This window comes from Streptacidiphilus cavernicola, assembly GCF_042510955.1.
Classification (GTDB): Bacteria; Actinomycetota; Actinomycetes; order Streptomycetales; family Streptomycetaceae; genus Streptacidiphilus; species Streptacidiphilus cavernicola.
The window spans coordinates 1-111,140 of record NZ_JBHFAB010000006.1 but is presented as its reverse complement, the minus strand read 5'-3'; the positions used below and the strand labels follow the sequence as shown (position 1 = coordinate 111,140).

Genomic DNA, 111,140 nt, shown 5'->3' with positions numbered 1-111,140 from the left:
CGGCACCGCCGTCCGCGAGCTGCCGGCCGGCGCCGCGGGCCCCGTGGGGGTGGCCCCGGCGCCGGCACCGGAGACCGGCGGCGGCCCCGGGCCGAGCGCGGAGGAGGAGTTCTCGGCCTACGTCCGGGAGCGCCGCGCCTCGCTCTACGCCACCGCCTACCACCTCACCGGGGACCGGTTCGCGGCCGAGGACCTGCTGCAGAGCGCGCTCTTCAGCACCTACCGGGCCTGGGACCGGATCACCGACAAGGCCGCGGTCGGCGGCTACATGCGCCGGACCATGACCAATCTGCACATCTCCGCGTGGCGCCGCCGCAAGGTCAACGAGTACCCGACCGAGGAGATGCCGGAGACCGTCGGCGACACCGACGCCATGGGCGGCACCGAGCTGCGCGCCGTCCTGTGGCAGGCGCTGGCGAAGCTGCCGGAGACCCAGCGCACCATGCTGGTCCTGCGCTACTACGAGGGCCGCACCGACCCGGAGATCGCCGATGTGCTCAACATCAGCGTCGGCACCGTGAAGAGCAGCATCTGGCGCGCACTGCGCCGGCTGCGCGAGGACGACATCCTGGCGTCGCGTGACGGCGACGCGGGTGAGGCTTTCGGCGAGCTGGTCGCTTAGCAACAGGCCGACCAGGCAGTCAGCACCACTCTCGCCGAGGGAAGACCCGGGGAGTCGCGTGGTCCGGGGGGACCACGGGACCCGCACTCCCGGGGGCAGTGCCAGGGGGAAGAGGGGGAACGGGGGGAACGTCGCGGGCGGGGGCCCGGCTCGGGGGAGCCGGAGCCCGCGACAGCATGGGGGACGGAACGGGCAGGGCACCTCGGGGGAGGTCGCCGCTGCCCGTTCCGTGTGTTCCGGTGCGTTCCGCCGCGTCCCCGTGCGTTCCGGCCCGAGCGGCCGGGTGAGGCCGGGTCAGCCGGCGTAGGCGGGGGCCGGGGCCGTGGTCACCGCGGCGATCCGGGCCAGCGCGTCCGGCCCGTCGCAGGCGTGGGCGCCCTGGGCGACCTGGCGGGCCACGATCCCGCGCTCGGCGCGCATCAGCCGCCAGCCGCGGTGCAGCAGGTAGGGGACGGACTTGCGGCGCTCCCGCACATCCCGGCGGAACCGCCGCCAGGCCGTGGTGGCCGGGCGGTTGCGCAGGCAGATCGCCGCGCCGAGCAGCCCCTCGGCCGCGCAGCGCCGGACGATCTCGGCGGCGAAGATCCCCTCGGCCACGAATGCCCCGGCGGACCCGCTGTCGGGCCCGGCGCCGTCCAGCACCAGGGTGTGCGTGCCGACCCGGCCGTTGTCGGGGATCGAGTAGACCGGGATCTCGGCCCGCCCCTCCGCGCACAGCGCCCGGATCGCGGCCATCGCGTCCTGGTCGTGCCAGGAGGCCGGGTCGTCCCAGTCCGGGCCGTCGCCGTCGGGCAGCCGGGGGAGGGTCGGGTCGTCCCCGTCCTTGTAGAAGTCGTCGAGCTGCAGCACCGGCAGCCCGGTCCGCTCCGCCAGCGTCGACTTCCCCGACCCGGACGGTCCGCACAGCAGGACGACACGGGCGGGACGGCGGCTGTTCACGGAATCGCTGCTCACGGGACCTCATTCTGACGCATCGCCCGGCCCGGCTGCACCGTCCGGGCGGTTCCGGTCAGCGGTTGGCGAGGCGGTGCACAAAGGCCAGGCCGGACCAGTCCTCGCCCAGCGCGGCCACTTTGACGTCCACCACGCCGGTCGGCAGCAGCAGTTCGCGGAGCAGGGTGTCGGTGATGTCACTGCTGTGCCCGGCGGCCCGACGGGGCCAGGCGATCCACAGGCAGCCGGCCGACGGCAGCGCCTTCACCAGGGCGGGGATGTCCTCTTCGAGCTCGGCCGCGGTGCGGAAGAAGGCGACGGCGACGTCCCAGCCGCCGGTGTCGGCGGTCTGCTCGACGCGTTCGGGCAGTCCGGCCAGCCCGGCCACGGTCCAGCCCTGCGGCGGGTGCACCAGGGCGACCCGCTGGCCTGCCTTGATCCGCAGCTTCTTGGCGAGGGGGGTTCCGGTGTCGCTCATGACCCCATCCTCGTCCTCATCCGCACCGGCGGCAGCGGGAGGGAACGGGAGGGAAAGCGAACGGGCACGCACTCGGGGGGGAGGAGCGCGTGCCCGTTCTCAGCGGGCGACCGGGCCCAGGGGGGGTGGGGCGGGCCGCCCGGCTTGTGAGGGGGCCCGACCCTCGGGTCAGATCCCCATCGGGTGCCACACCGTCTTGGTCTCCAGGAAGGCCAGCAGACGGTCGGTACCCGGAGCAGCCGTCCAGTCGTTGCCGGTGTCGGGCCGCCTTACACGCTTAAGGGTATCCGCTGCGAGCACTTCGAGAGCCCGCGCCGAGCCGGGGCCTTCCGGAGAATTCACCCCGGCGAGGTCCAGCGCGTTGACGTCCTGGTGCGAGGCCAGGGTCGGCGCGATGTCCTCGGTGCGCCCGGAGAGCAGGTTGACCACACCGCCGGGCAGGTCGGAGGTGGCCAGCACCTCGCCGAGGGAGAGCCCCGGCAGCGGTGCGTCCGTCGCCAGGGCGACCACCGCGGTGTTGCCGGTGGCGATCACCGGGGCGAGCGCCGACACCAGGCCGAGCAGCGAGAAGCCGGTTCCGGACTGCGGGGCGACGATGCCGACCACGCCGGTCGGCTCCGGGGTGGAGAGGTTGAAGTACGGGCCCGCGACCGGGTTGGCCGCGCTCGCGATCTGGGCGACCTTGTCGGTCCAGCCCGCGTACCAGACCCAGCGGTCGACCGCCGCGTCCACCAGGGCGGCGGCCTTCTTCGCGCCGACGCCCTCGCTCACCGCGACCTCGGCGGCGAACTGCTCGCGGCGGCCCTGCAGCATCTCCGCGGCGCGGTAGAGGATCTGGCCGCGGTTGTAGGCGGTCGCGCCGGACCAGCCGCCGACCGCCTTGCGCGCGGCGGCGACCGCGTCGCGGGTGTCCTTGCGGGTGCCCTGCGGCGCGTTGGCGAGCCAGTCGCCGGTCTTCCGGTCGGTCACCTCGTACACCCGTCCGCTCTCGGAGCGGGGGAACTTCCCCCCGACGAACAGCTTGTAGGTCTTGTAGACGTCGATACGGGTCCCAGTGTCAGACATCGAGGTACGCCTCCAGGCCGTGGCGACCGCCCTCGCGGCCGTAGCCCGACTCCTTGTAGCCGCCGAAGGGCGAGGTCGGGTCGAACTTGTTGAAGGTGTTGGACCACACCACGCCGGCCCTGAGCCTGGACGCCATCCACAGGATGCGCGAGCCCTTCTCGGTCCAGATGCCCGCCGAGAGCCCGTACGGGGTGTTGTTGGCCTTGGCCACCGCCTCCTCGGGCGTGCGGAAGGTCAGCACCGACAGCACCGGGCCGAAGATCTCCTCCCGGGCCACCCGGTGGGTCGCGCTGACGCCGGTGAAGACGGTGGGCGGGAACCAGTAGCCGGAGGTCGGCAGCTCGCAGGCGGGGGCCCAGCGCTCGGCGCCCTCGGCCTCGCCCGCGTCGGTCAGCTCGCGGATCCGGGCCAGCTGCGCGGCCGAGTTGATCGCGCCGACGTCGGTGTTCTTGTCCAGCGGGTCGCCGACCCGCAGGGTCTGCATCCGCCGCTTCAGCGCGTCGATGACCTCGTCGTGCACCGACTCCTGGACCAGCAGCCGGGAGCCCGCGCAGCAGACGTGGCCCTGGTTGAAGAAGATGCCGTCGACGATGCCCTCGACCGCCTGGTCGACCGGCGCGTCGTCGAAGACGATGTTCGCGGCCTTGCCGCCGAGCTCCAGCGACAGCTTGGTGCGGCTCCCGGCGAGGGTGCGGGCGATGGCCCGGCCGACCTCGGTGGAGCCGGTGAAGGCGACCTTGTCCACGCCCGGGTGCCCGGTCAGCGCGGCACCGGTGCGGCCGTCGCCGGTGACGATGTTGACCACGCCCCTGGGCAGCCCGGCCTGGCGGCAGATCTCTGCGAAGCGCAGGGCGGTCAGCGGGGTGGTCTCGGCGGGCTTGAGGACCACGGTGTTGCCGGTGGCCAGCGCCGGGGCGATCTTCCAGGCCAGCATCAGCAGCGGGAAGTTCCACGGGATGACCTGCGCGGCCACGCCGACCGGGCGCGGGTCCGACCCGTAGCCGGCGAACTCCAGCTTGTCGGCCCAGCCCGCGTAGTAGAAGAAGTGCGCGGCGACCAGCGGCAGGTCGACGTCGCGGGTCTCCCGGATCGGCTTGCCGTTGTCGATGGACTCCAGCACGGCCAGCTCGCGCGAGCGCTCCTGGATGATCCGGGCGATCCGGAACAGGTACTTGCCGCGCTCCGCGCCGGGCAGCGCGGACCAGCCGGCGAAGGCGGCGCGGGCGGCCTTCACCGCGCGGTCGACGTCCTCGTCCGTGCCCTGGGCGACCTCGGCGAGGACCTGCTCGGTGGACGGGTCCACCGTCTTCAAGGCCTCCTTGCCGCTGCTCTCGACGAACTCGCCGCCGATGTAGTGGCCGTAGGAGCTCGCGAGCTCGCCCGCGGCGGCCCGGGACTCGGGCGCGGGGGCGTACTCGAACAGCTTGCGGCCGGGGCTCCCGGCCGGGGCCGCTTCGGTCTTCTTCTTGGTCGCCACGGCTAGTCCACCGTCACATAGTCGGGACCGGAGTACCGGCCGGTGGTCAGCTTCTGACGCTGCATCAGCAGGTCGTTGAGCAGGCTGGAGGCGCCGAAGCGGAACCAGTCGGGGGAGAGCCAGTCGTCACCGAGCACCTCGTTCACCATCACCAGGTACTTCATCGCGTCCTTGGTGGTGCGGATGCCCCCGGCGGGCTTCACGCCCACCTGGACGCCGGTCGCGGCGCGGTAGTCGCGGACGGCCTCCAGCAGCACCATGGTCACCGGCGGGGTCGCGTTGACGGCGACCTTGCCGGTGGAGGTCTTGATGAAGTCGGCCCCGGCGATCATCGCCAGCCAGGAGGCCCGGCGGACGTTGTCGTAGGTCTGCAGCTCGCCGGTCTCGAAGATCACCTTGAGGTGCGCGGCGGTGCCGTCGGCGCGGGCGCAGGCCTGCCTGACCGCGCTGATGGTCTCGAAGACCTCCAGGTAGCGGCCGGAGAGGAAGGCGCCGCGGTCGATCACCATGTCGATCTCGTCGGCGCCGGCCGCGACCGCCTCGGCGGTGTCGGCCAGCTTCACCGGCAGCCCGGCCCGCCCGGACGGGAAGGCCGTGGCGACGGACGCCACCCGCACTCCGCTGCCGCCGACGGCGGCGCGGGCGAACGGGACCATGTCGGGGTAGACGCAGACCGCGGCGACCCGGGGCGCGCTCGGGTCGCTCGGATCGGGGCGCATCGCCTTGGCGCAGAGCGAGCGGACCTTGCCCGGGGTGTCCGCACCCTCCAGCGTGGTCAGGTCGATCATGGAGATCGCCAGGTCGATCGCATAGGCCTTGGCGGTGGTCTTGACGGACCGGGTGCCGAGGGACGCGGCACGCGACTGGAGGCCGACGGCGTCGATGCCGGGCAGCCCGTGCAGGAAGCGGCGCAGGGTCGCCTCCGACGAGGCGACCTCGGCGAAGGCGGCGGTCGCGGCGACCGTGGCTTCTGGGGAGGTGGGGGGCATGCTCACCAGCTGAGCATATCTACACGCGTAGTGTTCCGCCAGGTTCGGGGCTCGGTTCGGGGCTTTCGTCAATAAATGAGCAGCTGATGCCATAACGCAACCAGGCCCGCGGCTGATCCCGGCGGTCGGCTGAGGCAGAATCGGGAACCATGAGCGACCCCCAGGGCGACAACCCCTCAGGCCACAGCGCCGCAGGCCAGGAGACCCCCGTGCCGAGCAGCGCCGCCGCCGACCGTCCCGCTGCCGACCGTCCCGCAGACCGTCCCGCCGACCAGTACGCCGACCGGATCTACCGCTCGATGTCGGGCATCGTGGCCGGTGTGCTGCTGGCCGTCCTGACCGTCTGGTTCTGCGGCGACGCGGTGATCCGCGGCGGCGGCATGGCGCCCTGGTACGGGCTGGCGGCGCTGGTGCTGCTGCTTCCGCTGTTCCTGGCCTTCACCGTCATCCCGGCCGTCCGCGCCAACCCGGACCGGCTGATCGTGCGGAACCCGTTCCGGACGATCACCGCGCCGTGGAGCACGGTCGAGTCGATCCAGGCCGGGCTGTCCGTGGAGCTGCGTGCGGACGGGAAGAAGTACCAGGTCTGGGCCATCCCGGTGTCGCTGCGCCAGCGCAAGCGGGCCGGGCGCCGGGCGATGATGGCCAAGGGCGACCAGGCCGTGCAGGAGTCGCGCCGTTCCCGCACCGGCGGCGCGGACCGCTACCCGGTCGGCGGCCCCGGCCTGCGCAGCCGGGTCCGGGCCAACCCGGGCGGCGGAACCGGCTACGCCGAGAGCGCCGTGAACAGCGCCCCCGGCGCCTGGGCCGACCGCTCGGTGGACGAGCTGCGCGAGCTGGCCTCGCAGGCCGAGGGGCGGCCGACCGCGACCGGCCAGGTGTCGGTGGTCTGGGCCTGGTGGATCATCGCCCCGGTGCTGGCTGGTGCGGTCGCGCTGGCGGTCCTGGGCTTCGCGGGCTGACCCGGGCGCGGCCCGGTCGGATCGGCGGTCAGTCGGCGGGGGCCTCGACCACCAGGAGCTTGCGCAGCTGCGTCAGCTCCTCGTCGGTCAGGCCGTGCTGCCGGAGGAACTCCGCGGTGCTGCCGTGCCTGCCGTGCACCCGCTCCAGGAACAGCGCCAGCAGGGCGTCGTGGACCGGCCGGGAGCGGCGTTCGACGCCGTGCTCGTCCAGGTAGTAGACCGGCGGGCCGTCCAGGCCGAGTCCGGCGTTGGAGAGGGTGTAGTCGGCGCTGATGTCGCCGTGGTCCACGCCGAGCGCGGACAGCAGGACGGCGATGGTCACCCCGGTCCTGTCCTTGCCGACGGCGCAGTGGACCAGGGCCGGGAGCGCGCCGGGGGCGATCAGCCGACGTATGCAGGCGACGATCGGCGGGCCGGCGGTGTCGGCCATGAAGGCGTACATCACCTTGAGGCCGGGGGCCGGTCCGGAGCCGTCGCCCTCGCCGGAGCCCTCGCCGTCGCCGGAGCCCTCGCTCTCGATCTCCCCAGCGGCGGTCTCCGGGTTGCCCGAGGTGACGGCGGTCTCGGCCTTCGGCTCGAACGGGGGGAGCGTGGGGAGTGAGACCAGCTCGAAGTCCAGGCCGTGCCGCCGGTCGGGCCAGTGGTCGACCTCCTCCGCGCTGCGCAGGTCGACCACGGTACGGAGCCCCAGCGCGGCGAGTACGGCGGCGCCGTCCGGTTCCAGCTCGGTGAGCGAGGCCGAGCGGTAGAGCAGTCCGAGGCCGACCCGGCCGCCGTCGGCGGTGGCGAAGCCCCCGACGTCGCGCAGATTGCGCATCCCGGGGACGTCGATGAACCGCGCGGTTCCGCGGGCCGCGGTGCTGCGGTGCCCGGTGCTGCGGTGCGCGTGGGCGGGGCCGTCGGCGGGCTGGTCGGAGGGGCTGCCGGGCGGGGTGGCGTGATGATCCGTCGTCTCCATGCCGCTCAGCCTAGGACCCGCCCCCGACACCCCGACAGCACGCACCCGCCGCCCCGCCACCACCGCACCGCGACCCCGCAACGCCACCCCGACAGCACGCACCCGCCGCCCCCGCCACCGCCGCACCGCGACCCCGCACCGCCGCCCACGTGCCCGCCCCCGGGGCCCCGGCCGCGGCAGCACAGCCGCGCCGCGCCGTCCCGCTCCGTCGACGCCGGGTCGGCTCCCGCCGGATCCGACCGTGCGTCAGAACCCGCCCGCTGCCGCGAGGTCGTGTTTGAGGGCTGCCAGCAGCTCGTCCGCCGTTGCCCTCGCCCGGCTGAGGGCGTCCGCGGTGCCGACCGGGACCACCACCTCCAGGTAGCACTTCAGCTTGGGCTCGGTCCCGGACGGGCGCACCACCACCCGGGCCGCGTCCACCGCCCCGCCGCTGAGCCGGTAGCGGAGCCCGTCCGTGGGCGGCAGCCCGGCCCCGCCCTGCTCCAGGTCCTCGACCGAGTCCACCCGCAGCCCGGCCAGCTCGGCCGGCGGCCGAGCCCGCAGCCGGGCCATCGCGTCGGCGATCAGCCGCAGGTCGGCGACCCGGACCGAGAGCTGCTCGGTGGCGTGCAGGCCGTGCGTGACCGCCAGGTCGTCCAGCAGGTCGGACAGGGTCCGGCCGGAGGCCTTGAGGTCCGCCGCCAGTTCGGCCACCGCGAGCGCGGCGCTGACGCCGTCCTTGTCGCGGACCGCGTCCGGGTCGACGCAGTAGCCCAGCGCCTCCTCGTAGCCGTAGCGCAGCCCCTCCGCACGGGAGATCCACTTGAAGCCGGTCAGCGTCTCGGCGTAGCCGAGCCCCGCCGACGCCGCGATCCGGGACAGCAGCGAGGAGGAGACGATGGTGGTGGCGAAGGTCCCGGCGGCACGCCGGCCGACCAGGTGCTCGGCGATCAGCGCGCCGACCTCGTCCCCGCGCAGCATCCGCCAGCCGGAGTCCGCGGCCGGGTCCGGGACGGCGACCGCGAGCCGGTCCGCGTCGGGGTCGTTGGCGAGCACGATGTCGGGGCCGAGCGTGGCGGCGGCCCGGAAGGCCAGGTCCATCGCGCCCGGTTCCTCCGGGTTGGGGAAGCCGACGGTGGGGAAGTCCGGGTCCGGGTCGCCCTGCGCGGCGACCGTGCTCGGGGTGGGGAAGCCGGCCCGCTTGAACGCGGCGAGCAGGGTGTCCCGGCCGACCCCGTGCAGCGGGGTGTAGACCACGGACAGGTCGCGCGGCGCGTGCGGATCCACCAGCGCGGCGGCGCGGGCCAGGTAGGGCTCCAGGATCTCGGCCTCGGCCAGCAGCTCCCAGCCCTCGGTGGCCAGCGGCACCTGCTCCAGCGCGCCGACCTCGGCGATCCGCGCGGCGATCGCCGCGTCGTACGGCGGGACGATCTGCGAGCCCTCCAACGCGCCGCCCAGGTACACCTTGTAGCCGTTGTCGCGGGGCGGGTTGTGGCTGGCGGTGACCATCACCCCGGCCGCCGCGTCCAGGTGCCGGACCGCGAAGGCCAGCACCGGGGTGGGCAGCGGTCCCGGCAGCAGCGCGGCGCTGAGGCCCGCGCCGACCATCACCGCGGCCGTGTCCCGGGCGAACTCGTACGACTTGTGCCGGGCGTCGTAGCCGATCACCACCAGGCCGTGCGCGGCCTCCCGCTTGAGGTGGGCGGCCAGCCCGGCCGCGGCGCGGATCACCACGGCGCGGTTCATCCGCATCGGGCCCGCGCCCATCTCGCCGCGCAGCCCGGCGGTGCCGAACTGCAGCGTCCCGGAGAAGCGCGAGGCCAGCTCGGACCAGGCCCGCGCGTGCTGCTCGTCGGCCTCGCCCTCGGCGGCGGCGAGCAGGGCGGTCAGCTCGGCGCGGGTGTCCGGGTCGGGGTCCTCGGCGAGCCAGGCGCGGGCCTGCGCCAGCAGGTCGATGGCGGCGGTCGGCTTCATCGCGTGGTCCGTTCTGTCTCTGGGGTCTCGGCGGTACTCAGGCGTTTCTGAGGGGTGCTCAGCGGGCGTCGGGGCCGTACGACGAGCATGGCACCCGCCGCGGAGGGCGGCGGATGCCATGGGTCGGGCAGACGGGTGGGTCGGGGTCAGATCCGTTCGAGGACCTTGGCGAGCAGCGCGCCCATCCGGGTGGCGGAGGCGCGGCCCGCCTCCAGCACCTCGGCGTGGTTCAGCGGCTCGCCGGTGATGCCCGCGGCCAGGTTGGTGACCAGGGACAGGCCGAGCACCTCGGCGCCGGCCTCGCGGGCGGCGATCGCCTCCAGCGTGGTGGACATGCCGACCAGGTCGCCGCCGATGGCGCGGACCATGGCGATCTCGGCCGGGGTCTCGTAGTGCGGGCCGGTGAACTGGACGTAGACGCCCTCCTCCAGGCTCGGGTCGATCTCCCGGCACAGGGCGCGCAGCCGCGAGGAGTAGAGGTCGGTGAGGTCGATGAAGTTGGCGCCGACGATCGGCGAGGCCGCGGTCAGGTTGACGTGGTCGCTGATCAGCACCGGCTGCCCGGGCGCCATGCCCTCCCGGAGCCCGCCGCAGCCGTTGGTCAGCACGACCGTGCGGCAGCCCGCGGCGACGGCGGTGCGGACGCCGTGGGCGACGGCGGCGACGCCGTGGCCCTCGTAGAAGTGGGTGCGGCCGAGGAAGACCAGGGCGCGGGTGCCGCCGACGGTGATCGAGCGGACCAGGCCGGAGTGCCCGGCCACGGCGGGCGGGGCGAAGCCGGGCAGCGCGGTGATCGGGAACTCGTGCTCGGGCTCGCCGAGTTCGTCGGCGGCCGGGACCCATCCCGATCCCATCACCAGCGCGACGTCGTGGTTCTCCACGCCGGTGAGGGCGCGCAGCGCGGCGGCGGCCTCCTTGGCGGCGGCGTACGGCGAGTACGGGTCGGCGGGCGTGTCGTCGGCGGTCCTGCTGCTGGTGTCAGCGGCGGCGACCGGCTGAGGGGATGCGTTCACAGGACTGAGGATATCCGTTTGTCCTACGCGCGTAGAAGAACGAACGGATGACATTTCCGGCATGCGTGTCGCCCGGCCTTGTACGGTCCTCCGATTGCCCGCCGAAAACGGCGCCGGAGCCCCTTGATCGTGGGCGGCCGATCCGCCCGGGACGGCCGTCTCGTATGCTCCGCGGACGGCGCGGCGCCCGACCGCCGCCGACCGCCCTTCCCCTGATCCGACCAGGAGCCACCTGTGAACCGTCCCGGCCTGAGCCGCCGCCGTCTGATGACCACCGGCGCCGGGGCGGCCCTCGCCGCGACCGCGGTCGGCGCCGCCGCCGGGCCCGCCGCCGCGGACACCGCCCCGGCGGCCGATCCGTACGTCGCCAAGCTGCCGCACCAGATCGAGGCCGAGCAGATCGTCGACTACCTGCTCAACACCGCCCCCGGCGACCTGCTGAACCAGTACAAGTCGATACCCGCGTTCGACGGGCAGTCGACCGTGGTGACCTGGGGCACCCCCGGGAACCCGGCGTCGTACCGGGTGCTGGCCCAGTGCGCCTCGTTCCAGACCCTGGTGCTGGAGCGGGCCTACGGAGCCGGGACCGGGTACGGGTGGGCCACGCCCGCCTACTTCAAGGACAACTTCTTCCCCGCCTCGACCGACACCTCGAAGCGCTACCCGGACGCCGCCGAGTTCCGGACCGGCTTCGCCGACGCGGCCGCCATCCTGAACCTCACCGCGGTCACCAAGCCGGTCAACCTCAGGCCGGGCGACCTGGTCGCCATCGACTACAACAACCCGAACGGCACGTACAGCGGCCACATCGTGATGATCCGCAAGCGCAAGGCGGCCTTCGCCTCCGGCGTGGACGCGCAGGTCGGCGCGGGTGCGGTGCCCTACGTCTTCGAGGTGGTCGACTGCACCGACACCCCGCACGGCGAGCCGAAGAACCCGCCGACCGGCAGTCTCGCGGACTACCAGGCCTACCCGGACACCCGCTACGTCTACACCGATCCCGACGTCGACCTGCAGACGAACACCGGGGTCGGCTACGGGCACATGGTCTTCTACGCGGACCCGGTCACCAAGCTGTTCGCCGGGCACCGCTGGAGCGTCAACGACGCCTCGCCGCTGACCGTCGCCCAGCAGCCGATCGCGGCGGCCCGGGTCTACCTTGGCCAGCTCGGCTAGCAGGGGCGCTTGCGGAGCTCCATCACGTAGTCGTGCGGGGCGCCGGCCGACTCCGCGGCGTCGGCGATGATGCCGAGGTAGCGGGCCGAGGGCAGGCCGCCCTCGTAGTCGTTGAGGACGTAGGTCCAGGCGGTCAGGTCGCCCTCCAGGGTGTGCACCCGGACCTTCATCTTGCGGTAGAAGCCCAGCGGCAGGCCCTCCCAGCGGTCCAGACCCGCCTCGTCGCCGGGGGCGATGTCGTAGAGGCCGACGAAGACCTGGTCCTTCTCGTCCTCGACCACCGTGGCGATCGAGCCCTCCCAGCCGAACTGCTCGCCGCCGAAGGTCAGCCGCCAGCCGTCCAGCCAGCCGGTGCAGCGCAGCGGTGAGGCCGGGGCCCGGCGGCTCATCTGCCGTGCGTCGAGGTTGCTGGCGTAGGCGGCGTAGAGCGACATGCGTCACAGCGTACGGGAGTCGTGCCAGGCGGCGGACTCCGGACGGTCCAGCCCGGTGTCGTGCGGGGTCGAAGGTGCGGGACAATGGTGTATGTGACTCGGATAGTGATCATCGGCGGCGGACCTGGCGGATACGAGGCGGCGCTCGTCGCCGCCGACCTCGGCGCGGAGGTGACCGTCGTGGACCGCGACGGCCTCGGCGGCGCGGCGGTGCTGACGGACTGTGTGCCGTCCAAGACCCTGATCGCCACGGCCGAGGTGATGACCAGCTTCGACAGCTCCTACGAGGAGTTGGGGATCAGGGTCGGCGCCGAGGGGCCGCAGGCGGGCGCCCGGGTGGTGGGCGTGGACCTGGGCAAGGTCAACCGACGGGTGAAGCGGCTCGCCGTGGCCCAGTCGCACGACATCACCCAGTCGGTCACCCGGGCCGGGGTCACCCTGCTGCGCGGCTCCGGACGGCTCGCCGAGGGCGGGCAGGGCGTGGACGGCTCGCGCGGCGTGGTCGTCGACCTCGCCGAGGGCGGCACCCGGGAGCTGCGCGCCGACGCGGTGCTGATCGCCACCGGCACGCACCCGCGCGAGCTGCCGGACGCGGCGCCGGACGGCGAGCGGATCCTCAACTGGACCCAGGTGTACGACCTGGACGAGCTGCCGGACGAGCTGATCGTGGTCGGCTCCGGTGTCACCGGCGCGGAGTTCGCCGGCGCGTACCAGGCGCTGGGCTCGCGGGTGACGCTGGTCTCCAGCCGGGACCGGGTGCTGCCGGGCGAGGACCCGGACGCCGCGACCGTGCTGGAGGACGTGTTCCGGCGGCGCGGGATGAACGTGATGTCGCGCTCCCGCGCGGAGTCGGTGCGGCGGGTCGGCGACAAGGTCGAGGTGGCGCTGTCCGACGGACGGGTGATCACCGGGTCGCACTGCCTGGTGGCGGTCGGGTCGATCCCCAACACCGCCGGAATGGGCCTTGAGGGCGCCGGGGTCACCCTGACCGAGGGCGGCCAGGTGAAGGTGGACCGGGTCTCTCGGACCACCGCGCCCGGGGTGTACGCGGCCGGTGACTGCACCGGGGTGTTCATGCTGGCGTCGGTGGCCGCGATGCAGGGCCGGATCGCGATGTACCACGCGCTGGGGGACGCGGTGCAGCCGCTGAACCTGAAGACGGTGGCCTCCAACGTCTTCACCGATCCCGAGATCGCCACGGTGGGTTACAGCGCGGCCGACGTCGAGTGCGGGAAAATGGACGCGGTCTGCGTGAAGCTGCCGCTGCGCGGCAATCCGCGGGCCAAGATGCAGGGCATCAGGGACGGCTTCGTGAAGCTGTTCTGCCGTCCGGGCACCGGCATCGTGGTGGGCGGGGTGGTGGTCGCGCCGCGGGCCAGCGAGCTGATCCACCCGATCTCGCTGGCGGTGGACAACAACCTGACGGTGGAGCAGGTGGCCAGCGCGTTCACGGTGTACCCGTCGGTCTCCGGGTCGATCGCCGAGGCGGCCCGCCAGCTGCACATCCGGAAGCGGGAGACCGCGGCGGGGGCGTGAGCCGGAGTTCGCGGGGGCGTGGGAATCGCGGGACGGCGCGCATTGTAAGGGTGCGCGCTGGCCGGTGGCGGACAACTTCGACTACTAAGGGCAAACGCCTGAAAGCAGATGGTCATGCACGTTACCGTCTGTTTTGTGTTCGCAGCAGAACGTCGCCAATTGATCCTCGAAATGGTGCGCGCCAATGGAGCCGTCTCGCTCCGGGAGCTCGCCCGCGTCGTCCAGACCTCCGAAGTGACGGTCCGTCGTGACGTCCGCGTGCTGGAGGCCGAAGGCCTCCTGGACCGCAGGCACGGCGGAGCGGTGCTCCCCGGGGGTCTCACCAGAGAATCGGGATACCCGCAGAAGCCGCAGCTCTCCCCGGCCGAGAAGGCCGCGATCGCCGACCTGGCCGCCACGATGGTCACCGAGGGGGACGCGATCGTGATCGGCGCGGGGACCACCACCCAGGAGTTCGCGCGCAGGCTGTCCCGGATCTCCGGGCTGACCGTGGTCACCAACTCGCTGCTGGTCGCCCAGGCGCTGGCGCAGGCGAACCGGGTGGAGGTGGTGATGACCGGGGGGACCCTCCGCGGCTCCAACTCCGCGCTGGTGGGCAGCGGGGCCGAGCAGTCGCTGCAGGGGCTGCGGGTGAACCGGGCCTTCGTCTCCGGCAGCGGGCTGACCGCGGAGCGGGGCCTGTCCACCACCAACATGCTGTCGGCGAGCGTCGACCGGGCGCTGGTGGCCGCGGCGGCGGAGGTGGTGGTGCTGGCCGACCACAGCAAGCTCGGCTCCGACACCATGTTCCGCACGGTGGCGACCGAGCGGATCACCTGCCTGGTGACGGACGAGCAGTCCGGCGTCTCCGAGGTGGCGGCACAGGAGTTGGACGCCCTGGCCGACCACGGGGTGCAGGTGTGCGTGGCACAGGCGGGTCAGGGCGCGGGCCTGCCGACCCCGCCGCTGGGCGCGGGGGCCGCGGCCGGCGGGATGCCCTTCCCCGGGCAGCGCCGCGCGGTGGCCGCACGGGGCGTCAGCCGGGCGTAGGCCCGGCCGGGGTCTCCGTCGCCGCGGTCGCCCCGCCCCCTCCGAGGAGGAGGCGGGGGCGAGGGCGGGTCAGTCCTTGATCTCGCAGATCGCCGCGCCGGAGGTGACGGTCGCGCCGATGGCCGCGGTGAGGCCGACCACGGTGCCGGCCTTGTGCGCGTTCAGCGGCTGCTCCATCTTCATGGCTTCGAGGACGACGATCAGCTCGCCCGCGGCGACGACCTGGCCCTCCTCGACGTTGATCTTGACGATGGTGCCCTGCATCGGCGAGGCCAGGGTGTCGCCGGACGCCGCGGAGTTGGACTTCGAGGCGGTGGCCCGGCGCTTGGACTTGGCGGTGGGCTTGGCGGCGGAGGAGGTCGCCAGGTTCGCCGGGAGCGAGACCTCGATCCGCTTGCCGCCGACCTCGACCACGACCGTCTCGCGGGTGTCCGGCTCGTCGGTGTCCGCACCGGTCGGGACGAACGGCGGGATGGTGTTGACGAAGTCGGTCTCGATCCAGCGGGTGTAGATGCTGAAAGGATCGCCGGTGAAGGCCGGGTCGACCACCACGGCGCGGTGGAACGGGATGGCCGTGGCCATGCCCTCGACCTGGAACTCGGCCAGCGCGCGGGCCGCGCGCTGGAGCGCCTGGGTCCTGTTCGCGCCGGTGACGATCAGCTTGGCCAGCAGCGAGTCCCAGGCCGGGCCGATCACGCTGCCGCTCTCCACGCCGCTGTCCAGGCGCACGCCGGGACCGGTCGGCGGGACGAAGCGGGTGACCGTGCCGGGGGCGGGGAGGAAGCCGCGGCCCGGGTCCTCGCCGTTGATCCGGAACTCGAAGGAGTGGCCGCGGGCCGGCGGGTCGTCGTAGCCGAGCGCCTCGCCGTCGGCGATCCGGAACTGCTCGCGGACCAGGTCGATGCCGGTGACCTCCTCGGTCACCGGGTGCTCCACCTGGAGCCGGGTGTTGACCTCCAGGAAGGAAATCGTGCCGTCGTTGGCGACCAGGAACTCGCAGGTGCCGGCGCCGACGTAGCCGGCCTCCTTGAGGATGGCCTTGGAGGCGCTGTAGAGCTGCTCGTTCTGCGCGTCGGTGAGGAAGGGGGCAGGGGCCTCCTCCACCAGCTTCTGGTGCCGCCGCTGCAGCGAGCAGTCGCGGGTGCTGACGATCACGACGTTGCCGTGGGTGTCGGCCAGGCACTGGGTCTCGACGTGCCGCGGCTGGTCCAGGTAGCGCTCGACGAAGCACTCGCCGCGGCCGAAGGCGGCCACCGCCTCGCGGACCGCGGAGTCGTACAGCTCGGGGACCTCGTCCAGGTTGCGGGCGACCTTGAGGCCGCGGCCACCGCCGCCGAAGGCCGCCTTGATGGCGATCGGCAGGCCGTGCTCCCGGGCGAAGGCGACGACCTCGTCCGGTCCGGAGACCGGGTCCGGGGTGCCGGCCACCAGGGGGGCCCCGGCCCGCTGGGCGATGTGACGGGCCGCCACCTTGTCACCGAGGTCGCGGATGGCTTGCGGCGGCGGACCGATCCAGGTCAGCCCGGCGTCCAGGACGGCCTGGGCGAACTCGGCGTTCTCGGAGAGGAAGCCGTAGCCGGGGTGGATCGCGTCGGCGCCGGAGTCCTCGGCCGCCTTGAGTACCTTGGCGATGTCGAGATAGCTGGTAGCCGGGGTGTCGCCACCGAGGGCGAAGGCCTCGTCGGCTGCGCGGACATGCAGCGCGTCCCGGTCCGGTTCGGCGTATACGGCGACGCTGGAGATACCCGCGTCACGACAGGCCCGGGCGACGCGGACTGCGATCTCTCCGCGGTTGGCGATGAGCACCTTGCGCACAATGGCTCCCTTCTTGAACCGTGGATGAGTTTATGGAGTACGGGGGGTACTTGGTGAGCCGGGTCCGGTGGTGACCTTGCCCACACGGAGGGTGATTCCCTGTGCCCACGGTACGCCGGGCCTCTTGAGGAAGGGTTGTGCGGCACAGGCCTTCCGCGCATGGCTACTCATCAGTAAGGTGCCGACATGAGAATCTGGGCGGCCTTCGGAGCGGCTCTGCTGCTGTTGCTGGAAGCACTGGTGACCACCGTTCTGGCGCTGGTGCTGGGCCTCGGCATCAAGCGGCAGAACATGTCCCTGGCCGGGCTGGCGCCGAGCGGGATGGCCCTCGGGGTGTGGGTCGGACTGGGCGCCCTGGCCGGGTTCCTGGTGCTGGTGGCGCTGCTGCTGGCTTTCACGGGCGCCCGCAGGCGTGCCATGGGGCGGCCCACAAGGATTCTGCTGATTGTCTGTGCGGTGCTGCACGCGCTGCTCGCGGCGGTGACGCTGGCGCTGTCCGGGGTGCTCGCGTTCGTGGTGCTGATCGTCACGCTGGGCTTCCTGGTGCTGCTGATTCAGCTGGGACCGGCGCAGCCGGACGCGGCGCCGACGCCGGCCCGGTGACGTCGCCGACCAGCTCGACCACGTCGGCCCCGTAGGCGTCGGCCTGGACCACCCGGAGCAGCAGGCAGAAGGTCGTGTCGGTGGAGTACCGCCGCATCAGCTCGTGGTGGTGCCGGGTCAGGTAGCGCACCGCGGCGAGGTTGGAGGTCGCGGTCTGGCCGCAGACCAGGAAGGTCGGCCGCTCGCCCTGTCCGGCGACGATCCGGCCCAGCGCCACGTAGTCGGCCCTGCCCTTCTCGCGCAGGTGCACCTGGTCGCCGATGAGCAGTTGGTTCAGGCCGGTCTCGTCCCACTCGGTAGTGATCGCCACGCCGGGGAGCCGCCAGCGCAGGTGGGCGGCCATCCGGTCGTTGGCGGCCGGGCCGCCGATGCAGAACTCGGCCTTGCCGCCGATGCCCTGGTGCACCTCGTTGTGGGCGACGATCTCGGCCTCGGCGCCGCACTCGCGGACCAGGGCGGCGAGTTCCATCAGGGCGTAGGCGTCCCGCTGGCCGACCGTGCGGTCCACGGTCACCCCGGCCTTGTGCGGGACCACCAGCAGGCACTCGGAGCCCCTGGGGAGGCCGAAGAACTCCCGGGTGCGGTTCAGTCTGCGGCGGCGCAGGGCAGACTGCAGCGCCCAGGCGGCGCCGGCGCTGATCGCGCTGGACACGACGCCCAGGATGACGTTGAGCAGCCCGTCGCTCATCTGTTCCCCCTCCGCTGAGGCCTCCAGAGTAGGGGGCGACGGAGGGTCAGGCCCAGAGGTCGGTGATGCTGACGCCCAGTTCCAGGAGCAGGGTGCGGAGCAGCGGCAGCGAGAGGCCGATGACATTGCCGTGGCTGCCGTCGACGCCGTCGACGAAGGGGGCTGACCTGCCGTCAAGTGTGAACGCCCCGGCGACGTGCAGCGGTTCGCCGGTGGCGATGTAGGCGGCGATCTCGGTGTCGGTGGGGGTGCCGAAGCGGACGGTGGTGGAGGCGGTGGCGGAGGCCTGCCGCCCGGTCCTGGTGTCGATCACGCAGTGGCCGGTCTCCAGCACCCCGCTCCGGCCGCGCATCGCCTGCCAGCGGGCCAGCGCCTCGGCGGCGTCGGCGGGCTTGCCGAGCGCCTCGCCGTCCAGGTCGAGCACCGAGTCGCAGCCGACCACCAGCGCCGGGGCGTCGGTCCGCGCGGCCACGGTGCGGGCCTTGGCCTCGGCGAGGAGCAGCGCGAGGGCGCCGGGGGTGGCGGCGCTGAGGGCGTCCTCGTCCACGCCGCTGACGACCACCTCGGGGGCGAAGCCGGCCTGCCGGAGCAGGCCGAGGCGGGCGGGGGAGGCGGAGGCGAGGATCAGCGGGAGGGTCATACCGGAAGCCTAGCCAGGTCCGCCCGCGGTCCGGCCGTCCGTCCGGCGGTCAGGCCGTCAGTCAGGCCGTCACCAGGACCAGCAGCAGGATCGCGAAGGCGGCGATGAGCAGCCCCGCGCGGCGCAGGAGCGCGTTCAGCCGGCGCTTCTCCTGCACGGTCTCGTCGACGGGGTCGGACCACAGCACGCTTCCCAGCCTGCGGCGGAACCCCGTCCCGCGCCTGAGTACGGGTACTCAGATTTCACGGGACGGGGCTCGGGTAGCAGCGGTTCCCGGGTACCGGCGTTCCGGGCGCTCAGCGGGCCCAGGCCGAGGTGCGCCAGGCGGTCGGACCGGGCCGCCGGATCCGCAGCGCGCGGGCCCGGGAGGACCAGGCGGCGGCGGGGGCGTCGTCGGCGACTCGGGCGGCGTTGGCCGCCGCTCGGGCCGAGACCACCGCCAGGACGGCGGCCAGTTCCTCCGGGCTGGGGCGGCCGTGCAGGACCTTGATCGGGGGCATGGCTTCTCCTTACAGGGGGATGTTGCCGTGCTTCTTGGGCGGCAGGGTCTCACGCTTGTTGCGCAGCGCGCGCAGCCCCCTGACGATGTGCTGCCGGGTCTCCGACGGCAGCACCACCGCGTCGATGTAGCCGCGTTCGGCCGCGACGTAGGGGTTGAGCAGGGTGTCCTCGTAGGCCTCGATGAGTTCGGCCCGGCGGGCGTCCTTGTCCTCGGCGGCGGCGAGGTCGGCGCGGTGCAGGATGTTGACGGCGCCCTGGGCGCCCATCACCGCGATCTGGGCGGTGGGCCAGGCCAGGTTGAGGTCGGCGCCGAGGTGCTTGGAGCCCATCACGTCGTAGGCCCCGCCGAAGGCCTTGCGGGTGATCACGGTGATCAGCGGGACGGTGGCCTCGGCGTAGGCGTAGATCAGCTTGGCGCCGCGGCGGATGATGCCGTCCCACTCCTGGCCGGTGCCGGGCAGGAAGCCGGGGACGTCCACGAAGGTCAGCACCGGGATGTTGAAGGCGTCGCAGGTGCGGACGAAGCGGGCGGCCTTCTCCGAGGCGTCGATGTCCAGGCAGCCGGCGAACTGCATCGGCTGGTTGGCGACCACGCCGACGGCGTGGCCCTCGACCCGGCCGAAGCCGGTGACCATGTTCGGCGCGAACAGCGACTGGGTCTCCAGGAACTCGCCGTCGTCCAGGACGTGGCCGACGACCTTGATCATGTCGTAGGGCTGGTTGGCCGAGTCGGGGACGATCCCGTCCAGCTCCAGGTCCAGCGGGCCGGTCGCGAGGTCGGCCTCCTCGGGGAAGGCCGGAGGCTCCTCCAGGTTGTTGGAGGGCAGGTAGGAGAGCAGCGCCTTGACGTAGTCCACCGCCTCCTTCTCGTCCGAGGCCAGGTGGTGCGCCACGCCGGACTTGGAGTTGTGGGCGCGGGCGCCGCCCAGCTCCTCCATGCCGACGTCCTCGCCGGTGACGGTCTTGATCACGTCGGGCCCGGTGATGAACATGTGCGAGGTCTGGTCGGCCATCACCACGAAGTCGGTGATCGCGGGGGAGTAGACCGCGCCGCCGGCGCAGGGGCCCATGATCAGCGAGATCTGCGGGATCACGCCGGAGGCCAGCACATTGCGCCGGAAGATCTCGCCGTAGAGGCCGAGCGAGGCCACGCCCTCCTGGATCCGGGCGCCGCCGGAGTCGTTGATGCCGATCATCGGGCAGCCGGTCTTCAGTGCGAAGTCCATCACCTTGACGATCTTCTCGCCGAAGACCTCGCCGAGGGAGCCGCCGAAGACGGTGAAGTCCTGGGCGAACACCGCGACCTGACGGCCGTCCACGGTGCCGTAGCCGGTGACCACGCCGTCGCCGTAGGGGCGGGTGCGCTCCTGGCCGAAGTTGGTGGAGCGGTGCCGGGCGAACTCGTCGAACTCGACGAACGAGCCCTCGTCCAGCAGCAGCGCCACCCGCTCGCGGGCGGTCAGCTTGCCCTTGGCGTGCTGCTTCTCGATGGCGCGGGCGGAGCCGGAGTGGGTGGCTTCGTCGAGTCGCCGCCGCAGGTCGGCGATCTTGCCGGCGGTGGTGTGACTGGCCGCGCCCTCATTGGCGATTTCGGCGTGGGACATCCGGCGCGACTCCCGTCAGAGAAGGGGGTAGTGCCAGCAGCTCCGCCGGCACCAACGGGTGAGGTTTCCGTTGAGTAGCGTAGTCATGACCGGCGTATGGCGGATACGGGGAGTGACCGGGGTCATAGGGTTGGTGACATGACTTTCTCTCCCTGGAGTGACCTGGACCGCCCGCCGCTGCGCGGGGCGGCGCTGGAGCGGGCAGTGCTGCGGCCCGGCGGGCTGTGGACCTCGGTGCGGGTGGTGCCGGAGACCGGCTCCACCAACAGCGACCTGGTCGCCGCCGCGGCAGGCGGCCTGGCCGCAGGAACGGTGCTGGTCGCCGAGGAGCAGACGGCGGGGCGCGGACGGCTGGCCCGGAGCTGGACCGCGCCGGCCCGGTCCGGGATCTTCCTGTCGATGCTGCTCCGGCCGGAGGTGCCGAAGCACCGCTGGGGCTGGCTGCCGCTGCTGGTCGGGGTCGCCGCCGGGTCAGCGCTGGGCCGCGCGGCGGAGACCGAGGTGCGGCTGAAGTGGCCCAACGACCTGCTGGTGACGGTGGGGGCGGAGGAGCGCAAGCTCGGCGGCATCCTGGCGGAGCTGGCCGGGGACGCGGTGGTGGTCGGGATCGGCCTCAACGTCAGCCTGCGGGCGGAGGAGCTGCCGGTGCCGGGCGCAGGGTCGCTGCTGCTGGCCGGCGCGGCGGTGACCGACCGGGAGACGCTGCTGCGGGCGCTGCTGCGCGGCTTCGACGAGCTGTACGGCGAGTGGGTCGCCGGGGAGGGCGACCCGGAGCTCAGCGGCCTGCGCGCGGCGTACCAGGCGCAGTGCGCGACGCTGGGCCGCCGGGTGCGGGTCGAGCTGCCCGGCGACCGGGTGCTGGAGGGCGAGGCGACCGGGGTGGACGGGGACGGGAGACTGGTGGTGGCCGACGACGAGGGCGGGACCACCGCGGTCGGCGCGGGCGACGTGGTCCACGTCAGGGGGCAGGGGTAGGCCGCCCCGAGGTGCCCTGAGCGGGGGCGGGATGACTCGATCCGGGGGATTCCGTGCGAGGATTCGTGCGGGCGGTGGTGTGAGCAAGGCCACAGGGCGTGAGCGCGAGGGTGGACAGGTGGGCGACGAGGACCGGATGGCAGGAGCAGTCGGGGACGGACCGTCCGACGACGCCGACGGGGACGACCCCCGGTCCGGCGCCGCCGAGTCCGCGCCGGAGGCCTCCGCTCCCGACTCGGTGCCGCTCGCGCTGGAGCGGCTGATCCTGGACTCCGAGCGCCAGTACACCCCGTTCCAGGCGGCCCGCGCCGCGGGCGTGTCGATGGAGCTGGCCTCGCGCTTCTGGCGGGCCATGGGCTTCGCCGACATCGGCCAGTCGCGGGCGCTGACCGACGCGGACGTGATCGCGCTGCGCCGGCTGGCCGGCCTGGTCGAGGCCGGGCTGCTGAGCGAGCCGATGGCGATCCAGGTGGCCCGGTCCACCGGGCAGACCACGGCCCGGCTGGCCGAGTGGCAGATCGACACCTTCCTGGAGAACCTGACCTCCTCGGCCGAGCCCGGCCTGTCCCGCTCCGAGGTCGCCTACCCGCTGGTGGAGCTGCTGCTGCCGGAGCTGGAGCAGTTCCTGGTGTACGTCTGGCGGCGCCAGCTGGCCGCGGTGACCGGCCGCGTGGTCCAGGCCGCCGAGGACGTCGACATGCAGAGCGGGCGGCTCGCCGTCGGCTTCGCCGACCTGGTCGGCTTCACCCGGCTGTCGCGCCGCCTGGAGGACGAGGAGCTGGGCGAGCTGGTCGAGAACTTCGAGATCACCTGCGCCGACATCGTGGCCGGGCGCGGCGGCCGGCTGGTGAAGACCCTGGGCGACGAGATCCTCTACGTCTCCGAGGACGCCGGGACCGCCGCCGAGATCGGCCTCGCCCTGGTGGAGACGCTCAGCAAGGAGGACACCATGCCGGCCCTGCGGGTCGGCATGGCCTTCGGCGCGGTGACCACCCGGATGGGCGACGTCTTCGGCACCACGGTGAACCTGGCCAGCCGGCTGACCTCGATCGCCCCCAAGGACGCGGTGCTGGTGGACGGCGAGATGGCGGGCGCGCTGGAGCGGGAGGGCGCGGTCGCGCCGTCCGGCGCGGGCGGCGCGCTGGGGCTGCCGCCGGGCGCGGCCGACGCGCTGTCCGCAGTGGCCTCGGTGGGGCTGGACCCGGAGGACCGGGCGGTGGTGCTGGACGAGTCGGACGCCGCGTACCGGTTCGGGCTGCAGCCGATGTGGCGGCGGCCGGTGCGCGGGCTCGGCCTGGTCGAGCCGTGGCTGCTGAGCCGCAAACCCGGTTACGCCGGCGGCTGATCCCCCGGGGTACGGCCCCGGCCGCGTGGCGACGTCGTGGAATCCGGCGTTGTGTCCGGATTGTCCCTAGGCTGGTGACCGACGGTCAGTCGGGGCCGCGTGCGGGAAGGTGGCCAGGGCGTGCAGGGAGCGGACGCGCGGTTGCGGGCGGTGGTCGGACTCGCCCAGGCGATGTCCGCGGCGCAGTCACGGATCGAGGCGGTGCAGGTCGCCGCCCGGCGGGCGCGGGAGGCGCTGGACGCCGACATGGGCGCGGTCTCGGTCTGGGAGCGGGACACCGGACGGCTGCGGGTCCTGGTCAACAACGGCCTGCTGGCCCCCGGCGAGGAGGAGCTGCCGGAGGACGAGTCCTACCCGGTGGCCGACTACCCGGAGATCGCCCGGTTCCTGGCGCAGAAGGGCCAGGGCGACCCGTGGAGCGTGGACGGCCTGCCCCGGGCCTGGCTGCAGAGTGTGGACGACGACGCCGACGGCGCGGCCTGCCGGGAGCGCGCGGCCTCGCTGCGCCGCCGCGGCCGGGGCTGCTGCCTGGTCGCGCCGATCCTGCTGCGCGGCCGGGCCTGGGGCGAGCTGTACCTGGCCCGGCAGCAGGGCGCGCCGGTGTTCAGCCCGGACGACGCCGCCTTCGCCACCGTGCTCGCGGCCCAGATCTCGGCCGGGCTGGCGCAGAGCGAGCAGTTGGAGGAGGTGCGCCGGCTGGCCTTCACCGACCCGCTGACCGGTCTGGCGAACCGCAGGGCGATCGACGCCCGGCTCGACGCGGCGCTGGAGGCGCACCGGCGCGACGGGACGGTGGTGTCGCTGGTGGTCTGCGACGTCAACGGGTTGAAGCGGGTGAACGACGAGAAGGGCCACGAGGTCGGCGACCAGCTGCTGGAACGATTCGCCAACCAGCTGTCGCTGTGCGGGGCGCTGCTGCCGGGCAGCGTCGCCGGACGGCTCGGCGGGGACGAGTTCTGCCTGGTCGCCGAGGGCTCCCCGGCCGACGACGTGGTCCGGGTCGCCGAGGAGCTGTGCGCCCAGGCGCTGACGCTGGACCAGGGCGACGGCGTGGCCTGCGGGGTGGCCTCGACCGGCGACCCGATCGGCCCGGTGACCACGGCCGACCGGCTGTTCCGGCTGGCGGACGCGGCGCAGTACCGGGCCAAGGCGGGGGAGGCGGCGCAGCCGGTGGTGGCCGGCCGCGGGCAGCTGCCGGATCCGACGGTGCGGCTGGCCGAGGGCACGCTGGACGGCCGGGCGGACCTGCGCGGCCGGAAGAACGAGCGGCGGCGGTTCCGCGGGGCCCGGCACAGCGCCGATCCCGGACTGCTGCTCGCGGCGGTGATCGGCGCCCTCGACGAGGAGCAGCCGCCGCGCCGGGTCCACCCCGGCGACAGCCTGGGCCGGTTGGAGTTGGTCGCCGAGACGGCGGCCCGGCTGCTGGACGCCGTCTCCTGGTGGATCTCCTACGTCCCGCCCGGCACCGAGCGGATGCGCACCGCCCACTACGGCGTCCGCCGGATGACCCGCGGCCCGGCCAGCGTCCGGGCGCAGATCCAACGGGCCATCAACGACGCCCCCGACGCGGTGTTCGACCTGCGCTCCTACCCGCTGACCTCGCAGGCAGTACGCGGCGGCGCGTTCACCATGCGGACCGGCGTCCCCGGCAACGACCCGGCGGAGGAGGCGGTGCTCCTGGTCGGCGGCTACCGCGCGGTGCTGGCGGCCGGCGGCCACAACCCGGCCGGCGGCTGGCTGATCGAACTCTTCGCCGACGAGTCCACCCTCCCCTTCGCCGCCCTGGGTCCGGCCCTGCGCTCCCTGGTCGCGGTCGCCCTCTCCGGCCCGGCCTCCCCGCCGGGCTGAGGACCGGTCAGCCGTCGACGGTGATCCGCTCCGGGGCGTTGTAGACGTTGGCGCCGTGGTCGCGGAGGAAGCCGACCAGGGTGAGGCCGAGGTCGGCGGCGAGGTCGACGGCGAGGGAGGACGGGGCGGAGACCGCGGCCAGCAGCGGCAGCCCGGCCATCGCCGCCTTCTGGGTCAGTTCGAACGAGGCCCGGCCGCTGACCATCAGGACCTGGCCGGTCAGCGGCAGCCGTCCCTCGCGCAGGGCCCAGCCGACGACCTTGTCGACCGCGTTGTGGCGGCCCACGTCCTCGCGCAGGCAGAGCAGTTCGCCGCCGGCGGTGAAGAGTCCCGCCGCGTGCAGCCCGCCGGTGGAGTCGAACACCTTCTGCGCCGCCCGCAGGGTGTCCGGCAGGCCGTAGAGGGTGTCGGCGGTGATCCGCAGGCCGTCCGCGGCGAGGTCGTGCGGGACCCGGGCGCGGATCGACTCGATCGTCTCCCGCCCGCAGATCCCGCAGGCGCTGGAGGTCAGCAGGTTGCGGTGCAGCGAGACCGGCACCGCGGCGCCGCCCGCCAGCGCCGCGTCGATGACGTTGTAGGTGTTGAGACCGTCGGCGTCGGTCCCGGCGCAGTAGCGCAGCGCGGTGAGCTGGTCGGGGCCTGCGACCAGGCCCTCGCTCACCAGGAAGCCGGCCACCAGGTCGAAGTCGTGCCCGGGGGTGCGCATGGTGACGGTCAGCGGCTCGCCGCCGATCCGGATCTCCAGCGGCTCCTCGGCGGCGAGCGCGTCCGGCCGCACGCTGCTCGTTCGGCCCTGGAGTCGGACTATCCGGCGTCGTTCGGTGGTACGTGCCATGCCGACCACGGTATCCGCCCGAGGCTGGTTGTCATATCGGCATTCACCTGATCTGATGATGCATATGGATATGCACAAGGTCGTCGTCGGCAAGGCCGATGTCTCCGCGGCGGACGTCATCGCCGTCGCCCGCGGCAACGCCAGGATCGAGATCTCCGCCGACGCGCTCGCCGAGATGGCGGGCTCCCGCTCCCGGATCGACGCCCTGGCCGCCGAGCCCCGCCCGGTGTACGGGGTCTCCACCGGCTTCGGCGCACTCGCCGTCCGGCACATCGAGCGCCCGCTGCGGGCGCAGCTGCAGCGCTCGCTGGTCCGCTCGCACGCCGCGGGGATGGGCCCGCAGGTCGAGCGCGAAGTCACCCGCGCGCTGATGTTCCTGCGGCTGAAGACCCTCTCCTCCGGTCGCACCGGCGTGCGCCCCCTGGTGGCCGAGACCATGGCCGCGATCCTCAACGCCGACATCACCCCGGTGGTCCGCGAGTACGGCTCGCTCGGCTGCTCCGGCGACCTGGCCCCGTTGTCGCACTGCGCGCTCACCCTGATGGGCGAGGGCCTGGCCTACGGCGCGGACGGCGAGGTCCGTCCGGCCGGTGAGCTGCTGGCCGAGGCCGGGATCACGCCGGTCGAGCTGGCCGAGAAGGAGGGCCTGGCCCTGATCAACGGCACCGACGGCATGCTCGGCATGCTGGTGATGGCCATCGCCGACCTGGCCCGGCTGTTCACCACCGCCGACATCACCGCCGCGATGTCGCTGGAGGCGCTGCTCGGCACCGAGAAGGTGCTCCAGCCCGAGCTGCACGCGATTCGCCCGCACCCGGGCCAGGCCGCCAGCGCGGCCAACATGTTCAAGGTGCTGGAGGGTTCGGGCCTGACCGGCCACCACCAGGACGACGCGCCCCGGGTCCAGGACGCCTACTCGATCCGCTGCGCCCCGCAGGTCGCGGGCGCGGGCCGGGACACGCTGAGCCACGCCGCCCTGGTCGCTGACCGCGAGCTGGCCGCCGCCGTGGACAACCCGGTGGTGCTGGCCGACGGCCGGGTCGAGTCCAACGGCAACTTCCACGGCGCCCCGGTCGCCTACGTGCTGGACTTCCTCGCCATCGCCGCCGCCGACCTCGGCTCGATCGCCGAGCGCAGGACCGACCGGCTGCTGGACAAGAACCGCTCGCACGGCCTGCCGCCGTTCCTCGCCGACGACCCGGGCCTGGACTCAGGACTGATGATCGCCCAGTACACCCAGGCGGCGCTGGTCAGCGAGAACAAGCGACTCGCGGTCCCGGCCTCGGTGGACTCCATCCCCTCCTCGGCGATGCAGGAGGACCACGTCTCGATGGGCTGGTCCGCCGCGCGCAAGCTGCGCCAGGCCGTGGACAACCTGGCCCGGATCCTCGCGGTGGAGCTGACCGCCTCCGCCCGCGCGTTGGAGCTCCGCTGCATCCAGGCAGGCCAGAGCACCAGCAGCGGCCCGCTGGCACCGGCCACCGCGGCGGCCCTGGCCGCGGCCCGCGAGGCCGGCGTCGGCGGCCCCGGCACCGACCGCTTCCTGTCCCCGGACCTGGACGCGGCCGAGGCCTTCGTGGCCGGCGGCGGCCTGGTCGCGGCCGTCGAGACGGTGACCGGCCGGCTGGCCTGACGGACCGTCCGCTGACCAGCCGTCGGCGGTGCGGTGACGACCGGTCGGCAAGAGGACCGGTCAGAAGTCGTCGCCGCGCCGCTCCCGGTGCTCCCGCCGCTGGCTGTAGGCGTGGACGACGTTCAGGCCGACGATCCCGGCCCAGGCGATCACCAGTCCCTGGGTGTGGGCCAGGTTGGCGCCGATCGCGGACAGCGGGATCGCCGCCACCAGCGAGACGTACTGGAACGGGCTGGAGGTCCAGCCGCGCCGCTCCCTGGCGGCGGGGGCCGGGGCCTCGGCCGGGCCCCGGCTGAGCTCGCGGCGCACCCGCACCGCGATCTGGGCGTCGATCCGCTGGTCCAGACGCTGCAGGAAGCCGTCCAGGATCTCACCCTCGTAGTCGGGGCCGAGTTCCTGTGCGGTCAGCACCGCGGCCCGAAGGTCCTTCTTGGTCTCGCTGTCGCTGGTCTGCATGCCTATGAGGGTAAGGAGTTCGAGCCCGCCGGGGACCCCTTCTCGGGGTCGACTCAGGGAAAGGTCAGGGATGTCCGGCAGACAAGACGGGACTTGCCGACTCTGCATGGAGTCATGCAGAGTCGACGCAGAGTGAATGTCCGGATCATCAGCCACCAGTCCAGACCAGGAGGGGAGTGCGATGCCCACCACACCGCCGCCCGCTCCGGCCGAGGCGGTCGCCCCCGGTCCCTCCGGCAGGCTGCTCCGCCTGTTCGACGGACACCGGCTGACGCCCACCCAGCGCCGCATCGCCCACTGCCTCGTGCGGAACGCCGCCGAGGCGCCGTTCCTGTCCAGCGTCGAGGTCGCCGAGCTGGCCGGGGTGAGCCAGCCCTCGGTCACCCGGTTCGCGGTCGCCCTCGGCTACGACGGCTACCCCGCCCTGCGCCGACAGCTGCGTGAGCTGGGCCTGGGCGACCCGGACGCGGCCGGGGCGCGCCGCGAGACCGCGCAGGACGTGGTCCGCAACGAGCAGCAGCAGGCGGTGCTCACCGAGATCGCCAATCTGCAGCACCTGGCCGCGGTGCTGGCGGATCCGGAGCCGGTGCTCCGGGCCGCGTCGCTGCTGGCCGCCTCCAGCCCGCTGCTGGTGCTGGGGCTCAGGGCCGGGGCCGCGCAGGCGCACGGCTTCGCCTACTTCGCGGCGAAGGTGCACCCGGACGTCCGGCTGCTGAACGAGGGCGGCAGCATGCTGCTGGACCGGATCGAGCAGGCGGTCCGGGCCGGGGCGACCACGCTGATCTGCTTCGCGCTGCCGCGGCACCCGCGCGAGCTGCTGGACGCGCTGACCGCGGCCAAGCGGGCCGGGCTGACCGTGATCACGGTCGCCGACAGCGCGTTCGCCCCGGTCGCCGGGCTGACCGACCTGATGCTCCCGGCGGCGGTGGGCTCCAGCCTGATCTTCGACACCGCGTGCGCGCCGATGATGCTGGGCCGGGTGCTGCTCCAGGCGATGTGCGACGAGCTGCCCGGCTCGGTGGCCCGGCTGGAGGACTTCGAGCAGGCCGCGGGCGCCCGCGGCCTCTTCGTCGGCTGAGCCGGGGGGCGGTGGCCGCCGCCGCTTTCAGGTAGTCCTCACCTTCGGTCGCTAGGGTCCCGCCAGGTCGTGTCGATTCGATGGTCGGGAGGGTTCCGATGCGCGGAACGTATGCACTGGCGCGCGTGGTGGTCATCCGCGGGACGGTGGCGCGCACGCTGCTGTGGATCGGCGCCGTCGGCGCCGTGGCCGGGCTGGCCGTCCCCAGCCTGACCGGCCGCAGGCACGGGGCGCTGGTCGGCCTCGCCGCGTTCGTGGTGTTCGCGCTGGTCGGACTGCTGCAGCGGTACCGCTGGTACACCGCCAGGGCGAACACCCTGGAGCGGGCCCCGTTCGCGGTGACCACCGAGCCGCCGATCGAGACCCGGCACCGGCTGGCCCGTGGCAACTCGCTGTGGCTGTTGGTGGGGATGTCTACGACCGCCGCGCTCGGACTGCTCGGCGGGCCCGCCGCCGGGATGCTGGTCCTCGGCTACGGCGTCGGCCTGTTCTGCGCCACCCAGCTGCTGGCCCGCTGGGAGCGTGGTCACGAGACCCTGGTCTGGGCCCGTACCGAGGACGGCCGCCTGCTCGGCCGCCGCAGCCGGATCGCCCCCTTCTCCGCCACCGGACCGGCCGCGGGCCAGGTCCGCCGCCCCGTGGTCAAGGGCGCGGGCCGGGCCCGCTGACCGTCCGTCAGCCATGGAAGTGCGGTGCCCCCGGCGCAGACTCCGGGGGCACCGCGGTCTGGGTGAGCAGCGGGGCTCAGCCGAGGAGCTTGGCCTTGGCGGCGGTGAACTCCTCCGGGGTGAGCAGGCCCTGCTGCACCATCGCGCCGAGCTGGGCCAGCTTGCCCGCCAGGTCGTCGCCGCCCGCGGCCGGGGCCGGGGCGGCCGGTGCGTACGGCGCCGCGGGCGCCTGTGCGGCCCGGAGCCGGGCGTTCTGGGCTTCCAGGTCGGCGATGGCCTGGTCCTGGGCGGCGTCCTGGTCGGCGTTGCGGGCCGCGCGTCGGCCCATGCCGTAGGCCGCGCCGCCGACCAGCGCGCCGCGCAGCAGCGGAGCGCCCACCGGGCGGCGGACGACGGCGGGTCGCATCGGTCGGAACATGGTGGCGGCCTTCCCTAGCTTGCGTTGGCGAGCGCCCGGTGCGCTTCGTCGATGTGCTCCGGCGGGATCCGCACCGACGCGGCGACCCGGCCGCCCGCGCCGCGGAACGCCTCGGCGACCTCGGTCGCCCAGACGTGCTCGATCAGCACCAGCAGCGCGCTGCTGCCGGGCTCCAGCAGCTCCGCGGCCTCGGCCGCGTCCTCCTCGCCCATCAGGTTGACCGGGTCGCCGCCGGCCACCAGGTCCTTCAGGTGTTCGAACTCGCTCAACTCGGCCGCGCGGACGCTGCCGTCGGCCGCCTTGGTGACGGCGAGGGTGTCGATCACCCGTACGCCGCCGGTGCGCTGGAGCGCGACGAGCGGGGTGACCACGTCCGCGCCGACCTGCTCGCCGGGGAAGGCGAGCACCAGGAATTCCACAGGGCCCACGAGGCTCTCCTCTCTGTCGTCCGCAGACGCGGAGGCAGTAGCTGTCAGCATATGGTCGATAACGCCATCAAGCGGTCATAGTGGACAGCAGGCCTCTGGTGCCGTGTCGGATGTTTGGCTATCTTCAGAGAAGAAACGTCTGAATGGATGTATCCACCGAGAGGCCGGGAGAGCCATGACGCAGCACACGAGCGGCCCGCGACCGGTACGGGCGGCCCGCGGCAACGCCCTCACCACGCAGGGCTGGCAGCAGGAGGCCGCCCTGCGGATGCTCATGAACAACCTCGATCCCGAGGTCGCCGAGCACCCCGACAAGCTCGTGGTCTACGGCGGCACCGGCAAGGCCGCCCGCGACTGGCGCTCCTTCGACGCGATGGTCCGCACCCTGCAGACGCTGAAGCAGGACGAGACCATGCTGGTCCAGTCCGGCCGCCCGGTCGGCGTGATGCAGACCCACGAGTGGGCCCCGCGGGTCCTGCTGGCCAACTCCAACCTGGTCGGCGACTGGGCCAACTGGGAGGAGTTCCGCCGCCTGGAGCACCTCGGCCTCACCATGTACGGGCAGATGACCGCCGGTTCCTGGATCTACATCGGCACCCAGGGCATCCTGCAGGGCACCTACGAGACCTTCGCCGCCGTCGCCGCCAAGAAGTTCAACGGCACCCTGGCCGGCACGATCACCCTGACCGCCGGGCTCGGCGGCATGGGCGGCGCCCAGCCGCTCGCGGTCACCATGAACGACGGCGTCGCGATCTGCATCGACTGCGACCGGTCCCGGATCACCCGCCGGATCGAGCACCGCTACCTGGACGTCGAGGCATCGAGCCTCAAGCACGCCCTGGAGCTCGCCGTCGAGGCCCGCGACCAGCGCAAGCCACTGAGCATCGGCCTGCTCGGCAACGCCGCCGAGCTGGTCCCGCAGCTGCTGGCGATGGACGCGCCGATCGACATCGTCACCGACCAGACCAGCGCCCACGACCCGCTGGCGTACCTGCCGATCGGCGTGGACTTCCACGACATGGCGAGCTACGCCGCCGAGAAGCCTGCCGAGTTCACCACCCGGGCCCGCGAGGCGATGGCCAAGCACGTGGAGGCGATGGTCGGCTTCCAGGACAAGGGCGCCGAGGTCTTCGACTACGGCAACTCCATCCGCGGCGAGGCGCAACTCGCGGGCTACACCCGGGCGTTCGAGTTCCCCGGGTTCGTCCCCGCCTACATCAGGCCGCTGTTCTGCGAGGGCAAGGGCCCGTTCCGCTGGGCCGCGCTCTCCGGCGACCCCAAGGACATCGCCGCCACCGACAAGGCCGTGCTCGACCTCTTCCCGGAGAACGAGTCGCTGGCCCGCTGGATGAAGATGGCCGGCGAGCGGGTCCACTTCCAGGGCCTCCCGGCCCGGATCTGCTGGCTCGGCTACGGCGAGCGGGACAAGGCGGGCGAGCGGTTCAACCAGTTGGTCGCCGACGGCACCGTCTCCGCCCCGCTGGTGATCGGCCGGGACCACCTCGACTGCGGCTCGGTCGCCTCCCCCTACCGGGAGACCGAGGCGATGCTGGACGGCTCGGACGCCATCGCCGACTGGCCGCTGCTCAACGCCATGGTCAACGTCGCCTCCGGCGCGTCCTGGGTGTCCATCCACCACGGCGGCGGCGTCGGCATCGGCCGCAGCATCCACGCCGGACAGGTCACCGTCGCCGACGGCACGGCGCTCGCGGGCGAGAAGATCCGCCGGGTGCTCACCAACGACCCCGGCATGGGCGTGATCCGGCACGTGGACGCCGGGTACGACATCGCCGAGGCCACGGCCGCCGAGCGCGGCGTGCGCGTCCCCATGCGCGAGGGCCAGTGAACGTCGACGAGAGGCTCGGCTCCGCCGCCGACGCCCATCGCCGGATGTGGGCCGAGCTGCTGCCGGTCGGGCGCTTCGACGCGTCCGGCGGGTACCGGCGGCACGCCTGGACCGCGGCCGACGCCGAGTGCCGGGCCTGGTTCCAACAGCAGGCCGCCGACCGCGGCCTGGCCTACGAGCTGGACCGCAACGGCAACCAGTGGGCCTGGTACGGCGATCCGACCGCCGACGGCGCGATCGTCACCGGCTCGCACCTGGACTCGGTCCCGGACGGCGGCGCCTTCGACGGCCCGCTCGGCGTGGTCTCCTCATTCGCGGCGCTGGACGCCCTGCGCGAGCGCGGCTTCGCCCCGGTCCGCCCGCTGGCGATCACCAACTTCGTGGACGAGGAGGGCGCCCGCTTCGGCGTCGCCTGCGTCGGCTCCCGGCTCAGCGCGGGGGTTCTGACGAAGGATCAGGCCTTCGCGCTGCGCGACGCCGACGGGGTCGGGCTGCCCGACGCGATGGAGGCGGCCGGGCAGGACCCGTCCGCCCTGGGCAAGGACGGCGAGCGGCTGTCCCGGATCGCCGCCTACGTCGAACTCCACGTCGAGCAGGGCCGGTTCCTGGCCGAGACGCCGCACCCGGTGGGCGTGGCTTCGGCGATCTGGCCGCACGGCCGCTGGCGCTTCGACTTCCACGGCGAGGCCAACCACGCCGGCACCACCCGGCTCGACGACCGCCGCGACCCGATGCTCAGCTACGCCAACACCGTGCTCGCCGCCCGCAAGAAGGCCAGGCTGCGCGGCGCGCTGGCGACCTTCGGCAAGGTCAGCGTGGAGCCCAACGGCACCAACGCCATCGCCTCGCTGGTCCGCGGCTGGCTGGACTCCCGCGCGGCCGACGAGGCCACGCTGACCGCGCTGGTCGAGGAGATCGCGACGGCCGCGGTCGAACGGGCCGAACGGGACGGCGTCCGGGCCGAGGTGGTCCGCGAGTCCTACACCCCGGTGGTGGACTTCGACGCCCCGCTGCGGGACCGGCTGGCGGCGCTGCTCGGCCCCGGCACCCCGGTGCTGCCGACCGGCGCGGGCCACGACGCGGGCATCCTGTCCTCGGCGATCCCCACCGCGATGCTGTTCGTCCGCAACCCGACCGGGGTCTCGCACTCCCCGAGCGAGCGCGCGGACGAGGCCGACTGCCTGGCCGGCACCGCGGCCCTGGCCGACGTCCTGGAGGAGCTGACATGCCGGTGACCCGGCAGTTCTGGGCCGCGCACGCCTGGCTGGACCCGGTGGTCGAGTCCGAGGTGCTGGTCACGGTGACCGCGGACGGCCGGATCGGCTCGGTCACCCCGGACAGCGGCCCGGCCCCGGCCGGTGCCGTCGTGCTGACCGGGCTGCTGCTCCCCGGGATGGCGAACGCCCACTCGCACGCCTTCCACCGGGCGCTGCGCGGCACCGTCCAGGTCGGCAGCGGGACCTTCTGGACCTGGCGCGACACCATGTACCGGACCGCCGACGCGCTGGACCCGGACAGCTACCTGGCGCTGGCCACCGCCGTGTACGCGGAGATGGCGCTGGCCGGGATCACCGCGGTCGGCGAGTTCCACTACCTGCACCACGCGCCGGGCGGGGCCCGCTACGACGACCCCAACGCCATGGGCGAGGCGCTGATCGAGGCCGCCGCGCGGGCCGGGATCAGGATCACCCTGCTGGACACCTGCTACCTCGCCGCCGGTTTCGGCGAGGCCCCCAACCGGCACCAGCGGCGCTTCAGCGACGGCGACGCGGACGCCTGGGCGGCGCGGGCGGGCGACCTCAAGCCCCGCGCGCACGCCCGGCTCGGGGCGGCCGTCCACTCCGTCCGGGCGGTGCCCGCCGAGCAGTTGGGCACCGTGGCCGGCTGGGCCGCGGACCGGGCGGCCCCGCTGCACGTCCACCTCTCCGAGCAGACCGCGGAGAACGACGCCTGCCAGGCCGCCCACGGGCTGACACCCACTCAACTGCTGGACCGGGAAGGCGTGCTGGGCCCGCGCACCTCCGCCGTGCACGCCACCCACCTGACCGGCGCCGACATCGGGCTGCTCAGCTCCGCCTCCGCGGTGGTCTGCATGTGCCCGACCACCGAGCGGGACCTGGCCGACGGCATCGGCCCGGCCCGGCAGCTGGCCGACGCGGGCAGCCGGATCTCGCTGGGCAGCGACAGCCACGCGGTGATCGACCCGTTCGAGGAGGCACGGGCGCTGGAGCTGAACGAGCGGCTGGCCACCCAGCGCCGCGGCCACTGGACCGCGGCGGCGCTGCTGCGCGCGGCGACCGAGGACGGCCACGCCTCGCTCGGCTGGCCCGAGGCGGGCCGGATCGCCCCCGGCGCGCTCGCCGACTTCTGCACCGTCGCCCTGGACACCCCGCGCACCGCCGGGCCCGACCCCCGCCTCGGCGCGGAGACCGCGGTCTTCGCCGCCACCGCCGCCGACGTCAGGGACGTGGTGGTCGGCGGCAGGGCGGTGGTCCGCGACGGAGTCCACCAGACCGTCCCCGACGTCGGCGCGGCGCTGGCCGACGCCGTCTCCGCGCTAGGGAGCCACCGCCCGTGACCAGCACTGACCCCCGTCCCGCCGACCGCGCGGGCGACACCGGCAGCACCCTGGTCACCGGCATCGGCAGCCTGGTCACCAACGACCCGGAGGCCGGGTCCGGCGGCCCGCTGGGCCTGCTCGCCGACGCCGCCGTGGTGCTGGAGGCGGGCCGGATCGCCTGGGTCGGCCCGGCCGCCGCCGCGCCCACCGGCGCCGACCGGGTGTTCGACGCCGCCGGGCGGGCGGTGCTGCCCGGCTTCGTCGACTCGCACTCCCACCTGGTCTTCGCGGGGGACCGCACCGCCGAGTTCAACGCCCGGATGTCCGGCACCGCCTACACCGCGGGCGGCATCCGCACCACCGTCGCCGCCACCCGGGCCGCCACCGACCAGGCGCTGGACGCCAACGTCGCCCGCTACGTCGCCGAGGCGCTGCGGCAGGGCACCACCGTGCTGGAGTGCAAGTCCGGCTACGGCCTCACCGTCGAGGACGAGGCCCGCGCGCTGCGGATCGCCGGACGGCACACCGACGAGACCACCTACCTCGGCGCCCACGTGGTCGCCCCCGAATACGCCGACGACCCGGCCGGCTACGTCGACCTGGTCACCGGACCGATGCTGGACGCCTGCGCCCCGCACGCCCGCTGGGTGGACGTCTTCTGCGAGCGCGGCGCGTTCGACGGAGACCAGGCACGGGCGGTCCTCACCGCCGGGGCGCGGCGCGGGCTCACCCCCCGGGTGCACGCCAACCAGCTGACCGAGGGCCCCGGGGTGCGGCTCGCGGTGGAACTCGGCGCCGCCTCGGCCGACCACTGCACCCACCTGTCCGACGCCGACGTGGCCGCGCTCGCCGACGCCGCCGGGACGACGGTGGCGACGCTGCTGCCGGGCGCGGAGTTCTCCACCCGCGCGGCCTACCCGGACGCCCGCAGGCTGCTGGACGCGGGCGCGACCGTGGCGCTGTCCACCGACTGCAACCCGGGCTCCAGCTTCACCACCTCGGTGCCGTTCTGCATCGCGGTCGCGGTGCGGGAGATGGGGATGACCCCGGACGAGGCGCTGTGGTCCGCGACTGCGGGCGGCGCGGCGGCGCTGCGGCGCACCGACGTGGGCCGGGTGGCGGTCGGCGCCCGAGCAGACCTGGTACTGCTGGACGCGCCCTCGCATGTGCACTTGGCCTACCGGCCCGGGGTGCCACTGGTCGCCGGAGTCTGGTCGGCAGGCCGCCGAGTTGTCTGACGGAGCGTCTGAAAGAGCCCTCCGCAGTCCGCCTGACGCATCGTCAGGCGGGCTTTCGGTTGCCGCGCAGATCCGTCCTGTGCCTTGACTTCTAAATCTGACGGGTCGTCAATAAGCGGCAGCACCGGACCGGCCGCCCCGTCCACTGCTGGGAGAACAAGGGCGGTCGGCCCGTACGGCACCGTGGCGCCGATCGAAGAGTAGTCCTGGTGCACACCGACCGGGAGGGCGGCACCGCGGTGTCCGAGACGGCTGCCACGCAGCGGGCGTGGCGGTGGCCGTACCCTCACCGAAAGGGGCACCAGGAACGTGTCGCACTCGACAGCACCACCCCTCGGAACCACTCCACCCCGGCGCCGGCGCGGCCTTCGGCTGACCGTCGTCGCGCTGCTGGTGGCGGCCCCGACGGCACTCGCGGTCCAGGCGCAGGCGGACACCCCCGGGAGCACCGTCTCCTTCGCGACGACCTGTACCCCCGGCGTCGTCCCGGCCGTCCACGGCACCACCCAGGCCGAGATCAGCGTCGACAACACCACGCCCAAGGCCGGTGACACGGTCACCGTCACCTACGACGTGATCCAGCCCGCCTCGGGCAACCCGACCGCGTCCGACCTTCCGGCCAACACCATCCTGCCGACCGGCACGGTGGTCCTCGGCGGCGGGCAGACCGGCTCGGTGGCGGTCAGCGGCACCAGGACCAACCCGCCGGTGCCCGGCAACGCGCCGTTCCCGGAGTTCAAGATGACCGGCACCTTCACGGTGACCGGTTCCGGGGCGATCACGCTCACCCCGGGCAACTACAACATCAACTCCAACTACATCATCAACCTGGACACCCCCTGCACCATCGACACCCCGCCGGCCGGGGTGTCCAACACCATCACCGCGGGACCGGCGACGGTGCCCAACAACCGTGCCATCACCGACAACCCGGGCTCCGGACCGGCCGGCACCCAGGTCACCGTCAAGGGCACCGGGTTCACCGCCGACAGCGGCGTGATCGTGGCCGGCTTCAGCGGGCAGACCGCGACCGGTGACTCGGCCGTCGCCACCACCGACGCCAACGGCGCGTTCACCGCGCAGCTGACCGTCACCGCGGCGGCGACCACCGGGATCATCGCCTTCGAGGGGGCGCAGTACGACCCCGCGACGGCGGCCCCGCCGGTGCCGTTCAGCGTCACCTCGGTGGTCCCGCCGGGCGGTTCGGCGCAGACCCTGACCAGCACGGTCAAGGGCGGCGACCTGACCATGAGCCAGGCCGGCGACACGGTCACGATGACCTCGGTGGACTTCAGCGCCGGGGGCGCGTCCACCGGCGCGCTCAACACCGTCACGGTCAAGGACGACCGCGGCGGCGCCAGCGGCTGGTCGCTCACCGCGAGCAACACCAACTTCACCGGCCCCGGCACCAGCACCCTGCCGGCCGCCAACCTCAGCTGGACCCCCTCCTGCAGCACCACCGCGGGCAGCCCCAGCACCTGCGCGGCCGGTTCCCCGGGCGCGGTCGGCACCGCGGGCGCGACCCTGGCCAGTGCCCCGGCCGCGGCGCTGACCGGCGGTCAGTTCAGCGTCGGGGCCGACCTCTCGCTGAACATCCCGGCGTTCACCGCACCGGGCGACTACAGCTCCACGCTCACGCTGACCCTGGCCTGAGCCCCCGGGGTGGGGGGGGGCCCCCCCCCCCCCCCCCCCCCCCCCCCCCCCCCCCCCCCCCCCCCCCCCCCCCCCGCACCCTGCTCGCGTCGATGGAGGACCGCCGATGTACCGCCGTGCGCTGACACTCCTGCGGCTGCTGACTGCCCTCCTGCTCACCGCGGGCGGGCTCGCCCTCGTCGGCGGCGGTGGGACGGCCGCCGCCGCCGACAACGGGACCTGGTCGGTCTTCCCGCAGCCCAACGCCGCCGGGAGCGCCTCGCTCACCCCGGACCGGCAGTTCTTCTACCTGGAGGCCGCCCCCGGCACGACCGTGCACGACAAGGTCTCCGTCGCCAACCTCTCCGACCGGCCGATGACCTTCCAGCTCTACGGCGCGGACGCCTACAACACCCCGCGCGACGGCGGCTTCGCGCTGCGCTCCGCCGACCAGAAGCAGACCGGCGTCGGCGCCTGGACCCACCTGGCGAAGAACACCCTCACCGTCCCCGCGCACACCCGCGCAGACGTCCCGTTCACCCTCACCGTCCCGGCCGGGGCCGAGCCGGGGGACCACTCGGGGGCGGTGGTCGCACTGGACACCGCGATCGAGGGGACCAGCAGCAACGGCAGCGTCGCGGTCGGCATCAAGCGGGCCGTCGGCGCCCGGATCTACCTGCGGGTCTCCGGTCCCGCCGTCCCGGCGCTGGGCGTCAGGAACGTGACGGTCGACCGCAGCGCACCGCTGGTGCCCGGTCTGGGCCGGTCCACGGCGACCATCCACTACACCCTGGTCAACCAGGGGAACGTCACCGTCCACCCGGCGCTCAGCCTCAAGGCCACCGGCTGGCTGGGCGGGACGGTGCTCAGCACCAGGCCCACCGACCTCGGCATCGACCTGCTGCCGGGGCAGTCGGTCCAACTGACCGCGCCCTGGCCGCATCCGCCGCAGTTCGACCATGTCAGCCTGACCGTGACGGTGAGCGGCGCGGACATCTCCGGGCACGCCGGGGCCGGGTTCCTGGCCGTGCCCTGGTACCTGGTCGGCCTGGTACTGCTGCTGGCCGCGCTCCTGGTACTGCTCCTGAAGCTGCGGAAGCGGCGGCGGACCGGCGACCACCCCCAGGGCAGCGGCGACGGCCGCGTACGGGTCGGAGCAGCGGCGTGACGGCCCACGGGGCCTACCCGGACCCGGCCCGCTGGGCCCACCCGGCCCGCTGGGCCCACCCGGCCCGCTGGGCCCACCCGGCCCGCTGGGCCCACCCGGCCCGCTGGGCCCACCCGGCCCGCTGGGCCCACCCGGCCCGCTGGGCCCACCCGGCCCGCGGGGCTCGCCGGACTGCTCGCCGGGGCCGCCGCTGGCTGCCGCTCGCGGCGCCGCTGCTGCTCGTCCTGCTGTCCCTCGCCGCACCGACGCCCGCGATGGCCGCGCCCACCCCCGTCCCCGCGCCCGCCGCACCCGCGCCCGCGGCACCCGGCGGGCACGGCACCGTCGCGTTGAACCCCGACTCCGCGCCCCCCGGCGGCACCACCACCGTCACCGGCGCCGGCTGGCCGGTCGGGACGCTGCTCACTGTGCTGCTCTGCGGCCAGAACGCGATCAGCGGCACCGACAGCTGCGCCAGCACCTCCGAACGGGCCGTCACCCCCGCCGCCAACGGGACCTTCACCGTCCGGCTGCCGGTGGTCGCACCGCCCAAGCCCTGCCCCTGCGTGATCCACATCGCCTCGGTCACCGGCGCCGACCTGGTGCTGGACACCCCGTTCCCGGTACTCGGCGTGGCCACCGTGCCGATCGCGCCGCAGCCCGCCAAGCTGCTGGCGCTGACCGCCGAACTCGACGGCTCCGACGGCCCGATGAACTGGTTCGGCGCCCCGGCCCACCGCGACCTGCGGGTGCTGGTGGCCAACTTCGGCAGTACCGCGGTGGCCAACCCGGTGTTCCGGCTGGGCATCTCGCACGGGGTGTTCGCCCCGGCCTGGCAGGAGATCCAGTGGACCGGGACGATCGGGCCCGGCGCCCGGCAGGAGATCACCGTCCCGGTCGACTACGCCTTCGCCGCGCACGGCCGCTACACCGCCGAACTCGACTACGCCGGACATCAACTGGCGACCCGTCAGAACAGCTTGCCGCGCCCGTGGGGAGTGCTGCTGTTCTGGGCGCTGCTCTACCTGGTGGTGCCGGTGGGGCTGTTCAGGACCGGCCTGTACCTGCTCGCCCGGCGGCACCCGTTCCCGGTCCTGGCCCCGGCGGAACCGCCGCCCTCGCTTCCGCTGCCCTGGTTCCCACCGGGCACCGTGCGGCTCCCCGTCCACCCGACCCCCAGCAAAGGAAACTGAGACGTGTACGCGCACCGCAGAAGCTTCACCTGGGCCCTGCTCCTCACCGTCTCGGCGGCGACGCTCGCGCTCGACGCGGGGCAGGCCGAGGCGGCGAACGTCAGCTACGCCACCGACTGCACCCCGCCCAAGATCTCCGGCCTGCCGGTGATCCACGGCACCACCATCGCCGACCTCAGCAGCTCCAAGTCCTCGCCGGTGGTCGGCGACACGGTCACCATCACCTGGAAGACCGTCAAGGCCGCGTCGAACAACCCCGGCCTGGTCGACCTCCCGGCGAACGTGGTGACGCCCACTGGGACGATCACCATGGGCGGCGCGCAGAGCGGCAGCCTGTCGGCGAAGGGCCCCAAGAGCAACCCGGCGACCAAGAAGAACTCACCGATGCAGCTGTCGGCGATGACCGCGAGCGTGAAGCTGACCAAGGCCGGGTCGGTGACCTTCCGCCCTGGTGCGTACAACATCAACGTGGACTACATCGTCCCGACCGACACCTCCTGCAAGCCGTCCGGCACGCCCGGGGTGAGCCTCACCCTGACCGTCGGCGCGGGCAGCAGCGGCGGCGGCACCACCGGCGGCAGCACTACGACCACCGGCGGCAGCAGCACGACCGGGGGCAGCGGCACGACCGGCAGCAGCACGACCACCGGCGGCAGCACCGGGACCACCGGCGGCACCGGCAGCAGCACCACGACCGGCGGCGACCTCGCCGCCACCGGTGGGGACGGTTCCACCGTCCAGGCGCTGGGCCTGGCCGGGGGAACCGTCCTGCTGGTCGGCGCGGCCGTCGCGGTGCTGACGCCGTGGCGCAGACTGCGTCGCTCCCGCTGACCCACCGTCAACAGCCGGCTGTCGCCACGTCGTCACCGCACGTCGCCGAGCAGCCCCTTGATCGTCCGGCGGTACATCAGCACCGCGAACCCGGCCAGCAGCGCTGCCGCGCCCTGGATCGCGAACGAGGCGGTGCCCAGGAAGGAGTCGCCGAGCAGCTGCTGCAGCACCGCCGCGACCGAGTCGCCGACGGTGACCGCGAGGAACCAGATGCCCATCATCTGGCTGGTGTACTTGGCCGGCGCCAGCTTGGTGGTGACCGACAGGCCGACCGGCGAGAGGCACAGCTCGCCGACGGTCTGCACCAGGTAGACCACGGCCAGCCAGAGCGGGCTGACCTCGGCCCCGCCTGAGGCCGCGGCGATGGCCAGCATCATCACCCCGAAGGAGGCGCCGATCAGCACCAGCCCGATGGCGAACTTGGTTGCCGTGCCCGGGTTCCGGTCGTGCCTGGCCAGCCGGATCCAGAGCCAGGCGACGACCGGGGCCAGCGCCATGATGTAGATCGGGTTGAGCGACTGGAACCAGCTGGACGGGAAGTTGAAGCCGAACAGCGTGTTGGCGGTGCTGTCGGTGGCGAAGACGTTCAGGGTCGAGCCGGACTGGTCGTAGATCATCCAGAAGATCGCCGCGGCGGCGAAGAACCACAGGTAACCGGTCAGCTTGTCGCGGTCCGCGCGGTCCAGCTCCCGGTCCCGCCGCATCCGGACCAGCACCAGCACCGGGATCACGATGCCGACCACGGTCAGCGGCCAGATCAGCCAGCCGACCGAGTAGCTGCCGGTGCCCACCACGACCGCGTAGAAGACGACGGCCAGGCCGGTCCACAGCGCGCACTTCCGCAGCAGCCCGGCCCGCTCGGAGCGGGGCAGCGGCGAGCCGACGGTGTCGCTCTCCGGGCTCAGGTGGCGGCTGCCCAGTACGTACTGCAGCAGGCCGACGGCCATACCGGCCCCGGCCATGGCGAAGCCCAGGTGCCAGTTCACGTTCTGGCCCACCGTGCCGATGGCCAGCGGCGCGAAGAAGGCGCCGAGGTTGATGCCCATGTAGAAGAGGGTGAAGCCGCCGTCCCGGCGCGGGTCGTTGCGGTCCGGGTAGAGGTGGCCGACCATCGTCGAGATGTTGGCCTTCAGCAGCCCGGAGCCTAGCGCGATCAGGCCGAGCCCGGCGAAGAAGGACCCTTCGGCGGGGACGGCCAGCAGGAAGTGGCCGCACATGATCACCACGCCGCCGATCAGCACGGTCTTCCGCGCGCCCCAGAAGCGGTCGCTGACCCAGCCGCCGGGCAGTGCCAGCAGGTAGACCAGGGCGTTGTAGACGCTGTAGACGGCCAGCCCGGTACCGGCGGAGAAGCCGAGGCCGCCCTTGGCGACCGGCGCGACCAGGTAGAGCACCAGCAGCGCGCGCATCCCGTAGAAGCTGAAGCGCTCCCACATCTCGGTCATGAAGAGGGTGGCGAGCCCGCGCGGGTGTCCGAAGAAGGTCCGGCCGGAGGGTGCGGGGCTGGCGGGCGGCGCTGCCACGGAGGCAGCGGACACGGGAACAGTCGGCATCGCGGGGGTTCCTTTCGGGTATCCGAGCAATGCTACGTGCGTAGATGTGCGGTTTGTCCCAAGCGGATCAAGGGGGAGTCGGTGGTTGATCTGCCTCCCGACGGGAAGAAATTCGGCATATCGAAGGAAATGCGACAGGATTTTCTTCGCTATGACGCCCAAGGCTCCGTCGCTCTCCCCGTGGCCGTCCCGGCTCCCGGTTTCGGCTGTGACTGAGTTCACCCGCGTCGGAGCGCGCCCTGATCTGCCGTCATGCGCACTACGATCAGGGCATGACCCGTGTACTGCTCGCCGAGGACGACGTAGCCATCTCGGAACCACTCGCCCGCGCGCTGCGCCGCGAGGGGTACGAGGTCGTGGTGCGCGAGGACGGCCCCTCCGCTCTGGAGGCGGGGCTGGAGGGCGGCAACATCGACCTCCTGGTGCTCGACCTCGGGCTGCCCGGCATGGACGGCCTTGAGGTCTGCCGCCGGCTGCGCGCCGACGGCCACGGCTTCCCGGTGCTGGTGCTGACCGCCCGCGCCGACGAGGTGGACACCGTGGTCGGCCTGGACGCCGGCGCCGACGACTACGTCACCAAGCCGTTCCGGCTGGCCGAGCTGCTGGCCCGGGTCCGGGCCCTGCTCCGGCGCGGCACGGTCGACCTGACCACCGGGGCGCACGGGGTGAAGATCGACGTGGAGTCGCACCGGGCCTGGATCGGCGAGGAGGAGCTGCAGCTCTCGGCCAAGGAGTTCGAGCTGCTCCGAGTCCTGGTCCGGGACGCCGGGCGGGTCGTCACCCGCGAGCAGATCATGCGTCAGGTCTGGGACACCACCTGGTGGACCTCCACCAAGACCCTCGACATGCACATCTCCTGGCTGCGCAAGAAGCTCGGCGACGACGCCGCCAGCCCCCGCTACATCACCACCGTGCGCGGCGTCGGCTTCCGCTTCGAGAAGGGCTAGCCCACCGCGTGAGGCGCAGGCTGATCAACTCCACCCTGGCCGTCGTGCTGGTCGTGGTGGCGCTGTTCTGCGCCCCGCTGGCACTGGTCGAGGAGCGCAGCATCCAGAACAACGCCCAGGACCAGGTCACCTCCGAGGCGCTGCACCTGCTCGGGGTGGTCGAGAACCGGCTGGCGGCCGGCGAGCGCATCGAGGCCGAGGCGCTCAACGGGCTGACCAGCCAGAACGCACCGCGCTACGCCGTGGTCGCGGTCCCCGGGCAGGCGAGCATCACTCTCGGTACCCGTCCCGCCGGCGACGACCTGATCAGTGCCACCGAGACCGGTCTGCACGGCGAGCAGGTCACCGTCCAGGAGTCGCGCGCGCCGCTGAACCGGGAGGTCAGGAACATGCTGCTGCTGCTGATCCTGGTCGCGCTGCTCAGCATCCTGGCCGCGGCGCTGCTCGCGGTCTGGCAGGCGCGGCGGCTGGCCCGTCCGCTCACCGAGCTCGCCGAGACCGCCGAGCGGCTGGGCTCCGGCGACCCGCGCCCCCGGCAGCGCCGGTACGGGGTGGTCGAGCTGGACCGGATCGCCGAGGTGCTGGACGCCAGCGCCGAGCGGATCGGCCGGATGCTCACCGCCGAGCGTCGGCTCGCCGCGGACGCCTCGCACCAGCTGCGGACGCCGCTGACCGCGCTGTCGATGCGGCTGGAGGAGATCGCCGAGACCGACGACCTGGGCACGGTGAAGGAGGAGGCCGCGATCGCCCTGGTCCAGGTCGAGCGGCTGACCGACGTGGTGCAGCGGCTGCTCACCAACAGCCGGGACCAGCGGAAGACCTCGGCGGCCACCGCGTTCGAGCTGGACGACGTGATCAAGCAGCAGGCGGAGGAGTGGCGCCCGGCGCTGAGCCGGGCCGGGCGGGCGCTGCACCTGGAGGGCCCGCCGGGGCTGCGCGCGCTGGGCACGGCGGGCGCGGTCGCGCAGGTGCTGGCGGCGCTGATCGAGAACACGCTGATGCACGGTGACGGTGCGGTCACCATCCGTACCCGGGTCAGGGACACCTCGGTGGTGCTCGAAGTGCAGGACGAGGGCGCGGGGGTGTCCAGCGAGCTGGGCGCGCGGGTCTTCGAGCGGGCGGTGAGCGGCCACAACTCGACCGGCATCGGCCTGGCGGTCGCCCGCGACCTGGCCGAGGCGGACGGCGGCCGACTGGAGCTGCTGGCGCAGAAGCCGCCGGTGTTCGCGCTGTTCCTGGGACGACAGGGCGAGGACGTCAAGTGAGGCCGTGAGGCCGGGCCTCGGCTTACGGACCGGCTACCGCGGCGGCTCGGGCAGCGCGGCCAGCGCCGGGTCCGCGGCCGGAACGGCCCGGAACACCCAGGTCCGGTAGGACCAGAAGCGGAACAGGGTGGCGATGGCGATGCCGACCAGGTTGAACGCCATCACCGCGGTCTTGCCGTTCATCCCGGTCATTCCGGTGAGTGCGTAGACCATGCCGGTCTGGATCACCAGGCCGATGCCGCTGAACAGCAGGAACAGGGCGATCTCGCGGGACCGGGTCTTCTTGTCGGCGTCCCGGTACACCCAGTAGCGGTAGCCGATGTAGTTGGTCGCGATGGCGATGCCGGTGGACGCCATGGTGGCCCGGGTGGCCGGGAGCACGTCCAGCATCAGCGGGAGGGTGCCGAACTGGACCACCAGGCCGACTATGCCGACGATGCCGAACTTGGCCAGCTCGCCGACGAGGCGCCGCATCACCGAAGGCGGTGCGGCGGCGGGTTCGGCGTTGATGGTCGTCGTCATCGGTCGGGGCCCGTCTCTCGGTCGGCGGCTCGCGCTGGCGGGAGCACCTCTTCATGCTAGTTCGCACACGGCAGCCCCCCGTCGGGGCGGCACGCGCATCTCATAGGACTCTCACGTTCCCGTGCGGCCCCCAAGGTACCGGACGTGTGTCCGCCCGCGGCCGGTTCATTCACGGCTGTGGACAATCCCACGGCCCACCCTCATAGGCTGCCCGCTGGCCTGCGCGGATACGCCCGGGTCGGCACCGATACCATCGGTCTGTGACATTTCCAGTGGTCGGAATGATCGGTGGCGGGCAGTTGGCCCGCATGGCGCACCAGGCGGCGATCCCGCTCGGCGTGCGGTTCAGGCTCCTCGCGGACACCCCGCAGGACTCGGCGGCGCTGGTGGTGAGCGACGTCGTCCTCGGTGACTACCGGGATCTGGACACGCTGCGGCGCTTCGCGGCCGGCTGCGACGTGGTCACCTTCGACCACGAGCACGTCCCGACCGAGCACCTGCGGGCGCTGCAGGCCGAGGGCGTGGCGGTCAGGCCCGGCCCGGACGCGCTGGTGTTCGCGCAGGACAAGGGGCTGATGCGGGCCCGTCTGGACGAGCTGGGCGTGCCCTGCCCCCGGCACCGGCTGGTCACCGACCCGGCCGACGTCACCGCCTTCGCGGGTGAGGGAGCCGGGTATCCGGTGGTGCTGAAGACCACCCGCGGCGGCTACGACGGCAAGGGCGTCTGGGTGGTCGCGGACGAGGCCGAGGCGGCCGAGCCGTTCCGGGCCGGGGTGGCCGTGCTGGCCGAGGAGAAGGTCGACTTCGTCCGCGAGCTGGCGGCGGACGTGGTCCGCTCCCCGCACGGGCAGGCCGTGGCCTACCCGGTGGTCGAGTCCTGGCAGAAGGACGGCATCTGCCACGAGGTCACCGCCCCCGCCCCCGACCTGCCGCACGACCTTGCGGCCGAGGCCCAGGCGCTGGCGCTGCGGATCGCCGGGGAGCTGGACATCACCGGCCACCTCGCGGTCGAGCTGTTCCAGACCAGGGACGGCCGGATCCTGGTCAACGAGCTGGCCATGCGCCCGCACAACTCCGGCCACTGGTCCATCGACGGCGCGGTCACCTCGCAGTTCGAGAACCACCTGCGGGCCGTGCTGGACCTGCCGCTCGGCGACCCGCGCCCGCGCGCCAGGTGGACCGTGATGGTGAACGTCCTCGGCGGCGACTACCCGGACATGTACCACGCCTATCTGCACTGCATGGCGCGCGACCCCGGGCTGCGGATCCACATGTACGGGAAGGACGTGAAGCCCGGTCGTAAGGTGGGCCACGTCACCGTCTTCGGCGACGACCTGGACGACGTCAGGGAGCGCGCCCGCCACGCGGCGGCGTACCTGCGCGGCGACATCACCGAATGAGCACTGGTAGGGGAGTGGGAATGCCTGAGCAGCCGTTGGTCGGCATCGTGATGGGATCGGACTCGGACTGGCCGGTGATGGAGGCCGCCGCCAAGGCCCTGGACGAGTTCGAGGTCGGCTATGAGGTCGACGTCCTCTCCGCGCACCGGATGCCGCGCGAGATGGTCGCGTACGGCGAGCAGGCCGCCGGGCGCGGCCTCAAGGCGATCATCGCGGGCGCGGGCGGCGCGGCCCACCTGCCCGGGATGCTGGCCTCGCTCACCACGCTGCCGGTCATCGGCGTCCCGGTGCCGCTGAAGTACCTGGACGGGATGGACTCGCTGATGTCCATCGTGCAGATGCCGGCCGGGGTGCCGGTCGCCACCGTCTCCATCGGCGGCGCGCGCAACGCCGGGCTGCTGGCGGTGCGTCAGCTGGCCGCGTTCGACCCCGACCTGGCCGAGAAGATGCGGGACTTCCAGCAGGAGCTGAACAACCAGGCCACCGACAAGGGCAAGAAGCTCCGCGCCAAGGTCGGCGGCGGCAACAGCTTCGGCTTCGGGGGCTGACCGCGATGACCACGACGACCGCCGACGAGGCACTGCTCGGCCGGGCCCGGACGCTGCTCGCCGAGCACCCGGTGGTGGACGGCCACAACGACCTGCCCTGGGCGCTGCGCGAGCAGGTCGGCTACGACCTGGACCAGCGCGACATCAGCACCGACCAGAGCGCCCACCTGCACACCGACCTGGCCCGGATGCGGGCCGGCAGCGTCGGCGCGCAGTTCTGGTCGGTCTACGTCCGCGCCGATTACGCCGGAGACAAGGCGGTCAGCGCCACCCTGGAGCAGATGGACTGCGTCCGCGCGCTGGCCGCCCGCTACCCGGAGCAGCTGCGGCTGGCGTTCACCGCCGACGACATGGAGACGGCCCGAGCCGAGGGCCGGATCGCCTCGCTGATGGGCGCCGAGGGCGGCCACTCCATCGGCTGCTCGCTGGCCGTGCTGCGCGGTCTGCACGCCCTGGGCGTCCGGTACATGACGCTCACTCACAACGACAACCTGCCCTGGGCCGACTCCGCGACCGACCTGCCGGTGGCGAAGGGGCTGACCCGCTTCGGCGAGGCGGTGGTCCGGGAGATGAACCGGATCGGCATGCTGGTCGACCTCTCCCACGTCTCCGCCGACACCATGCGGGACGCGCTCCGGGTCACCCGGGCGCCGGTGATCTTCTCGCACTCCTCGTCGCGTGCGGTCTGCGACCACCCGCGCAACATCCCGGACGACGTGCTGGAGCAGCTGGCGGTCAACGGTGGGGTGGCCATGGCGACCTTCGTCCCCAAGTTCATCCTCCCCGAGGCCATCGCCTGGACCAGGAGCGCCGACGCCAACATGGAGGCCAACGGCTTCCACGCGCTGGACACCACCCCGGCCGCGATGGTGGTGCAGCACGCCTTCGAGGCCGCGAACCCGCGCCCCCGGGCCAGCGCCGCCACCGTGGCCGACCACCTGGACCACATGCGCGAGGTCGCCGGGGTGGACCACATCGGCATCGGCGGCGACTACGACGGGACGGCGTTCACGCCGGACGGCCTGGAGGACGTCTCCGGCTACCCCAACCTGGTCGCCGAACTGCTCGGACGCGGCTGGTCCGAGACCGACCTCGGCAAGCTGACCTGGGGCAACGCGGTCCGGGTGCTGCGCGAGGCAGAGGGCGTGGCGGCGTCGCTCGCGGACGAGCCGCCGTCCGTCGCGACCATCGAGCAGCTCGACGGACCGGTCGCGCACGGCCCGCACGAGGACTGACCCGGTACCACCGCTGTTCCGCTGTGTTCGGCGGAACGGAGCGGAGGCCCGGCCCGGGTGCTTGTCCCCGAGCCGGGCCTCCGCTGCTTTTTCCCGTTCCTCTCTACTGCTTGGAGCCGCCATGACCGCCCCCGCCGACCTCGTCCTCACCGGCGGACCGGTCTTCACCGCCGACGGCGCCCGGAGCACGGCCGGTTCGGTGGCCGTCAGCGGCGAGCGGATCAGCGCGGTCGGGCACGACGAGGTCCGGGCCCTGATCGGCCCGAAGACCGAGGTGGTCGACCTGGCCGGGCGGCTGCTCGTCCCCGGCTTCCAGGACGCGCATGTGCACGCGGTCTTCGGCGGCATCGAGCTGGGCGCCTGCGACCTCACCGGCACCACCGACCTGGCCGAGTACCGGCGCCGCATCCGCGGCTACGCCGAGGCCAACCCGGACCGGGAGTGGATCACCGGTGGCGGCTGGTCGATGGAGAGCTTCCCCGGCGGCACCCCGACCCGGCAGCTGCTGGACGAGCTGGTCCCCGACCGTCCGGTCTTCCTGGTCAACCGGGACCACCACGGCGCCTGGGCGAACACCCGCGCGCTGGAACGCGCCGGGCTGACCGCGGGTACCCCCGACCCCGCCGACGGCCGGATCGAACGGGAGCCGGACGGCGCCCCCGGCGGCATGCTGCAGGAGGGCGCCGCCACCCTGGTCTCCCGCCACATCCCGACCACCACCCCGGCCGAGCGGCTGGCCGGGCTGCTCCGGGCGCAGCGCCTGCTGCACTCGCTCGGCATCACCGGCTGGCAGGACGCCATCCTCGGCGAGTTCAACGGCCAGGCCGACCCGAGCGACGCCTACCTCGCCGCCGCGACCGACGGCAGCCTCACCGCCCGGGTCAACGGCGCGCTGTGGTGGGACCGTTCGCGCGGCGCGGAGCAGATCCCGGAGCTGGTCGAGCGCCGGGCCCGGCTGCGCGCCGGACGGTTCCGGGCCGACTCGGTGAAGATCATGCAGGACGGCATCGCGGAGAACTTCACCGCCGCGATGATCAGCCCCTACCTGGACAGCTGCGGCTGCGCCACCGCCAACAGCGGCCTCAGCTTCGTCGACCCGGACGCGCTGCGGGACTACGTCACCGCGCTGGACGCGCTGGACTTCCAGGTCCACTTCCACGCGCTCGGCGACCGCGCGGTGCGGGAGGCGCTGGACGCGGTCGAGGCCGCCCGCACCGCCAACGGGCACCGCGACACCCGGCACCACCTGGCCCACCTCCAGGTGGTGCACCCGCAGGACGTCCCGCGGTTCCGCGCGCTGGGCGCGGTCGCCAACCTGCAGCCGCTGTGGGCCGCGCACGAGCCGCAGATGGACGAGCTGACCATCCCGTTCCTGGGCGGCGACGGCGCGGCCCGGCAGTACCCGTTCGCCGACCTGCTGCGCGCGGGGGCCACCCTCGCGGCGGGCAGCGACTGGCCGGTGAGCAGCCCGGACCCGATGCAGGGCATCCACACCGCGGTCAACCGCCGCGGCTACGGCGAGGACCCGGCGCAGGTCCCGGCGTTCCTGCCCGAGCAGCGGCTCGACCTGGGCACCGCGCTGGCCGCGTACACGGCGGGCTCGGCGCACGTGAACCACCACCACGGCACCGGCACCATCCAGGTCGGCGCGCTGGCCGACCTGGCGGTGCTGGACCGCGACCCGTTCGCTGGCCCGGCGGAGGAGATCGGCGCGACCGGGGTGGCCCTGACCTACGTGGGCGGCCGGCGGGTCTGGTCCGCCGAGGGGGCGTAGCGGGGGCCGGTGGGCTGTGGTGACGGGGGATGTAACGCTTCCGGGCGCGGCGACCAAGTAGAGATGTAAGGCACCACCCGCCCGACCTGCCCCAAGGAGCCATCCGTGCCAGCGGAGCATCCGACCGCACCACCCACCCGCGACCCCGCCGGGTTCGCCGCGTTCTACGAGCAGCAGTTCGACACCGTGCTCGGCTTCGTCGCCCGGCGCGTCGACAGCCCGCACCTGGCCGCCGACCTCACCGCGGACATCTTCGTGGCCGCGCTGGAGAACGCGGACACCTACGACGCCCGGCGCGGTGCGCCCGTCGCCTGGCTGTACGGCATATCCCGCAACGTCATCTCCGCGCACTTCCGCGGCAGCGCCCGCGAACTGCACGCGGTCGCCCGGATCACCGGCCGGCGGCTGCTGGACGACCAGGACGTCAGTGTCATCGAGGCCCGGATCGACGCCGCCCGTGCCGCCCGGCGAATGGCGGGCGCCCACGCCGCGCTGTCCGACCCGCTGCGCGAGGTGCTGGACCTGGTCGCCCTGGACGGGCTGACCGTCCGTGAGGCCGCACAGGCGCTGGGCATCAGCTCGACCTCCGCCCGGGTCCGGCTGCACCGCGCCCGCAAGGCCCTGCTCGGCGTCGAGCAGACCGAGTCCCAGACCGAGTCCCAGCCCCGCACCGGTCACCGCGAAGCCGCCGTTCTGGAGGTCACCCAGTGAATGCCCCCCTGCACTTCAAGCAGCAGCTCGCGGACGAGCTCAACGCCCGCGCCACCGTCCTGGCCAGCCCGGCCGCCTCGGCCGCACAGGGCGGCCGCCCCGCCCCGATCCGGGTCCCGCGCCGCCGGCTGACCCTCACCCTCGGCGCCGTCGCGGCAGCCGTCGCGGTGGCCGTCACCGTGCCGCTGACCGGGGGGACGCACGACAAGCAGGCTGCCGCCGGTTCGTCGGCCGCGCCGGGTCCGCTCCGCAGCGGAAGCGGGAACGGCATCGACATCGTCACCGCCGACTACGTGGTGAAGTCCGTCTCGGACGGCACCGTCGCGGTGAAGCTGATGAACCTCAAGGGCATCCCCGGGCTGCAGGCCGCTCTGCGCAAGGCGGGCATCCCGGCCGCGGTGATGGAGTTCTCGGACACCTGCCACGGCACGGTCGACACCGACGAGAGCGTCGACCCGATGAAGGTGTTCCCCCCGTCCGCCGACGGGCACTACACGCTGATCAGGCTCAGTGCCGTCCCGAAGGGGGAGCACCTGCTGATCATGGAGCTGATGACACCGGTCGGGGGGCTCCAGCCGAGTCAGCTGTCGGTGGTGCGCACGGTGCCGAGCTGCGTCCCGGCGTCCTACAACGACATCGGCGCGGGCTACGTCGCCCCGGGGACCAACCCGTAGCCGCAGGGCAGGCATCCCGGGCAGGCCTTCCGGGTCGGGCGTCCCGGGTAGGAGTCCCGGGTGCGCGTAGCGGCGGCTAGTCCGGCAGGCCGCGTTCCGCCGCCCGCAGGGCCACTGCCCAACCGGCTGCCAGCAGCAGCACCGCGCCGAGCAGCGGCAGGGCCGGGAAGGTGGTGGCCGCGTCGGCGGAGTCGGAGGTGAAGGCGTCCCTGATGGCGCTGTTGACCGGCGACCCCGGGGCCACCAGCAGCGCCAGCGAGACCCCGGCCAGGCTGAGCACCGCAGTGGCCGGCCGGTTCAGCAGCGGCGGCGCGCAGACCGCGCCGAGCGCGGTGCCGACCAGCAGCCCGATCAGGATCGCGGTGCCGCCGTCGCGGGCGATGGCCACCAGCGGCGGGTGCGCCACGCCCTGCGGCGGGCTGCTGAGCACCCACTCGAACACCCCGGCGACCATGGCCAGCACCGCGCCGACGATCAGCGCGGTGCACAGCGCCGCGAGGTGGGCCCGGCGCGGACCGCAGGTCGCGGCCACGCAGGCGCGGGCCGGGCCCGGCTCGCCGGTGAGCACGGTACGGGTGATCCAGCCGGTGCAGGGGAGCAGCATCGCGGCGCACCAGCCGAGCGAGTCGCCGTACTGCTGGCCGCCGAACTGCCCGGCGACGATCAGGAAGGCGAACAGCAGCACCGGCGGCAGCCAGCGCTGGGAGCGCAGCAGCAGGGCGAGTTGATAGCGGATCAGTTGGGGCATCAGGTCAGCGCCTCGGTCTGCTCGATCCGGACCCGCGGGTCGTTCCGCAGTTCGCTCAGCAGCGCGGCGTCCGCGGTGAGGGTGATCCGCACGGTGGTGGTCGTGGCCGTGGTGCTGGCAGCCGACTTTGACGGTGCGTCAGTCGCGGTGACACTTCCGTCGCCGACCTGCCAGCGCAGCGTCGGGCGGTCGGCCAGCCGCCCGGGGTCGTGGTCGACGAAGAGGACGGTGCCGCCCTGCGCCAGCCGCTCGTCCACGGCGGCGTCCAACTCGGCCCGGCTCGCCTGGTCCAGGCCGGTCCAGGCCTCGTCCAGGACCAGCAGTTCCGGTTCGCCAAGGAGGGCCTGCGCCACCGCGACCTTCTGGCAGGTGCCCTTGGACAGCTCGGCCAGCGGGGTCCGGGCGAAGGCTGCCGCGCCGAAGCGGTCCAGCAGCGCGTCGGCCCGGCGGGCGGGCTCGGCGCCGCGCAGGCCGTGGATCCGGCCGAGGTGGCAGAGGTAGTCGTGCGCGGTGAACGGCAGTGCGGCCGGGAACCGTTCCGGCACGTACGCCCGGCGCGCGGGCTGGTCCCTGACGCTGCCGCGGGTGGGCGTGCGGACGCCGGCGACCAGCCGCAGCAGGGTGGACTTGCCGCCGCCGTTGCCGCCCTGGGCCCGGATCAGCTGCCCGGTCGGGACGTCCAGATCCACCCCGTACAGCACCCATGGGTCACGGAGCCCGTAGCGCAGGGCGATGCCGTCGAGTCGCATGGGGCCCAGCGTAGAAGACGGCGCGAGGACGTACCGGGGTGACCCGGTTACCCGGGCAACGGCTACCCGGCCAGGCGGGGGATCTCGATCGCCGGGCAGCGGTCCATCACCATGGCGAGGCCGGCGGCGCGGGTGCGCTCGTACGCCGCCTCGTCGATCACGCCGAGCTGGAACCAGACCGCCCGCGCGCCGATCGCGACCGCCTGGTCGGCGACCTCTCCGGCCAGGTCGCTGCGGACGAAGACGTCCACCACGTCGACCGGGAACGGCACGTCGGCGAGGGTGGCGTAGCCCTGCTCGCCGTGCACCGTCTCGGCCTTCGGGTGCACCGGCACCACCCGCTTGCCGAACCGCTGCAGTACCCGGGCCACCCCGTACGCGGCGCGGGAGGTGTTGTTGGACAGCCCGACCACGGCCCAGGTCGAACCGGTCCCGGTCAGGATCTCGCGGACGGCGGCAGCGTCGTCGCTGTGGTCGGTCATCGGGTACGCACTCCCTTTTGCTCCCTCAGCTGGGACGGCCCAGCGCGCGGTAGGTCCAGCCCGCGTCGCGCCAGCGCTGCGGGTCGAGGACGTTGCGGCCGTCCAGGATGCTGCGCTCGGCCACGGCCCGGCCCAGCACGGCCGGGTCCATCTCGCGGAACTCCTGCCACTCGGTCAGGTGCAGCACCACATGCGCGCCGCTGACGGCGTCCAGCGCGGAGTCGGCGAAGGACAGGGCCGGGAACATCTTCCTGGCGTTGTCCATGGCCTTCGGGTCGTAGACGGTGACCTGCGCGCCCTGCAGCTGGATCTGCCCGGCGACGTTCAGCGCGGGCGAGTCGCGGACGTCGTCCGAGTTCGGCTTGAAGGCCGCGCCCAGCACGGCCACCCGGCGGCCGAGGAAGCCGCCGCCGCACTGCTCGCGGGCCAGCTCGACCATCCGGCCGCGGCGGCGCATGTTGATGTTGTCGACCTCGCGGAGGAAGGTCAGCGCCTGGTCCGCGCCCAGCTCCCCGGCGCGGGCCATGAAGGCCCGGATGTCCTTGGGCAGGCAGCCGCCGCCGAAGCCGAGCCCGGCGTTGAGGAACTTGCCGCCGATCCGCTCGTCGAAGGCCAGCGCGGCGGAGAGCTGCACCACGTCCGCGCCGGAGGCCTCGCAGACCTCGGCCATGGCGTTGATGAAGGAGATCTTGGTGGCCAGGAATGAGTTCGCGGCCGTCTTCACCAGCTCGGCGGTCGGGAAGTCGGTGACCACGAACGGCGTGCCCTGGTCGATCAGCGGCTGGTAGAGCGCGCGCAGCGTCTCCTCCGCCTCGGCGCTGCGGACGCCGACCACCAGCCGGTCCGGGTGCAGGGTGTCGTCGACGGCGTAGCCCTCGCGCAGGAACTCCGGGTTCCAGGCGACCTCGGCGGCCGACCCGATCGGGGCGTTCTCGGCCAGCCGGACCGCCAGCCGCTCGGCGCTGCCGACCGGGACGGTGGACTTGCCGACCACCAGCGTGCGCCGGTGCAGGTGCGGCGCCAGCAGGTCGAACGCCGACTCCACGTAACTCATGTCACAGGCGAACTCGCCGCGCCGCTGAGGTGTGTTGGTGCAGATGAAGTGGACGTCGCCGAACTCGCCGACCTCCTCCCAGGAGGTGGTGAAGCGCAGCCGCCCGGTCGAGCCCTCGACCCCGGCGACGTGCTTGCGCAGCAGCTCCTCCAGGCCCGGCTCGTACATCGGGACCCGGCCGGAGGCGAGGGTGGCGACCCGCTCGGGGAGGATGTCGAGGCCCAGGACCTCGTATCCGAGCTCGGCCATGCAGGCAGCATGGGTGGTTCCCAGATAGCCGGTGCCGATGACGGTGATCTTCACGGCGTGGTCGTCCTTCCGCCGGGTGGGTGTGGAGCAGGCCGGACCTGGAGATCCTACCCAGTGGCGGCGGGGGCTGTAGCGCACGTCACGCCCGACGCCGGGGGCCGGAAGCCCTAGAATCTCCTGAGGGCCAGATGTTACTTAACGGTAGATAACTTGGGGTGAGGCGCATGGCGTCCAATGGTTCGGCTGGTTCGGCCGGCGCGGCGGACTTCGATCTGTTTCGGATCTCCGAGGAGCACGAGATGCTCCGGGACGCGGTGCGTTCCCTGGCGGAGGCGAAGATCGCCCCGTTCGCGGCCGAGGTGGACGAGCAGGCGCGTTTCCCGCAGGAGGCGTTGGACGCGCTGACCGCGAACGACCTGCACGCGGTGCACGTACCCGAGGAGTTCGGCGGCGCGGGCGCGGACGCGCTGGCGACGGTGATCGTGATCGAGGAGGTGGCGCGGGTCTGCGCCTCGTCCTCGCTGATCCCGGCGGTCAACAAGCTCGGCTCGCTGCCGGTGATCCTGTCCGGGGACGAGGCGCTGAAGCAGAAGTACCTGCCGCGGCTGGCGGCGGGGGAGGGCATGTTCTCCTACTGCCTGTCCGAGCCGGACGCCGGTTCCGACGCGGCCGGGATGAAGACCCGCGCGGTGCGCGACGGCGACTCCTGGGTGCTGAACGGGGTCAAGCGCTGGATCACCAACGCGGGCGTCTCCGAGTTCTACACGGTGATGGCGGTCACCGACCCGGAGAAGCGCAGCAAGGGCATCTCCGCGTTCGTGGTGGAGAAGGACGACGCGGGCGTCACCTTCGGCGCCCCGGAGAAGAAGCTCGGCATCAAGGGCTCGCCGACCCGCGAGGTCTACCTGGACAACGTCCGCATCCCGGCCGACCGGATCATCGGCGCCGAGGGCACCGGCTTCGCCACGGCGATGAAGACCCTGGACCACACCCGGATCACCATCGCCGCCCAGGCGCTGGGGATCGCCCAGGGCGCGCTGGACTACGCGGCCGGGTACGTGAAGGAGCGCAAGCAGTTCGGCAAGGCCATCGCGGAGTTCCAGGGCATCCAGTTCATGCTGGCCGACATGGCCATGAAGCTGGAGGCCGCCCGCCAGCTCACCTACGCCGCCGCGGCCCGCTCCCAGCGCGGCGACGGCGACCTGACCTTCTTCGGCGCCGCGGCGAAGTGCTTCGCCTCGGACGCGGCGATGGAGATCACCACCGACGCAGTCCAACTCCTCGGCGGCTACGGCTACACCCGCGACTACCCGCTGGAGCGGATGATGCGCGACGCCAAGATCACCCAGATCTACGAGGGAACGAACCAGGTCCAGCGCATCGTCATGGCCCGCAACCTGCCGTAAATCATCGCCGGCCGGCTCAGAGCACCGGGAAGCCCCCGCTCGGCCCTGTGCCGAACGGGGGCACTCCGTCGCACGGTACCGTCGGGCCATGAGGCTCGAACCTGCGGAGTGCCGTGCCCGTCTGCTGGCCGCCCGCGTGTCCCGGTTGGCCACCGTCTCCGGTACCGGCGAGCCGCACATGGTGCCGATCACCTTTGCCCTGGACGGCGACCACCTGTACTTCGCCGTCGACCACAAGCCGAAGGCCTCGACCGATCTGCGGCGGCTGCGGAACATCACCGAGAACCCCAGGGTGTCGGTGCTGGTCGATCATTACGCCGACGACTGGGAAACCCTCTGGTGGGCCCGAGCTGACGGCCTGGCGGAGATCTGGCACGACGGTCGGAGCCGCGAGGATGCGCTTGACCTACTCGCCGCGAAGTACCCGCAGTACGCCGCCCAGCGCCCGTCCGGCCCGGTCGTGGCCATCACCCTGCAGCAGATGACGGGTTGGTCCTATACCGGGTGACTGTCGGGTCCCTGTCGTACGCTTGCTTGGATACGCAAGCGGAGGTAGGTAGCTGTGCCCATGAGCGCCCGAGAGACGCCGATCTTCCGGCAGATCGCCGAGGCGCTGAGGTCCGCGATCTTGGCGGGCGAGTTGACGCCCGGCCAGCAACTGCCGTCCGAGAACGACCTCAAGGACCGCTATGGCACCACGCGGGTGACGGTCCGGAAGGCGATCGCGCTCCTCAAGGCTGACGGCCTGCTGGTGAGCCAACAAGGCAAGGGCGTGTTCGTCCGGCCTCGACCTTCCGTGCAGATGCTGACGACCGGGGCGAACTTCCGGCTGCGCCGGTACACCGGCGACCCGAACTACAACGCCGAGGCGGCGGCGCAAGGCAAGACGGCCGAACAGCAGCTGCTTGCCGTGGAGACGGTGCCCGCACCACCGGATATCGCTGAGAGGTTCGGTGTCGCCGAGGGGACTCCGGTGATTGTGCGGCGTCTGAGGTTCGTGGTCGACGGCGAGCCGATGCAGCTGGTGAACGGGCACTACCTGGCCTCCCGGTTCGAGGGGACCGAGGTGGCGGAGATGCGGCGGGTGCGCGGTGGCGTGAGCCGGCTGATCGAAGACCCGGAGGGTCCGGTCCGTCAGCGCATCGTGCAGTTCGTGGAGGATCTGGAGATCCGGATGCCGACCCCGGAGGAGTCGCAGGTGCTGGCGATCCCGCCGGGCGTGCCGTTGGCGCGGGTGTTCCGGACGGGGCACGTCGCGTCCGGTGAGGTGGTGGAGGTGCTGGACTCTCGGGTGCCGTGCGACCGCCACGTCTTCCGGTACGTGATCGACATCCCCTGAACGGTGATGGGGCGTCAGCAGGGTTCTACGGGTCCCCTTTTCACGCTCTGCCTACTTGTATATCCAAGCAACGATGACCTATCGTGGCGGCAACGACAGCTTGGATATACAAGTAGGCAGAGGTGCCATGTCCACGATTGCCACCACGGTGCCAATGGCACCCTCCGCTGCGCCCCGACCGGACTGTGACTACTGCGACGAGCCGAGCACGGCGATGCGGGTGCGTCTGGACCGCGCCGACCCGGCTGCGCGCCGGGTCGCGATTGACCATGACGACTGCTACGCGCGGTTCCTGGGCGACATCGAGGCCCATGGCGGCCGGACGTGATCGAGATCCAGCCGCCCACGGGCGCGACCAAGGCCGGATACTGCGGCGGCTGCGACAAGTGGACGCCGAAGGCGCGGGTGGTGGCGGAGGTCCACGGCGACACCGGGGCCGGCGGCACCGTGCTTCGCTGCGCCGACTGCGACGCCGCGGCCGCGGCCCGAGCCCGCCGCCGACGATGAGGTCCAGCACATCGTTATGGCCCGCAACCTGCCGTGGTGGCGCAGCCCCGCCGGAATGATGAACCGGCGGGGGCCTCGTTTCTCGACTGCTGGGCTGGACGGCTATCCGCTGGTGGCGCCGGACGGTGTGAGGGCGCCGGCGGTTTGTAGGACCTGGGTGGCGGAGTGGAGTTCTGCGGCGATTCCCGACTTGATGACCGCCATGCTCTTGCCTGCGGCTGCGATCTTCTTGGTCTGCAGGGCGACGTCCGCTCCGTACCAGGTGGCGATGACGTCGGCCTGCTGCTTGCAGAGGGCGTCCGTGCGGGCCACGGTTTTTTCCAGGGCCGTCGGGGCGGGAGTGGTGAACTTGGGATCGTTCATGGCGTCGAGCGGCGCGGCATAGGTGAAGCCGTGCTGCTTCATGCAGGCGGACCATTTACTGAACGCGCTTTTGACGCCGGCTTCGGCGGCTGACTGCTGGAAGCTCTGCAGGTCGATGCTGGAGGCCATGGGTGCGTCTCCGGCTGTCCCGCCGGCGGTGAGCAGGGTGTGCCGCGCCTGTCCGAGGCAGCCCCCGGGCGGGACCTTGTCCCCGTTGGGGAGGACGATCTGCTTGGCCGGGGCGGTGGTGCTGCCGTCCGCGTTCGCCAACTGGCCGCCGAGTATGGCCGGTTCCTCGGCCTTGCTGAATTCTGGCTGCTCGGGCGCCGGGCCGCGCGAGGCGGGCAGGTGGTATCCGTTCTCGGCTGCTTCGCCGGGCGATGTGACGCCGTAGCGGTGGTAGCCGCGGCCCGGGTCGTCCGCGGGGCTCACGACGGTTATTTTCGGCGTCTTGTAGGAGAACCCGAGCGACCGCAGGCAGGTGCCGACGAGCACCAGTTCCGCGCCGTTGACGAGGCTCTCCTGGTGCCTGCCGAGCAGGTACCCCTCGATGGGCAGGACCAGACGGGGCTCCGCCTCGGGGGACGTCGCCATCGAGGTTTCCGTCGGTGCGGCGGTCCGGGGGGCCGGTCCGGGCCGGCTTGAGCACGAGACGGTGACGGCCGCAAGGGTGAGCGTCAGCAGGAGGGGGACCAGACGTTTCTTGTGGTGCATTGCCGTTCCTTGCGCTGCCGGAGCAGATGAAGTCCCCGCCGAGTTTCTCCTCTCGGCGGGGACGGTGAACTTCAGAATTCTCTCGGGGCTAGAATTCCTGGAACCACTTGATGGAGGCGTCCTCGTTCTTGAGGCTGGAATTGAGGTTGCCCTGCATTCCGGCGTCGAACGTCTGGTACACGCCACCGTAGTTGGAGTTGTAGTAGATCCGGAAGCCCTGGGTGTTCGACCAGTTCTGGGCCGAGGCGGTGTTGTTCTTCACCGGCTGCGCGTCACCGGCGGAGTCGACTGTCCCGTTGTAGGTCTTCCAGGCGTAGAAGCGCTCACCCTGCAGGTTGGGGACGTCTCCGGGGTAGGTCCACCGGGCGCCGCCGAAGCCCGAGTTGTAGTACAGGCAGGCGTCGCCGGTCAGGCAGTCGACGCCGCCGACCGAGGCGAAGGCCGTCCCCGACATGCCCAGAACCGTTGCCCCGGCCAGTACTGCCGCAACGGCTATTCTCTTCACATTCACAGTGGCTACTTTCCATTCTGACGGACATCGAAAGCCGATGTCGCCCTCCGGTCAGTCTACGGACTTCCGAAGAGGCTGATCAAATCGTCAAGATGTCCCGAATCGGGAAAGTCGAGCGGAATGTCTGACTGCTGCGTATGCCAATGTGCCCGGTCTTTGGCGGTATTGGGCTCAGTCGTCCCGGTCATCCGGTTCGGGGTCGACCTCGGGCTCGCGGGCCTCGGTCTCGGCTCCGGCCTCGGCTTCGGGGGGCTGGGACACGGGCCCGGTGGTGGGGCGGATGTGGCCGAGCTTCAGGACGCGGCCGACGACGGGGCCCAGGAGGAAAGCGATCGCGAACCAGATCGCGATGGCCACCAGTACGACCAGCACGACTCGCACGGCATCCCTGTATCTCGTGGTAGCGGAATGGGCACGCTCTGTGCTGGCCCGGGTCCATCATCCTGCTGGAATATGTCACTCCGCCGGTCATTCGGGTATCAAAGGGGCGAAGCGAGGGGGTGAACGATCCGCGCATTCTCCGGTCGTGCGCCCCCCGCGTCAGGTAATGCGCCCCAGGAGCGCTGCCGCCGCCTCCACGTCCGGGGTGAGGTCGCGGTCGGCGAGGTCGGGATTGAGGACGGCAGCCGCGTCGCGCTGGAAGCGGCCCAGGACGGTGCCGGAGTCCAGCACCGTGCCGCGCATCCGCAGGGCGCGGGTCGCGGCGACCAGCTCGCAGGCGAGGATCAGGCGCAGCAGGGGGAGGCTCTCCAGCAGGTGTCGGGCACCGGTCGCGGCGAAGCTGGCGTGTTCCTCCACGCCGCGCGAGAGCACGGTGTGACCGAGGGTCACCGGCTGTGCCAGGCCGCGCAGTTCGGCCAGGGCGGAGGCTGCCGCGTACTCGGTGATCATGATGCCGCTGCTGCCGTCCTCGTCCTCGGCCAGGAACGGCGGCAGGTTGGTGAAGACCGGCGAGGCCAGTACCCCGAACCGGGCGGTGGACAGTTGTGCGGTGCCGAGCAGGGCCAGTCGCAGGTGGTCGGTCGACAGCGCCAACGAGGCCTGGTGGAAGCCGCCGTGGTGGTGGTAGTCGGCAGGCTCCTCCAAGGAGAGCAGCGGGTTCTCGGCGGCGCTGTTGAGCTCGATCGCGAGGACCTGGCCCAGCGCGTCCGCCGCGTCCAGCGCCGCGCCGTGCACCTGCGGGAGGCAGCGGAAGCCGAACGGGTCCTGGATCAGGGCGGGTTGCCAGCCGATCGGTTCCAGCAGCTCCCGCATCCGGGCCGCGAGCGTGGTCGCGCCGGCGTGCGGGCGCAGGGCGTGCACCGGGGCGGCGAAGGGCTCGGTGGAGCCGTGCACCGCGGCCAGCGAGAGTGCGGCGATCAGTGGGACTGAATCGAGGAGGCGGCTCAAGTCGTGGTGTGAGAGCGCAGATTGAGCGATGGTCAGGGCGCTGCTGGACATCAGCGGTAGCGCGTCCCAGCGGTCCAGGGTGAGCGGGGCGGGGGTCGGGCCGGTGCCGGTGGCCTCGCGCCAGGGCTGCTCTCCGGCCAGGGCCAGGCCGAGTTCGGCGAGGGCGGAGAGGTCCGCGGTCCCGACCGAGCCGTAGCCGTGGACGGTGGGGACGTGCCCGGAGCGGAGCACGTCGGCGAGCCGGTCGACGACCTCGGGGTTGATCGCCGAACCGGCCCTGAGCAGCTGGTTCAGCCGGACGGCGAGCATCGCGCGGGTCTGCTCGACCGGGACCAGCGGGCCGATGCCGCCGCTGTGGCTGCGGAGCAGGCGCATGCCGTGTCCGTCGGCGGCCTGGTCGGAGACCTCGGTGGTGCGGTTGGCGCCGACGCCGGTGGTGAGGCCGTACACCTGGCGCTTGGTGACGATCTGTTCGGCGACGGTGCGGGCCTGGAACAGGCGCGCGCGGGCGGCGGGGGCGACCTCCGGGGTCGCCGTACGCCGGGCGAGGGCGGATACCCCGGCCGGGGTGAGCGAGAGGCCGTCCAGGAGGAGCGGCAGGGCGGACGGAGCGGATGGGACGCAGGGAGCGGCGGAGGGGGCGCGGGGGGTGGGGAAGGGCTGCGAGGTGGGAAGCGAAGCGGGGAGTGACGCGGCGGGTGACGCGGGAGGCGAGGTGAAGGTGGCGTCGGGGCCGAACGGCGGTGTGGCGGCAGGCGGTTGGGTCACGGGTGCGGGGCGCCTTCCTGCGGGGAGGAGGAGGCGGGCGTGGTTTCTCCGGTGACGGTTCCCGGGGCGGGGGCGGCCCCGGGCCGCAGGAGCGCCCGCGAGCCGCGACTCGGCCCTGGCCGCATCGTACTGATGCCCGCAAGCGGCTGACCAGGCCAGGAAACCCGCCACGGTCGCCGCGCCACGGTCAACGCGCCGCGTTCAGTGCGCCGCGTTCAGTGCGAGGAGCCGCCCAGGTTGAGGGCGATGACGCCGGCGATGATCAGGGCGATCCCGCACAGCTTCCAGCTGTTGATGCTCTCGCCGAGGAAGCTGAAGCCGATCGCGGCGACCACCGCCGTGCCGATGCCGGACCAGATCGCGTACGCCGTGCTCACCGGGATGTGCTTCAACGCCTGGGCCAGGAAGACGAAGGAGAGCCCGTACCCCGCAATCACGACCAGGCTGGGCAGCAGCCGGGTGAAGCCCTCGGAGAACTTGAGCGAGACGGTGGCGCAGATCTCGCTGCTGATGGCGATCGCGAGGAACAGGTAGGGCATGGGTGGGCGCGCCTTCGGGTCGGTGGGCAGGGGCGGGGGGAGGACGGGTGGGCCGCGACGGGATGAGCAGCTGACGGTGCCGCCGAGCACCCGCCTGTGCGGCGACGGCGCCGCCGGGGCGTCCGCCTATGCTCTCCCGGCCGCCGCCAGCCTCCGCAGCAGGGCCAGGTCCGCGTCCAGCAGGCTGTGGATCACGGTCCGCCGTCGGCCTGCCTGGACCGGGGTCGCGGACGGGACGGCCAGCACCGCGCAGCCCGCCGCCTCGGCGGAGGCGATGCCGGTGGGGGTGTCCTCCACGGCGACGCAGCGGGCCGGGTCGACGTCGAGCGCCGCCGCGGCGGCGAGGTACGGGTCCGGCTCGGGCTTGGTCCGCGGGGTCTCCCCGGCGGCGACGGTCACCGCGAAGCGGTGCCGGCCGAGTGCGTCCAGGACGATGTCGACCACGTGCCGGGGCGAGGCGGAGACCAGCGCGGCGGCGACGCCCGCGGCGGACAGTTCGTCCAGCAGGGTGAGCGCGCCGGGCAGCGGCACCACCCTGGCCCGGACCAGGTCGGCGAAGCGGTGCTCCAACGCGGCGCGGAGCCGGGGCAGCGAGGGCGGGGGGCTGACGTCGGCCGGGTCGGCGTTGCCAACTGTCTTGGTGCTGCTGCTGGTTGTGGTTTCAACCGAACTGGCGTCGACCGCACCGGCCTCGGCCGTTCCCGCCGCCGCCAGTCGGTCGTGCAGGTGGTCTGCGGTGTCCTCGGCGGCGCGGCCGAGGATGAAGGGCTGGTCGTCCGGGCCGAGCGGCAGGCCGAGCAGCGCGGCCTCGGCCGCCACCGCCTGCTGCCAGAGTCCTTCGGTGTCGACCAGGGTGCCGTCCATGTCGAACAGGACGGCCTGGAGCGCGCCGGAGGACCCCGTGCCGGAGAGGTCGATGGAGGTGGTGGGAGTGAACGGGTGCGGAAGGGTCACGGGCGTGCGTCCACCAGCACCGGGCGCTCGGACAGGCCCACGGTGACGCCGGTGCCCGCCGGGAGCGCCGCCGCCTCGTGCGTGGACAGGTCGACCTTGACCGTCCTACCGTCCGTGAGCTGCACCGCGAGCCGGGTGAACGCACCCATAAAGGTGCTGCCGACGACCACGGCACCGCCCCCGCCCTGCGCCGTGAGCTGCACGTTCTCCGGTCGGACCAGGACCTCGACGTCCTGGTTCGGGCCGGTCCGCGCGCCATCCACCGGCAGTCTGCGGCCGAGTACCTCCACCGTCGCCGGGTCGTCGCCGACCCGTCCGGCGATCCGGTTCATGGTGCCGACGAACTCGGCGACAAACGCCGTCGACGGGCGCGCGTACAGCTCCGCCGGCGTGGCGCACTGCTCAAGCCGCCCGGCGTGCATCACCGCGACCCGGTCGGCCATGGACAGCGCCTCTTCCTGATCGTGCGTCACAAACAGCGTGGTGATCCCGAGTTCCTTCTGCAGTCGGCTGATCTCGTCCCGCAGGTTCAGCCGGACCTTGGCGTCCAGCGCGGACAGCGGCTCGTCCAGCAGCAGCACCCGCGGGCGCAGCGCCAGCGCGCGGGCCAGCGCGATCCGCTGCTGCTGGCCGCCGGAGAGCTGGTGCGGGTAGCGGTCGCCGTACTGCGGCAGGCCGACCAGCTCCAGCAACTCGTCGGCGCGGGACCGCCGTTCGGCGCCCTTGGCGCCCCGCATCCGCAGCCCGAAGGCGACGTTGTCGCGGGCGTTGAGGTGCGGGAACAGGCTGTACGACTGGAACACCATGCCGGCGTCGCGGCGGTGGGCCGGAATGCCGGTGATGTCCTTGCCGTCGACCAGCACCGCACCCGCGTCCGGGGTCTCGAAGCCGGCGACCATCCGCAGCGCGGTGGTCTTGCCGCAGCCGGACGGGCCGAGCAGGGCGAGCAGTTCGCCGGGCTGGACGGTGAGGTCGAGCCCGTCCAGCGCGGTGGTCGCGCCGTAGCTGCGACGCAGCCCGCGGAACTCGACGGTGGCGCTCTGGTCGGCAGCACCGGATCCAGTGCCGGAACCAGCGCCGGACAGGACGGAAGCCGCACCGGCATCGGCAGCGGCCGGGTCAGCGGCGGGTACGGGGGTCGCGGCGACGGGGGCCGTTTCGGTCATCGGGGGCTCCCTAAGCAGTGGTCGGGGTCGAGGCCTTGCGGCGGCGGTTGCCGCCGGCCGACAGGACGAGCAGCAGCAGCCAGGTGAGCACCAGGCTGACGATCGAGACGGCGACGGTGACATCGCCCTGGCCCGCGGCGTTGCCGTTGACGATCCAGACCGAGAACGGCTGGAAGCCGAGGATCGAGGAGACCGTGAACTCGCCCAGCACCAGCGCCAGGGTGAGGAACGCGGTGTTCAGCAGCGCGCCGCGGAGGTTCGGCAGGATCACCGTGATGATGGCGCGGGTCCGCCCCGCCCCGTTGTTCTGGGCGGCTTCGAGCAGGGTGCGCACGTCCAGTGCCCGCATGCCCGCGTCCAGGGTGCGGTAGGCCAGCGGCAGGGCCATCACCACGTAGGCGAGCAGCAGGATCACCGGGAAGCTGGGGTTCTGGATGTCGACCAGCAGTTGGAACAGCGTGGATCCCACCGCGAGGTGGTTGCTGCCCCAGCTCAGCACGCTGGTGATGCCCGCGGTGAAGGCGATGGCCGGGACCACCAGCGGCAGGGTGCAGGCCAGTTCGACCACGGTGCGCAGCCGCTGGCTGCCGAGCCGGACCGCGACGACCGCGGGGACCAGCAGCAGGTAGACCACGGCGATGGTGGCCACCGCGAGCTCCAGCGACAGCTGCAGGGCTGGCCAGAGGCCGTCGACCTTGAAGATCTGGCTGTAGGCGTGCAGCGTGAAGCCGTGCACCGGGTCGTCCACGGTGAACAGGAACGAGGCCAGCACCGGCACGACGAAGTACACGCCGCAGAGCAGCAGGATCGCCGCCCGCCCGAAGCGCGGACGGTCGGAGCGCGGACGGCCCGCATGCGGACGGCCCGAGCGCGGACGGCCCGAGCGGAGGCGGCTGCGCGGAGGGGCGTCCTCCGCGTCCGGGCGTGAGATCAGACCAGCCATCGGGCGCTCCGGCGTTGCAGGGGCAGGTACACGAGCATCACCAGCACGGCGATGACCACCATGTCCAGGCTCATCGCCAGCGCGACGTTCCCGGCGTCGGCGGAGACGTTGCCGTTCAGCGCGTTGGCGATCTGCAGGGTGATCAGCGGGACGGACGCGCCGACCATCGCCGCCGCGGTCGCGTACGCGGCGAAGGCGGTGCCGAACAGCAGCACGAATCCGCCGAGCAGCGACGGTGCGAGCACCGGCAGCGCGACATAGCGCCAGTACTTCCACAGCGTCGCGCCGTTGTTCTGTGCCGCCTCGCGCCACTGGCGGCGCAGCCCGTCCAGGGAGGGGAGCACGCTGAGCACCATCAGCGGGATGAGGAAGTACAGGTACACCAGGTTGAGGCCCCAGAAGGTGTAGAGGCTCCAGCCCGCGGACTTCAGGTGGAAGTGCGTGGTGACCCCCCCGGCGTTGCCGAGGGTGGCGATGAAGGCGAACGCCAGCGGCACGCCGCCGAAGTTGGCGAGCACGCCGGAGGCGCTGAGCACGGCGTGCCGCAGCGCCTGGAACCGGGAGGTGGCGACCGCCTGTGCGAGCAGCAGCCCGACCACCGTGGAGATCAGCGCGGACACCGCGGACAGCTTGACGCTGCCGAGCAGGGCGGTCAGGTAGCCGCCCTGGAGCGAGGCGGTGATGTTCCCCGTGGTGTAGGAGCTGGGGGCGCCGGGGGTGTTGGTGGTGAACGCGCCGTAGGCCATGGCGACGGCCGGCACGCCGAATCCCACGACGACGAAGACGAGCAGCGGGGCGACGGCGAGGCGCCCCGCCGCCGCACGGCGCAGCGAGCTGCGCAGCGGGCGGCGACGGGGACGGTCGTCCTCGGTCGCGTCGGGGGCAACCAGGTCGACGGTGCTCACCCGGCGATGGCCTTGGACCAGTTGGCGGCCAGCAGGGCCTTGGCCTTGGTGGTCTGGTCGTCGGTGGGGAAGGTCGGGGTGCCGGTGACCGTCGGCAGCGCGGCGGCGGCCGTGGTGTCCAGGGTGCCCGCGGACTTCATCGCGTCCATCTCGACCGGGCGGGCGAAGCCGCCGAGGAAGAGGTTCTGGCCCTCGGTGCTGTAGAGGTACTCCTCCCACAGCCGGGCGGCGGCCGGGTGCGGCGCCCACTTGTTGATGGCCTGGTTGTAGTAGTTGGCGTACTCGCCGTCGGTCGGGACGTTGACCTGCCAGTTGATGCCCTTGGACTTGAACTCGGCGGAGTAGCCGGCGTTCAGGTAGTCCCAGTCGATGGTGATCGGGGTCTCGCCCGACTCGACCGTGCTCTGCTTGGCCTGGACCGGGTTGAAGTTGCCCAGCTTCTTCAGCTTGGCGAAGAAGTCCAGGCCGGGCTGGATGTTGTCGAAGCTGCCGCCGTTGGCGAGCGCCGCGGCGTAGACGCCGGCGAAGGCCGCGCCGGCCTGGGTCGGGTCGCCGTTGAGCGCGACCATGCCCTTGTACTCCGGCTTGAGCAGGTCGGCGAAGGTCTTCGGGCAGTCCTTGACCTTGCTCTCGTTGCAGCCGATGGAGATGTAGCCGCCGTAGTCGAAGGTCCAGGCGCCGTCGGTGGCGGCCTGGCCGGCCGGGATCGAGGAGAAGGTGGCGACCTTGTACGGGGCGAACAGGCCGTCCTTGGCGCCGCTGAGCGCGAAGGCGCCGCCGAGGTCCATCACGTCGGGGGCGCGGCCCTGGCCCTTGCGGGTGGTGACCGCGTTGATCTCGTCCTGGCTGGAACCCTCGGGGTTCTCGTCGTTGATCTTGATGCCGTACTTCTTGGTGAAGCCGTCCATGATCGCGCCGTAGTTGGCCCAGTCGCGGGGGAGGGTTATCGCGTTCAGCGTGCCCTCCTTCTTCGCCGCCGCGACCAGGGCGTCCATCCCGCCGAAGTCGGCGGCGGAGGTCGCGGTCGCGGCACTCTTGCCGCCGCCCGAAGCGCCGCCGGCGGCGGGCTTCGTCGAGCTGGAGGAACCACAGGCGCTGAGCGTGAGCGCTGCGGCCACCAGGCAGCCGGTGAGGGCGGCGGCCCGAGCGGGGAAGGGGGTCACGGTATCTCCTGACGAGGCGTCTGCATGCGGAACTTGTTTGGACAAGCTGATGACAGTACGCCCGAGGATGGTGAAGGGAAGATGAACACAGCACGTCCGACCGCGCTCTTTTCGCCGTCGTTATCGTGCGTGTTCACCGGGGATTTCGCGGGCATGCCAGGTAACGGTACGATCACGCGGCTGCCGCGGGTCGGATCCGCCGCACCCGCACCGCCGATGCCCACTGTGCACAACCCATCCCCTGTCACATGGAGGTTCCCACCGTGTCCGCACGCCATGAGGAGATCGCCGACGCGCTGCGCCGGGCCATCGACCGCGGCGAGTACCCGGTCGGCGGGACGCTGCCCACCGAGAGCGACCTCGCCGCCAGGTACGAGGTCTCCCGGGGGACGGTCCGTCAGGCCGTGGCCGCCCTCACCTCGGAGGGCCGGATCGGCTCCCGGCAGGGGGCCCGCCGGGTGGTCCTCGGCAACCGGCGCAGCCAGAGCTTCGCCGAGCTGCGCAGCTTCGCCCAGTGGGCCCGCGCGATGGGCCGCACCGCCACCGGCCGGGTGGTCGAGCAGCACCGCCGCCCGGCCACCGCCGACGACGTCGAGCGGCTGCTGATCGAGCCGGGGACCGAGGTGCTGCAGGTGCTCCGGGTGCGCGGCCTGGACGGCGAACCGGTGCTGGTCGAGCGGAACGTCTACCCGCCGTGGGTGGCCGGGGCGGTCGAGGGGCTGCCGCCGGAGTGCGAGTCCGTGGTCCAGGCGCTCTACGACGAGATCGGGATCATCTTCGCCTACGGCGAGCACACCATCGACGCGGTCGGCGCCGGGACCCAGGACGCCGACCTGCTCGGCATCCGCCGCGGAGGCCCGCTGCTGCGCATCCGCCGGACCACCACGACCCACGCCGGCCGTCCGATCGAGTGGTCCGACGACCGCTACCGCTCGGGCTCGGTGAGCTTCGCGGTGGCCAACTCGATCGGCTCCAACCCGCTGGCCCGGCACGTGGGGTGACGCAAGGTCAGAATTAGGCGACCCTCAGTTTCCGCTGCTTGTGGTGCCGGAGGGGTTGGTCGGGACGGTGACCGGGCGGTCCTCCTGGATCTCCGAGAACAGGGTGGCGGAGCCGGTCGGCGACCACAGCACCGCCGACTGGCCGCTGGGCGTGGTGTAGTCCTGCGTCGCCAGCGGCACCGTCACGGTCTTCCCGCCGGAGCCGCTGACCCGGTACATCTGCTGCCCGAACTGCCCCAGCGTCCACAGCCCGGTGCCCTGGTCCACGGTCAGCGACTCCAGGCAGGCGCTGAGGAAGGGGTAGAAGGTGAACGGGTTCAGCCAGGTGCGGGACGCCACTGCCCGGCTCGCCAGCGCCTGCAGGAACTGCTGCTGGTTCTGGATCCGGCTCAGGTCGGAGTCCGGCAGCGAGTAGCGGGTGCGCACCAGTTGCAGCGACTGGGTGCCGTTCAGGGTGTGGCAGCCGGCCGGCAGGTCCGCCCCCGACTTGCTGTCGACCACGGGTCCGGCCAGGCAGATCGGCACCCCGCCGAGCGCGTTCACGATGTTCACCACTCCGGTGAAGCCCACCTCGGTGTAGTGGTCCAGGTGGATCCCGGTGTCCTGCTCCACGGTCCGCGCCAGCAGCTGCGGCCCGCCGGACGCGTAGGCGGCGTTGATCTTGTCCTTGGACTGGCCGTGCTCGACGCCCTTGCTGTCGGTCCAGGCCGGGATGGTGACGTAGGAGTCGCGCGGGATGCTCATCAGCACCGGGCCGTTGCGGCCCTTGTGCAGCACCATCAGGGTGTCGGTGTTGGTCCCGCTGTCCGAGCCGACGTGCAGGGACCGCTGCTGCTGCGGGGTCAGTCCGGCCCGGCTGTCCGAGCCGACGATCAGCCAGTTGGTGCCGGGCCCGTTCGCCGGGCGACCGCTGTACTGGGTGATCGCGGCGACCTTGTTGAGCTTGCCGTTCGCCCAGACGTAGGTCGCCACCCCCGCCGCGAGCAGCAGCACCAGCAGCAGGACCAGCGCCAGCAGCGCGATCCGCCACCAGCGCCGCCGCCGTCCGGGCCGCCGCGCGGCCCGCCGTCCCGCGCGCTGCCCCTCCGGCGGCACCCCGCCGAGCACCTCGGCCTGGTGGCGGGGTGACAGCTCGGGCGGCAGCGGCTCCTCGGGGCTGGTCATCCCCCCAGCCTGAGCGGCGGAGGCCCGCCACCGGCGGTGCCACCACGGCGCACCGCCCAGGCGCCACCCGTACGCCGCAGCGCCGGGCCGGAGCCGCGGGCCGGAGGCTCAGCCGCGGTCGTGGAGGGTGATGTGGTAGCCGTCGGGGTCGGCGAAGGTGAAGGTCCGGCCGAAGGGGCCGTCGACCGGTGCGGAGACGATGGTGTGACCGCCCGCGACGAGGGCGTCGTGGATGGCCTGGACGTCGGTGGCGTGGAGCCAGATCGCCGCACCGACGCCGGGGCGGCCGACGGATCCGAGGTCGGTGCCGGGGACGATGTCGCGGAGTGCGAACGCGATCGGCTTGGTCTCGAAGACGACGGCGTGCGGAGGCCCGGTCGGCGAGCGGACCAGGCCGAGGTACTGCTCGTAGAACGCCTGTGCGGCGTCGAGGTCGCGGGTCTGCAGCGAGATGAAGTCGGGGCCGGTGGCGGGCATGGTGGTACTCCTTCTCTCCGTGTCAGATTCCTGACACGGACCAGTATGTCAGAATACTGACATGAGTCAAAATGGCGCGGGCGTCGACCTGGACAAATCACTGGGCTACCTGTTGAAAGAGGCTTCGAGCGCCCTGCGCGCAGCGATGGAGGAGGTGCTGCGGCCGCTGGGGATGAGCGTGACGCACTACTCCTGCCTGGAGCTGCTGGCTCAGCGGCCCGGCCTGTCGAACTCCGAGCTCGCGCGTGGCGCGTTCGTGACCCGGCAGTCGATGAACGTGCTGCTCCAGACCCTGGAGCGAGAGGGCTATGTGACCCGGCCGGAGCAGGCGCCGGTCGGGAAGGTCCTTCCCGCACGGCTCACCGCCAGCGGCCGGCGGAGCCTCGGGAAGGCGACCGCGGCGGTCCGGTCCGTCGAGGTCAGAATGCTGGCCGGGCTGACCGAGGCCGAGCAGGCGGGCGCGTTCCGGATCCTGCAGAGCATGGTCCGTTCCCTGCGCGACGCCGACGACGGCGCTTAGCAGACCGATCCCGACGGAACGGACAGCGCCGTGCGTCCCGCCCGCTCAGTGGGAGAAGGACGGAACGGCGGTGTCGTTCTTGAAGGCGTTGAAGACCTGGGTGGCCTCGGTCATGTTCCACTTCACCGCGTCACCGGCCGGGGTGGAGTAGTTCGGGTCGGCGATCGGCACGGTGATGGTCTTGCCCTTGCCGCTCTGGACGTCCTTCATGGCGAAGAACATCGAGGCCAGGTCGGTCAGCCCGACGTTGTTGTCCACGGTCAGCAGCGACAGCCCGCTGTCCAGGGTGGGGTAGAGCACGAACGGGTTCAGCAGCGTCCCCATCGAGGTGGCCTTGTGCGACAGCGCCGCGAGGAACTGCTGCTGGTGCTGCATCCGGGCCAGGTCCTGGGTGGCCTCCTGGTGCCGCTCGCGGACGAAGGCCAGCGACTGGGTGCCGTTCAGGGTCTGGCAGCCCGCCTTGAGGTTCGCGCCGGAGGCCTTGTCGACGATCGGCTTGGGCAGGCACATGTGGATGCCGCCCAGGTCGTCGACCACGCTGACGAAGCCGGAGAAGCCGATCTCGGCGTAGTGGTCGATCCGCAGCCCGGTGTTGAACTCGATGGTCTTCACCAGCAGCGGGCCGTCGCCGTAGGCGTAGGCGGCGTTGATCTTGTTCTTGGACTGGCTGTGCTTGATGCCCTTGCTGTCGGTCCAGGCCGGGATGGTGACGTAGGAGTCACGCGGGATGCTCATCAGCGTGTTCCCGTTGGAACCGGTGTGCAGGATCATCATCGAGTCGGTGCGCGCGCCGGTGTCGTAGCCGGTGTGCAGTGCCTGCTGCTGGGCCTTGGACAGGCCCTGGCGGCTGTCCGAGCCGATGATCAGCCAGTTGGTGCCCTTGCCTGCCGCCGGGCGGCCGGGGTAGTCGGCCAGCACATTGGAGTGGTTGAGCTTGGAGTCGGCCCAGAAGTAGGTGCCCACGCTGACCACCAGCAGGGTCAGCACCAGCGCGAACAGGGTGAACCGGACCTTCCGCCGCCGCGACCAGCCGCGGCGCTGACCGCCGCCCCCGCCCGCGCCCCCGCCGGGACCGCGCTTGCCGGGCCCGCGCGGGTCCAGCTCGGGCGGCAGGCCGCCGGAGCCGGACTGCCGCTCGTGGACGGTCGGGTTGAGCCCGTCCGGACGGCCGTATCCCTGGCCCTGCTGCCGGCCCTGGGCCGGGGCGGACTGCTGCGGCGGGACCTGGCGGCCCCGCTGCGGGGCCGGTCCCCGTCCGCCGGGCCCGCGCGGGTTCAGCTCGGGCGGCAGCGGCGGCTCGGCCCTGTTGTACGCCGAGCCCTGGAACTCACCCTCCGAGGGCACCTGCGGCAGGCCCCGGTAGGCCCCGCCGCGCTGCTCGGGCCGGGTGGTACGGGTCTCCCAGCCGCTGATGTCCGGGCCGCCGTCGGCCGACCCCTCGTTCCACCCGCTGCGCGTCGTCATGGAAACGAGGATGCCCTGACCGCGCCCTCCGCAGGGGCGTCAAGCGGTCATTCTGGACACCTGTAGCAGTTTTGATGCACGCCGGTGAACGCTCCGTGGCACCGCCACAGCGCACCGTGGGCACCGCCACAGCGCTCCGTGCAGCGGAGTCAGTGGCAGATGACGGTGTCGCCGCGCGAGGCGGCGATGGTCGGGGCCGCGCTCGCGGTGCCCGCGGCGGACGCTCCGGCAGTAGCCGTCCCCGCGGTGGACGAGCCCGCGGCGGCCGTCCCGCTCGCGCCCGTGGTCGGTGCGCCGGCGGCGGCTGCCCCGGCCACCGCGGTGAAGTCCTTGCCCAGCACCACCTGCATCGTCCCGCCGAGCCCGGCCACCTGCACCAGCCGGGCCCCGGGCAGCGCCGCCGCCAGGGTCTTCACCGACTCGTCCCAGCGCGGGTCGTAGCGGATCACGGTCACCGCCGCGGTGCCGCTCCCCGGCGCGTTCTGGGCGTCCCCGGTGGTGGCGAAGCCCGCGCTGCGCAGTTCCCCGTCGGCCCGGGTGGCCAGTCCCGGCACACCCGCACCGTTCAGCACCTGCACCCGTACCCGACCCGGCGGGACGCTCAGCGGGCCGGTCGCCGCGGCCGTCCCGGTCGCCGCGGCAGTGGCCGGGGGCGCGGTCAGCGGCCGGTCCGCGCGCAGGGCGGCGAACAGCGCCTGCGCCCGCGGCTGGTCCCAGAGCACGGTCGAGCCCCAGCCGGGCACCACGTGGTTCAGGTCGGACAGCGGCACCGTGGCGAAGGAGGCCGAGGACGGCCGCAGGTCCTTCATCCGGGAGACCAGCGCCAGCAGGTCCTTGCCGCTCAGGCCCTGGTCCGCCTTGACCGACTTCAGCACGGTCGAGGCCACGCTCTGCAGCCGGACCGGGTTGAGCAGGGTGCCGCTGCTGGTCGCCTGCTGGATGATCTGCGCCACGAACTTCTGCTGCCGCTGCATCCGGCCCAGGTCGGCGGTGGGGTCGACATACCGGGCCCGGACGTACTTCAGTGCCTCGGCGCCGTCCAGCCTGGTGGTCCCGGCGGGCAGGTCCAGGCCGGACTTGGGGTCGTGCAGCGGTGTGCTGCTGCACACCGGGACGCCGCCGAGGGCGTCCACGGTGCTGACGAAGCTGAGGAAGTTCAGCTGCAGGTAGTGGTCGATGTGCAGTCCGGTGGCCTGCTCGACGGTCGCCACGGTCAGCGGGGGCCCGCCCATCCCGTAGGCGGCGTTGATCTTCCCCATGGACGCGCCGACCTGTTTGCCGGTGGCCGGGTCGGTGTGGGCCGGGATGTCGACATAGCTGTCCCGGGGGATGCTCACCACGCTGGCCCGGTCCCCGGTCGCGGAGAGGTGCACCAGCATGATGGTGTCGGTGCAGTGGCAGGACTCCCCGCCCGCGTGCAGCGACTGCAGCACCTTCGCCGGGACGCCCTCCCGGTCGTCCGTGCCGACCAGCAGGAAGTTCAGCGCGGAGTCGTCGGCCGGACGGTCCCGCAGGCCGCCGAAGGCGTCCACCCGGCCGATCGAGTCGCCGACCCCGCTGACCACGGCCCGTCCGATGCCGCTGGTGGCGAGCACTGTCGCGGACAGCAGCCCGGCCACCCAGACGGTCCGGCGGCGGCGCGAGCGCGGCGCGGTGGGGGGCGCGGGGGCGGGATCGGCCGGGTCTCGGCGTTCGGCAGGCATCCCGTGGATGGTAGGTCCGGCGGTGGCGGCGGCCGTGGAGCCGTCCCGGGGTGTCGCTCCGGTTCCGCTCCTTCGGACCCGTCCCGCGCGGCTCTCCCCGGGCCTCGGTCCAGCGGTGCGGGGCCTCGGTTCAGCGCCGCGCCGGGCCCGGCGGTACGGTTGCCTGCATATGAACGCGACCTCCGCCTCCAGCGCCCCCGAGGGGCACCCGGTGCCCTCCGTCTCGGTGATCATGCCGGTCCTCGACGAGTCCCGGCACCTGCGTGAATCCGTGCTCCGGATCCTCGAACAGGAGTACCCGGGCGACGTCGAGGTGGTGATCGCGCTCGGCCCGTCCAAGGACGACACCGACGAGATCGCCGCGGCCCTGGTCGCCGAGACCGCCGGGACCGCCCGCGAGGTGCGCACCGTGCCCAACCCGACCGGGCGTACCCCGGCCGGGCTGAACGCGGCGATCCGCGGCTCGCGCCACCCGGTGGTGGTCCGGGTGGACGGCCACGGGCTGCTGACGCCCGGTTACATCGCCACCGCGGTCCGGCTGCTGGCCCAGAAGGGTGCCGCCAACGTCGGCGGCGTGATGCACGCCGAGGGCGAGAACGACTGGGAGCGGGCCGTCGCCGCCGCGATGACCGCGAAGATCGGTGTGGGCAACGCCGCGTTCCACACCGGCGGCGCCGCCGCCGAGGCCGACACCGTCTACTTGGGCGTGTTCCGGCGCGAGGTGCTGGAGCAGCAGGGCGGCTACAACGAGGAGTTCGTCCGGGCCCAGGACTGGGAGCTGAACTACCGGATCCGCCAGGACGGCGGCCTGATCTGGTTCACCCCGGAGCTGCGGGTGACCTACCGGCCCCGGCCCAGCGTCCGCGCCCTGGCCAAGCAGTACCGCGACTACGGGCGCTGGCGCCGGGTGGTCACCCGCTACCACCGCGGCTCGGTCAACCTGCGCTACCTGGCGCCCCCGGCCGCGCTGGTCGGCGTGGCGGCGGGCCTGGTCGGCGGCGCGCTGCTGAGCCCGCTGCTGTTCGTCCTCCCCGGCGGCTACGCGGCGGCGATCCTGCTGGGCTCGCTGCGCGAGGGCCGGGGCCTGCCGGCCGGCGCGCGGCTGCGGATCCCGGTCGCCCTGGTCACCATGCACATGGCCTGGGGCTGGGGCTTCCTGACCAGCCCCGGCTCGCTGGCCCGCCGGGTGATCGCCAGCCCGGTGCCGACCGCCGGAGCCGTCGGCGACCGGGCCTCCTCGTCCCGCTGAGCCCCACTGGGCCCAGCTGAGCCCCGCTGACGCCTCATCAGAAGCCTCAGGGCGACTTCGGCGGCGTGGAGCCGGTCCAGCTGTAGAGGTAACCGGTCTGCCCCGGGCGGAACTTGGTGTACGGCGCCGGGTTCACGTCCATGCACTGGGTGGCGTCCGCGCCGTTCTGCGCGTCGGTCCCGGCCGGCAGGCCCGCCTTCTTGGGGACGGTGCTCGCGAAGTCGTCGCCCTTGGTCCAGTCGGTGCCGATGACCAGGGTGAGCCGGGTCGCCGAGGCCGAGGGGGTGAGCGCGCCCGCGCTCAGCCCGAGCGTCGCCGCCACGGCCTGGGCCTGCGCCTTGTCGGCGGTGGGGTAGGTCAGCCCGGTCGGGGTCGGCGGCACGTCGGTGGTGTCCCGCAGGGCCTGGGTGAAGCCCTTGGACTTCAGGAAGTCGGTCAGCACCTGCCCGCGCCCGTCCACCCCGCTGGCGTTGCGCACGGAGATGTGGACGGCGGCCTTCTCCGCCGCGCTCGCGGTCGGCGTGGGGGAGGGCGTCGGCGTCGGGGTGGCGCCCGGCAGCGCGTTCTTGTCGAGCGGCACGTCGTTGCGGATCTGCGCGAAGATCTGGTTCGCGGCCGGCTGGGTCAGCTCGACCGGGAGGTTGGCCGGGTTCGTCGGGTTGGTCCCGTAGTGCCAGGGGATGGTCACCGTGGTGATCCGGCTCGGGTCGACCTTGTTGAACTGCAGCGCCAGGCCGGTCAGCGCCTGCACGCTGCCGAGGCCGTGGTCGACCTGGAGCGCCTTGGTGGCGGCCGTCGCCAGCGCGTTCATCTCGCCGATGTTGGTCAGCGTGCCGAGGCTCTTCATCTTGCGGACCATCGAGTTGAGGTAGAGGTGCTGCGCCTCGGTCCTGCCGATGTCCGTGCCGTCCCCGAATGCGTGCCGGGTGCGCAGCCACTGCAGCGCCTGCACGCCGGTGACGTCTCTGGTGCCCTTGGCGAAGACCAGGTGCGAGCCGATGTTGCTCTTGACGCCGTTGACGTAGGTGATCTCGTTGTCGGAGACGTTCTCCTTGGCGCAGACCGGGACGCCCTTGATGGCGTCGGCCATGCTCACCACCCCGGAGAAGTGGATCATCATGTAGTGGTCGATGTGGATGCCGGTGAGCTTGGTCCAGGTGTCCACCACGCAGCCGGGGCCGCCGTAGTTGAGGCTGCCGTTGATGGCCGCGTGCCGGTTGTTGTGCCCGTCGCAGTTGGCCAGGTCGACCACGGTGTCGCGGGGGATGCTGGTGACCGAGGCGTTGCTGCGGTCCGCCGAGAGGTGGACCAGCATCTCCACGTCCGCGCGGGCCACGCCGCCGTCGTCGCAGGCGCCGCCGAGCTTGCAGTCCGCCGCGGTGTCACGGCCGTCCGAACCGATCACCAGGATGTTCAGCGGGGTCTGCCCGGCCGCATTCGGCTTGGGCGGGGCGACGGTGACCGCGGGGTCGTCGTGGAGACTTCCGGTACGGATATTGTGGTTGAGGTTCTGTATGTAGAAGTAGCCGCCGCCCACGCCGGCCACCACTACCACGCCCATGGTGATGGACGTGTACTTCAGTATTCGCACCGCCCGTGAGCGCTTTTTCTTCCGGCGCCGGGACGGCCGGGGGGCGACCGGCGCGCCGTCTGTCTCCTGCATCATGGCCGGACTATATCTTTCCGCGCCGGGAAAGCCCTATCGGGAATGCCTTCTGCAATTCACAGCTTGTTGACGAACGATCAGATATCCGGACACTTCCACCCGCGTTGTCGCCATACGCGTCGGTCAGCTCACCAGGCGTATACCGGATTCACCTTGGCGCAGGCGTCCTGGTCGCCGTTTTGACGTTTCGCGGTCAATGGAACCGCCCCCGCGGACGGGGTCGGCACGGTGGGGTAGACGCTGCCGGACGGCCAGTCGGTTCCCAGAACCAGGGTCGGAAGAGTCACATCGGCGGATTCCCGCAGCGCCGCCGCCGGCAGGTGCAGCGCCGCCGCGACCGCGCGGGCCCCGGCCAGTGCCGAGGCGGGGTAGCTGAGCGTGGTGGCGGCCTGCCGGGCCGGTGCGTTCAGCCCGTTGCGGGCGCGGGTGAAGCCCATCGTGCGCAGCGCCGCGGTGAGCGCACCGGCCCGCCCGGCGAAGCCGCTGCCGTTCTGCACGGTCAGCGCGACCGTCCCGGGCGGCACGGTGGCGGCGGGCGACGGGGCGGCGGCGGGCGCGGTGGTCGGGACCGGCCTGCCGTGCGGGTCCAGCGGGATGTCGTCGCGGACCATGCTGAAGAGCCGCTCCGCGTCCCCGGGCATCGGGATCACCCAGGCCTTGGGGTTCTCCGGGTCCTCCGCGTACGGCATGGTCACCGTGGTCAGCCGCTCCGGCCGGAGGTCCTTCAACTGGTCGGCGAGCCCGGCCAGCCTGCCGACGCTGTCCAGGCCGTCGTCCACGGTCAGCGCCCTGGTGGCGGCGTCGGCCAGGGAGAGCACCTTGCCCGGGTCGGTCAGCGTCCCGGCCGAGCGCAGCCGGCGCAGCATCGAGGTCAGGTACATGTGCTGGGTCTGCGTGCGGTAGAGGTCGCTGCCGTCGCCGAAGCCGTGCCTGGTGCGCAGCCACTCCAGCGCCTGCACCCCCTGGACCACGTGCCGCCCCGCGGTCAGCCGCAGGTGCGAGTACGGGTCGGCGACGTTGCCGGTGGTGCACACCGGCACCCCGCCCACCGCGTCGGCCATGCTGACCACCCCGCCGAAGTCGACCATCATGTAGTGGTCGATGTGGATGCCGGTCAGCTGGTGCCAGGTGTAGACGGTGCAGCCGGGGCCGCCGTGCGACAGGCTGTCGGTGATCTGCTCGTGCGCCGACTCCGGGTAGACCTTTCCGGTCTTCGGGTCGGTGCAGGCCGGGATGTCGACCATGGTGTCGCGCGGGATGCTCAGCAGCGAGGCGTTGCTGCGGTCGGCCGAGACGTGCAGCAGCATCTCCACGTCCGCGTGCACCGGACCGCCCACCGAGCCGCGGGCGCCGCCGAGCTTGAGGTCGGCGGCGGTGTCCCGGGTGTCCGAGCCGATCAGCAGGATGTTCAGCGCGGTGTGCCCGGCCGCGTCCTGGGACACCTTGCCCTGGTCGCCGAAGCTCAGCGCGCCGTGCTTGATGTTGCCGTCCAGGTACTGCACATAGCCCCAGCCGCCGGCCCCGCAGAGCGCCAGCAGCGCCGCGCAGCCCACCATCAGCCGCCGGAGCCGCACCCGGGCCCGGGTGCGGCTCCGGCGGCGCGACCGGCCGGAGGAGGACGGGGACGAGCCCGAGGAGGGCGGGCGGGGCGGTGACGGGCTGGGCGGTGACGGGCGGGATGCGGTGGCCATGCGGCGTTGCCTGCCTCTGCGGCTCGGTGCTCTCGGGCGGATCGCCCGGGGGTGCGCCGGGCTACTGGCTGCCGCAGCCCGCCTGGGCGCCGGCGTCGGCGGTGGCGGAGGCTGCGGGGGAGGGGGCCGCGAACGGCTTTCCTATCCCGTGGAAGTCCTGACCCAGCGTCAGCACCATCCGCCCGATCGGGTCGCTGGTCCTGCCGTCGCCGTGCAGCGCGGTCGCGGGCAGCTTCAGCTCGGCGGCCAGGGTGCGGGCCTGGTCCACGTGGTCCGGCGCGTACACCAGCGTGGTGTGCGGGGTGGCCGAGGCCGGGCCGCCGTTGCTGGAGCGCAGGTAGCCGCGGTTCTGCAGCCAGGTCAGCACGGTCTCGGCGGTGCCGATGCTGCCGGTGCCGTTGAGCACGGTCACCCGGACGTCGATCGCCTGGGCCTTGCTGCCCTCCAGGAACGCGCCGGAGACGGCGGGCTCGGGCACCGGCCCGGTGACCACGGGCCGGGCCGCGCAGCTGGTCGCGGCCACCGCGCCCGGGGCGGTGCTGCTGCTGCCGGTGGCGTTGGCGCTGCCGCCGGGGTGGCGCAGCAGCAGGTAGCCGCCGGTGCCGCCGACCGCGAGCATGAAGCAGACGGCGCCGATCACCCAGGGCCCGCTGCGGGGGCGCTGCTCGCGCCGACGGCGGGAGGCCCGTCCGGGGGGCGGCGGGGCCGAGGCCGGGGTCCGGGGTGAGGTGGGGGCCCCGGCGGCGTTGGTCGCGGGGCCGGGCGCGGCCGGCGGCGGGGTCCGCACCACGGCCGGGTCGCCGGGCCGGCGCATCCGGTACTCGCCGGTGCGCGGGTCGAGCACCCACAGGTCGGCGGGATCGGTCAGGTCGGCGGGGTCGGTGCTGTCCGCACCCGTGCCCGTGCCTGTCCCGTGTCCCGGCTGCACCTGCTGCTCCGATCTTCCCGTTCCCGACCGAGTGAGAGTGTCCCACCCGACTCGGCACACTAGCCGGTCACCCCGTGAGTCCGGTGAGGAGGCCGGACAAGTCCATCAGGATGAGGAGCAGATGTCCTGGTCTGCTGTTCTGCCGTCGAACGCGGGGGCGGGGGTTGCGGGGGCGGCAGTCGACGGGGTGGAGGCCGAGGGCGTCCCGGTGTGCGTGGCGGGCTTGGCGGCCCAGCTGTTCAGCAGCACCTGGTCGTCGTCGCGGATCTGCTGGAACAGCTGGTCGGCCTGCGGCTGCTGGAACTGGTCCCGGTTGTGGTCGTTGACGTAGGGCTCGCGCGGCGCGGTCAGCAGCACCAGGTGGTCCGCGGGCATCGCGCGCAGGCTGGTCGCCAGGTCGTACAGCTTGCCCAGGGTGTTCAGCCCCGGGTCGACGGTGATCGCCGAGGTGGCCGCGCCGATCAGCGGGAGCAGCTTGGTCGGGTTCAGCAGGACGCCGTTGCTCTCGACCTTCTGCACCAGCGAGGAGAGGAACTGCTGCTGACGTCCCATCCGCTCGGTGTCGCTGCCGTCGCCGATGGTCTCCCTGACCCGGACGAAGCCCAGCGCCTGGGTGCCGTTGACGGTCTGCTTCCCGGCCGGGAGGTGCAGCTTGGCGTCCCGGTCGTCCACCGGCTTCGCCAGGCAGACCTGGACTCCGCCGATGGCGTTGACCATGTTCTTGAAGCCGTTGAAGTCGATCACCATGAAGTGGTCGATCCGGATCTTGGTCAGCTGCTCGACGGTGCGGATGGTGCAGGCCGTCCCGCCGAACGAGTAGGCCCAGTTGAACTGCGCGAAGGCGGCGGCGGTGTGCCCGCCGTCGGGCAGGGTGCAGGCGGGGATGTGCACCATGGCGTCGCGCGGGATGCTCATCGCCACGGCGCGGGTCCGGTCCTGCGAGAGGTGCAGCAGGATGGTGGTGTCCGAGCGGGCCCCGCCGTTGGCGTCGCCGTAGGAGCTGTCCGGGCCCGAGCGCGTGTCCGAGCCGATGATCAGGATGTTCTCGGCGTTGTAGGCGACCGCAGGGACGGTCGGACGGGCCGAGGGCGGCCCGAGCAGGGTCTCGGTGGTGGTGTCCGTGGTGATGTTCCGGTCGTACTTCTGGTAGCCGTACCAGACCGCACCGGCCCCGGCTATCAGTGCCAGCACCACGGCCAGCGCGAGCCGACGCAGGATCCGGGGCCAGCGCGGGGGGCCGGCCGACGGCTCGGGGGGCGTGGACTCCTCGTCGAAGGAACGTTTCTGCTCATCCTCCGGGACGTTGACGTCGCCGCTCATCTCCGTGAACCGCCCCTGTGAAGGTGTCCTTCGATCCATGCGTGCACTTATCAGACGTTGGAACCATGCCTGAAGGTTGCATCACTTCTCGCCGAATCCTCACGGAGGGGCGCGGGCGCGGTGGGCCGGGGGTGACAGCCCGTCAGCCCACCCGGTGGGTCACCCGCTCGGAGCCGATCCGCGCCTCCATCGCCTCGTCCGCGAGCTTCTCGCTGTTGCGGCACAGCACCACCGAGGCGCCGGCCGCGAGCGGGGCCAGCAGGCCGCCGCCGAGCCCGGCCCAGTCGTCGAAGGACAGCGTGCTCAGCACCCGGTCGCCGGGACCGAGGCCCAGTCGGGACGCCTGCTCGGCCGCGAGCGACACCGCCTGCGCACCGGTCAGCTGCTCCCTGTCGATCACCAGCGCGGGCCGGTCCGGATCGACCGGCGCGTACGGGACGAAGCGGTCGCCCTGGGCGGGCACCTCCGCCGCGTAGTCCAGGAAGCCGTCCGGCAGCTCGGGGAACCGTCCGCCCAGCGGACGCAGCGCGAGGGCCACGCGTTCGCCGGGGCAGGCGAGCGCGGCGTCGAGGGTGTCGGGGCCGCTGACGACCAGCGAGGCGTCGGCCGGGTCTCCGCCCGGACACACCGTCAGCCCGACCGACCAGCAGGCGAACAGCCAGATGGCGGTCTGCCAGTGCGCGGGCAGCAGCAGCGAGGCCCGGTCGTCGGGCGCTGCGGCGAGGTCGTCCTGCAGCAGGTTGGCCGTCTTCGCCACCCAGTTGTCGAACGTCTTGACGGAGAGTTCGACTCTCTCTCCGGTCGCGTCGTCGTAGTAGGTGATGAGGGGGCGGGCGGGGTCGGAGGCAAGGGCGGAGCGCAGCAGATCGGCGGGGGTCTCTGCGCCGCTGAGGGGTGTCTGGCTCATGGTGCGCCCCAGCCTATGCCCTGGGGTCAACGGGGTCGCGCACCTGTACGCCCCCGGGAGCGGTCACCGGGCCCGCCCGGACCGGGACACAGCGGGTCGCTCCCACCCGTTTCGCCGAAATCCCCGCCGGGGGCGGGGCCGCGCGGGGCGGAGAGGGCCCTCGCAGGGCGGCGTGGGCGCGGAGCGGGGGCCGCTGGGCCGGGCGGGCAGGTGGATCGGAGCCGGGCCCGGCGGGGGCGGGCGGACAGGCCCTAGTCTTGCGGGATGACTTCGACGGGTGCGCGGGCTGTGGCGCCCGGTGCCGTTTCGCTGGCCGCGGAGCCGCACGTTGGCACGACCGCAGAGGCAGGTGCGGCAGCCGCAGCAGCCGGCGTGCGGCTCGGCGGGACCGCTGGTGTGGCCCCCGGTGCTGCCGTGTCGGTGAGCGCCGACCCGCACGCCGCCGCGACCGTGGTGGTTGGGGCAGCCGCCGCCACCTCCGCCGCCGTCAATGCCTCCGCCGGTACGGGACCCGTACCTGTGGTGCGGGTGTGGCGGCCGGAGGGGGCGTTGGAGGTCGAGGCAACGATCGGCGTGCTCCGGTTCGGTGCCGGTGACCCCGCCTACCGGCGTACCCGGGACGGTGCGTACTGGCGTTGCTCGCGCACCCCCCGCGGCCCCGGCACGCTGCGGATCACTGTCCGCGACCGCGCCGCCGAGATCGAGGCCGCTGCCTGGGGACCAGGCGCGGACTGGCTGCTCGGTCAGCTCCCGGCGCTGCTCGGCGCGGAGGACGACCCGGCCGCGTTCGACCCCCGCGCCCACCCGCTGCTGCGCGACCTGCACCGCCACCACCCCGGGCTGCGGATCGGCCGGACCGGGCTGGTGATGGAGTCGCTGGTACCAGCGGTACTCGGGCAGCGGGTCACCGTCGGCGAGGCGCACGAGTCCTGGCGTCAGCTGCTGCTCCGCTACGGCGCGCCCGCTCCGGGCCCGGCCCCGGCCGGCATGCGGATCGCCCCGGCCGCCCGCGACTGGGTCCGGATCCCCTCCTGGGACTGGCACCGGGCGGGCGTGGACGGCCAGCGCTCCGGCACGGTGGTCCGCGCCGCGAGGCTCGCCGCCCGGCTGGAGCAGGCCTCCGCGATGCCGCCGGACCAGGCGTTCGCCCGGCTGACCACGGTCCCCGGGATCGGGGTCTGGACCGCCGCCGAGACGCTGCAGCGCAGCAACGGCGACCCGGACGCGGTCACCGTCGGCGACCTGCACCTCCCGAACACCGTGGGCTGGGCCCTGGCCGGGCGCGAGCGCAGCGACGACGCGGTGATGCTGGAACTCCTGGAGCCCTACCGGGGCCACCGGTACCGGGTCTGCCGGCTTCTCCGCACCACCAACGTCCGAGCCCCGAGACACGCCCCCCGCTACGCCCCGATCGACTTCCGCGACCGTTAGCTGTATTGACCCGCGGGGGCCGCCTGCGGCCGAAGACGAAGCGGGCTCGAACGATGCCGACCGAGCGGGTCAGCGCGTGACCAGGAACGCCTCCGGGTCCCGGGCTCCCCGCTCCGGGGCCGCCGCTGCCGGGTGGCCGACGGCGACCGCGCCCATCGGGTCCCACCCCTGCGGCAGCTCCAGCACCTCCCGGACCACCCCGCGGCAGAACATCGTGGACGACACCCACGCCGTCCCCAGCCCCTCACCGGACAGGGTGACCAACAGGTTCTGCACCGCCGCGCCCATCGCCACCACGAACATCTCCCGCTCCGCGGCGGTGCGGCCCGGGTCCGGGTAGTCGTGCGAGCCGTCCATCACCAGGCACGGCACCACCAGGTACGGCGCGTTGCGCAGCACGTCCCCGCGGCGGACCCGGGTGGCGACCCGGTCCTCGCTCCAGCCGTCGAGCTCGCGCAGGTCCCGGTTCCAGGCGGTGAGCATCGCGTCCAGCAGCCGGGTCCGCGTCTCCGCGCTCTCGACCAGGACGAAGCGCCACGGCGTGGTGTGGTGCGGCGCGGGCGCGGTGACCGCCGCGGCGACCGCGCGCCGCACCGCCGCGCCGTCCACCGCCTCCGCGGTGAACGTCCGGACCGTGCGCCGCCCGGTGACCGCCTCGCGGACCGCCTCGGAGGTACCGAGCCGGAACATGTCCTCTGCGGCGGAACGGATCATCGGGCGGACGCCCGCGCCGTCCTGCTCGGTCACCAACCGGCCCAGGCCGCGCAGCACCGCGACCGGGCGTCCGCTGGTCTTGCCCTTCACCAGGTCGGCCGCGGCGGCGAGTTCGTCGGCGGTCGCGGTGACCGTCATCGCCAGCTCGTTGCCGTGCGGGTCCACCCGGCCGCGGTGGTCCTCCAGCACGTCGATCCCGGCCGCGCCGATCGCGACGTCGGTCAGCCCGTTCCGCCAGGGCCGCCCGAAGGTGTCGGTGACCACGACCGCGATCCGGCGCCCGGTCAGCTCGTGCAGCCGCTTGCGCAGAGCGCGGGCCGAGGCGTCCGGGTCCTCCGGCAGCAGCAGCACCGTCCCTGACGGGGTATTGGACGCGTCCACACCGGCCGCGGCCATCACCATGCCCTGCCGGTTCTCCACGATCCGGGTCCGCCCGCGTCGGGCGACCACCCGCACCGTCTCGGCGTCGATGGCCGCCTCGCGGTCGTCGGCCCGGACGATCCGGCCCTCGGCCTTGCTCACGATCTTGGAGGTGACCAGCAGGATGTCACCGTCCCGCAGGTCGGGCAGGGCCCGCGCGGTCAGCTCGCCGAGGTCGTCGCCGGGCGCGACCTCGGGCAGCCCGTCGACCGCCCACACCCGCAACTCCGTCCCCGGCTCCGGTTCGGCCCCCGACGCGATCCCCGTCCCCGCCCCCGTCTCCGACGCCTCGCCGGTCATCACGCCTCGCGCACCGCTTCCGCGAACGCCAGGGCGGCCCGCGCCATCGCCGCGCTGGCGTCGGTGTCGGTCATCCACAGCGGCACCGACCGGCAGGGGATCCCGGCCGCCTCGACCTCGGCCACCGACGCCGCGTCCGACTCGTCCAGCAGCCATCCGTCCAGCAGTTCACTGCCGTAGTGCTTCGCGACCGCCGCCGCGGAGGTCTCCACACCGACGGCTTCGAGCACCTTGTCGGCCATGCCGCGGACCGGCGCCCCGCCGATGATCGGGGACAGGCCGATCACCGGCGCCCGGGTCTGCGCCACCGCGCGCCGGATCCCGGGCACCGCCAGGATCGTGCCGACGCTCACCACCGGGTTGGACGGCGGCAGGATCACCACGTCCGCCTCGGCGATCGCCTCCAGCACGCCCGGCGCGGGCTTCGCCGACTCCGCGCCGACCGGGATGATCGCGTGCGCCGGGACCGTGGCGTGGTGCTTCACCCAGTACTCCTGGAAGTGCACCGCCTTACGCTCCCCCTCGACGTCGGTCAGCACATGGGTCTCGACCCGCTCGTCCGACATCGGGATCAGCCGCACCCCCGGCTTCCAGCGGGCGCACAGCGCCTCGGTGACCGCGCTCAGCGGGTAGCCCGCGGCCAGCATCTGGGTCCGCACGATGTGCGTCGCGAAGTCCTTGTCGCCGAGACCGAACCACTCCGGGCCGACCCCATAGGCCTTCATCTCCGCCTTGATCGAGAAGGACTCGTCCGCCCGGCCCCACCCCTGCTCCTCGTGGATGCCGCCGCCCAGGGTGTACATCACGGTGTCCAGGTCGGGGCAGACCTTCAACCCGAACAGGTGAATGTCGTCACCGGTGTTCCCGATGACGGTGATCTCGCTCCCCGCTTCCGGGGTGCCGGGGCCGACAGCCTGCTTCAGGCCGCGCAGAAAGCGCGCGCCCCCGATTCCTCCGGCAAGTACCACGATGCGCATGGGCCCCATCCTCGCATCCGCCTCCGACAGCCCTCCTTACGGACCCCTGACGGATCGTCCGCAACCCTCCCAAATCCCCTCCCGCCTGGCCTACCGTCCCTTCCCATGGACGTACTCCTCACCGGCGGCGCCGGCTTCATCGGCTCCGCCGTCGCCGCCCGACTCGCTGCCGCCGGGCACCGGATCCGGGTGCTGGACGCGCTGCTCCCGACCGTCCACCCGGGCGGCGGACCGCCGCTGCTCCCGGACGGCGTGGAGTTCCTGCACGGCGACGTCCGCGACCGGGCGATCGTCGCCCGCGCCCTGCGCGGCGTCGACGCCGTCTGCCACCAGGCCGCGATGGTCGGCCTCGGCCTGGACCTGGACGACGCGCCCGAGTACGCCGGTTGCAACGACCTGGGCACGGCGGTGCTGCTGGCGGCGATGGCGCGGGCCGGGGTGGACCGGCTGGTGCTGGCCGGCTCGATGGTGGTCTACGGCGAGGGCCGCTACCGCTGCGCCGAGCACGGCGACGTCGCCCCAGGACCGCGCCGTCCGGACGAACTGGACGCCGGGCGGTTCGAACCGCCCTGCCCGCACTGCGGCGCACCGCTGACTCCCGGCCTGGTGGACGAGAGCGCCGCGCCGGACCCGCGCAACGTCTACGCGGCGACCAAGCTGGCCCAGGAGCACCTGGCCTCGGCCTGGGCCCGCGCCTCGGCGGGCCGGGTCACCGCCCTGCGCTACCACAATGTGTACGGCCCGGACATGCCCAGGGACACCCCCTACGCGGGCGTGGCCTCGATCTTCCGCTCGGCGCTGGAGCGCGGCGAGGCCCCGCGGGTGTTCGAGGACGGCGGCCAGCGCCGGGACTTCGTCCATGTCTCCGACGTGGCCTCGGCCAACCTCGCCGCGCTCGAAGCGCTGGAGCGGCGTCCGCCGGGGAGTGCGCGCTGCTACAACGTCGGCAGCGGCACGGTGCACACGGTCGGCGAGATGGCCGCGGCGCTGGCGGCGGCCCGCGGCGGCCCGGCCCCGGTGGTGACCGGCGACTACCGGCTCGGCGACGTCCGCCACATCACCGCGGACTCGTCCCGGCTGCGGACCGAGCTGGGCTGGCGGCCCGAGGTCGGCTTCGCGGCGGGCATGACCGCCTTCGCGGCCGAGCGGCTCCGCGGCTGACACGACGTCAGCCCGGGTGCCGGGTCAGCCGGGGCCCGCCGGGCCGGGGTCGGCCGGGCCGGGGTCGGCCGGGCCGGGGTCGGCCGGTCAGGCCCGGTCGGTGCCGCCCCGGCCGGCAAGCCGTCAGTGCACCGCCGCGGCCGAGGGCAGGGCGATCTCGAAGCAGCAGCCGCCGTGCACATTGCGCACCGACGCGTGCCCGGAGTGCGCCTCGACGATCCCGCGGACGATGGCCAGGCCGAGCCCCGCGCCGGTGTCGCCGTGGTGCTGCACCGCGCCGCCGCGCACGCCCGCCCCGGCCAGCCGCGGCGTCCTCGCGCTGCCGCTGCGCCAGCCGGTCTCGAACACCCGGGGCAGGTCCTTCTCGTCGATGCCGCCGCAGCCGTCGGTGACCGAGACCACCACCTGGCGCTCCTCCTGCCGGGCCGCGACCGCGACGGTGCCGTCCACCGGGGTCGACCGGATCGCGTTGACCAGCAGGTTCCCCAGCACCCGGGTGATCTCCCGGCTGTCCACCTCCACCGGGGCGGGCGCGATCCGGTCGCCGACCAGGTGCACCCCGCGCTCCCGGGCGAGCGGGTAGGCGCCGGCTATGGCGTCGCCGACCAGGTCGTACACCGACACCCGGGACAGGCTCAGGGTGAGCGCGCCGGCCTGGATCCGGGACAGCTCGAACAGGTCGTCGACCATGCCGGTGAGCCGGTCCACCTCGGTCCGGATCCGCGAGTGGTAGCGGTCCGGGTCGTCCGCCACGCCGTCCTCCAGTGCCTCGGCCATGGCCCGCAGCCCGGCCAGCGGGGTGCGCAGGTCGTGCGAGATCCAGGCGATCAGCTCGCGCCGGGAGGACTCAAGAGCGCGCTCGCGCTGCCGGGACTCGGCGAGCCGGGCGCTGGTCGCGGACAGTTCGGCGCTGAGCTCCGCGAGTTCCGAGCTGAGCGGCCGGGCCGGTGCGGTGAAGCCGTCGTCGCTGCCGACGGTGCGGGCGGCCAGGGTCAGCGCCCTGCTCCCGGCCACGGCCTGACGGCTCAGCAGCGCGGCCACGGTCAGCGAGACCACACAGCCCATGCCCAGCACGATGGTCACCACCACGTAGTCGTGCTTGTCCAGCAGCATCGCGTCGGCGACAGCGATGGTGCTCCCGGCCAGCGACACGGCGGTGACCACGGAGACGGCGAACAGCGACAGCGCCAGCGAGCGGCGGCGCAGCAGCACGATCGCGGGCCAGCCGAGCAGCCCGGCGAGGACCGCGCCGAGGGCGGCGTAGCAGGCGATCACGGCGATGTCGCTCATGCGGCCGCCTCCCCGGAGGGGTCGAAGCGGTAGCCCACGCCCCACACGGTGGTGATCAGCCGGGGCGCGGCCGGGTCGTCCTCCACCTTCTCCCGCAGCCGCCTGACGTGGACCGTCACGGTCGACATGTCGCCGAAGTCCCAGCCCCACACCTTGTGCATCAGCTCCTCCCGCCCGAACGCCGTGCCCGGGTGCCGCAGCAGGAAGGCCAGCAGGTCGAACTCCCGGAGCGTGAGCGCCAACTCACGCCCGGCGCGATGGGCCCGGCGCGCGCCCGGGTCGAGCGTCAGGTCTCCCGCGCGCAGCAGCTCGGGGGCGGTCTCCGGCTCGTTCGGCGCGCCCCCCGGCGCCGCCGCGCTGCGGCGCAGCACCGACTGGATCCGCAGCACCAGCTCGCGCGGCGAGAACGGCTTGGTGACGTAGTCGTCCGCGCCCAGCTCAAGGCCGGTGATCCGGTCCTGCTCGTCGCCCTTGGCGGTCAGCATCACCACCGGCACGCCCCGGGCGGCCGGGTCGGCGCGGAGTCGGCGGCACACTTCGAGACCGTCCACCTCCGGCAGCATCAGGTCGAGGACGACCAGGTCGGGGCAGCGCTCGGCGACCTGCTCCAGCGCGGCCCGGCCGTCCGCCGCGCGCTCGACCGTGTAGCCGGCGTGCAGCAGGTAGCGGGCGACGACCTCGGCGACCGTGGGGTCGTCGTCGACGACCAGGATGTGGGATGGGGGCACCTCTCGAGGGTAGAAGGCCGTGCGGCGGTCCGGACGGCCCGTGGAGCGCCGTAGGAATTCCGTAAGGCGCGGTTGGGGCTTTTGTCCGCCCGCTGCTCCTACGGTGAAGCGCATGACAAACCATCGACCGTCCGCTCGGGTGGACGTCGTGCTGCCCTGTCTGGACGAGGCGCAGGCGCTGCCGTGGGTGCTCGAACGAATGCCCGAGGGGTTCCGCGCCGTCGTCGTGGACAACGGCTCGACCGACGGCTCCGCCGAGATCGCCCGCGCGCTGGGCGCGCTCGTCGTCCCGGAGTCGCGGCGCGGTTTCGGCGCGGCCTGCCACGCCGGGCTGCTCGCGGCGACCGCCGAGTACGTCTGCTTCTGCGACTGCGACGCCTCGCTCGACCCCTCCGAACTGCCGGGGCTGCTGCGGCCGGTCCAGGACGGCAACGCGGACCTGGTGCTGGGACGGCGGCGGCCCACCGCGCGCGGGGCCTGGCCGCTGCACGCCAGGATCGCCAACGCCGAGCTCGCCCGGCGGCTGCGCACCCGTACCGGGGCCGACCTGCACGACCTCGGCCCGATGCGGGTCGCCCGGCGGGAACGGCTGCTCGACCTCGGCCTCGGCGACCGCCGCTCCGGCTACCCGTTGGAGATGGTGCTGTCGGCCGCCGCCGCCGGGATGCGCATCGTCGAACGCGAGGTCGGTTACCGGCCCAGGGCCGGACGCTCCAAGGTCACCGGCACGTTGCGCGGCACCCGGCAGGCGGTCCAGGACATGGGCGCGCTGCTGGCCGCACCGGCCCCGACCCTGCTGGTGCTGGCCAAGGCGCCGTCCCCGGGCCGGGTGAAGACCAGGCTCACTCCTGCCCGCACCCCGGCCCAGGCCGCTGACCTGGCCGAAGCGGCGCTCGCCGACACCCTCGGCACGCTCGGCCGGGTGCCCGCCGGGCGGCGGGTGCTGGTGCTGGACGGCACCCCCGGGCGCTGGCTGCCGCCCGGCTGGGACGTGCTGCCGCAGCGCGGTGGCGGCCTCGACCTGCGGCTCGCGGCGGCCTTCGCCGACGCCGACCGGCTCGCCCCGGGCGCCCCGGCGCTGCTGGTCGGCATGGACACCCCGCAGCTGAGCGCGCGGACGCTGGCCGAACCGCTGTCCGCCGCGGTGCGCGGCGGCGCCGACGCCTGGTACGGCCCGGCCGCGGACGGCGGCTTCTGGGCGCTCGGCCTGGCCCGCCCCACCGCCGCGCTGGCCCGGCAACTGCTGCACGGAGTCCCGATGTCCACCCCGCACACCGGCGCCGACCTGCTGCAGCGCCTCACCGCGGCGGCGCTCCGGGTCACCGTTCTGCCGACCCTCACCGACGTCGACACCGTCGCCGACGCCGAGGAGGTCGCCGCACTGGCCCCGCACAGCCGCTTCGCCGCCCACTGGCACAGCCTGGGCCCGGTGGGCGGCCCGAGCCGACTGCCGGTCGCGGCGGCGAGCGGGGTCGGGGTGGCGAGCGGGGAGGGGACGGCGAGCAGGGCCGGGACGGCGAGCGGTGTCGGGGGTGCGAGCGGCGCGGCTGGTGCGAGCGGGGCCGGGGTGGCGGCGGAGGCCGTGGTGGCGGGTGCGTCCGGGGTCGTCGGGGCCGCCGCGGCGGGGGCCGCTCAGTGACCGTGTCCAGCCCGCCGCAGCTGTCCGCCTGGACCGACGACCCCTTCGCCGAGGCCATGCGCACCGGCACCGGCCCGCTCTGGCTCCGCCGCGCCGACGGCCACCGCTACCCGCTGGACGTCGAACGCTGGTGCGCCCCGCCCGACGCCGCCGACCGGACCCTGCTGCTCCGCTGCCTGCACCGCCGCCTCCCGGCGATCGACCTCGGCTGCGGCCCCGGCCGCCTGGTCGCGGAACTCCAGGCGTACGGCCTGCCCGCGCTCGGCGTGGACGTCACCCGTACCGCGGTGGACCGCACCCGCGGCCTCGGCGGCAGCGCGCTGTGCCGCTCGGTGTTCGACCGGCTGCCGGGGGAGGGGCGCTGGGGCACCGCGCTGCTGGCCGACGGCAACCTCGGCATCGGCGGCGACCCCGGCGTGCTGCTCGCCCGCACCGCGGAACTGCTCGCCCCCGAGGGGCTGCTGCTGGTCGAGGTCGAACCCCTGGCCGACCTGGACGACCGGGTGACCGTCACGGTCGAGTCCGCGGACGGGCGCTGCGGCCCGCCCTTCTCCTGGGCCCGCCTCGGCGCGAGGGCGACCCTCGCCGAAGCCGCGGTCGTCGGCTTCCGCCTGACCGACGCCTGGACCGCCACCGGCCGCCACTTCCTCGCCCTCCGAAACGGAAACCCGCGATGACCCCGCCCCCGCCCCGCCCCGAGGCCACCACGGGCCCCGGCGACTCTCCGGGTGCCGCCGCCCCCCGGGCCCCCGGCGGCCCCGTATCCGATGACGGCTCCCGCCGGCCCGTGGACCTCCATCGCGCCGCCGCAGGCATCCACACCGCCGCAGGCGCCCACACCCACAACGCCGCCGCAGGCACCCGCGCCGCCGCAGGCCGCCGCTTCCCGGCCCGAGCCGAGGTCCTGGCCGGGCTCGGCGCGGCGGCGTTGACCGCCGCCCTGGCCGGGACGGTGACCAGCGGTGCCACCCTCGGCGGAGTCACCCCGCTGCGCGGCTGGTACCTCGCCGACGCCCTCCTCTTCGCCCTGGCGATCACCCTGCTGCGCCGGGTCCGCGACCCCCGCCGCACCGCCGCACTGGTCCTGGTCGGCAGCGTCGCCCTTGCCCTCACCGGCCTGCTCGCCCCGCCCCGGACCAGCGACGACGCCTACCGCTACCTCTGGGACGGCCACGTCCAGGCCGCGGGCGTCTCGCCGTACACCTACACCCCGACCGACCCGGCCCTGGCCGGCCTCCGCGCGGCGGACCCCGCGCTGTTCCCGGTCGGCGGCAGCTGCGTGGGCTGGGACCTGCACCGGTCGGGAGCGATCTGCACCCACATCAACCGTCCGACCGTGCACACCATCTACCCCCCGGTCGCCGAGGCCTGGTTCCTCGGGCTCTACCAGGCGGGCCGGATCACCGGCGGCCACGGGGTGCGGACCGCCCAGGCGGGGGGCGCGCTGCTCGCCGTGCTCAGCACGGGGGCACTGCTGCTGATCCTGCGTCGGCGCCGGGTCCCGCCGCACCGGGCGGCGTTGTGGGGCTGGTTCCCGGGGGTGGCCCTGTGGGCGGTGAACGACGCCCATGTCGACACCCTGGGCGTCCTCCTGATGACCTGCGGTCTGGCCACGACCGCCTACGCCGCGACCCACGCCACCGTCCGGCCCTCCGTTCAACCCGGGGCCTCAGCCCTACCCGGGCCTTCTGCTCAACCCGGGGCCTCCGCAGCCCGCGGCGCCTCGCTGGGCGCGGTCCTGCTCGGAGCGGCGACGGCGACCAAGCTGATCCCGGTGCTCGCCCTGCCCGGGGCGATGGCCGGGGTCCTCCGCCGAGGGCACCGTCCCGGCCCACGTGACCTGCTCGTCCCGGCCGTCGCCCTGCTGACGTTCCTGCTCTGCTACCTGCCCTACGTCCTGGCCTCTGGCCTCGGCGTGATCGGCTACCTCCCCGGCTACCTCCAGGAGGAGGGCTACGACCAGGGCACCCGCTTCGGCCTGCTGACGCTGCTCGGACTGCCGCTGCGACTGCTCCCGGCGCTGGTCGCGGTGATCCTGGTGGCGACCGTGCTGCTGGTGCTGCGCCTGGGCGACCCGGAACGCCCCTGGCGCGGCGCGCTGCTGGTCACCGGCACCGCACTGTTCCTCGCCGCCCCCGGCTACCCCTGGTACTCGCTGCTGGTAGTGGCGCTGGTGGCGCTGGACGGCCGCTGGGAGTGGCTGGGCCTTCCCGCAGCCGCCGCGGCGGTGGTCGTGTTCGGCGGCAACGCCCAACAACCCGCCTATGCCGCAGCGCTGTGCCTGCTCCTGGCCGTCACCGCGGTCCGTACCCTGCTCGCCACGGCCACCGCCATCGCCGCGGTCACCGCCGCCTCCGCCGTCACCGCTCCAGTGGCGCAGCAGCCGCCTCCGCGGCCCGACCCTGCTGCCCCTGCCGGCCCCGCTGCCCCTGTCGCCCCCACGCCGATCCGTACGGCGTCATCTCGGTGAGCCCGGGGAAGTAGACATGCAGGCTGACCGCAGGCTCCCAGGAGGTGTTCACCACCTCATGCAGGTACCCGGGCGCGAAAACCCGCTGGGCCCCCGCCCCGAGCACTCGCTCGGTCTGCCCGCCGCCGGTGAGCGAACGCTCCGTCAGTTCGCCCTCCAGCACCGTGAGGACACCGGACGAGCGGCCGTGGTCGTGGCCGCCGCTGCCCTGCCCGGGGAGCCAGCTGAGCAGCCACACCTCGTACCCCTCGCCGGTCTCCAGCCGCCCGTACCAGCGCGTCAGCGCGTCGTAGCGGACGGTCGGCTCCCACCGCTCGCGGTCCGCCGCGACCCGGCGGGCCAGCGCCGCGAAGTCGCCCACCGTGCTGGGGCGGCTCAGCGGCGCGGGCGCGAGATGCGGCCAGGCCAGCGGATCCCCGGCGATGCTGACGTCGCTGAGCCCGTCGCCCCACCCGCGCGGACCGGGCGTGGACGGGAGCACGGACGACGGGGCCGCGGGTGTGGATGGAGACAGTGCAGGGGTGCGGTGCGGAGACCGTGAAGACATGGGGAACGGATCCTTGCCGGGGCTGTAGTAACGGGGGAGGGGTACTTCCCGTGAGGGGCCCGACCCGTCGGGGTCAGAGGCCCTGGCTACAGCTGCAACAGAGCGCGCTCATGGCACGACGGAGCTCGGCGGCGAGGCTCTCGGTGCGGGCGCGGTGCTGCGACATGGGAGTCAGCACATCCTGTGTTGCTACCCACTGTCAACTCGCATCCCCGGCCGGAGGGCGGGCATCACCCGATCGGGGGATAAATCAGGACCCGGGTTTGGCTCTCAAGATCGCCGGGAACGAGCGGCTCAGCATCTGCGTCCACTCGGACGGGGGATGCCGTCGGACGTTTGGATGACCGGGCGAGTGGTTGGGATTCCCCTTTGTCCGGATATGCACACTTATCGTGGCTGCTTGGTTCCAGGGAGTGAATCCCGGGCCCAATACCAGAGCATGGCTTGACTCGACCAGAGTTGCGCACTTGTAATTTCACTCGTGTCGTTTCGTCACTTTGGCCGACGACCGCACCACGGGGACGCACGCTGAAGAGGGGTAGGAGGCGCGCTGATGAGCGAGCTCTTTGAACTGATGATCCTTGACGACGACGCCGTCGAGGAAGAGCTCGGCTGGCAGGAACGCGCCTTGTGCGCCCAGACCGATCCCGAATCGTTCTTCCCCGAGAAGGGCGGCTCCACCCGGGAGGCCAAGAAGGTCTGCCTCGCCTGCGAGGTCCGCTCCGAGTGCCTGGAGTACGCGCTGGCCAACGACGAGCGCTTCGGCATCTGGGGCGGCCTGTCCGAGCGCGAGCGTCGCCGCCTCAAGAAGGCCGTGGTCTGAGCAACAGGCCTCTCGGGCCGGCCCGAGAGGACTCAAGAAGGCCCACCAGGCCCCGCCGGGAGCATCCCGGCGGGGCCTCGCCGCGTCCCGGGGCCGTCCGCTGCGCAGATCGCGCATTCCTCACAAAACAACACCGGCACGGAACCGCCACACCCGCAACCGTTAGTGTGGGGCGCTCACCCAGCAACCCAGCCACTCAGCGAACCGGGGCCACCCACCGCGATGACTGCCACAGCGACGACTCCCTACGGCCAGCCCGCCCCCGGACGGCCCCCGGCCTACCCGAGGCACCTGGTCACTGCCGTCCTGGTCAGCCATGACGGCGCCCGCTGGCTGCCGCAGGCGCTGAACGGCCTGCTCGGCCAGGACCGTCCGGTCCAGCGTGTGCTGGCCGCCGACACCGGCTCGGGCGACGCGTCGATGCAGCTGCTCGCCGACGCCCTCGGGGTCCCCTCGGTGCACCAGTTCGGCCGCCGCACCGGTTTCGGCACCGCCGTCAACGAGACCGTCAAGGCCACCCTGCCGCTGCGCGCCGAGGACCTGCCCTACGTCATCTCCGCCAGCGGCTACGACCCGGTCTCCGGGACCCACGACCAGTTCGGCGACCCGCTCGGGCACCACGACGAGCTCGCCGCCGACCAGTTGCTGGCAGGCGGCTCGGTCGAGCCGATCGAGTGGCTCTGGCTGCTGCACGACGACTGCGAACCGCACCCCGACGCGCTGCGCCGGATGCTCCAGGTCGCCGAGACCACCCCGAGCGCCGCCGTCATCGGCCCCAAGCTGCGCAGCTGGTACGACCGCAGGCAGCTGCTCGAAGTCGGCGTCAGCATCGCCCGCAGCGGTCGCCGCTGGACCGGCCTGGACCGCCGCGAGCAGGACCAGGGACAGCGCGACCAGGTCCGCCCGGTGCTGTCGGTCTCCACCGCGGGCATGCTGATCCGCCGCGACGTCTTCGAGGAGCTCGGCGGGTTCGACAAGTCGCTGCCGCTGATGCGCGACGACGTGGACCTCTGCTGGCGGGTCGCCGCCGCGGGCCACCGCACCGTGGTCGCCCCCGACGCGATCCTGCGGCACGCCGAGGCCGCCAGCCGGGAGCGCCGCCCGATCGACTGCGCCCGCTCCGACCGCCCGCACCGGATCGACAAGGCCGGGGCGGTCTACACCCTGCTGGCCAACTCCCGCACGCTGATGCTGCCGTACCTGATGCTGCGGATCACCCTCAGCACCGTGGTCCGCGCCCTCGGCTACCTGCTCGGCAAGACGCCGGGCCAGGCAATGGACGAGTTCGCCGGATTCGCGCACGTGCTGCTGCGCTTCGGCCGGGTGATCGCCGGACGCGCCCGCAGATCCCGCTCGCGGCGCCCCGACGCACTGGACGACCGCAGCCTGTTCCCCGCGCCCGGCGCCAGCGCCCGCGCCACCATCGAGAACCTGGTTGCCGAGTTCGCCGGGAAGACCGGCAACGAGGCCATCTCCAGCCGGCACGGCTCGGTCGAGTCGGGCCCGGTCGACGACGACTCCGAGTTCCTGGAGATCGAGCAGTTCGCGCGGCTCAAGCGGATCGCCCGCAAGCCCGCCCCGGTGCTCTTCGCCGGACTGCTGCTGCTCACCCTGGTCGCCTCCCGCAACCTGCTCGGCTCCGGCGCCCTGTACGGCGGGGCCCTGCTGCCCACCCCCGGCGGCGCGTCCGACCTGTGGAGCCAGTACGCGGCGAGCTGGCAGGCCAACGGGGTCGGCACGGCCGGCGGATCGCCCCCCTACCTCGGCGTGCTGGCGCTGCTGTCCAGCATCTTCCTCGGCAACCCGGTACTGGCGGTCGGCGCGCTGCTGATCCTCTCGGTGCCGCTGGCCGGGGTCTCCGCCTACCTGGTGTCCCGGCCGCTGATCGAGTCCCGGCTGGTCCGGGCCTGGGCCAGCGCCGGCTACGCCCTGCTGCCGGCCGCGACCGGCGCGCTGGCGCAGGGCCGGATCGGCACCGCGGTGCTCGCCGTGCTGCTGCCGCCGCTGGCCCGCGCCGCCGCCGTCGCGGTCGGCCTCGGCATCCGCCGGGAGACCGCGGCCAAGGGCGTCCGCCCCGGCTGGCGCAGCGCCTGGGTGGCCGCCCTGCTGCTCACCCTCAGCACCGCGTTCGTGCCGCTGGCCTGGATGCTCGGCCTGCTGCTCGCACTGGGCGCGCTGCTCGCCGCGTTCCTGCGCGGCGGCGCCTTCGGCAGCGGCGCCGAGGCGCTGCGCAGCCTCGGCGCGCGCTGCCTGGTCATCGTCGGCACCCCGCTGCTGATCCTCGCGCCCTGGTCGCTCGGCCTGCTCACGCACCCGGCCCGGCTGCTGCTGGAGGCCGGGATTCCCGGCGCGGTCGGTCCCACCGCGACGCCGACCGGTCTGCTGCTGCTCGACCCGGGCGGCAGCGGCACCGTGCCAGGACTGCTGGTCGTCGGCATCGTGCTGGCCGCGCTGGCCGCCCTGCTGCGCGCCGACCGCCGCCGGGCCGTGGTCGCCGCCTGGGGCGCCGCCGCGATCGGCATCCTCGGCGCGGTGCTCACCGGCACCACCAAGGTCGCCCCGGGGCCGGGCGCGCAGGCCGTCTCCGCCTGGGCCGGACCGGCCACCCTGCTGGCCGGGGTCGCCCTGCTCTCCGCCGCCGCGATCGGCGCGGACGGCGCCCGCGGACGCGTGGCCGGCATCGACTTCGGCTGGCGGCAGCCGGTCGCCGCGCTGGTGGTCGTGGTCGCCGCGCTGGCCCCGGTGGCCGCGGCCGGCTGGTGGGTGGTCCGCGGCGCGGACGGCCCGCTGCAGCGCGGCAGCGGCCAGCTGGTCCCGGCGTTCATCGCCGAGCAGGCCGCCACCGTGGACCAGATCCGCACCCTGGTCCTCACCACCGGCAACGACGGCGGCGTGGTCAGTTATGCGCTGGCCCGCGGCGCCGGACCTACCGTCGGCAGCGCCGAGACCTCGGCCGCGGCCGGTCCCTCCAGCCAACTGAGCTCCCTGGTCGCCGACCTGGTGGCCGGCGCCGGCGGCGACCAGGCGGGCGGCCTCGCCGACTACGCGATCCAGTACGTGCTGGTCCAGGCGCCGGTCAGCGGCCAGCTCACCGACACCCTGAACGCCACCGCCGGACTGACCCGGGTCAACCAGCAGAAGGCGTACAGCATCTGGAGGGTCACAGACAACGTCGCCAGGGCGGTCATCCAGAGCCCGGCCGACCCGGGTACCGGCGCGGCGGGCGCCGCGGACGTGGCTGTCGCCGCTGGTCCGGTGGGCATCAGCACCACCGTCCCGGCCGGGCCCGCCGGGCGGACGCTCCGGCTGGCCGACACCGCCGACCCGGCCTGGCACGCCACCCTGGACGGGCAGGCGCTCAAGCCGACCACGGTGAACGGCTGGGCCCAGGGCTTCGCACTCCCGGCCAGCGGCGGCAAGCTGGTCGTCGACTACACCGAGAGCCCGCTGCACAAGGGCTGGATCGCCGGGCAGGCGTTCCTGGCCCTGGTGCTGCTGGTGTTGGCCCTGCCCGGACGCCGCGACCACAACGACGACGACCTGCCGGACGAGGGCGCGGCCGAGCAGGCGGCGGCCGAGGCCCCGCTGCCCGGCTCGCGCCGGGCCCGCAGGCTCGCGGCGGAGGAGGGCGCGGCCGAGCAGGCGCCGGGCGGCGACCCGGCCGCTGCCCCGGGGCGCGTCCCGGTCGGCGCCTCCGGCGGCCCCGCCGATCCGGCCGGTCCCGCGGCCGACTCTGCCGCCGACCCCGGGTTCCCGGACCAGCTGCCGTCCGAGACCCGGCCGGACCTCCAGCCGGGCGCGCAGCCCGGTACCGGCGCCCCGTACGACACCCAGCAGGGCGTGTACGCGGCGGTGCAGCAGCAGCCGGTCGAGCAGTCCCAGCAGTCGCCGTCCCAGCAGCCCTACGGCTGGGACCAGTACCCCGCGGCTGCCCCGTACCAGGAGCAGCAGGCCTACGCCGCCGGCCAGGGCTACCCGCCGGACCAGGGGTACGCCGCCGACCAGGGCTACGTCCCCCAGCAGCAGGGCTACCCGGGCGATCCGCAGTACCCGGGGCAGCCGTACTACGGCGAGCAGCAGGGGTACACCGCGCAGCCCTACGGCGACCCGCAGTACGCCCCGCAGGAGTTCGACCCGCAGGGGCAGGCACAGGGCCAGCCGTATCCGCAGGCCGGCTACGGCTGGCCGGACGGGCAGGTCCCGCCACCGCCCGCGCAGCCGCCGCTGCCCCCGGACGGCGGCGCCTACGGGTCGCTCCCGCCGGACGACCCCTGGTTGCAGGGGCAGGACCCGCAGTACGACCCGCAGCACCACAACGACTCAGGGAGCTGAGTGATGATCAGCCGCACCACGCAGTCCCTGCTCGCCGCCGTGGGCGTGCTCGCGATCGCCGTCGGCATCGCCGAGGTCCACCCGCCGACCGGCCAGGCCGCCGCGCCGGGCCGGACCGTCCGCACCGCGGTCCAGCACACCAGCCTGGTCTGCCCGACGCCGCTGCAGGGCACCGGCAGCACCGTCTACACCCTCGCCGCGCCGGGCGTCTCGTCCGGCGCGGGGACGGCCGCTGCGGCGAGCAGCGGAACCGCCGTCCTCGGCGCGCTCCCGGCGACGGCGCCCGCGCCCGCCGCGTCGGCGTCGGCGTCGGCGTCCAAGGGACCGGCGGGATCCGCCGCCGGGCCCGCGGCGCTGGCCAAGCTGACCAAGGTCGGCGGAGGCACCACCGCGAAGGCCGCCGCCGGGAACAAGGCCGCCGCGCTGCTTGCCACCGCGGACGGGTCCGTCGCTCCCGGCTTCACCGTGCAGCAGACCACGACCGGGCCCAACAAGGCCCTGTCCGGAACCGCCTGCGGCGCCCCCGGCACCGACTTCTGGTTCACCGGCGCCGACGCGCTCAAGAGCAGCGTCGACTACCTGGAACTGACCAACGCCGAGAGCACCGTGGCCGACGTCGACGTGCAGATCTTCGGCACGGACGGCGAGGTCGACAACGCGCAGGCCGCCAACATCAGCGTCCCGGCCGACGGGACCTCCTCCCTGCTGCTCTCGACCCTGCTCAGCCCCGGTGCGGGCAGCTCCTACCTGAGCGTGCACGTGCTGGTGCGCAGCGGCCGGGTCGGCGCCGCCCTGCACGCGGACAGCGGCGGCAGCTCGGGCGCGGACTGGCTGCCCGCGACCGCGCTCGGCGACAGCCAGATCGTCCCCGGCCTCCCCGGGGACCTCACCGACGCCTCGCTGGTGCTGACCGTCCCCGGCTCGGCGGACGCCGACCTCAAGGTGCAACTGGCCTCGCAGGACGGCTGGATCACCCCGGCCGGGCACGAGACCGTGCACGCCAAGTCCGGCATGACCACCGTGGTCGACCTGGGCGCGCTCACTCACGGTCAACCGGCCGCGATGCGGCTCACCCCGTCCGACCCCACCCAGCCGGCCCCGTTCTCGGCGGGCATCCGGGTGGTCCGCGGCAAGAGCAAGACCGGCCAGGACGTCGGCTACCTGGCCGGCAGCACGCCCATCGGTCAGCGGGCCACCGCGGCGGGCAACACCAACGGCGACAGCAGCCTGCTGCTCACCTCGACCGGTGCCGCCGCCGTGGTGAAGGTCTCCGAGATCGGTGCCGACGGCACTCCCACCAGCCAGAACGTCTCCATCCAGGCCGGGGCGACGGTCTCGACGGTGCTCAAGGGCCCGTCCGGCAGCTACGCGGTGACGGTGGAGCCGGTGTCCGGCGGACCGGTGTACGCGGCCCGCATGATCGGCCGCACCAGCGGCGGGGTGCCGAACTTCACCATCCAGCAACTGCCCGACGACCGCAGCACCGTGCAGATCCCCCGAGCCCTGCAGGACGAGTCCATCCTGACGCCCTGAACCGCTGTTCGGCTGCACGGATCACCGCCGCACCGCCGCACTGTCGCACTGTCGCACGGGGCGCCGCCTCACCGTCTCACCGCTGCATGCTGACTGACTGTCCGTCAGTCCGCATCCGGCCCGGGGTCGATCTCGTCGGGATCGACCCCGAGCAGCTCGGCGACCTGTTCCACCACGATCTCGTGCACCAGCGCGGCCCGCTCGTCCCGCCCCTTGGCACGGGTCTCCACCGGGCGTCGGAACACCACGATCCGGCCCGGCCGGTCCTTGTCGGCCGCGACCATCCGTCCGAGCGGGACGTCGTCCGACCGCACGTCGGTGATGTCCTGCTCCGGCTCGCCCGGCAGCGGTCCGGGGACGTCCTGGACCGCGAACTCGACCTCGGCCAGCTGCGGCCAGCGCCGCTCCAGCCGCTCCACCGACTCGCGCACGTAGTCGTCGAACATCTCGGAGCGGCTCAGCGACATCGGCACCTGCGGCGGAGCCAGCGGCCCGCGAAGCCCTCGCCCGTGGCGGTCGCGTCGACGCGGTCGGCTCTCGGGCGCGGCGGGTGTGTCCATTCCCGCAGCGTACTGACTGGGAACCGGCCATCGTGCCAACATCCGGACGACACGGGGGCGGGGTCGTCGCGGACTGGTCGCCCGGTGGGGTACCGTCCATCGTCGTGAGCCCTGTACGTCGCTGTTCTCGCACCGCGTGCGGTCGTCCCGCCGTCGCGACGCTGACGTACGTCTACGCGGACTCGACCGCCGTTCTCGGTCCGCTCGCCACCTATGCCGAACCGCACTGCTACGACCTCTGCGCCGAGCACTCCGAGCGGCTGACGGCCCCGCGCGGCTGGGAGGTGGTCCGGCTGACCGTCGACTCCGGGCCGATCCGTCCCAGCGGCGACGATCTGGAGGCCCTGGCCAACGCCGTCCGCGAGGCCGCCCGTCCCCCCGCCCGGCGCCAGGACGGCGGCAGCCCGGCCGACCCCACTGAGGTCGGCCGCCGGGGCCACCTGCGGGTCCTTCGCTCGCCCGACACCCAGTAGCGCGCATCGGGGCGACAGCCGCCGGATAGTCTCGGTCCACCAGCCGCAAGCCCGGCTGCGCCCCTGGACGCGCGGTGACGTGCGTGGACGAGAACCGTGGAGACCCCGAGTGCTGGACCTGAAGCAGATCGTGAAGGCGTACGACGTGCGCGGCACCGTCCCGGACCAGTGGGACGAGCCGCTCGCCCGCGCCTTCGGAGCGGCCTTCGTGCGGGTGACCCGGGCGACTGCGATCGTCACCGGCCATGACATGCGTCCGAGTTCCCCCTCGCTCTCCCGGGCCTTCGCCGAGGGCGCCGCGAGCCAGGGCGCGGACGTCGTCGAGATCGGCCTCTGCTCCACCGACCAGCTCTACTTCGCCAGCGGCAAGCTGGACCTGCCCGGCGCGATGTTCACCGCCAGCCACAACCCGGCCCGCTACAACGGCATCAAGATGTGCCGGGCCGGAGCCTCCCCGGTCGGCGAGGACACCGGCCTGGTCGAGATCCGGGAACTGGTCGAGTCCTGGGCGGCCGAGGACGGCACGGTCACCGTCCCTGGCTCGGACGCCCCGGCCGGGCGGATCACCCAGCAGGACGAGCTGCAGCCCTACGCCGACCACCTCAACGGCCTGGTCGACCTCTCCGGCATCCGCCGGCTCAAGGTCGTCGTGGACGCCGGCAACGGCATGGGCGGCCACACCGTGCCCACCGTCCTCGGCGGGCTGCCCTTGGAGATCGTGCCGATGTACTTCGAGCTCGACGGCACCTTCCCCAACCACGAGGCCAATCCGCTGGACCCGAAGAACCTGGTGGACCTGCAGGCGAAGGTCCGCGAGACCGGCGCCGACATCGGCCTCGCCTTCGACGGCGACGCCGACCGCTGCTTCGTGGTCGACGAGCGCGGCGAGCCGGTGTCGCCGTCCGCGATCACCGCCCTGGTCGCGGTCCGCGAGCTGGCCAGGGCCAAGGCCGGGGGCGAGCGGGAGCCGGTGATCATCCACAACCTGATCACCTCCTGGGCCGTCCCCGAGGTCGTCCGCGAGCACGGCGGCACGGTCGTCCGCACCCGGGTCGGCCACTCCTTCATCAAGCAGGAGATGGCGCGCACCGGCGCGGTCTTCGGGGGCGAGCACTCCGCCCACTACTACTTCCGCGACTTCTGGCGGGCCGACACCGGGATGCTGGCCGCCATGCATGTGCTGGCCGCCCTCGGCGCCCAGCAGGGCACCCTGAGCGCCCTGGTGGCCGAGTACGACCGGTACGCCGCCTCCGGCGAGATCAACAGCACCGTGGACGACCAGGCGGCCCGCACCGCCGCCGTTCGCGCCGCCTACGCCGACACCCCGGACGTCACCTTCGACGGGCTCGACGGGCTGACCGTCAGCGGCACCGACTGGTGGTTCAACCTCCGTGCCTCCAACACCGAGCCGCTGCTGCGGCTCAACGTCGAGGCCCGGGACGCGGCCACCATGGCGGCGGTCCGCGACCGGGTCCTGGCCATCGTCCGCGGCTGACCGGCCGGTCAGCAGGCACCTGCACCGCTGGCACCAGCGGTGCAGGGAGCGGCCGTACCGCGTCCGCCGGGGCGGCAGCGGTACGGTAGCCGTCCGGGCGCATTCGCGTCCCGGACCCGTCCGCACCCTTCCGGGAGAAGAACGGCCATGAGCATCGACCCCGCCCTGCTGGAGATCTTCGCCTGCCCGCAGTGCCACGCGCCGCTGCGCGAGGACGCCGAGGAGCTCGTCTGCACCTCGGCCGACTGCGGCCTGGCCTACCCGGTGCGGGACGGTATCCCGGTCCTGCTCATCGACGAGGCCCGCCGCCCGTCCTGACGGCGCCGAAGCAGACAGGGGAGGCCGCCGCATGATCGAGGAATGGGTGCTGGACGACCCCGAGGCGCTGGCGCGAGCCGACACGTCGGAGGTGCTGCTCGACCTCGCCTCGGCGGGGGCCACCGTACGCAACGCGGTGCGCCTCGCCGGGGAGGCCGGCTTGGACCGGCTCCGCCCGGAGGGCCGCCCCCGTGCGGTCCTGGTCGCCGGGCACGGCTGCGCGGCCCTGGCCGGCGACGCCTTCGCCGCCCTGGTCGGCGGGGTCTGCCCGGTTGCCGTACTGCGCCCGAACACCGCGGACGACTCGGTCACCCGTGCCATCGACTTCACCTCCGGTCTGCTGTGGTCCGTCCCCGGTTGGGCCGGACCGTCCGATCTGCTGGTCGTGCTGTCCACCTCCGGCGCCGAGCCGGGGCTGGTCTCGCTCATCGAGCAGGCCTATGCCCGCGGCTGCACCGTGGTGGTGGTCGCCCCGGTCGGCAGCGCCCTGTCCGAGGCCGCGCTGCAGACCAGGGGACTGCCCCTGCCGTATGTCTCCGCCGTGCTCGGGGACGAGCGGATCGGCCGGGACCGCGACCTGCCGCGGGACACCCCCACCTCCTTCTGGGGCCTGCTGGCCCCCGCCGCCGCGCTGGCCCACCGGATCGGTCTGATCACCACCCCCTCCTCGCTGCTGGCGGCTGCGGACCGCCTGGACGAGGTCGCCGTACGCTGCCGCCCCGGCGCGGAGACCTACGGCAACCCGGCGAAGACCCTCGCCGTCCAACTCGACGGTGTGCTGCCGCTGCTGTGGAGCGACGGGCCGTGCACCGAGATCGCCGCCCGGCGCTTCGCCCAGATGCTGGTCGACCAGGCCGGCCGCCCCGCGCTCCAGGGCACCCTGCCGGAGGCTCTGATCACCCAGCGCGGCCTGCTCGACGGACAGCTGGTCGGCGACGCGGACGACGACCAGGACGACTTCTTCCGCGACCGCACCGAGGAGCCGGAAGGCCTCAGGCTCAAGGTCCTGCTGATGCACCGCGCCGGAGAGCCGTCCGACCAGGCCGACCCGCGGCCGGGTGACGGCTACCCTGACGCCCCGTCGGAACCACGCCCCAGCTATGACCCCGGCCCCGGACCCGGTCTCACCGCGGGCTCCGCACCGGACCCCGCCCCCGGGCCGCAGACCTCCCGGCGCACCCTGGCTCGGGCCCGTGCGCTGGCCGAGGACCACCGGACCAACCTCAGCGAGCTGACCTCCGGCCACGCCGACGCCCTGGAAACCATCGCCGAACTCGTCGCGCTGACCGACTTCGCCGCCGCCTACCTCGGGCTGGCCTCCTCGGGCCTGGCCGGCGTCCCGGCCGGCGCCACCCCCCTCGACAACTGACCCCCTGCCTACGATTGATCCCAGCGACGCCCTCCGTATCCCCGGCCGTATCCTCCGTGACGTCTTCCGCTGCCTTCACTGTCGTATGCACCGTCGTACACACCCCCGCACTCGGAGAACCAGTCCGACCACACCGATCAGGACCTGTGCCGTGGACCGCCTGACCAACACCGTCCGCCCCTACGCGTGGGGCTCCCGGACCGCCCTGCCGACCCTGCTCGGCACCCCGCCCACCGGGGAGCCGCAGGCGGAACTGTGGATGGGAGCCCACCCCGGCGCGCCCTCCACCCTCGACCGCGGCGACGGCCCGCGACCGCTCGACACGGTGATCGCCGCCGACCCCGAGGGCGAACTCGGCACGGCCACCGTCCAGCGCTTCGGCCCGGCGCTCCCCTTCCTGCTGAAACTGCTCGCCGCCGGTGAACCGCTCTCGCTCCAGGTCCACCCGGACCTCGACCGGGCCCGAGCCGGCTTCGCCGACGAGGAGGCCCGTGGGGTCCCGATCGACGCCCCGCACCGGAACTACAAGGACGCCAACCACAAACCCGAACTCATCTGCGCCCTGGACGAGTTCACTGGCCTCTGCGGCTTCCGCGCCCCCGCCGAGACCGCCCGGCTGCTGGCCGCCCTGGAGGTGCCCGTGCTTGAGCCGCTGATCGACGTGCTGCGCTCCAAGCCCGAACCGGAAGCACTCCGCGAAGCCCTCACCGCCGTCCTGGTCGCCCCCGCCGAGACCATCGGCGGCACCGTCCTGGCCACCACCGAGGCCCTGGAACGCGCCGCCACCGACCCGGGCGGCCTGGGACTCCCCGAGGCACTCTCCTCCTCCCTCGGCTCCTATGCGGCCGTCGGGCGGTCCTTCCCCGGCGACCCCGGGGTGATCGCGGCCCTGCTGCTCAACTTCGTCCGACTCCAGCCGGGCGAGGCGCTCTACCTCGGGGCCGGGGTCCCGCACGCCTACCTCAGCGGTCTGGGCGTGGAGATCCTGGCCAACTCCGACAATGTGGTCCGCTGCGGCCTCACCCCCAAGCACGTGGACGTGCCCGAGCTGCTCCGCATCGTCGACTTCCGCAGCGCCGATCCCGGCGTCCTGCACCCCGTCCCGGTTCCCGGCTCCGACGGCGAAGAGCTCTACCCGACGCCGATCGACGAGTTCCGGCTCTCCCGCTACGCCCTGGGCGGCACCGCCCCGACGAGCCGCCGCATGCCCGGCGGCGCACCGCAGATCCTGCTCTGCACCGAGGGGGCGGCCGTCCTCACCGATGAGTCGTCTGATCAAGTAACGCTTCGCCGCGGAGAATCCGCCTTCGTCTCCGCCCAGGCCGTCGACCTTCTGGTCACGGCGGCAGACGACGCCCCGTGCACGGTCTTCCGTGCCACGGTCTCGCTCTGATGAAGCAATAACTACACCCGGCGAAGGACAACAGCCCCGGATTTCCGCCGCAGAGGCCGAAATCCGGGGCCAAGTTAACCCGTCCGAGTTACGCCGGGCCATCCGAGTCACGCCGGGCCACCGGCCCCAGGCGTCCGCGGGGTCACCCTCCCAGCACCAGCTTCTCCAGCGCGGCCCGCGCCCGTGCGTCCGACTGCGCCCGCACCGACACCGCCGTGGCCAGCTCGGTGGCCCACACGTCCAGTCCGACCGGCTGCCGCGAGAGCACCACCCCGCGCACCACCGTGGCCACCTCGCCCTGCGGGCGGCCGTGGGTCAGGGTGAGGATCAGCCGCCGGTCGTCCAGGGACACCTCCAGCTTCTCCACCTTGCCCTCGCGCCCGGACAGCCGGTCGCCGACCGAGCGCTTGCGCTCGACCGTCACCGCGCCCTGCGGGAGCGCGTCCGCCAGCGAGCCGGTCAGCACCTGGACGTAGATCTCCAGGTCGGCCGAATCCCGGCGCAGCGCGGCGGCGAGCATGTCGATCGACGCCCCGGAGCCGTCCACCACTGGGCCGTCCACCACTCCGTCGACCGGGCCGCTGCTGTCCTCCGGCTGCACCGGCAACGAATCGTGCTCGCTCATCGCTCATCCCCGCACTCAAGAACCCGACACGCCGACACACCGGGGACCGGCTTGCCGACCCCGACGAAGCTTCTCACCCGTCAAGGCTGAGCACCATCGTGGGCCGCTCGATCTCGTGGTCGGCGCGCAGCGGGCGCACCGCCGTGCCGATCGAGAAGAACTCCGTGGTGTGCCCGCCCCAGCGGTGGTTGTGCGCATTGAGCTGCACTCCGACCACGCCCTCCGCGTGCAGCGCCTCCGCCTCGGCCTGCATCCGCGCCATCGCCAGCTCGCGGGCGTCGTAGAGGGCCTGGGTGAACTGCTCGATCTCCACGTTCTTGCCCATGTTGGAGAACACCGCCCCCATCCGCTGGTGCGCGATGTGGTAGACGCAGGTGCCCATCACCATGCCCAGCGGCGCGTAGCCGGCCCGGATCAGCGTCCAGAAGTCCTGCCCGGACAGGTCCGAGGTGAACGGCTGCCCCTTGTTGTTCCGCCAGGAGGTGTTGCCGGGGGCCTGGTGGTCGGCCTTGACCGCGGTGCCGATGGCGATGAACTCGGCCACGTCGTTGCCGAACTCGCGTGCCTCGACGGTCAGCCGGACGCCGACGATGCCGTCCGCGCCCAGTGCGGCCGCCTCGGCCTCCATCCTGGTCATCGCCAGCTCACGGGCGTGGTACATCGCCTGGCTGAGCGTCTCCAGCTCCTGGTTCTTGCCCCAGCGGCCGATCTGGATGCCGACGTGGTAGATCGAGCTCCCGAGCACCAGGCCGATCGGCTTGAAGCCTGCCTCCCGCACCAGCAGGAACTCATTGACCGACAGATCGCTGGTGAAGATCGAGCCCGGTTTCCCCGGCTCAAGCTCGGCCAGCCGCCGCATCGCGTCCGCCGGGACGCCCTGAGCGTTCGGCTCCGTGTTCGCCATCTCGCAACTCCTCATCACACCGCAGCAATTCGGACACGTTCATTGGTCGGATCCCAGGCGGACCTCAGCCGGACCCAGTCGGGCTCAGTCGGGCAGGTCGCTCAGCTCCTGCACCAGCCGCCGGTACTCCGAGCGGTCCCCGTACGGGCTGGACGCGACCGCGGCCAACCGGCGCCGCAGCAGTTCGCCCCGGTCGCCGAGCGGCATCACCGACAGCGTCCGCGGCGGCTCCCGCCGGGTCGTGAAGCGGGCGATGGTGGTCCCGACCATGGTGGACTCGGCGACATGGTCCTCCTGCTCCGAGTTGTTGCGGTTCCGGGCCCGCAGGCAGCTCTCACGCCAGATCCGCAGGTCGCTCGCGGCCATGATCACACCGTCCCCGCCCTGCCTCGCGCCCTGGAGCTGCAACTGCCGCCGGGCGTCCGAGCGCACCTCGTGGATCAGCTGGCTCCAGCCGGTGACCTCGACGTTCTGCCAGGAGTAGGTCTGCGACCTGGTCCGGTAGTCGTCGTGGCGCACCCCGATGGACATGCCGACCAGCAACTCCACCGGCACCCAGCCCGAGGACACCAGCTTGGCGAAGCCCTGTCCGTCCAGGTGCGAGGTGAAGGGGTGCCTGGGGCGGACCTGGCCCTGCGCCCGGACCGCCGTCCCGATCACCTTGAACTCCAGGCAGTTGGGCTGTGCCGCGAACGGCGCCATGGTCAGCGCGGCGGACACCACCCCGTCGCCGCCGAGCGCCGCGCACTCCGCCGTCATCCGCTGCAGCGCGGTACGGCGGGCGGTGTCGAAGACGCCGACCAGCGCGGCGGCGGGGGAGCCCTGCCCGGACAGCGCGACCGGGGCGGTCCCGACGTTGCCGAAGCTGTAGCCGTAACCCGCGCCGGGGAAGAGGCAGTCGTGGTAGCCCCAGAAGCGGCCGCTCCGTCCGATGTGGAAGACCGCGGAGCCCATCACCTGGCCCACCGGCTCGAAGCCGACCGAGCGGATGGCGGCGAACTCGCCGGTCGACAGCGCGGACGTCCAGGTCCCGCTGGCCTTGAACTCGGCCATCCGTTCAGCTGCCGCCGGCGGCAGCCCGCTGCCGCTCCATGGCACCGACATCTGTCCCCTATCCCGTGCGTATTCCGAGCGATCCACCAGCGAAGGCGCACCCTCTGCGGTTCACCCTCTGCACCCTAGGACGAAGATTCGATCGAGCGCATCGGAATCTACGCCTCTCCTGCCTCGTGTCGGCCCGCGGCAACGCGCTCCTGCGGCCGGAAGATGCCCCGTCCGGCCCGGAGAGGTCCCGGATCGGTGTAGATTCGGACCGGAGCCAGACGTCGCTGCTGATGGCGGTCGGTGGATCCGGGCGGGCACTTTCCCTCGAACGGGGGACGGAGTCCGACCGGGCCGCCGAGGGAGAGAGGTCCTCCGACGCACCTGGGCCGCGCGAGGTACGACCACGCGGACGTGCATGCTTCTTCCGGTGCGCCGTCGGCGCTGTGCTGCGTTCCCGTGGCCCGGCCATGTCCGAGTCCTTGCCGGAAGAGTCCCCGGCGCCTCAATGCGATAGCGATGGAGACAAGCATGTCCGTAACTCCCACCGGTGACTTCAAGGTCGCCGACCTCTCCCTGGCCGGCTTCGGCCGCAAGGAGATCCAGCTGGCCGAGCACGAGATGCCGGGCCTGATGTCCATCCGCAAGGAGTTCGCGGCCTCCCAGCCGCTCGCGGGCGCCCGGATCACCGGCTCGCTGCACATGACCGTCCAGACCGCCGTGCTGATCGAGACGCTGACCGCGCTCGGCGCCGACGTCCGCTGGTGCTCCTGCAACATCTTCTCCACCCAGGACCACGCCGCCGCCGCCATCGCGGTCGGCCCCGAGGGCACCCCGGAGAACCCCTCGGGCGTCCCGGTCTTCGCCTGGAAGGGCGAGACCCTGGAGGAGTACTGGTGGTGCACCGAGCAGGCGCTCACCTGGCCCGGCCAGGCCGGTCCGAACATGATCCTCGACGACGGCGGCGACGCCACGATGCTGATCCACAAGGGCGTCGAGTTCGAGAAGGCCGGCGCCGCGCCGGACCCGTCGACCGCCGACAACGACGAGTTCCGCATCGTCCTGGAGGTGCTGAACCACACCCTCGCCGAGAGCCCGCGCAAGTGGACCGAGGCCGCGGCCGGCATCAAGGGCGTCACCGAGGAGACCACCACCGGTGTCCACCGCCTCTATGAGATGCACCGTGAGGGCAGCCTGCTCTTCCCGGCCATCAACGTGAACGACGCGGTCACCAAGTCGAAGTTCGACAACAAGTACGGCTGCCGCCACTCGCTGATCGACGGCATCAACCGCGCCACCGACGTCCTCATCGGCGGCAAGGTCGCCGTGGTCTGCGGCTACGGCGACGTCGGCAAGGGCTGTGCCGAGTCCCTTCGCGGCCAGGGCGCGCGCGTCATCGTCACCGAGATCGACCCGATCTGCGCCCTGCAGGCGGCCATGGACGGCTACCAGGTCACCACCCTGGAGGACGTGGTCGGCATCGCCGACATCTTCATCACCACCACCGGCAACAAGGACATCATCCTTGCCGCCCACATGGAGAAGATGAAGCACCAGGCCATCGTCGGCAACATCGGCCACTTCGACAACGAGATCGACATCGCGGGCCTGTCGAAGCTCCCCGGCATCGTCAAGACCGAGGTCAAGCCGCAGGTCCACGAGTGGCGCTTCGCGGACGGCCACACCATCATCATGCTGTCCGAGGGCCGCCTGCTGAACCTGGGCAACGCGACCGGCCACCCGTCGTTCGTGATGTCCAACTCCTTCGCGAACCAGACGATCGCGCAGATCGAGCTGTTCACGAAGACCGAGGAGTACCCGGTCGACGTCTACGTGCTGCCCAAGCACCTGGACGAGAAGGTCGCCCGGCTGCACCTGGACGCGCTGGGCGTCAAGCTCACCGTCCTGAGCGGCGAGCAGGCCTCCTACATCGGCGTCCCGGTCGACGGCCCGTACAAGCCGGACACCTACCGCTACTGATACCGCCGCTGGTACGGCTGCTGACAACGGCAGCCCGTGCCCGCACCGGTGTGCTCCACCGAGTGGCCGCCGTCCCGGGATCTCCGTCTTCCGGGCCGGCGGCCACGCGGCCGTAGAGTGCGGACATGCCCAGCGGCCGCTACTCGTTCCACGACACCCACGACGGCACCCCCCTCGGTGAGGAGCGGTTCAGCTGCGCCCCCGGCCCCTCCGGCTGGCGCTACACCGCGCAGACCCTCGGCACGGACGGCGAACCCGACGGCTCGGTCGACCTCACCCTGGACGTCCTGAGCCGCCCGCTGCGGCTGGAACTGCACACTGGCGGCTGGCAGATCCGGGCCGGGCTGCTGGACGGACTCAGCTGGGTCCGCAGCCACCGCGACGACACCGACGGCAGTCACGCACGGGAGGGCAACGACCGTGCGCACGCCTTCACCGGACGCTCGCCCGCGTTCCTGGTGGCGACGGCCCGACTGCTGCGGTTGCGAGTCGGAGGCTCGTCGCGTCTGCGAGTGGTCGCCTTCACCGACCCCGTGCTCGCCCCGCGCACCCTGGACCAGGGCTGGACCCTCGACGCGGTCGACACCCACCCGACCGACAGCGGCCCGCTGCTGGTCGAGCGCTACCGGGTGGCCGACCTGGAGACCGGCGACGAGGGGGTCGTCCACCTGGCCGGCGACGTCGTCCTCGCCGCGCCGGGCATCGAGCTGGAGCAGCTGGAAACCCCGCCCAGCAAAACCGTTGACCCGGCCCACGACGCCGGGTAGGTTGGAGAAGTTGCCTCCGACTGGACAAAGTCGTGAGGCGGTGGGTAGTCTCTGACTTCCTCCTTCCGAGGTACTTCGAAATGCAGCACGAAACCGGGCAGAAATGCCGGATGAGTGCTGTCCCGATATCGAGGCAGGGAAGCCCGTGAAAACGGGGCCAGAAAGCCTGATAAGCTTGCTGGCAACGGCGGAGGAATTTGCCGCCAGGTACTAGTGGAAACGAAATCGACCGGTTTTGATCGGGCGAAACGGATCTGCTAGCCTGGGAAACAGAACGAAGCGCCCGGAGGGTAGCCGGTAACGGTCCTGAAGGAAGCGTCCGTTCCTTGAGAACTCAACAGCGTGCCAAAAGTCAACGCCAAATGTTTCATTTGGCAGTAACTGTTTTACATAGCGAGGACGCAGTGCACGGGACCGCCTATTCCGGTGGTTGCTGTGCCGCTCTTGCGTGATGACATTCACGGAGAGTTTGATCCTGGCTCAGGACGAACGCTGGCGGCGTGCTTAACACATGCAAGTCGAACGGTGAAGCCCTTCGGGGTGGATCAGTGGCGAACGGGTGAGTAACACGTGGG

The 111,140-nt window shown here is 73.0% G+C and carries 104 protein-coding genes, 1 rRNA gene and 1 pseudogene (1 of these 106 running past the window's edge); 53 read left to right on the top strand and 53 right to left on the bottom strand.

Annotated elements, in window-relative coordinates:
- Positions 1 to 622 carry the 3' portion of a SigE family RNA polymerase sigma factor gene (locus ACEZDE_RS10235; RefSeq protein WP_380534771.1) on the top strand. It extends 182 nt beyond the left edge of the window, so only the last 622 of its 804 coding nucleotides appear in the window; its start codon lies off the left edge, out of view; its stop codon occupies positions 620 to 622.
- A gap of 294 nt (positions 623 to 916) precedes the next feature.
- On the opposite strand, the gene ACEZDE_RS10230 is transcribed toward ACEZDE_RS10235, so the two are convergent.
- The 5 genes from ACEZDE_RS10230 to deoC form a co-directional block, all read right to left on the bottom strand.
- On the bottom strand, positions 917 to 1,576 hold the full coding sequence (locus tag ACEZDE_RS10230) for an ATP-binding protein (RefSeq protein ID WP_380534769.1): 660 nt from the start codon (positions 1,574 to 1,576) through the stop codon (positions 917 to 919).
- Positions 1,577 to 1,631: 55 nt separating this feature from the next.
- Positions 1,632 to 2,033, bottom strand: coding sequence for a DUF3052 domain-containing protein (locus tag ACEZDE_RS10225; protein ID WP_380534767.1), 402 nt, complete (start codon positions 2,031 to 2,033; stop codon positions 1,632 to 1,634).
- 168 nt (positions 2,034 to 2,201) lie between these two features.
- Complete coding sequence (locus ACEZDE_RS10220; RefSeq protein WP_380534765.1) at positions 2,202 to 3,098, bottom strand: aldehyde dehydrogenase family protein; 897 nt, start codon at positions 3,096 to 3,098, stop codon at positions 2,202 to 2,204.
- A complete protein-coding gene (locus ACEZDE_RS10215) occupies positions 3,091 to 4,575 on the bottom strand; it encodes an aldehyde dehydrogenase family protein (protein ID WP_380534763.1) in 1,485 nt (494 codons plus the stop codon). Before ACEZDE_RS10215 ends, ACEZDE_RS10220 begins: the two co-directional genes overlap by 8 nt.
- A 2-nt stretch (positions 4,576 to 4,577) precedes the next feature.
- Positions 4,578 to 5,570: a deoxyribose-phosphate aldolase gene (gene deoC, locus ACEZDE_RS10210; RefSeq protein ID WP_380534761.1), complete on the bottom strand. Its 993-nt coding sequence runs from the start codon at positions 5,568 to 5,570 to the stop codon at positions 4,578 to 4,580.
- 143 nt (positions 5,571 to 5,713) lie between these two features.
- Here deoC and ACEZDE_RS10205 point away from each other — a divergent pair, with 143 nt between their 5' ends.
- Positions 5,714 to 6,526: a PH domain-containing protein gene (locus tag ACEZDE_RS10205; protein WP_380534759.1), complete on the top strand. Its 813-nt coding sequence runs from the start codon at positions 5,714 to 5,716 to the stop codon at positions 6,524 to 6,526.
- Positions 6,527 to 6,554: 28 nt separating this feature from the next.
- Here ACEZDE_RS10205 and ACEZDE_RS10200 read toward each other — a convergent pair whose 3' ends face one another.
- The 3 genes from ACEZDE_RS10200 to ACEZDE_RS10190 all read right to left on the bottom strand — a co-directional run bounded on the left by ACEZDE_RS10200 (position 6,555) and on the right by ACEZDE_RS10190 (position 10,450).
- Entirely contained in the window at positions 6,555 to 7,484 is a 930-nt protein-coding gene (locus ACEZDE_RS10200; RefSeq protein ID WP_380534757.1) for a tyrosine-protein phosphatase, read from the bottom strand.
- 246 nt (positions 7,485 to 7,730) lie between these two features.
- A complete protein-coding gene (locus tag ACEZDE_RS10195; protein ID WP_380534755.1) occupies positions 7,731 to 9,437 on the bottom strand; it encodes a phospho-sugar mutase in 1,707 nt (568 codons plus the stop codon).
- A 146-nt stretch (positions 9,438 to 9,583) separates the two neighbouring features.
- Positions 9,584 to 10,450 carry a purine-nucleoside phosphorylase gene (locus ACEZDE_RS10190; RefSeq protein WP_380534753.1) on the bottom strand — a complete coding sequence of 289 codons (867 nt, stop codon included), beginning with the start codon at positions 10,448 to 10,450 and terminating at the stop codon, positions 9,584 to 9,586.
- Between the two features lie 234 nt (positions 10,451 to 10,684).
- Between ACEZDE_RS10190 and ACEZDE_RS10185 the strand changes: the two genes are divergently transcribed.
- Positions 10,685 to 11,626 (top strand): hypothetical protein, encoded by a 942-nt coding sequence (locus tag ACEZDE_RS10185; protein ID WP_380534750.1) that lies wholly within the window; start codon positions 10,685 to 10,687, stop codon positions 11,624 to 11,626.
- Here ACEZDE_RS10185 and ACEZDE_RS10180 read toward each other — a convergent pair.
- On the bottom strand, positions 11,623 to 12,060 hold the full coding sequence (locus ACEZDE_RS10180; protein WP_380534748.1) for a gamma-glutamylcyclotransferase: 438 nt from the start codon (positions 12,058 to 12,060) through the stop codon (positions 11,623 to 11,625). The genes ACEZDE_RS10185 and ACEZDE_RS10180 overlap by 4 nt on opposite strands.
- Positions 12,061 to 12,144: 84 nt before the next feature.
- Between ACEZDE_RS10180 and ACEZDE_RS10175 the strand changes: the two genes are divergently transcribed.
- Both ACEZDE_RS10175 and ACEZDE_RS10170 read left to right on the top strand, forming a co-directional pair.
- Complete coding sequence (locus ACEZDE_RS10175; RefSeq protein ID WP_380534746.1) at positions 12,145 to 13,596, top strand: NAD(P)H-quinone dehydrogenase; 1,452 nt, start codon at positions 12,145 to 12,147, stop codon at positions 13,594 to 13,596.
- Between the two features lie 171 nt (positions 13,597 to 13,767).
- Complete coding sequence (locus ACEZDE_RS10170) at positions 13,768 to 14,625, top strand: DeoR/GlpR family DNA-binding transcription regulator (RefSeq protein WP_380535126.1); 858 nt, start codon at positions 13,768 to 13,770, stop codon at positions 14,623 to 14,625.
- Positions 14,626 to 14,694: 69 nt separating this feature from the next.
- On the opposite strand, the gene ACEZDE_RS10165 is transcribed toward ACEZDE_RS10170, so the two are convergent.
- Positions 14,695 to 16,440 (bottom strand): acetyl/propionyl/methylcrotonyl-CoA carboxylase subunit alpha, encoded by a 1,746-nt coding sequence (locus ACEZDE_RS10165; protein WP_380534744.1) that lies wholly within the window; start codon positions 16,438 to 16,440, stop codon positions 14,695 to 14,697.
- 186 nt (positions 16,441 to 16,626) lie between these two features.
- Between ACEZDE_RS10165 and ACEZDE_RS10160 the strand changes: the two genes are divergently transcribed.
- Entirely contained in the window at positions 16,627 to 17,043 is a 417-nt protein-coding gene (locus ACEZDE_RS10160; protein WP_380534742.1) for a hypothetical protein, read from the top strand.
- Here the strand turns inward: ACEZDE_RS10160 and ACEZDE_RS10155 are convergent.
- From ACEZDE_RS10155 to ACEZDE_RS10135, 5 genes are all read right to left on the bottom strand, one after another.
- Entirely contained in the window at positions 16,967 to 17,731 is a 765-nt protein-coding gene (locus tag ACEZDE_RS10155; RefSeq protein ID WP_380534740.1) for a hypothetical protein, read from the bottom strand. The two genes, ACEZDE_RS10160 and ACEZDE_RS10155, sit on opposite strands and share 77 nt — an antisense overlap.
- Before the next feature lie 46 nt (positions 17,732 to 17,777).
- Positions 17,778 to 18,371: a nucleoside triphosphate pyrophosphatase gene (locus tag ACEZDE_RS10150; protein WP_380534737.1), complete on the bottom strand. Its 594-nt coding sequence runs from the start codon at positions 18,369 to 18,371 to the stop codon at positions 17,778 to 17,780.
- A gap of 61 nt (positions 18,372 to 18,432) precedes the next feature.
- On the bottom strand, positions 18,433 to 18,558 hold the full coding sequence (mmpB, locus tag ACEZDE_RS10145) for a morphogenic membrane protein MmpB (protein WP_380534735.1): 126 nt from the start codon (positions 18,556 to 18,558) through the stop codon (positions 18,433 to 18,435).
- A 109-nt stretch (positions 18,559 to 18,667) separates the two neighbouring features.
- Positions 18,668 to 18,871, bottom strand: coding sequence for an acyl-CoA carboxylase epsilon subunit (locus ACEZDE_RS10140; protein ID WP_380534734.1), 204 nt, complete (start codon positions 18,869 to 18,871; stop codon positions 18,668 to 18,670).
- 9 nt (positions 18,872 to 18,880) lie between these two features.
- On the bottom strand, positions 18,881 to 20,476 hold the full coding sequence (locus ACEZDE_RS10135) for an acyl-CoA carboxylase subunit beta (RefSeq protein ID WP_380534732.1): 1,596 nt from the start codon (positions 20,474 to 20,476) through the stop codon (positions 18,881 to 18,883).
- A 138-nt stretch (positions 20,477 to 20,614) separates the two neighbouring features.
- On the opposite strand from ACEZDE_RS10135, the gene ACEZDE_RS10130 reads away from it, so the two are divergent.
- The 3 genes from ACEZDE_RS10130 (at position 20,615) to ACEZDE_RS10120 (ending at position 24,644) form a co-directional block, all read left to right on the top strand.
- Positions 20,615 to 21,451: a biotin--[acetyl-CoA-carboxylase] ligase gene (locus ACEZDE_RS10130; protein WP_380534729.1), complete on the top strand. Its 837-nt coding sequence runs from the start codon at positions 20,615 to 20,617 to the stop codon at positions 21,449 to 21,451.
- Positions 21,452 to 21,587: 136 nt separating this feature from the next.
- On the top strand, positions 21,588 to 22,796 hold the full coding sequence (locus ACEZDE_RS10125) for an adenylate/guanylate cyclase domain-containing protein (protein WP_380534727.1): 1,209 nt from the start codon (positions 21,588 to 21,590) through the stop codon (positions 22,794 to 22,796).
- A 120-nt stretch (positions 22,797 to 22,916) separates the two neighbouring features.
- Positions 22,917 to 24,644 (top strand): GGDEF domain-containing protein, encoded by a 1,728-nt coding sequence (locus ACEZDE_RS10120; RefSeq protein ID WP_380534725.1) that lies wholly within the window; start codon positions 22,917 to 22,919, stop codon positions 24,642 to 24,644.
- Between the two features lie 7 nt (positions 24,645 to 24,651).
- On the opposite strand, the gene fdhD is transcribed toward ACEZDE_RS10120, so the two are convergent.
- Positions 24,652 to 25,479, bottom strand: a complete 828-nt coding sequence (fdhD, locus tag ACEZDE_RS10115; protein ID WP_380534723.1) for a formate dehydrogenase accessory sulfurtransferase FdhD — start codon at positions 25,477 to 25,479, stop codon at positions 24,652 to 24,654.
- A gap of 70 nt (positions 25,480 to 25,549) precedes the next feature.
- Here fdhD and hutH point away from each other — a divergent pair, with 70 nt between their 5' ends.
- A complete protein-coding gene (gene hutH / locus ACEZDE_RS10110) occupies positions 25,550 to 27,112 on the top strand; it encodes a histidine ammonia-lyase (RefSeq protein WP_380535123.1) in 1,563 nt (520 codons plus the stop codon).
- A 60-nt stretch (positions 27,113 to 27,172) separates the two neighbouring features.
- On the opposite strand, the gene ACEZDE_RS10105 is transcribed toward hutH, so the two are convergent.
- Positions 27,173 to 27,568, bottom strand: a complete 396-nt coding sequence (locus ACEZDE_RS10105; RefSeq protein WP_380534721.1) for a hypothetical protein — start codon at positions 27,566 to 27,568, stop codon at positions 27,173 to 27,175.
- Positions 27,569 to 27,749: 181 nt separating this feature from the next.
- On the opposite strand from ACEZDE_RS10105, the gene ACEZDE_RS10100 reads away from it, so the two are divergent.
- Together ACEZDE_RS10100 and ACEZDE_RS10095 are read left to right on the top strand one after the other, a co-directional pair.
- On the top strand, positions 27,750 to 28,646 hold the full coding sequence (locus tag ACEZDE_RS10100; RefSeq protein WP_380534719.1) for a MurR/RpiR family transcriptional regulator: 897 nt from the start codon (positions 27,750 to 27,752) through the stop codon (positions 28,644 to 28,646).
- 98 nt (positions 28,647 to 28,744) lie between these two features.
- Positions 28,745 to 29,314 (top strand): hypothetical protein, encoded by a 570-nt coding sequence (locus ACEZDE_RS10095; protein WP_380534717.1) that lies wholly within the window; start codon positions 28,745 to 28,747, stop codon positions 29,312 to 29,314.
- A 76-nt stretch (positions 29,315 to 29,390) separates the two neighbouring features.
- Here ACEZDE_RS10095 and ACEZDE_RS10090 read toward each other — a convergent pair whose 3' ends face one another.
- Together ACEZDE_RS10090 and ACEZDE_RS10085 are read right to left on the bottom strand one after the other, a co-directional pair.
- Positions 29,391 to 29,720 (bottom strand): SHOCT domain-containing protein, encoded by a 330-nt coding sequence (locus ACEZDE_RS10090; protein WP_380534715.1) that lies wholly within the window; start codon positions 29,718 to 29,720, stop codon positions 29,391 to 29,393.
- Positions 29,721 to 29,746: 26 nt separating this feature from the next.
- A complete protein-coding gene (locus ACEZDE_RS10085) occupies positions 29,747 to 30,160 on the bottom strand; it encodes a DUF6325 family protein (protein ID WP_380534713.1) in 414 nt (137 codons plus the stop codon).
- A 175-nt stretch (positions 30,161 to 30,335) separates the two neighbouring features.
- On the opposite strand from ACEZDE_RS10085, the gene hutU reads away from it, so the two are divergent.
- From hutU to ACEZDE_RS10045, 8 genes are all read left to right on the top strand, one after another.
- Positions 30,336 to 32,006 carry a urocanate hydratase gene (gene hutU, locus ACEZDE_RS10080; protein WP_380534711.1) on the top strand — a complete coding sequence of 557 codons (1,671 nt, stop codon included), beginning with the start codon at positions 30,336 to 30,338 and terminating at the stop codon, positions 32,004 to 32,006.
- A gap of 44 nt (positions 32,007 to 32,050) precedes the next feature.
- Complete coding sequence (locus ACEZDE_RS10075) at positions 32,051 to 33,241, top strand: allantoate amidohydrolase (protein WP_380535121.1); 1,191 nt, start codon at positions 32,051 to 32,053, stop codon at positions 33,239 to 33,241.
- Complete coding sequence (locus tag ACEZDE_RS10070; RefSeq protein ID WP_380534709.1) at positions 33,232 to 34,584, top strand: formimidoylglutamate deiminase; 1,353 nt, start codon at positions 33,232 to 33,234, stop codon at positions 34,582 to 34,584. The genes ACEZDE_RS10075 and ACEZDE_RS10070 overlap by 10 nt, the downstream gene beginning before the upstream one ends.
- Complete coding sequence (gene hutI / locus ACEZDE_RS10065; protein ID WP_380534707.1) at positions 34,581 to 35,804, top strand: imidazolonepropionase; 1,224 nt, start codon at positions 34,581 to 34,583, stop codon at positions 35,802 to 35,804. The genes ACEZDE_RS10070 and hutI overlap by 4 nt, the downstream gene beginning before the upstream one ends.
- Positions 35,805 to 36,113: 309 nt before the next feature.
- Positions 36,114 to 37,457, top strand: coding sequence for a WxL domain-containing protein (locus tag ACEZDE_RS10060; protein ID WP_380534705.1), 1,344 nt, complete (start codon positions 36,114 to 36,116; stop codon positions 37,455 to 37,457).
- A gap of 106 nt (positions 37,458 to 37,563) precedes the next feature.
- A complete protein-coding gene (locus tag ACEZDE_RS10055) occupies positions 37,564 to 38,604 on the top strand; it encodes a WxL protein peptidoglycan domain-containing protein (protein ID WP_380534703.1) in 1,041 nt (346 codons plus the stop codon).
- Positions 38,601 to 39,776 carry a hypothetical protein gene (locus ACEZDE_RS10050; RefSeq protein WP_380534701.1) on the top strand — a complete coding sequence of 392 codons (1,176 nt, stop codon included), beginning with the start codon at positions 38,601 to 38,603 and terminating at the stop codon, positions 39,774 to 39,776. The genes ACEZDE_RS10055 and ACEZDE_RS10050 overlap by 4 nt, the downstream gene beginning before the upstream one ends.
- Positions 39,777 to 39,779: 3 nt before the next feature.
- On the top strand, positions 39,780 to 40,607 hold the full coding sequence (locus ACEZDE_RS10045; RefSeq protein WP_380534699.1) for a hypothetical protein: 828 nt from the start codon (positions 39,780 to 39,782) through the stop codon (positions 40,605 to 40,607).
- A gap of 32 nt (positions 40,608 to 40,639) precedes the next feature.
- Here the strand turns inward: ACEZDE_RS10045 and ACEZDE_RS10040 are convergent, their stop codons facing one another.
- Positions 40,640 to 42,160 carry a peptide MFS transporter gene (locus ACEZDE_RS10040; RefSeq protein ID WP_380534697.1) on the bottom strand — a complete coding sequence of 507 codons (1,521 nt, stop codon included), beginning with the start codon at positions 42,158 to 42,160 and terminating at the stop codon, positions 40,640 to 40,642.
- 272 nt (positions 42,161 to 42,432) lie between these two features.
- On the opposite strand from ACEZDE_RS10040, the gene ACEZDE_RS10035 reads away from it, so the two are divergent.
- Positions 42,433 to 43,107: a response regulator transcription factor gene (locus tag ACEZDE_RS10035; protein WP_030264200.1), complete on the top strand. Its 675-nt coding sequence runs from the start codon at positions 42,433 to 42,435 to the stop codon at positions 43,105 to 43,107.
- 8 nt (positions 43,108 to 43,115) lie between these two features.
- Entirely contained in the window at positions 43,116 to 44,372 is a 1,257-nt protein-coding gene (locus ACEZDE_RS10030; protein WP_380534695.1) for an ATP-binding protein, read from the top strand.
- Positions 44,373 to 44,405: 33 nt separating this feature from the next.
- Here the strand turns inward: ACEZDE_RS10030 and ACEZDE_RS10025 are convergent, their stop codons facing one another.
- A complete protein-coding gene (locus ACEZDE_RS10025) occupies positions 44,406 to 44,894 on the bottom strand; it encodes a GtrA family protein (RefSeq protein ID WP_380534693.1) in 489 nt (162 codons plus the stop codon).
- A 260-nt stretch (positions 44,895 to 45,154) separates the two neighbouring features.
- Here ACEZDE_RS10025 and ACEZDE_RS10020 point away from each other — a divergent pair, with 260 nt between their 5' ends.
- From ACEZDE_RS10020 to ACEZDE_RS09995, 6 genes are all read left to right on the top strand, one after another.
- Entirely contained in the window at positions 45,155 to 46,294 is a 1,140-nt protein-coding gene (locus ACEZDE_RS10020) for a 5-(carboxyamino)imidazole ribonucleotide synthase (RefSeq protein ID WP_380534691.1), read from the top strand.
- Positions 46,295 to 46,314: 20 nt separating this feature from the next.
- Positions 46,315 to 46,842 (top strand): 5-(carboxyamino)imidazole ribonucleotide mutase, encoded by a 528-nt coding sequence (gene purE, locus ACEZDE_RS10015; RefSeq protein WP_380534689.1) that lies wholly within the window; start codon positions 46,315 to 46,317, stop codon positions 46,840 to 46,842.
- 5 nt (positions 46,843 to 46,847) lie between these two features.
- Positions 46,848 to 48,077, top strand: coding sequence for a dipeptidase (locus tag ACEZDE_RS10010; protein WP_380534686.1), 1,230 nt, complete (start codon positions 46,848 to 46,850; stop codon positions 48,075 to 48,077).
- Positions 48,078 to 48,198: 121 nt separating this feature from the next.
- A complete protein-coding gene (locus tag ACEZDE_RS10005) occupies positions 48,199 to 49,851 on the top strand; it encodes an amidohydrolase (protein WP_380534684.1) in 1,653 nt (550 codons plus the stop codon).
- Between the two features lie 105 nt (positions 49,852 to 49,956).
- A complete protein-coding gene (locus tag ACEZDE_RS10000; RefSeq protein ID WP_380534682.1) occupies positions 49,957 to 50,562 on the top strand; it encodes an RNA polymerase sigma factor in 606 nt (201 codons plus the stop codon).
- Positions 50,559 to 51,236 carry a hypothetical protein gene (locus ACEZDE_RS09995; protein WP_380534680.1) on the top strand — a complete coding sequence of 226 codons (678 nt, stop codon included), beginning with the start codon at positions 50,559 to 50,561 and terminating at the stop codon, positions 51,234 to 51,236. The genes ACEZDE_RS10000 and ACEZDE_RS09995 overlap by 4 nt, the downstream gene beginning before the upstream one ends.
- A 76-nt stretch (positions 51,237 to 51,312) precedes the next feature.
- Here ACEZDE_RS09995 and ACEZDE_RS09990 read toward each other — a convergent pair whose 3' ends face one another.
- The 4 genes from ACEZDE_RS09990 to ACEZDE_RS09975 all read right to left on the bottom strand — a co-directional run bounded on the left by ACEZDE_RS09990 (position 51,313) and on the right by ACEZDE_RS09975 (position 54,572).
- Positions 51,313 to 51,984: an ABC transporter gene (locus ACEZDE_RS09990; RefSeq protein ID WP_380534678.1), complete on the bottom strand. Its 672-nt coding sequence runs from the start codon at positions 51,982 to 51,984 to the stop codon at positions 51,313 to 51,315.
- Positions 51,984 to 52,733 (bottom strand): ATP-binding cassette domain-containing protein, encoded by a 750-nt coding sequence (locus ACEZDE_RS09985; RefSeq protein WP_380534676.1) that lies wholly within the window; start codon positions 52,731 to 52,733, stop codon positions 51,984 to 51,986. The genes ACEZDE_RS09990 and ACEZDE_RS09985 overlap by 1 nt, the downstream gene beginning before the upstream one ends.
- Before the next feature lie 62 nt (positions 52,734 to 52,795).
- The gene (locus ACEZDE_RS09980; protein WP_380534674.1) at positions 52,796 to 53,215 is read right to left on the bottom strand and encodes a CoA-binding protein; all 420 of its coding nucleotides are present in this window, start codon (positions 53,213 to 53,215) and stop codon (positions 52,796 to 52,798) included.
- A gap of 25 nt (positions 53,216 to 53,240) precedes the next feature.
- The gene (locus ACEZDE_RS09975) at positions 53,241 to 54,572 is read right to left on the bottom strand and encodes a UDP-glucose dehydrogenase family protein (protein WP_380534672.1); all 1,332 of its coding nucleotides are present in this window, start codon (positions 54,570 to 54,572) and stop codon (positions 53,241 to 53,243) included.
- A 170-nt stretch (positions 54,573 to 54,742) separates the two neighbouring features.
- Here ACEZDE_RS09975 and ACEZDE_RS09970 point away from each other — a divergent pair, with 170 nt between their 5' ends.
- The 5 genes from ACEZDE_RS09970 (at position 54,743) to ACEZDE_RS09950 (ending at position 57,770) form a co-directional block, all read left to right on the top strand.
- Positions 54,743 to 55,924, top strand: a complete 1,182-nt coding sequence (locus ACEZDE_RS09970; RefSeq protein ID WP_380534671.1) for an acyl-CoA dehydrogenase family protein — start codon at positions 54,743 to 54,745, stop codon at positions 55,922 to 55,924.
- 88 nt (positions 55,925 to 56,012) lie between these two features.
- The gene (locus ACEZDE_RS09965) at positions 56,013 to 56,432 is read left to right on the top strand and encodes a TIGR03668 family PPOX class F420-dependent oxidoreductase (protein WP_380534669.1); all 420 of its coding nucleotides are present in this window, start codon (positions 56,013 to 56,015) and stop codon (positions 56,430 to 56,432) included.
- Positions 56,433 to 56,492: 60 nt separating this feature from the next.
- Positions 56,493 to 57,263 (top strand): GntR family transcriptional regulator, encoded by a 771-nt coding sequence (locus tag ACEZDE_RS09960; protein ID WP_380534667.1) that lies wholly within the window; start codon positions 56,493 to 56,495, stop codon positions 57,261 to 57,263.
- Between the two features lie 154 nt (positions 57,264 to 57,417).
- Positions 57,418 to 57,591 (top strand): hypothetical protein, encoded by a 174-nt coding sequence (locus ACEZDE_RS09955; protein ID WP_380534665.1) that lies wholly within the window; start codon positions 57,418 to 57,420, stop codon positions 57,589 to 57,591.
- The gene (locus tag ACEZDE_RS09950; RefSeq protein ID WP_380534663.1) at positions 57,588 to 57,770 is read left to right on the top strand and encodes a hypothetical protein; all 183 of its coding nucleotides are present in this window, start codon (positions 57,588 to 57,590) and stop codon (positions 57,768 to 57,770) included. The genes ACEZDE_RS09955 and ACEZDE_RS09950 overlap by 4 nt, the downstream gene beginning before the upstream one ends.
- 102 nt (positions 57,771 to 57,872) lie before the next feature.
- On the opposite strand, the gene ACEZDE_RS09945 is transcribed toward ACEZDE_RS09950, so the two are convergent.
- The 10 genes from ACEZDE_RS09945 to ACEZDE_RS09900 all read right to left on the bottom strand — a co-directional run bounded on the left by ACEZDE_RS09945 (position 57,873) and on the right by ACEZDE_RS09900 (position 67,185).
- On the bottom strand, positions 57,873 to 58,727 hold the full coding sequence (locus ACEZDE_RS09945; RefSeq protein WP_380534662.1) for a hypothetical protein: 855 nt from the start codon (positions 58,725 to 58,727) through the stop codon (positions 57,873 to 57,875).
- 208 nt (positions 58,728 to 58,935) lie between these two features.
- Positions 58,936 to 59,301: a peptidase inhibitor family I36 protein gene (locus ACEZDE_RS09940; protein WP_380534660.1), complete on the bottom strand. Its 366-nt coding sequence runs from the start codon at positions 59,299 to 59,301 to the stop codon at positions 58,936 to 58,938.
- Between the two features lie 228 nt (positions 59,302 to 59,529).
- Positions 59,530 to 59,730: a hypothetical protein gene (locus ACEZDE_RS09935; RefSeq protein ID WP_380534658.1), complete on the bottom strand. Its 201-nt coding sequence runs from the start codon at positions 59,728 to 59,730 to the stop codon at positions 59,530 to 59,532.
- 168 nt (positions 59,731 to 59,898) lie between these two features.
- Positions 59,899 to 61,515, bottom strand: coding sequence for an aromatic amino acid lyase (locus tag ACEZDE_RS09930; protein WP_380534657.1), 1,617 nt, complete (start codon positions 61,513 to 61,515; stop codon positions 59,899 to 59,901).
- 215 nt (positions 61,516 to 61,730) lie between these two features.
- A complete protein-coding gene (locus ACEZDE_RS09925; protein WP_380534655.1) occupies positions 61,731 to 62,054 on the bottom strand; it encodes a DMT family transporter in 324 nt (107 codons plus the stop codon).
- Positions 62,055 to 62,180: 126 nt separating this feature from the next.
- Positions 62,181 to 63,008, bottom strand: a complete 828-nt coding sequence (locus ACEZDE_RS09920) for an HAD family hydrolase (protein ID WP_380534653.1) — start codon at positions 63,006 to 63,008, stop codon at positions 62,181 to 62,183.
- Positions 63,005 to 64,174: an ABC transporter ATP-binding protein gene (locus ACEZDE_RS09915; RefSeq protein WP_380534651.1), complete on the bottom strand. Its 1,170-nt coding sequence runs from the start codon at positions 64,172 to 64,174 to the stop codon at positions 63,005 to 63,007. The genes ACEZDE_RS09920 and ACEZDE_RS09915 overlap by 4 nt, the downstream gene beginning before the upstream one ends.
- A 10-nt stretch (positions 64,175 to 64,184) precedes the next feature.
- The gene (locus tag ACEZDE_RS09910; protein ID WP_380534648.1) at positions 64,185 to 65,117 is read right to left on the bottom strand and encodes an ABC transporter permease; all 933 of its coding nucleotides are present in this window, start codon (positions 65,115 to 65,117) and stop codon (positions 64,185 to 64,187) included.
- Positions 65,105 to 65,959: an ABC transporter permease gene (locus ACEZDE_RS09905; protein WP_380535119.1), complete on the bottom strand. Its 855-nt coding sequence runs from the start codon at positions 65,957 to 65,959 to the stop codon at positions 65,105 to 65,107. The genes ACEZDE_RS09910 and ACEZDE_RS09905 overlap by 13 nt, the downstream gene beginning before the upstream one ends.
- Before the next feature lie 59 nt (positions 65,960 to 66,018).
- Positions 66,019 to 67,185, bottom strand: a complete 1,167-nt coding sequence (locus tag ACEZDE_RS09900; RefSeq protein ID WP_380534646.1) for an ABC transporter substrate-binding protein — start codon at positions 67,183 to 67,185, stop codon at positions 66,019 to 66,021.
- 263 nt (positions 67,186 to 67,448) lie between these two features.
- On the opposite strand from ACEZDE_RS09900, the gene ACEZDE_RS09895 reads away from it, so the two are divergent.
- Entirely contained in the window at positions 67,449 to 68,186 is a 738-nt protein-coding gene (locus tag ACEZDE_RS09895; RefSeq protein ID WP_380534643.1) for a GntR family transcriptional regulator, read from the top strand.
- A 24-nt stretch (positions 68,187 to 68,210) separates the two neighbouring features.
- Here the strand turns inward: ACEZDE_RS09895 and ACEZDE_RS09890 are convergent, their stop codons facing one another.
- A complete protein-coding gene (locus ACEZDE_RS09890) occupies positions 68,211 to 69,350 on the bottom strand; it encodes an LCP family protein (RefSeq protein WP_380534641.1) in 1,140 nt (379 codons plus the stop codon).
- A 108-nt stretch (positions 69,351 to 69,458) separates the two neighbouring features.
- Complete coding sequence (locus ACEZDE_RS09885) at positions 69,459 to 69,827, bottom strand: VOC family protein (RefSeq protein WP_380534639.1); 369 nt, start codon at positions 69,825 to 69,827, stop codon at positions 69,459 to 69,461.
- A 61-nt stretch (positions 69,828 to 69,888) separates the two neighbouring features.
- Between ACEZDE_RS09885 and ACEZDE_RS09880 the strand changes: the two genes are divergently transcribed.
- Entirely contained in the window at positions 69,889 to 70,347 is a 459-nt protein-coding gene (locus ACEZDE_RS09880) for a MarR family winged helix-turn-helix transcriptional regulator (RefSeq protein ID WP_380534637.1), read from the top strand.
- 45 nt (positions 70,348 to 70,392) lie between these two features.
- On the opposite strand, the gene ACEZDE_RS09875 is transcribed toward ACEZDE_RS09880, so the two are convergent.
- Both ACEZDE_RS09875 and ACEZDE_RS09870 read right to left on the bottom strand, forming a co-directional pair.
- Positions 70,393 to 71,811: an LCP family protein gene (locus ACEZDE_RS09875; protein WP_380534635.1), complete on the bottom strand. Its 1,419-nt coding sequence runs from the start codon at positions 71,809 to 71,811 to the stop codon at positions 70,393 to 70,395.
- 149 nt (positions 71,812 to 71,960) lie between these two features.
- Positions 71,961 to 73,514 (bottom strand): LCP family protein, encoded by a 1,554-nt coding sequence (locus ACEZDE_RS09870; RefSeq protein ID WP_380534633.1) that lies wholly within the window; start codon positions 73,512 to 73,514, stop codon positions 71,961 to 71,963.
- 169 nt (positions 73,515 to 73,683) lie between these two features.
- Between ACEZDE_RS09870 and ACEZDE_RS09865 the strand changes: the two genes are divergently transcribed.
- Complete coding sequence (locus ACEZDE_RS09865) at positions 73,684 to 74,763, top strand: glycosyltransferase (protein WP_380534631.1); 1,080 nt, start codon at positions 73,684 to 73,686, stop codon at positions 74,761 to 74,763.
- A gap of 46 nt (positions 74,764 to 74,809) precedes the next feature.
- Here ACEZDE_RS09865 and ACEZDE_RS09860 read toward each other — a convergent pair whose 3' ends face one another.
- The 5 genes from ACEZDE_RS09860 to ACEZDE_RS09840 form a co-directional block, all read right to left on the bottom strand.
- Entirely contained in the window at positions 74,810 to 76,429 is a 1,620-nt protein-coding gene (locus ACEZDE_RS09860) for an LCP family protein (protein WP_380534630.1), read from the bottom strand.
- A 128-nt stretch (positions 76,430 to 76,557) separates the two neighbouring features.
- The gene (locus ACEZDE_RS09855) at positions 76,558 to 78,120 is read right to left on the bottom strand and encodes an LCP family protein (RefSeq protein WP_380534628.1); all 1,563 of its coding nucleotides are present in this window, start codon (positions 78,118 to 78,120) and stop codon (positions 76,558 to 76,560) included.
- Positions 78,121 to 78,181: 61 nt separating this feature from the next.
- Positions 78,182 to 79,048, bottom strand: a complete 867-nt coding sequence (locus ACEZDE_RS09850) for a LytR C-terminal domain-containing protein (RefSeq protein WP_380534626.1) — start codon at positions 79,046 to 79,048, stop codon at positions 78,182 to 78,184.
- Positions 79,049 to 79,153: 105 nt separating this feature from the next.
- Positions 79,154 to 80,368 carry an LCP family protein gene (locus ACEZDE_RS09845; protein ID WP_380534624.1) on the bottom strand — a complete coding sequence of 405 codons (1,215 nt, stop codon included), beginning with the start codon at positions 80,366 to 80,368 and terminating at the stop codon, positions 79,154 to 79,156.
- 142 nt (positions 80,369 to 80,510) lie between these two features.
- Positions 80,511 to 81,275 (bottom strand): TIGR03089 family protein, encoded by a 765-nt coding sequence (locus ACEZDE_RS09840; RefSeq protein ID WP_380534622.1) that lies wholly within the window; start codon positions 81,273 to 81,275, stop codon positions 80,511 to 80,513.
- Between the two features lie 414 nt (positions 81,276 to 81,689).
- Here ACEZDE_RS09840 and ACEZDE_RS09835 point away from each other — a divergent pair, with 414 nt between their 5' ends.
- Complete coding sequence (locus ACEZDE_RS09835) at positions 81,690 to 82,706, top strand: DNA-3-methyladenine glycosylase family protein (protein ID WP_380534620.1); 1,017 nt, start codon at positions 81,690 to 81,692, stop codon at positions 82,704 to 82,706.
- Positions 82,707 to 82,775: 69 nt separating this feature from the next.
- Here the strand turns inward: ACEZDE_RS09835 and ACEZDE_RS09830 are convergent, their stop codons facing one another.
- Complete coding sequence (locus ACEZDE_RS09830) at positions 82,776 to 84,140, bottom strand: coenzyme F420-0:L-glutamate ligase (protein WP_380534618.1); 1,365 nt, start codon at positions 84,138 to 84,140, stop codon at positions 82,776 to 82,778.
- A complete protein-coding gene (gene cofD, locus ACEZDE_RS09825) occupies positions 84,140 to 85,117 on the bottom strand; it encodes a 2-phospho-L-lactate transferase (protein ID WP_380534616.1) in 978 nt (325 codons plus the stop codon). Before cofD ends, ACEZDE_RS09830 begins: the two co-directional genes overlap by 1 nt.
- A 105-nt stretch (positions 85,118 to 85,222) precedes the next feature.
- Between cofD and ACEZDE_RS09820 the strand changes: the two genes are divergently transcribed.
- A complete protein-coding gene (locus ACEZDE_RS09820) occupies positions 85,223 to 86,278 on the top strand; it encodes an NAD-dependent epimerase/dehydratase family protein (RefSeq protein ID WP_380534614.1) in 1,056 nt (351 codons plus the stop codon).
- A 123-nt stretch (positions 86,279 to 86,401) separates the two neighbouring features.
- On the opposite strand, the gene ACEZDE_RS09815 is transcribed toward ACEZDE_RS09820, so the two are convergent.
- Positions 86,402 to 87,568, bottom strand: coding sequence for a sensor histidine kinase (locus ACEZDE_RS09815; protein WP_380534613.1), 1,167 nt, complete (start codon positions 87,566 to 87,568; stop codon positions 86,402 to 86,404).
- Positions 87,565 to 88,296 carry a response regulator transcription factor gene (locus ACEZDE_RS09810; RefSeq protein ID WP_380534612.1) on the bottom strand — a complete coding sequence of 244 codons (732 nt, stop codon included), beginning with the start codon at positions 88,294 to 88,296 and terminating at the stop codon, positions 87,565 to 87,567. The genes ACEZDE_RS09815 and ACEZDE_RS09810 overlap by 4 nt, the downstream gene beginning before the upstream one ends.
- 112 nt (positions 88,297 to 88,408) lie before the next feature.
- Here ACEZDE_RS09810 and ACEZDE_RS09805 point away from each other — a divergent pair.
- The 4 genes and pseudogenes from ACEZDE_RS09805 to ACEZDE_RS09790 all read left to right on the top strand — a co-directional run.
- Positions 88,409 to 89,110: pseudogene (locus ACEZDE_RS09805) on the top strand (glycosyltransferase family 2 protein); the annotation flags it as partial.
- Entirely contained in the window at positions 89,096 to 89,935 is an 840-nt protein-coding gene (locus ACEZDE_RS09800) for a TIGR04282 family arsenosugar biosynthesis glycosyltransferase (RefSeq protein WP_380535117.1), read from the top strand. The pseudogene ACEZDE_RS09805 and the gene ACEZDE_RS09800, both read left to right, overlap by 15 nt.
- Complete coding sequence (locus tag ACEZDE_RS09795) at positions 89,932 to 90,612, top strand: SAM-dependent methyltransferase (protein ID WP_380534611.1); 681 nt, start codon at positions 89,932 to 89,934, stop codon at positions 90,610 to 90,612. Before ACEZDE_RS09800 ends, ACEZDE_RS09795 begins: the two co-directional genes overlap by 4 nt.
- A 110-nt stretch (positions 90,613 to 90,722) precedes the next feature.
- On the top strand, positions 90,723 to 92,405 hold the full coding sequence (locus ACEZDE_RS09790; protein ID WP_380534609.1) for a hypothetical protein: 1,683 nt from the start codon (positions 90,723 to 90,725) through the stop codon (positions 92,403 to 92,405).
- Here the strand turns inward: ACEZDE_RS09790 and ACEZDE_RS09785 are convergent.
- Entirely contained in the window at positions 92,296 to 92,886 is a 591-nt protein-coding gene (locus ACEZDE_RS09785) for a cysteine dioxygenase (RefSeq protein WP_380534608.1), read from the bottom strand. The two genes, ACEZDE_RS09790 and ACEZDE_RS09785, sit on opposite strands and share 110 nt — an antisense overlap.
- Positions 92,887 to 93,505: 619 nt before the next feature.
- Here ACEZDE_RS09785 and ACEZDE_RS09780 point away from each other — a divergent pair.
- The 3 genes from ACEZDE_RS09780 to ACEZDE_RS09770 all read left to right on the top strand — a co-directional run bounded on the left by ACEZDE_RS09780 (position 93,506) and on the right by ACEZDE_RS09770 (position 99,640).
- Entirely contained in the window at positions 93,506 to 93,775 is a 270-nt protein-coding gene (locus ACEZDE_RS09780) for a WhiB family transcriptional regulator (protein ID WP_380518465.1), read from the top strand.
- Between the two features lie 222 nt (positions 93,776 to 93,997).
- Positions 93,998 to 98,107, top strand: coding sequence for a glycosyltransferase (locus ACEZDE_RS09775; RefSeq protein WP_380534606.1), 4,110 nt, complete (start codon positions 93,998 to 94,000; stop codon positions 98,105 to 98,107).
- Between the two features lie 3 nt (positions 98,108 to 98,110).
- Positions 98,111 to 99,640 (top strand): DUF5719 family protein, encoded by a 1,530-nt coding sequence (locus ACEZDE_RS09770; protein ID WP_380534604.1) that lies wholly within the window; start codon positions 98,111 to 98,113, stop codon positions 99,638 to 99,640.
- A gap of 104 nt (positions 99,641 to 99,744) precedes the next feature.
- Here the strand turns inward: ACEZDE_RS09770 and ACEZDE_RS09765 are convergent, their stop codons facing one another.
- Positions 99,745 to 100,200: a metallopeptidase family protein gene (locus ACEZDE_RS09765; protein ID WP_380534602.1), complete on the bottom strand. Its 456-nt coding sequence runs from the start codon at positions 100,198 to 100,200 to the stop codon at positions 99,745 to 99,747.
- Positions 100,201 to 100,304: 104 nt separating this feature from the next.
- Between ACEZDE_RS09765 and ACEZDE_RS09760 the strand changes: the two genes are divergently transcribed.
- The 5 genes from ACEZDE_RS09760 to manA all read left to right on the top strand — a co-directional run bounded on the left by ACEZDE_RS09760 (position 100,305) and on the right by manA (position 105,248).
- Positions 100,305 to 100,673: a DUF3499 domain-containing protein gene (locus ACEZDE_RS09760; protein WP_380534600.1), complete on the top strand. Its 369-nt coding sequence runs from the start codon at positions 100,305 to 100,307 to the stop codon at positions 100,671 to 100,673.
- A 109-nt stretch (positions 100,674 to 100,782) separates the two neighbouring features.
- Positions 100,783 to 102,168: a phosphomannomutase/phosphoglucomutase gene (locus ACEZDE_RS09755; protein ID WP_380534598.1), complete on the top strand. Its 1,386-nt coding sequence runs from the start codon at positions 100,783 to 100,785 to the stop codon at positions 102,166 to 102,168.
- A gap of 147 nt (positions 102,169 to 102,315) precedes the next feature.
- Positions 102,316 to 102,486 carry a Trm112 family protein gene (locus tag ACEZDE_RS09750; RefSeq protein ID WP_380534596.1) on the top strand — a complete coding sequence of 57 codons (171 nt, stop codon included), beginning with the start codon at positions 102,316 to 102,318 and terminating at the stop codon, positions 102,484 to 102,486.
- A gap of 31 nt (positions 102,487 to 102,517) precedes the next feature.
- The gene (locus ACEZDE_RS09745) at positions 102,518 to 103,855 is read left to right on the top strand and encodes an SIS domain-containing protein (protein WP_380534594.1); all 1,338 of its coding nucleotides are present in this window, start codon (positions 102,518 to 102,520) and stop codon (positions 103,853 to 103,855) included.
- 151 nt (positions 103,856 to 104,006) lie between these two features.
- Positions 104,007 to 105,248, top strand: coding sequence for a mannose-6-phosphate isomerase, class I (gene manA, locus ACEZDE_RS09740; protein WP_380534592.1), 1,242 nt, complete (start codon positions 104,007 to 104,009; stop codon positions 105,246 to 105,248).
- A gap of 142 nt (positions 105,249 to 105,390) precedes the next feature.
- Here manA and ACEZDE_RS09735 read toward each other — a convergent pair whose 3' ends face one another.
- From ACEZDE_RS09735 to ACEZDE_RS09725, 3 genes are all read right to left on the bottom strand, one after another.
- Positions 105,391 to 105,873: a hypothetical protein gene (locus ACEZDE_RS09735; RefSeq protein ID WP_380534590.1), complete on the bottom strand. Its 483-nt coding sequence runs from the start codon at positions 105,871 to 105,873 to the stop codon at positions 105,391 to 105,393.
- Positions 105,874 to 105,946: 73 nt separating this feature from the next.
- The gene (locus ACEZDE_RS09730) at positions 105,947 to 106,777 is read right to left on the bottom strand and encodes a heavy metal-binding domain-containing protein (protein WP_380534588.1); all 831 of its coding nucleotides are present in this window, start codon (positions 106,775 to 106,777) and stop codon (positions 105,947 to 105,949) included.
- Positions 106,778 to 106,861: 84 nt separating this feature from the next.
- The gene (locus ACEZDE_RS09725; RefSeq protein ID WP_380534586.1) at positions 106,862 to 107,881 is read right to left on the bottom strand and encodes a heavy metal-binding domain-containing protein; all 1,020 of its coding nucleotides are present in this window, start codon (positions 107,879 to 107,881) and stop codon (positions 106,862 to 106,864) included.
- 468 nt (positions 107,882 to 108,349) lie between these two features.
- Here ACEZDE_RS09725 and ahcY point away from each other — a divergent pair, with 468 nt between their 5' ends.
- The 3 genes from ahcY to ACEZDE_RS09710 form a co-directional block, all read left to right on the top strand.
- A complete protein-coding gene (gene ahcY, locus ACEZDE_RS09720; protein WP_380534584.1) occupies positions 108,350 to 109,798 on the top strand; it encodes an adenosylhomocysteinase in 1,449 nt (482 codons plus the stop codon).
- 125 nt (positions 109,799 to 109,923) lie between these two features.
- Positions 109,924 to 110,565, top strand: a complete 642-nt coding sequence (locus tag ACEZDE_RS09715) for a hypothetical protein (RefSeq protein ID WP_380534582.1) — start codon at positions 109,924 to 109,926, stop codon at positions 110,563 to 110,565.
- Between the two features lie 457 nt (positions 110,566 to 111,022).
- Positions 111,023 to 111,140, top strand: a 16S ribosomal RNA gene (locus ACEZDE_RS09710); the annotation flags it as partial.

Bases quoted from the DNA above. Each gene is read 5' to 3' on its own strand.
- cofD (WP_380534616.1), bottom strand. From the start codon at position 85,117: ATGCGCATCGTGGTACTTGCCGGAGGAATCGGGGGCGCGCGCTTTCTG.
- ACEZDE_RS10180 (WP_380534748.1), bottom strand. From the start codon at position 12,060: ATGTCGCTCTACGCCGCCTACGCCAGCAACCTCGACGCACGGCAGATG.
- purE (WP_380534689.1), top strand. From the start codon at position 46,315: ATGCCTGAGCAGCCGTTGGTCGGCATCGTGATGGGATCGGACTCGGAC.
- ACEZDE_RS09990 (WP_380534678.1), bottom strand. From the start codon at position 51,984: ATGCCCCAACTGATCCGCTATCAACTCGCCCTGCTGCTGCGCTCCCAG.
- ACEZDE_RS09815 (WP_380534613.1), bottom strand. From the start codon at position 87,568: ATGAGCGACATCGCCGTGATCGCCTGCTACGCCGCCCTCGGCGCGGTC.
- ahcY (WP_380534584.1), top strand. From the start codon at position 108,350: ATGTCCGTAACTCCCACCGGTGACTTCAAGGTCGCCGACCTCTCCCTG.
- ACEZDE_RS09870 (WP_380534633.1), bottom strand. From the start codon at position 73,514: ATGCCTGCCGAACGCCGAGACCCGGCCGATCCCGCCCCCGCGCCCCCC.
- ACEZDE_RS09730 (WP_380534588.1), bottom strand. From the start codon at position 106,777: ATGGCGAACACGGAGCCGAACGCTCAGGGCGTCCCGGCGGACGCGATG.
- ACEZDE_RS09885 (WP_380534639.1), bottom strand. From the start codon at position 69,827: ATGCCCGCCACCGGCCCCGACTTCATCTCGCTGCAGACCCGCGACCTC.
- ACEZDE_RS09780 (WP_380518465.1), top strand. From the start codon at position 93,506: ATGAGCGAGCTCTTTGAACTGATGATCCTTGACGACGACGCCGTCGAG.
- ACEZDE_RS09965 (WP_380534669.1), top strand. From the start codon at position 56,013: ATGAGGCTCGAACCTGCGGAGTGCCGTGCCCGTCTGCTGGCCGCCCGC.
- ACEZDE_RS09750 (WP_380534596.1), top strand. From the start codon at position 102,316: ATGAGCATCGACCCCGCCCTGCTGGAGATCTTCGCCTGCCCGCAGTGC.
- ACEZDE_RS09985 (WP_380534676.1), bottom strand. From the start codon at position 52,733: ATGCGACTCGACGGCATCGCCCTGCGCTACGGGCTCCGTGACCCATGG.
- ACEZDE_RS10155 (WP_380534740.1), bottom strand. From the start codon at position 17,731: ATGAGCGACGGGCTGCTCAACGTCATCCTGGGCGTCGTGTCCAGCGCG.
- ACEZDE_RS10090 (WP_380534715.1), bottom strand. From the start codon at position 29,720: ATGCGACCCGCCGTCGTCCGCCGCCCGGTGGGCGCTCCGCTGCTGCGC.
- ACEZDE_RS10130 (WP_380534729.1), top strand. From the start codon at position 20,615: ATGACTTTCTCTCCCTGGAGTGACCTGGACCGCCCGCCGCTGCGCGGG.
- ACEZDE_RS09970 (WP_380534671.1), top strand. From the start codon at position 54,743: ATGGCGTCCAATGGTTCGGCTGGTTCGGCCGGCGCGGCGGACTTCGAT.
- ACEZDE_RS09745 (WP_380534594.1), top strand. From the start codon at position 102,518: ATGATCGAGGAATGGGTGCTGGACGACCCCGAGGCGCTGGCGCGAGCC.
- ACEZDE_RS10005 (WP_380534684.1), top strand. From the start codon at position 48,199: ATGACCGCCCCCGCCGACCTCGTCCTCACCGGCGGACCGGTCTTCACC.
- ACEZDE_RS09980 (WP_380534674.1), bottom strand. From the start codon at position 53,215: ATGACCGACCACAGCGACGACGCTGCCGCCGTCCGCGAGATCCTGACC.
- ACEZDE_RS10105 (WP_380534721.1), bottom strand. From the start codon at position 27,568: ATGCAGACCAGCGACAGCGAGACCAAGAAGGACCTTCGGGCCGCGGTG.
- ACEZDE_RS09775 (WP_380534606.1), top strand. From the start codon at position 93,998: ATGACTGCCACAGCGACGACTCCCTACGGCCAGCCCGCCCCCGGACGG.
- ACEZDE_RS10095 (WP_380534717.1), top strand. From the start codon at position 28,745: ATGCGCGGAACGTATGCACTGGCGCGCGTGGTGGTCATCCGCGGGACG.
- ACEZDE_RS10055 (WP_380534703.1), top strand. From the start codon at position 37,564: ATGTACCGCCGTGCGCTGACACTCCTGCGGCTGCTGACTGCCCTCCTG.
- ACEZDE_RS10135 (WP_380534732.1), bottom strand. From the start codon at position 20,476: ATGTCCCACGCCGAAATCGCCAATGAGGGCGCGGCCAGTCACACCACC.
- ACEZDE_RS10075 (WP_380535121.1), top strand. From the start codon at position 32,051: ATGTGGGCCGAGCTGCTGCCGGTCGGGCGCTTCGACGCGTCCGGCGGG.
- ACEZDE_RS09915 (WP_380534651.1), bottom strand. From the start codon at position 64,174: ATGACCGAAACGGCCCCCGTCGCCGCGACCCCCGTACCCGCCGCTGAC.
- ACEZDE_RS10010 (WP_380534686.1), top strand. From the start codon at position 46,848: ATGACCACGACGACCGCCGACGAGGCACTGCTCGGCCGGGCCCGGACG.
- ACEZDE_RS10200 (WP_380534757.1), bottom strand. From the start codon at position 7,484: ATGGAGACGACGGATCATCACGCCACCCCGCCCGGCAGCCCCTCCGAC.
- ACEZDE_RS10070 (WP_380534709.1), top strand. From the start codon at position 33,232: ATGCCGGTGACCCGGCAGTTCTGGGCCGCGCACGCCTGGCTGGACCCG.
- ACEZDE_RS10150 (WP_380534737.1), bottom strand. From the start codon at position 18,371: ATGACCCTCCCGCTGATCCTCGCCTCCGCCTCCCCCGCCCGCCTCGGC.
- ACEZDE_RS09725 (WP_380534586.1), bottom strand. From the start codon at position 107,881: ATGTCGGTGCCATGGAGCGGCAGCGGGCTGCCGCCGGCGGCAGCTGAA.
- ACEZDE_RS10175 (WP_380534746.1), top strand. From the start codon at position 12,145: ATGGTGTATGTGACTCGGATAGTGATCATCGGCGGCGGACCTGGCGGA.
- ACEZDE_RS09715 (WP_380534582.1), top strand. From the start codon at position 109,924: ATGCCCAGCGGCCGCTACTCGTTCCACGACACCCACGACGGCACCCCC.
- ACEZDE_RS10140 (WP_380534734.1), bottom strand. From the start codon at position 18,871: ATGCCCCCGATCAAGGTCCTGCACGGCCGCCCCAGCCCGGAGGAACTG.
- ACEZDE_RS10025 (WP_380534693.1), bottom strand. From the start codon at position 44,894: ATGACGACGACCATCAACGCCGAACCCGCCGCCGCACCGCCTTCGGTG.
- ACEZDE_RS09955 (WP_380534665.1), top strand. From the start codon at position 57,418: ATGGCACCCTCCGCTGCGCCCCGACCGGACTGTGACTACTGCGACGAG.
- ACEZDE_RS09840 (WP_380534622.1), bottom strand. From the start codon at position 81,275: ATGAGCCAGACACCCCTCAGCGGCGCAGAGACCCCCGCCGATCTGCTG.
- ACEZDE_RS09890 (WP_380534641.1), bottom strand. From the start codon at position 69,350: ATGACCAGCCCCGAGGAGCCGCTGCCGCCCGAGCTGTCACCCCGCCAC.
- ACEZDE_RS09735 (WP_380534590.1), bottom strand. From the start codon at position 105,873: ATGAGCGAGCACGATTCGTTGCCGGTGCAGCCGGAGGACAGCAGCGGC.
- fdhD (WP_380534723.1), bottom strand. From the start codon at position 25,479: ATGGCACGTACCACCGAACGACGCCGGATAGTCCGACTCCAGGGCCGA.
- ACEZDE_RS09940 (WP_380534660.1), bottom strand. From the start codon at position 59,301: ATGTCGGGGACGGCCTTCGCCTCGGTCGGCGGCGTCGACTGCCTGACC.
- ACEZDE_RS09765 (WP_380534602.1), bottom strand. From the start codon at position 100,200: ATGGACACACCCGCCGCGCCCGAGAGCCGACCGCGTCGACGCGACCGC.
- ACEZDE_RS09845 (WP_380534624.1), bottom strand. From the start codon at position 80,368: ATGAGCGGCGACGTCAACGTCCCGGAGGATGAGCAGAAACGTTCCTTC.
- hutH (WP_380535123.1), top strand. From the start codon at position 25,550: ATGCACAAGGTCGTCGTCGGCAAGGCCGATGTCTCCGCGGCGGACGTC.
- ACEZDE_RS09860 (WP_380534630.1), bottom strand. From the start codon at position 76,429: ATGATGCAGGAGACAGACGGCGCGCCGGTCGCCCCCCGGCCGTCCCGG.
- hutU (WP_380534711.1), top strand. From the start codon at position 30,336: ATGACGCAGCACACGAGCGGCCCGCGACCGGTACGGGCGGCCCGCGGC.
- ACEZDE_RS10040 (WP_380534697.1), bottom strand. From the start codon at position 42,160: ATGCCGACTGTTCCCGTGTCCGCTGCCTCCGTGGCAGCGCCGCCCGCC.
- ACEZDE_RS09770 (WP_380534604.1), top strand. From the start codon at position 98,111: ATGATCAGCCGCACCACGCAGTCCCTGCTCGCCGCCGTGGGCGTGCTC.
- ACEZDE_RS10170 (WP_380535126.1), top strand. From the start codon at position 13,768: ATGGTGCGCGCCAATGGAGCCGTCTCGCTCCGGGAGCTCGCCCGCGTC.
- ACEZDE_RS10205 (WP_380534759.1), top strand. From the start codon at position 5,714: ATGAGCGACCCCCAGGGCGACAACCCCTCAGGCCACAGCGCCGCAGGC.
- ACEZDE_RS09855 (WP_380534628.1), bottom strand. From the start codon at position 78,120: ATGGCCACCGCATCCCGCCCGTCACCGCCCAGCCCGTCACCGCCCCGC.
- ACEZDE_RS10125 (WP_380534727.1), top strand. From the start codon at position 21,588: ATGGCAGGAGCAGTCGGGGACGGACCGTCCGACGACGCCGACGGGGAC.
- ACEZDE_RS10225 (WP_380534767.1), bottom strand. From the start codon at position 2,033: ATGAGCGACACCGGAACCCCCCTCGCCAAGAAGCTGCGGATCAAGGCA.
- ACEZDE_RS09830 (WP_380534618.1), bottom strand. From the start codon at position 84,140: ATGACCGGCGAGGCGTCGGAGACGGGGGCGGGGACGGGGATCGCGTCG.
- ACEZDE_RS10160 (WP_380534742.1), top strand. From the start codon at position 16,627: ATGAGAATCTGGGCGGCCTTCGGAGCGGCTCTGCTGCTGTTGCTGGAA.
- ACEZDE_RS09880 (WP_380534637.1), top strand. From the start codon at position 69,889: ATGAGTCAAAATGGCGCGGGCGTCGACCTGGACAAATCACTGGGCTAC.
- ACEZDE_RS09945 (WP_380534662.1), bottom strand. From the start codon at position 58,727: ATGGCGACGTCCCCCGAGGCGGAGCCCCGTCTGGTCCTGCCCATCGAG.
- ACEZDE_RS09910 (WP_380534648.1), bottom strand. From the start codon at position 65,117: ATGGCTGGTCTGATCTCACGCCCGGACGCGGAGGACGCCCCTCCGCGC.
- ACEZDE_RS09865 (WP_380534631.1), top strand. From the start codon at position 73,684: ATGAACGCGACCTCCGCCTCCAGCGCCCCCGAGGGGCACCCGGTGCCC.
- ACEZDE_RS09820 (WP_380534614.1), top strand. From the start codon at position 85,223: ATGGACGTACTCCTCACCGGCGGCGCCGGCTTCATCGGCTCCGCCGTC.
- ACEZDE_RS10220 (WP_380534765.1), bottom strand. From the start codon at position 3,098: ATGTCTGACACTGGGACCCGTATCGACGTCTACAAGACCTACAAGCTG.
- ACEZDE_RS09875 (WP_380534635.1), bottom strand. From the start codon at position 71,811: ATGACGACGCGCAGCGGGTGGAACGAGGGGTCGGCCGACGGCGGCCCG.
- ACEZDE_RS09960 (WP_380534667.1), top strand. From the start codon at position 56,493: ATGAGCGCCCGAGAGACGCCGATCTTCCGGCAGATCGCCGAGGCGCTG.
- ACEZDE_RS10195 (WP_380534755.1), bottom strand. From the start codon at position 9,437: ATGAAGCCGACCGCCGCCATCGACCTGCTGGCGCAGGCCCGCGCCTGG.
- ACEZDE_RS10100 (WP_380534719.1), top strand. From the start codon at position 27,750: ATGCCCACCACACCGCCGCCCGCTCCGGCCGAGGCGGTCGCCCCCGGT.
- ACEZDE_RS10035 (WP_030264200.1), top strand. From the start codon at position 42,433: ATGACCCGTGTACTGCTCGCCGAGGACGACGTAGCCATCTCGGAACCA.
- ACEZDE_RS09925 (WP_380534655.1), bottom strand. From the start codon at position 62,054: ATGCCCTACCTGTTCCTCGCGATCGCCATCAGCAGCGAGATCTGCGCC.